General features: G+C 66.9%; 104 protein-coding genes and 1 tRNA gene (2 of these 105 only partly in view). 55 read left to right on the top strand and 50 right to left on the bottom strand.

Translation table 11 applies throughout. The features are described from left to right. The 15 genes from H556_RS0104060 to H556_RS0104130 form a co-directional block, all read left to right on the top strand. Positions 1–163, top strand: partial view of a hypothetical protein gene (locus tag H556_RS0104060; RefSeq protein ID WP_024353216.1) — the 3' portion only. It extends 50 nt beyond the left edge of the window; only the last 163 of its 213 coding nucleotides appear in the window; its start codon lies beyond the left edge, outside the window; it ends in the stop codon at positions 161–163. Positions 164–231: 68 nt separating this feature from the next. Next, a complete protein-coding gene (locus H556_RS0104065; RefSeq protein WP_024353217.1) occupies positions 232–450 on the top strand; it encodes a hypothetical protein in 219 nt (72 codons plus the stop codon). A 169-nt stretch (positions 451–619) separates the two neighbouring features. Next, complete coding sequence (locus H556_RS0104070; RefSeq protein WP_029673186.1) at positions 620–2,065, top strand: aldehyde dehydrogenase family protein; 1,446 nt, start codon at positions 620–622, stop codon at positions 2,063–2,065. A 17-nt stretch (positions 2,066–2,082) separates the two neighbouring features. Next, positions 2,083–2,847, top strand: coding sequence for a glucose 1-dehydrogenase (locus tag H556_RS0104075; protein ID WP_024353219.1), 765 nt, complete (start codon positions 2,083–2,085; stop codon positions 2,845–2,847). Positions 2,848–2,851: 4 nt separating this feature from the next. After that, positions 2,852–3,943, top strand: a complete 1,092-nt coding sequence (gene leuB, locus H556_RS0104080) for a 3-isopropylmalate dehydrogenase (protein ID WP_211216105.1) — start codon at positions 2,852–2,854, stop codon at positions 3,941–3,943. Between the two features lie 10 nt (positions 3,944–3,953). Then, complete coding sequence (locus tag H556_RS0104085; RefSeq protein ID WP_024353221.1) at positions 3,954–5,240, top strand: acetylornithine deacetylase/succinyl-diaminopimelate desuccinylase family protein; 1,287 nt, start codon at positions 3,954–3,956, stop codon at positions 5,238–5,240. A 4-nt stretch (positions 5,241–5,244) separates the two neighbouring features. Further along, positions 5,245–5,811 (top strand): cupin domain-containing protein, encoded by a 567-nt coding sequence (locus H556_RS0104090; protein ID WP_233551957.1) that lies wholly within the window; start codon positions 5,245–5,247, stop codon positions 5,809–5,811. Between the two features lie 184 nt (positions 5,812–5,995). Continuing rightward, positions 5,996–7,327, top strand: coding sequence for an omega-aminotransferase AptA (aptA, locus tag H556_RS0104095; RefSeq protein WP_024353223.1), 1,332 nt, complete (start codon positions 5,996–5,998; stop codon positions 7,325–7,327). A gap of 27 nt (positions 7,328–7,354) precedes the next feature. Then, complete coding sequence (locus H556_RS0104100) at positions 7,355–9,571, top strand: TonB-dependent receptor (protein ID WP_024353224.1); 2,217 nt, start codon at positions 7,355–7,357, stop codon at positions 9,569–9,571. Between the two features lie 62 nt (positions 9,572–9,633). Beyond that, positions 9,634–11,217 (top strand): alkaline phosphatase D family protein, encoded by a 1,584-nt coding sequence (locus H556_RS0104105; RefSeq protein ID WP_024353225.1) that lies wholly within the window; start codon positions 9,634–9,636, stop codon positions 11,215–11,217. A gap of 23 nt (positions 11,218–11,240) precedes the next feature. Beyond that, a complete protein-coding gene (locus H556_RS0104110) occupies positions 11,241–12,083 on the top strand; it encodes an acid phosphatase (protein ID WP_035302738.1) in 843 nt (280 codons plus the stop codon). Between the two features lie 165 nt (positions 12,084–12,248). Continuing rightward, positions 12,249–14,792, top strand: a complete 2,544-nt coding sequence (locus H556_RS0104115; protein WP_245559407.1) for an ABC transporter substrate-binding protein — start codon at positions 12,249–12,251, stop codon at positions 14,790–14,792. Further along, positions 14,789–15,646, top strand: coding sequence for an ABC transporter permease (locus H556_RS0104120; protein ID WP_024353228.1), 858 nt, complete (start codon positions 14,789–14,791; stop codon positions 15,644–15,646). Before H556_RS0104115 ends, H556_RS0104120 begins: the two co-directional genes overlap by 4 nt. 2 nt (positions 15,647–15,648) lie before the next feature. Then, on the top strand, positions 15,649–17,265 hold the full coding sequence (locus H556_RS0104125) for an ABC transporter ATP-binding protein (RefSeq protein WP_024353229.1): 1,617 nt from the start codon (positions 15,649–15,651) through the stop codon (positions 17,263–17,265). Further along, the gene (locus tag H556_RS0104130) at positions 17,262–18,386 is read left to right on the top strand and encodes a P1 family peptidase (protein ID WP_024353230.1); all 1,125 of its coding nucleotides are present in this window, start codon (positions 17,262–17,264) and stop codon (positions 18,384–18,386) included. Before H556_RS0104125 ends, H556_RS0104130 begins: the two co-directional genes overlap by 4 nt. Positions 18,387–18,428: 42 nt before the next feature. On the opposite strand, the gene ggt is transcribed toward H556_RS0104130, so the two are convergent. After that, entirely contained in the window at positions 18,429–20,177 is a 1,749-nt protein-coding gene (gene ggt, locus H556_RS0104135) for a gamma-glutamyltransferase (protein WP_081650872.1), read from the bottom strand. A 371-nt stretch (positions 20,178–20,548) separates the two neighbouring features. Between ggt and H556_RS0104140 the strand changes: the two genes are divergently transcribed. Both H556_RS0104140 and H556_RS0104145 read left to right on the top strand, forming a co-directional pair. Next, the gene (locus tag H556_RS0104140) at positions 20,549–23,605 is read left to right on the top strand and encodes a TonB-dependent receptor plug domain-containing protein (RefSeq protein WP_024353232.1); all 3,057 of its coding nucleotides are present in this window, start codon (positions 20,549–20,551) and stop codon (positions 23,603–23,605) included. Between the two features lie 76 nt (positions 23,606–23,681). Continuing rightward, positions 23,682–25,136 (top strand): amidohydrolase, encoded by a 1,455-nt coding sequence (locus tag H556_RS0104145; RefSeq protein WP_024353233.1) that lies wholly within the window; start codon positions 23,682–23,684, stop codon positions 25,134–25,136. On the opposite strand, the gene H556_RS0104150 is transcribed toward H556_RS0104145, so the two are convergent. Together H556_RS0104150 and H556_RS0104155 are read right to left on the bottom strand one after the other, a co-directional pair. Continuing rightward, positions 25,124–26,506: an amidase gene (locus H556_RS0104150; protein WP_051130205.1), complete on the bottom strand. Its 1,383-nt coding sequence runs from the start codon at positions 26,504–26,506 to the stop codon at positions 25,124–25,126. The genes H556_RS0104145 and H556_RS0104150 overlap by 13 nt on opposite strands. 221 nt (positions 26,507–26,727) lie before the next feature. Beyond that, entirely contained in the window at positions 26,728–28,977 is a 2,250-nt protein-coding gene (locus tag H556_RS0104155) for a S9 family peptidase (protein ID WP_245559409.1), read from the bottom strand. A gap of 482 nt (positions 28,978–29,459) precedes the next feature. Between H556_RS0104155 and H556_RS0104160 the strand changes: the two genes are divergently transcribed. Together H556_RS0104160 and H556_RS0104165 are read left to right on the top strand one after the other, a co-directional pair. Continuing rightward, complete coding sequence (locus tag H556_RS0104160) at positions 29,460–30,275, top strand: ferredoxin--NADP reductase (protein ID WP_024353236.1); 816 nt, start codon at positions 29,460–29,462, stop codon at positions 30,273–30,275. A 4-nt stretch (positions 30,276–30,279) separates the two neighbouring features. After that, entirely contained in the window at positions 30,280–30,612 is a 333-nt protein-coding gene (locus H556_RS0104165; RefSeq protein ID WP_024353237.1) for a chorismate mutase, read from the top strand. A gap of 7 nt (positions 30,613–30,619) precedes the next feature. Here the strand turns inward: H556_RS0104165 and H556_RS0104170 are convergent, their stop codons facing one another. After that, positions 30,620–30,973 (bottom strand): Hpt domain-containing protein, encoded by a 354-nt coding sequence (locus H556_RS0104170; RefSeq protein WP_024353238.1) that lies wholly within the window; start codon positions 30,971–30,973, stop codon positions 30,620–30,622. Continuing rightward, positions 30,973–32,388, bottom strand: coding sequence for an amino acid permease (locus tag H556_RS0104175; RefSeq protein ID WP_024353239.1), 1,416 nt, complete (start codon positions 32,386–32,388; stop codon positions 30,973–30,975). The genes H556_RS0104170 and H556_RS0104175 overlap by 1 nt, the downstream gene beginning before the upstream one ends. Positions 32,389–32,583: 195 nt before the next feature. Here H556_RS0104175 and H556_RS0104180 point away from each other — a divergent pair. Further along, positions 32,584–32,659 (top strand) — tRNA-Lys (locus tag H556_RS0104180). 85 nt (positions 32,660–32,744) lie between these two features. Beyond that, positions 32,745–33,959 (top strand): CaiB/BaiF CoA transferase family protein, encoded by a 1,215-nt coding sequence (locus H556_RS0104185; protein ID WP_024353240.1) that lies wholly within the window; start codon positions 32,745–32,747, stop codon positions 33,957–33,959. Between the two features lie 13 nt (positions 33,960–33,972). Here H556_RS0104185 and H556_RS0104190 read toward each other — a convergent pair whose 3' ends face one another. Genes H556_RS0104190 through cyoA form a run of 7 tightly spaced genes read right to left on the bottom strand, consistent with a single transcriptional unit; the run spans position 33,973 to position 40,960 of the window. Beyond that, a complete protein-coding gene (locus H556_RS0104190) occupies positions 33,973–34,509 on the bottom strand; it encodes a response regulator transcription factor (protein WP_024353241.1) in 537 nt (178 codons plus the stop codon). A 23-nt stretch (positions 34,510–34,532) separates the two neighbouring features. Next, on the bottom strand, positions 34,533–35,876 hold the full coding sequence (locus H556_RS0104195; RefSeq protein WP_024353242.1) for an ATP-binding protein: 1,344 nt from the start codon (positions 35,874–35,876) through the stop codon (positions 34,533–34,535). Further along, a complete protein-coding gene (locus H556_RS0104200; RefSeq protein ID WP_024353243.1) occupies positions 35,876–36,643 on the bottom strand; it encodes an SURF1 family protein in 768 nt (255 codons plus the stop codon). Before H556_RS0104200 ends, H556_RS0104195 begins: the two co-directional genes overlap by 1 nt. Positions 36,644–36,668: 25 nt before the next feature. Then, positions 36,669–37,052, bottom strand: a complete 384-nt coding sequence (gene cyoD / locus H556_RS0104205; RefSeq protein WP_024353244.1) for a cytochrome o ubiquinol oxidase subunit IV — start codon at positions 37,050–37,052, stop codon at positions 36,669–36,671. Further along, on the bottom strand, positions 37,049–37,693 hold the full coding sequence (gene cyoC / locus H556_RS0104210) for a cytochrome o ubiquinol oxidase subunit III (RefSeq protein ID WP_024353245.1): 645 nt from the start codon (positions 37,691–37,693) through the stop codon (positions 37,049–37,051). Before cyoC ends, cyoD begins: the two co-directional genes overlap by 4 nt. 4 nt (positions 37,694–37,697) lie before the next feature. Continuing rightward, positions 37,698–39,710 carry a cytochrome o ubiquinol oxidase subunit I gene (gene cyoB / locus H556_RS0104215; RefSeq protein WP_024353246.1) on the bottom strand — a complete coding sequence of 671 codons (2,013 nt, stop codon included), beginning with the start codon at positions 39,708–39,710 and terminating at the stop codon, positions 37,698–37,700. Positions 39,711–39,724: 14 nt separating this feature from the next. Then, the gene (gene cyoA / locus H556_RS0104220) at positions 39,725–40,960 is read right to left on the bottom strand and encodes a ubiquinol oxidase subunit II (RefSeq protein ID WP_233551966.1); all 1,236 of its coding nucleotides are present in this window, start codon (positions 40,958–40,960) and stop codon (positions 39,725–39,727) included. A gap of 147 nt (positions 40,961–41,107) precedes the next feature. Here cyoA and H556_RS0104225 point away from each other — a divergent pair, with 147 nt between their 5' ends. Next, positions 41,108–42,451 carry an MFS transporter gene (locus H556_RS0104225; protein WP_024353247.1) on the top strand — a complete coding sequence of 448 codons (1,344 nt, stop codon included), beginning with the start codon at positions 41,108–41,110 and terminating at the stop codon, positions 42,449–42,451. A 220-nt stretch (positions 42,452–42,671) separates the two neighbouring features. Continuing rightward, complete coding sequence (locus H556_RS15560) at positions 42,672–43,103, top strand: hypothetical protein (protein WP_024353248.1); 432 nt, start codon at positions 42,672–42,674, stop codon at positions 43,101–43,103. A 73-nt stretch (positions 43,104–43,176) separates the two neighbouring features. Here H556_RS15560 and H556_RS0104235 read toward each other — a convergent pair whose 3' ends face one another. From H556_RS0104235 to H556_RS0104260, 6 genes are all read right to left on the bottom strand, one after another. Then, a complete protein-coding gene (locus tag H556_RS0104235) occupies positions 43,177–44,091 on the bottom strand; it encodes a hypothetical protein (RefSeq protein WP_155802402.1) in 915 nt (304 codons plus the stop codon). Between the two features lie 16 nt (positions 44,092–44,107). Beyond that, positions 44,108–46,546, bottom strand: a complete 2,439-nt coding sequence (locus tag H556_RS0104240; protein WP_024353250.1) for a fimbria/pilus outer membrane usher protein — start codon at positions 46,544–46,546, stop codon at positions 44,108–44,110. Positions 46,547–46,617: 71 nt separating this feature from the next. Continuing rightward, on the bottom strand, positions 46,618–47,490 hold the full coding sequence (locus tag H556_RS0104245) for a fimbrial biogenesis chaperone (protein ID WP_024353251.1): 873 nt from the start codon (positions 47,488–47,490) through the stop codon (positions 46,618–46,620). A 157-nt stretch (positions 47,491–47,647) separates the two neighbouring features. After that, entirely contained in the window at positions 47,648–48,292 is a 645-nt protein-coding gene (locus H556_RS0104250) for a hypothetical protein (RefSeq protein ID WP_024353252.1), read from the bottom strand. Positions 48,293–48,514: 222 nt separating this feature from the next. Then, the gene (locus H556_RS0104255) at positions 48,515–49,054 is read right to left on the bottom strand and encodes a hypothetical protein (RefSeq protein WP_155802403.1); all 540 of its coding nucleotides are present in this window, start codon (positions 49,052–49,054) and stop codon (positions 48,515–48,517) included. A gap of 280 nt (positions 49,055–49,334) precedes the next feature. Beyond that, positions 49,335–51,509 carry a malate synthase G gene (locus tag H556_RS0104260; RefSeq protein WP_024353254.1) on the bottom strand — a complete coding sequence of 725 codons (2,175 nt, stop codon included), beginning with the start codon at positions 51,507–51,509 and terminating at the stop codon, positions 49,335–49,337. A gap of 102 nt (positions 51,510–51,611) precedes the next feature. Here H556_RS0104260 and H556_RS0104265 point away from each other — a divergent pair, with 102 nt between their 5' ends. Continuing rightward, positions 51,612–52,502: a LysR family transcriptional regulator gene (locus tag H556_RS0104265; protein WP_024353255.1), complete on the top strand. Its 891-nt coding sequence runs from the start codon at positions 51,612–51,614 to the stop codon at positions 52,500–52,502. Here H556_RS0104265 and H556_RS0104270 read toward each other — a convergent pair whose 3' ends face one another. Continuing rightward, complete coding sequence (locus H556_RS0104270) at positions 52,503–54,968, bottom strand: S9 family peptidase (protein WP_245559410.1); 2,466 nt, start codon at positions 54,966–54,968, stop codon at positions 52,503–52,505. It lies immediately after the preceding gene. Between the two features lie 167 nt (positions 54,969–55,135). Here H556_RS0104270 and H556_RS0104275 point away from each other — a divergent pair, with 167 nt between their 5' ends. After that, complete coding sequence (locus tag H556_RS0104275; protein WP_024353257.1) at positions 55,136–55,837, top strand: CoA transferase subunit A; 702 nt, start codon at positions 55,136–55,138, stop codon at positions 55,835–55,837. Positions 55,838–55,839: 2 nt separating this feature from the next. Beyond that, positions 55,840–56,490 carry a 3-oxoacid CoA-transferase subunit B gene (locus H556_RS0104280; protein WP_024353258.1) on the top strand — a complete coding sequence of 217 codons (651 nt, stop codon included), beginning with the start codon at positions 55,840–55,842 and terminating at the stop codon, positions 56,488–56,490. Between the two features lie 96 nt (positions 56,491–56,586). Here the strand turns inward: H556_RS0104280 and H556_RS0104290 are convergent, their stop codons facing one another. The 6 genes from H556_RS0104290 to flgK form a co-directional block, all read right to left on the bottom strand. Further along, complete coding sequence (locus tag H556_RS0104290; protein ID WP_024353259.1) at positions 56,587–57,219, bottom strand: ABC-type transport auxiliary lipoprotein family protein; 633 nt, start codon at positions 57,217–57,219, stop codon at positions 56,587–56,589. After that, a complete protein-coding gene (locus tag H556_RS0104295) occupies positions 57,216–58,154 on the bottom strand; it encodes an MlaD family protein (RefSeq protein ID WP_024353260.1) in 939 nt (312 codons plus the stop codon). The genes H556_RS0104290 and H556_RS0104295 overlap by 4 nt, the downstream gene beginning before the upstream one ends. Before the next feature lie 15 nt (positions 58,155–58,169). Continuing rightward, entirely contained in the window at positions 58,170–58,964 is a 795-nt protein-coding gene (locus H556_RS0104300) for an ABC transporter ATP-binding protein (RefSeq protein WP_024353261.1), read from the bottom strand. After that, positions 58,961–60,079, bottom strand: a complete 1,119-nt coding sequence (locus H556_RS0104305) for an ABC transporter permease (protein ID WP_024353262.1) — start codon at positions 60,077–60,079, stop codon at positions 58,961–58,963. The genes H556_RS0104300 and H556_RS0104305 overlap by 4 nt, the downstream gene beginning before the upstream one ends. 307 nt (positions 60,080–60,386) lie before the next feature. After that, a complete protein-coding gene (locus tag H556_RS0104310; protein WP_024353263.1) occupies positions 60,387–61,334 on the bottom strand; it encodes a flagellin in 948 nt (315 codons plus the stop codon). Next, entirely contained in the window at positions 61,331–63,421 is a 2,091-nt protein-coding gene (flgK, locus tag H556_RS0104315; protein WP_024353264.1) for a flagellar hook-associated protein FlgK, read from the bottom strand. The genes H556_RS0104310 and flgK overlap by 4 nt, the downstream gene beginning before the upstream one ends. 387 nt (positions 63,422–63,808) lie before the next feature. Here flgK and H556_RS16620 point away from each other — a divergent pair, with 387 nt between their 5' ends. The 4 genes from H556_RS16620 to sciP all read left to right on the top strand — a co-directional run bounded on the left by H556_RS16620 (position 63,809) and on the right by sciP (position 67,894). Beyond that, positions 63,809–65,197, top strand: a complete 1,389-nt coding sequence (locus H556_RS16620; RefSeq protein ID WP_245559411.1) for a flagellar hook-length control protein FliK — start codon at positions 63,809–63,811, stop codon at positions 65,195–65,197. Positions 65,198–65,199: 2 nt separating this feature from the next. Then, a complete protein-coding gene (locus H556_RS0104325) occupies positions 65,200–65,946 on the top strand; it encodes a flagellar hook assembly protein FlgD (protein ID WP_024353266.1) in 747 nt (248 codons plus the stop codon). A gap of 12 nt (positions 65,947–65,958) precedes the next feature. Then, the gene (flgE, locus tag H556_RS0104330) at positions 65,959–67,422 is read left to right on the top strand and encodes a flagellar hook protein FlgE (RefSeq protein ID WP_024353267.1); all 1,464 of its coding nucleotides are present in this window, start codon (positions 65,959–65,961) and stop codon (positions 67,420–67,422) included. A 187-nt stretch (positions 67,423–67,609) separates the two neighbouring features. After that, on the top strand, positions 67,610–67,894 hold the full coding sequence (gene sciP / locus H556_RS0104335; RefSeq protein ID WP_024353268.1) for a CtrA inhibitor SciP: 285 nt from the start codon (positions 67,610–67,612) through the stop codon (positions 67,892–67,894). An 85-nt stretch (positions 67,895–67,979) separates the two neighbouring features. Here the strand turns inward: sciP and H556_RS15565 are convergent, their stop codons facing one another. Further along, positions 67,980–68,198, bottom strand: coding sequence for a hypothetical protein (locus H556_RS15565; protein WP_035302740.1), 219 nt, complete (start codon positions 68,196–68,198; stop codon positions 67,980–67,982). 109 nt (positions 68,199–68,307) lie between these two features. Between H556_RS15565 and mnmA the strand changes: the two genes are divergently transcribed. After that, on the top strand, positions 68,308–69,576 hold the full coding sequence (gene mnmA, locus H556_RS0104340) for a tRNA 2-thiouridine(34) synthase MnmA (protein WP_024353269.1): 1,269 nt from the start codon (positions 68,308–68,310) through the stop codon (positions 69,574–69,576). Between the two features lie 39 nt (positions 69,577–69,615). Here mnmA and H556_RS0104345 read toward each other — a convergent pair whose 3' ends face one another. Continuing rightward, on the bottom strand, positions 69,616–69,996 hold the full coding sequence (locus tag H556_RS0104345; RefSeq protein WP_233551972.1) for a VOC family protein: 381 nt from the start codon (positions 69,994–69,996) through the stop codon (positions 69,616–69,618). Positions 69,997–70,066: 70 nt separating this feature from the next. Continuing rightward, the gene (locus tag H556_RS0104350; protein WP_024353271.1) at positions 70,067–70,762 is read right to left on the bottom strand and encodes a helix-turn-helix transcriptional regulator; all 696 of its coding nucleotides are present in this window, start codon (positions 70,760–70,762) and stop codon (positions 70,067–70,069) included. A gap of 113 nt (positions 70,763–70,875) precedes the next feature. On the opposite strand from H556_RS0104350, the gene H556_RS0104355 reads away from it, so the two are divergent. Next, on the top strand, positions 70,876–71,520 hold the full coding sequence (locus tag H556_RS0104355; RefSeq protein WP_024353272.1) for a hypothetical protein: 645 nt from the start codon (positions 70,876–70,878) through the stop codon (positions 71,518–71,520). Between the two features lie 35 nt (positions 71,521–71,555). Here the strand turns inward: H556_RS0104355 and H556_RS0104360 are convergent, their stop codons facing one another. Further along, positions 71,556–72,050 carry a winged helix-turn-helix transcriptional regulator gene (locus H556_RS0104360; protein ID WP_024353273.1) on the bottom strand — a complete coding sequence of 165 codons (495 nt, stop codon included), beginning with the start codon at positions 72,048–72,050 and terminating at the stop codon, positions 71,556–71,558. 164 nt (positions 72,051–72,214) lie between these two features. Between H556_RS0104360 and H556_RS0104365 the strand changes: the two genes are divergently transcribed. The 4 genes from H556_RS0104365 (at position 72,215) to H556_RS0104380 (ending at position 75,477) form a co-directional block, all read left to right on the top strand. Continuing rightward, the gene (locus tag H556_RS0104365; RefSeq protein WP_245559412.1) at positions 72,215–73,051 is read left to right on the top strand and encodes an acyl-CoA thioesterase; all 837 of its coding nucleotides are present in this window, start codon (positions 72,215–72,217) and stop codon (positions 73,049–73,051) included. Between the two features lie 93 nt (positions 73,052–73,144). Continuing rightward, positions 73,145–74,335: a thiolase family protein gene (locus H556_RS0104370; RefSeq protein ID WP_024353275.1), complete on the top strand. Its 1,191-nt coding sequence runs from the start codon at positions 73,145–73,147 to the stop codon at positions 74,333–74,335. A gap of 46 nt (positions 74,336–74,381) precedes the next feature. Then, positions 74,382–74,894 (top strand): serine protease inhibitor ecotin, encoded by a 513-nt coding sequence (eco, locus tag H556_RS0104375; protein WP_169469166.1) that lies wholly within the window; start codon positions 74,382–74,384, stop codon positions 74,892–74,894. 247 nt (positions 74,895–75,141) lie between these two features. Next, on the top strand, positions 75,142–75,477 hold the full coding sequence (locus H556_RS0104380) for a VOC family protein (protein ID WP_024353277.1): 336 nt from the start codon (positions 75,142–75,144) through the stop codon (positions 75,475–75,477). Position 75,478: 1 nt separating this feature from the next. On the opposite strand, the gene H556_RS0104385 is transcribed toward H556_RS0104380, so the two are convergent. The 3 genes from H556_RS0104385 to thiE all read right to left on the bottom strand — a co-directional run bounded on the left by H556_RS0104385 (position 75,479) and on the right by thiE (position 78,865). Beyond that, the gene (locus H556_RS0104385; RefSeq protein WP_024353278.1) at positions 75,479–76,384 is read right to left on the bottom strand and encodes a hypothetical protein; all 906 of its coding nucleotides are present in this window, start codon (positions 76,382–76,384) and stop codon (positions 75,479–75,481) included. A 59-nt stretch (positions 76,385–76,443) separates the two neighbouring features. After that, positions 76,444–78,120 carry a sensor histidine kinase gene (locus tag H556_RS0104390; protein ID WP_233551976.1) on the bottom strand — a complete coding sequence of 559 codons (1,677 nt, stop codon included), beginning with the start codon at positions 78,118–78,120 and terminating at the stop codon, positions 76,444–76,446. An 85-nt stretch (positions 78,121–78,205) separates the two neighbouring features. Beyond that, positions 78,206–78,865, bottom strand: coding sequence for a thiamine phosphate synthase (thiE, locus tag H556_RS0104395; protein ID WP_024353280.1), 660 nt, complete (start codon positions 78,863–78,865; stop codon positions 78,206–78,208). Between the two features lie 118 nt (positions 78,866–78,983). On the opposite strand from thiE, the gene H556_RS0104400 reads away from it, so the two are divergent. From H556_RS0104400 to H556_RS0104425, 6 genes are all read left to right on the top strand, one after another. After that, positions 78,984–79,169 (top strand): (2Fe-2S)-binding protein, encoded by a 186-nt coding sequence (locus H556_RS0104400; RefSeq protein ID WP_003168909.1) that lies wholly within the window; start codon positions 78,984–78,986, stop codon positions 79,167–79,169. 163 nt (positions 79,170–79,332) lie between these two features. Next, entirely contained in the window at positions 79,333–79,833 is a 501-nt protein-coding gene (bfr, locus tag H556_RS0104405) for a bacterioferritin (RefSeq protein WP_024353281.1), read from the top strand. 72 nt (positions 79,834–79,905) lie between these two features. Further along, positions 79,906–80,442: a TspO protein gene (locus H556_RS0104410; RefSeq protein WP_245559413.1), complete on the top strand. Its 537-nt coding sequence runs from the start codon at positions 79,906–79,908 to the stop codon at positions 80,440–80,442. 128 nt (positions 80,443–80,570) lie between these two features. Then, a complete protein-coding gene (efp, locus tag H556_RS0104415) occupies positions 80,571–81,137 on the top strand; it encodes an elongation factor P (protein ID WP_024353283.1) in 567 nt (188 codons plus the stop codon). 132 nt (positions 81,138–81,269) lie between these two features. Next, a complete protein-coding gene (locus H556_RS0104420; protein ID WP_024353284.1) occupies positions 81,270–82,076 on the top strand; it encodes an inositol monophosphatase family protein in 807 nt (268 codons plus the stop codon). A 126-nt stretch (positions 82,077–82,202) separates the two neighbouring features. Beyond that, positions 82,203–83,243, top strand: a complete 1,041-nt coding sequence (locus H556_RS0104425) for a glycerophosphodiester phosphodiesterase (protein WP_024353285.1) — start codon at positions 82,203–82,205, stop codon at positions 83,241–83,243. Between the two features lie 212 nt (positions 83,244–83,455). On the opposite strand, the gene H556_RS0104430 is transcribed toward H556_RS0104425, so the two are convergent. After that, positions 83,456–85,312, bottom strand: coding sequence for an ABC transporter transmembrane domain-containing protein (locus H556_RS0104430; protein WP_024353286.1), 1,857 nt, complete (start codon positions 85,310–85,312; stop codon positions 83,456–83,458). Positions 85,313–85,444: 132 nt separating this feature from the next. On the opposite strand from H556_RS0104430, the gene rpmE reads away from it, so the two are divergent. Then, positions 85,445–85,669, top strand: a complete 225-nt coding sequence (gene rpmE, locus H556_RS0104435) for a 50S ribosomal protein L31 (protein WP_003168899.1) — start codon at positions 85,445–85,447, stop codon at positions 85,667–85,669. 153 nt (positions 85,670–85,822) lie between these two features. Beyond that, positions 85,823–87,382, top strand: coding sequence for a L,D-transpeptidase family protein (locus tag H556_RS0104440; protein WP_024353287.1), 1,560 nt, complete (start codon positions 85,823–85,825; stop codon positions 87,380–87,382). A gap of 12 nt (positions 87,383–87,394) precedes the next feature. Here H556_RS0104440 and rcdA read toward each other — a convergent pair whose 3' ends face one another. Continuing rightward, a complete protein-coding gene (gene rcdA, locus H556_RS0104445) occupies positions 87,395–87,901 on the bottom strand; it encodes a protease adaptor protein RcdA (RefSeq protein ID WP_169469169.1) in 507 nt (168 codons plus the stop codon). Between the two features lie 105 nt (positions 87,902–88,006). After that, positions 88,007–88,210, bottom strand: a complete 204-nt coding sequence (locus H556_RS0104450) for a DUF1192 domain-containing protein (protein WP_024353289.1) — start codon at positions 88,208–88,210, stop codon at positions 88,007–88,009. 82 nt (positions 88,211–88,292) lie between these two features. Between H556_RS0104450 and H556_RS0104455 the strand changes: the two genes are divergently transcribed. Further along, positions 88,293–89,264 carry an NAD(P)H-quinone oxidoreductase gene (locus H556_RS0104455; RefSeq protein WP_024353290.1) on the top strand — a complete coding sequence of 324 codons (972 nt, stop codon included), beginning with the start codon at positions 88,293–88,295 and terminating at the stop codon, positions 89,262–89,264. A gap of 60 nt (positions 89,265–89,324) precedes the next feature. On the opposite strand, the gene H556_RS0104460 is transcribed toward H556_RS0104455, so the two are convergent. Next, positions 89,325–89,969: a beta/gamma crystallin-related protein gene (locus tag H556_RS0104460; protein WP_024353291.1), complete on the bottom strand. Its 645-nt coding sequence runs from the start codon at positions 89,967–89,969 to the stop codon at positions 89,325–89,327. Positions 89,970–90,185: 216 nt separating this feature from the next. Between H556_RS0104460 and H556_RS0104465 the strand changes: the two genes are divergently transcribed. Then, positions 90,186–90,851, top strand: a complete 666-nt coding sequence (locus H556_RS0104465; protein ID WP_024353292.1) for a DUF1013 domain-containing protein — start codon at positions 90,186–90,188, stop codon at positions 90,849–90,851. Positions 90,852–90,935: 84 nt separating this feature from the next. Here the strand turns inward: H556_RS0104465 and H556_RS15570 are convergent, their stop codons facing one another. Next, on the bottom strand, positions 90,936–91,109 hold the full coding sequence (locus H556_RS15570) for a YdcH family protein (protein WP_035302741.1): 174 nt from the start codon (positions 91,107–91,109) through the stop codon (positions 90,936–90,938). Between the two features lie 126 nt (positions 91,110–91,235). Here H556_RS15570 and H556_RS0104475 point away from each other — a divergent pair, with 126 nt between their 5' ends. Genes H556_RS0104475 through H556_RS0104485 form a run of 3 tightly spaced genes read left to right on the top strand, consistent with a single transcriptional unit; the run spans position 91,236 to position 92,572 of the window. Continuing rightward, positions 91,236–91,841 carry a UbiX family flavin prenyltransferase gene (locus H556_RS0104475; RefSeq protein ID WP_024353293.1) on the top strand — a complete coding sequence of 202 codons (606 nt, stop codon included), beginning with the start codon at positions 91,236–91,238 and terminating at the stop codon, positions 91,839–91,841. Next, positions 91,838–92,308, top strand: coding sequence for a TIGR02444 family protein (locus tag H556_RS0104480; RefSeq protein ID WP_024353294.1), 471 nt, complete (start codon positions 91,838–91,840; stop codon positions 92,306–92,308). The genes H556_RS0104475 and H556_RS0104480 overlap by 4 nt, the downstream gene beginning before the upstream one ends. 39 nt (positions 92,309–92,347) lie before the next feature. Continuing rightward, positions 92,348–92,572: a YdcH family protein gene (locus H556_RS0104485; RefSeq protein ID WP_024353295.1), complete on the top strand. Its 225-nt coding sequence runs from the start codon at positions 92,348–92,350 to the stop codon at positions 92,570–92,572. Between the two features lie 64 nt (positions 92,573–92,636). On the opposite strand, the gene H556_RS0104490 is transcribed toward H556_RS0104485, so the two are convergent. The 4 genes from H556_RS0104490 to H556_RS0104505 all read right to left on the bottom strand — a co-directional run bounded on the left by H556_RS0104490 (position 92,637) and on the right by H556_RS0104505 (position 99,803). After that, the gene (locus tag H556_RS0104490; protein WP_024353296.1) at positions 92,637–93,110 is read right to left on the bottom strand and encodes an Lrp/AsnC ligand binding domain-containing protein; all 474 of its coding nucleotides are present in this window, start codon (positions 93,108–93,110) and stop codon (positions 92,637–92,639) included. A 142-nt stretch (positions 93,111–93,252) separates the two neighbouring features. Further along, the gene (locus H556_RS0104495) at positions 93,253–95,043 is read right to left on the bottom strand and encodes a DUF885 domain-containing protein (protein ID WP_035302742.1); all 1,791 of its coding nucleotides are present in this window, start codon (positions 95,041–95,043) and stop codon (positions 93,253–93,255) included. A gap of 90 nt (positions 95,044–95,133) precedes the next feature. Beyond that, a complete protein-coding gene (locus tag H556_RS0104500; RefSeq protein WP_024353298.1) occupies positions 95,134–98,079 on the bottom strand; it encodes a TonB-dependent receptor domain-containing protein in 2,946 nt (981 codons plus the stop codon). An 80-nt stretch (positions 98,080–98,159) separates the two neighbouring features. Next, positions 98,160–99,803: an amidohydrolase family protein gene (locus H556_RS0104505; protein WP_024353299.1), complete on the bottom strand. Its 1,644-nt coding sequence runs from the start codon at positions 99,801–99,803 to the stop codon at positions 98,160–98,162. Between the two features lie 422 nt (positions 99,804–100,225). Here H556_RS0104505 and H556_RS0104510 point away from each other — a divergent pair, with 422 nt between their 5' ends. Continuing rightward, positions 100,226–101,629: an amino acid permease gene (locus H556_RS0104510; RefSeq protein ID WP_024353300.1), complete on the top strand. Its 1,404-nt coding sequence runs from the start codon at positions 100,226–100,228 to the stop codon at positions 101,627–101,629. 45 nt (positions 101,630–101,674) lie between these two features. On the opposite strand, the gene H556_RS0104515 is transcribed toward H556_RS0104510, so the two are convergent. Continuing rightward, entirely contained in the window at positions 101,675–102,277 is a 603-nt protein-coding gene (locus H556_RS0104515) for a GGDEF domain-containing protein (protein ID WP_024353301.1), read from the bottom strand. Between the two features lie 127 nt (positions 102,278–102,404). Here H556_RS0104515 and purE point away from each other — a divergent pair, with 127 nt between their 5' ends. Further along, entirely contained in the window at positions 102,405–102,902 is a 498-nt protein-coding gene (gene purE / locus H556_RS0104520) for a 5-(carboxyamino)imidazole ribonucleotide mutase (RefSeq protein ID WP_024353302.1), read from the top strand. Continuing rightward, positions 102,902–103,987 (top strand): 5-(carboxyamino)imidazole ribonucleotide synthase, encoded by a 1,086-nt coding sequence (locus H556_RS0104525; RefSeq protein WP_029673203.1) that lies wholly within the window; start codon positions 102,902–102,904, stop codon positions 103,985–103,987. The genes purE and H556_RS0104525 overlap by 1 nt, the downstream gene beginning before the upstream one ends. Here the strand turns inward: H556_RS0104525 and H556_RS0104530 are convergent. Then, a complete protein-coding gene (locus H556_RS0104530) occupies positions 103,984–104,676 on the bottom strand; it encodes a COQ9 family protein (protein ID WP_024353304.1) in 693 nt (230 codons plus the stop codon). The two genes, H556_RS0104525 and H556_RS0104530, sit on opposite strands and share 4 nt — an antisense overlap. A gap of 190 nt (positions 104,677–104,866) precedes the next feature. Between H556_RS0104530 and rpsU the strand changes: the two genes are divergently transcribed. Beyond that, on the top strand, positions 104,867–105,100 hold the full coding sequence (rpsU, locus tag H556_RS0104535; protein WP_087139870.1) for a 30S ribosomal protein S21: 234 nt from the start codon (positions 104,867–104,869) through the stop codon (positions 105,098–105,100). Between the two features lie 112 nt (positions 105,101–105,212). Beyond that, positions 105,213–105,542 (top strand): hypothetical protein, encoded by a 330-nt coding sequence (locus tag H556_RS0104540; protein ID WP_024353305.1) that lies wholly within the window; start codon positions 105,213–105,215, stop codon positions 105,540–105,542. Positions 105,543–105,561: 19 nt separating this feature from the next. On the opposite strand, the gene H556_RS0104545 is transcribed toward H556_RS0104540, so the two are convergent. The 6 genes from H556_RS0104545 to H556_RS0104570 all read right to left on the bottom strand — a co-directional run bounded on the left by H556_RS0104545 (position 105,562) and on the right by H556_RS0104570 (position 113,316). Then, the gene (locus H556_RS0104545) at positions 105,562–107,004 is read right to left on the bottom strand and encodes an ABC transporter permease (RefSeq protein WP_024353306.1); all 1,443 of its coding nucleotides are present in this window, start codon (positions 107,002–107,004) and stop codon (positions 105,562–105,564) included. Next, positions 107,001–107,966, bottom strand: a complete 966-nt coding sequence (locus H556_RS0104550; RefSeq protein ID WP_024353307.1) for an ABC transporter ATP-binding protein — start codon at positions 107,964–107,966, stop codon at positions 107,001–107,003. Before H556_RS0104550 ends, H556_RS0104545 begins: the two co-directional genes overlap by 4 nt. A gap of 108 nt (positions 107,967–108,074) precedes the next feature. Then, the gene (locus H556_RS0104555) at positions 108,075–108,701 is read right to left on the bottom strand and encodes a M23 family metallopeptidase (protein WP_024353308.1); all 627 of its coding nucleotides are present in this window, start codon (positions 108,699–108,701) and stop codon (positions 108,075–108,077) included. A 195-nt stretch (positions 108,702–108,896) separates the two neighbouring features. Further along, positions 108,897–110,699 (bottom strand): autotransporter domain-containing esterase, encoded by a 1,803-nt coding sequence (locus H556_RS0104560; RefSeq protein ID WP_024353309.1) that lies wholly within the window; start codon positions 110,697–110,699, stop codon positions 108,897–108,899. A 99-nt stretch (positions 110,700–110,798) separates the two neighbouring features. Continuing rightward, positions 110,799–112,688, bottom strand: coding sequence for a phosphoglycerate dehydrogenase (gene serA, locus H556_RS0104565; RefSeq protein ID WP_024353310.1), 1,890 nt, complete (start codon positions 112,686–112,688; stop codon positions 110,799–110,801). A 112-nt stretch (positions 112,689–112,800) separates the two neighbouring features. Next, positions 112,801–113,316 carry a hypothetical protein gene (locus H556_RS0104570; protein ID WP_024353311.1) on the bottom strand — a complete coding sequence of 172 codons (516 nt, stop codon included), beginning with the start codon at positions 113,314–113,316 and terminating at the stop codon, positions 112,801–112,803. 190 nt (positions 113,317–113,506) lie between these two features. On the opposite strand from H556_RS0104570, the gene H556_RS0104575 reads away from it, so the two are divergent. Further along, positions 113,507–114,439 carry an Hsp33 family molecular chaperone gene (locus H556_RS0104575; RefSeq protein WP_024353312.1) on the top strand — a complete coding sequence of 311 codons (933 nt, stop codon included), beginning with the start codon at positions 113,507–113,509 and terminating at the stop codon, positions 114,437–114,439. 4 nt (positions 114,440–114,443) lie between these two features. Here H556_RS0104575 and H556_RS0104580 read toward each other — a convergent pair whose 3' ends face one another. Beyond that, positions 114,444–114,706, bottom strand: partial view of a CPBP family intramembrane glutamic endopeptidase, BDIM_20840 family gene (locus H556_RS0104580; RefSeq protein WP_024353313.1) — the end only. Its footprint extends 457 nt past the window's final position; only the last 263 of its 720 coding nucleotides appear in the window; the start codon falls outside the window, past its right edge — the gene reads right to left on this strand; the stop codon is at positions 114,444–114,446.

The raw sequence follows: 114,706 nt of genomic DNA on the forward strand, positions 1-114,706 counted from the left end.
TGATGGCGACGAGGTCGAGGCTGGCCGAGCCGCCCGGAAGGCGGCCGCCAACCAGGATCCAGAGCAGACCAGCAACCCCGCTGACCGAAGCGCGACGCCCTCAACCGGCGGCGCTGGCGCTGCTGGCGCCGGTGGTCCCAAGGGCTTTGGCACAGGAACCTGAACAGTGTGGAGAGGAGAGAGAGGTACGAGCAACGACCTCGCTCTCTCCTCCTTCACAGGGAGAAGACGATGACGGCAAATGATCAAGACCCTCGCAGCCCCGCTGACAAAGACAGCCTCCAGGAGCAGGCCCGCCGCGAGACCGGCGACGCAGAACGCCGCGACCGACACCCCGATCCCAGCGTCACCACCCCTCAGCCGGACGAAGACCCTGACCAACGCCGAAGGCTGGAAGAAGAAGCCGCCAAGGCTCCTGCGCCGACGGCGCCGATCGCCAACCCGGATTGAGCTTTTCGTTGAGATTGGCCAATATCGCTCAATATTTTGAGCATCATAGACGCTAAATCAACAACTTAGCCCCCGCGCAAAAAGGGCTTGTTGCATAATCCGTAATGCGGCCCACTCTCAGGCTAGCGATCCCTCAGAGAAGATCGCAGGCAGGATGGGCGGGAAACAAATGGCGGCGCCATTTTCCACGGACAGGATTTTCATAGGCGGTGTATGGCGATCCGCCGCCGACGGCGCCACCCTGCCGATTGAGAACCCGTCGACGGGCGAGGTCATGGGCGCTCTGGCCGCCGGGACCGCCGCCGACGTGGACGCCGCCGTCCAGGCCGCCCGCGCCGCCTTCGACGGAGACTGGGGCCGCATGACGGCCGTCGAGCGCGGCCGCATCCTGGCCCGCATGGGACGCGAGGTCGAAGCCCGCATCGACATGCTGGCCGAGCTTGAGGCGCTGGACGTCGGCAAGCCGCTGAAACAGGCCCGCAACGATGTCGTCGCCCTGGCCCGCTATCTCGAATTCTATGCAGGCGCAGCCGACAAGCTGCACGGCGAAACCATCCCCTTCCAGGACGGCTACACCGTCTACACCCTGCGCGAGCCGCACGGGGTGACGGGGCATATCATCCCCTGGAACTATCCGATGCAGATCATCGGCCGCTCGGTCGTGGCCGCCCTGTGCGTCGGCAACGCCGTGGTGCTGAAGCCCGCCGAGCAGGCCTCTCTGACAGCGCTAGCCTTCGCCCACATCGCCGCCGACTGCGGCCTGCCTGCGGGCACGCTGAACGTCGTGACCGGCACGGGCGCCGAGGCGGGCGCGGCGCTGGCCGCCCATCCGGTGATCAACCACCTGTCCTTCACCGGCTCGACCGGCGTGGGCGTCGCCATCCAGCAGGCCGCAGCGATCAACGCCGTGCCGGTGACGCTGGAGCTGGGCGGCAAGTCGCCCCAGTTGGTGTTCGACGACGCCGATCTGGACAAGGCCCTGCCCTTCCTCGTCAACGCGGGCGTCCAGAACGCAGGCCAGACCTGCTCGGCCGGATCGCGCGTGCTGGTTCAGCGCGGCGTCTATGACGAGGTCGTACGCCGCATGGCCGAGCGCTTCGCGGCCCTGACCGTCGGCCCCGCGATGGACGACCGCGATGTCGGTCCGCTGGTGTCGAAGAAGCAGCAGGCCATGGTCGAGAGCTTCATCGACAAGGGCCGCGCCGACGGCCTGATCGTGGCGCAGGCGAGGCTGTCCGACCTGCCGTCAGGCGGCGCCTATGTCGCCCCGACCCTGTTCGCCAATGTCGCGCCCGACCATCCGCTGGCGCAGCAGGAGATCTTCGGCCCCGCCGTCGTCGTCATCCCCTTCGACACGGAAGACGACGCCGTCGCCATCGCCAACGGCACAGACTACGGCCTCGTCGCAGGCGTCTGGACCGCTGACGGCGGGCGACAGATGCGGCTGGCGAAGCGGCTGCGGGCCGGACAGGTCTTCATCAACAACTACGGCGCGGCGGGCGGGGTCGAACTGCCCTTCGGCGGCGTCGGAAAATCGGGGCACGGTCGCGAGAAGGGGTTCGAGGCGCTCTACGCCTTCACCACCCTGAAGACCGTCGCGGCCCATCACGGATAGCGCAAGGGAGTAGCGTCTTGGGGGAGAACAGATCGAAGCGGCTGGAGGGCAAGCGAGCGATCGTCACAGGCGGAGCCTCCGGCTTCGGCGCCGGTATCGCGCGCCGCTTCGCCGAGGAAGGCGCCCGCGTCATCGTCGCGGACCTGAACCTTGAAGCCGCCCGCACGCTGGCCGCTGAACTGGGCGACGCCGATCTGGGCGTGAAGGTCGATGTGTCCAGCGCCGCCGACGTGGCCGCACTCGGCGAGACAGCTGAGCGCCTGCTGGGCGGCGTCGACATCGTGGTCAACAACGCGGGCGTCGGCCACACGCCCCAGCCGCTGGACGAGCTGTCGGACGAAGCCTTCGACCGCATCGCCAACGTCAACATGCGCTCCATCTATCTGATGTCCAAGGCCTTCGTCCCGGCGATGAAGGCGCAAGGATCGGGCGCCATCCTGAACATCGCCTCGACCGGCGGCGTCAGCCCCCGCCCGAACCTGGCCTGGTATAACGCCTCCAAGGGCTGGGTCATCACGGCGACGCGGGCGATGGCGGTCGAACTGGCGCCCTTCCAGGTGCGGGTGAACGCCCTGAACCCGGTGGCGGGCGACACCCCCCTGCTGAAGACCTTCATGGGCGCCGACACCCCCGAGGTGCGAGCCAAATTCCTGGCCTCCATTCCCATCGGCCGCTTCTCGACGCCCGAGGACATGGGCGCCGCCGCCGCCTTCCTGTGTTCGGACGACGCCTCAATGATCACGGGCGTGGCGCTGGAGGTCGACGGTGGCCGCTGCATCTGACCGCGTGTTCAAGCTGCTGGTCCTGCCGGGCGACGGCATCGGGCCTGAGATCGTCCGTGAGACCCTGCGCGTCATCGACTGGGCCCGGAACGCCGGGCTGCGGATTGAACTGAGCGAGGCCCTTGCGGGCGGCGCCAGCATCGACGCCGTGGGCGCGCCCATCGCCGAGGATGTGGTCGAGCAGGCGCTGGCGTCGGACGCCGTCCTGTTCGGCGCCGTCGGCGGGCCGAAGTGGGACCACCTGCCCCGCGCCCAACGGCCCGAGATGGGCATCCTGCGCCTGCGTCAGGCGCTGGATCTCTACGCCAACCTGCGCCCCGCCGTCTGTTTCGACGAACTGCTGGACGCCTCGGCGCTGAAGCCCGACCTGATCCGGGGCCTCGACATCCTGATCGTGCGCGAGGCGACGGCGGGCGTCTATTTCAGCCTGCCCCGCGCCAACGAGGTCGCCCCCGACGGCCAACGCCGCGCCTACGACACTCAAGCCTACACAGAAGCCGAGATCGCCCGCGTCTGTCGCACGGCGTTCGAACTGGCCCGCACCCGCCAGCGCCGCGTCTGCTCGGTGGACAAGGCCAATGTCATGGAGACGGGCGCCCTGTGGCGCGCCGTCGCGATCGAGGTCGCCGCCGACTATCCCGATGTGGAGCTGTCGCACATGTACGCCGACAACTGCGCCATGCAGTTGGTTCGTCGCCCGGACCAGTTCGACGTCATCGTCACCGACAACTTGTTCGGCGACATCCTGTCGGACGCGGCGGCGGCGCTGACCGGATCGCTGGGCCTGCTGCCTTCCGCTTCCCTGTCCGGCTTAGGAAAAGGCGGCAACAGCCGGGGCCTGTATGAGCCGATCCACGGCTCGGCGCCCGACATCGCGGGGCAAGGCATCGCCAACCCCATCGCCACCATCCTGTCCTTCGCCCTGTGCCTGCGCTGGTCCTTCGACCGAGCGGACCTGGCCGACCGGCTGGAACACGCCGTTCGGCGCGTCGTGTCCAGCGGCGTCCGCACCCCCGATATCGCCCACCCCGGCGTCGCCGCCGTTTCCACCATTGAGATGACCGACGCGGTGCTGGCCGCCTTGGCCGCCGAGTGAGGTTCCACCGATGAGCGCCCCGACCCTGCAAACCGTCATGGACCTGATCGACGGCCGCACCGACGAACTGGTCGCCCTGACCCAGGACCTGATCCGCTTTCCCACCATTAATCCGCCGGGCGAGGCCTATCGCCCCTGCGCCGAATACATCGGCGAGCGACTGAAAAAGCGCGGCTTCACCGTCGAATACGTACGCGGCGAGGGCTCGCCAGGCGACAGCGACCAGTACCCGCGCACCAACGTCATCGCCCGCTGGACCGGCTCTGAACCGGGCCCTTGCGTCCACTTCAACAGCCACATCGACGTGGTCGAGGTCGGCGCCGGCTGGACCGTCGATCCCTTCGGCGGCGAGGTGAAGGACGGCAAAGTCTACGGCCGGGGCGCCTGCGACATGAAGGGCGGGCTGGCCGCCTCCATCATCGCGGTCGAGGCCCTGATCGATTCCGGCCTGCCCCTGCCCGGCGCGCTCGAAATCTCCGGCACGGTGGACGAGGAATCGGGCGGCTACGGCGGCGTCGCCTATCTGGCCGAGCGCGGCTGGTTCTCGGAGCCAAAAGTCAACCATGTCATCATCCCCGAGCCGCTGAACGTGGACCGGGTCTGCATCGGCCATCGCGGCGTCTGGTGGGCCGAGATCGAGACCAAGGGCCGCATCGCCCACGGCTCCATGCCCTTCCTGGGCGACTCCGCCATCCGCCACATGGGGGCGGTGATGGAGGAGTTCGAGAGCAAGCTCTATCCCGCCATGGCCGCCCGCCATTCCGACATGCCGGTCGTGCCCGAGGGCGCCCGCCAGTCGACAATGAACATCAACTCCATCCACGGCGGCCAGGCCGAGGGCTTCGACGGACTGCCCGCGCCCTGCGTCGCTGATTCCAGCCGCATGGTCATCGACCGCCGCTTCCTGATCGAGGAGTCTCTGGAGGACGTGAAGGGCGAGGTGCAGGCCATCCTCGACGGGCTGGCGGCCCAGCGTCACGGCTTCCGCTATGAGATGCGCGACCTGTTCGAAGTCGCCCCCAGCATGGCCGACCGCGACGGTCCCGTCGCCAGCACGACCGCCGCCGCCATCGAGACGGTGCTCGGTAAAAAAGCCCAGTTCGTCTGCTCGCCTGGCACCTATGACCAGAAGCACATCGACCGCATCGGCCGGCTGAAAGACTGCATCGCCTATGGCCCCGGCGTGCTCGACCTGGCGCACCAGCCCGACGAATGGGTCGGCATCGACGACATGACCAACTCGGCCAAGGTCATGGCGCGGGCGGCCTATGATCTGCTGACCCGCAAACGGAGCTGACAGGGTGGCGCGTGGCGATATGGAAGAAGAAAACATCATCGGCCCGCGCCTGCGCGCCCTTCGGGACCGCCTCGGCCTGTCGCAACGCGCGCTCGCCCGCAAGGCTGGGGTGCCGTCCAGCACCGTCAGCCTGGTCGAGAGCGGCCGTACCAGCCCATCCGTCGGTTCGCTGAAACGGCTGCTGGACGCGGCGGGCATCTCGCTGGGCGACTTCTTCAGCTCGGAGTTCGAGACCCCGACCAAATACTTCTATCGCCACGACGAACTGACTGACATCTCGCGCGGCGAGGTCTCCTATCGCCAGTTGGGCTCCAGCCAGGATTCCAGCCTTCAGATCCTCTACGAGACCTATCAGCCCGGCTCGGACAGCGGCCGGGTCATGCTGTCTCACGAAGGCGAAGAAGGCGGCATGATCATCTCGGGCCGTCTGGAAGTCACCGTCGACGGCCAGTCGCGCGTGCTGAAGGCGGGCGAAGGCTATCTGTTCCCCAGCGTCCTGCCGCACCGTTTCCGCAACATCGGCGACTGCCCCTGCGTGGTCATCAGCGCATGCACGCCGCCAACCTTCTGACGCCCCCGATATAGGCGATCATTATATCGATCATTGGAATATTTTTGCTATCAATCTCAGCATCATAGGCTGAGAAAGAAACAGGCTTGCTGCAAACAACGATCCATCGGCTACTCATTCCCGAAAGGGTGAAGATCGGCCATGACCGCTCCAGACTGCGCGAGCCGTGACGAAGGATGACCGCATGATCGCTGCAAACGTCGGCAAAGCCGCCAACGACCTTGATCCTTTCTGGATGCCGTTCACGGCGAACCGCGCCTTCAAGGCACAGCCGCGCCTGTTCGCCTCGGCCAAGGACATGCATTACTTCACGCCGGACGGTCGTGCGGTGATGGATGGCGCCGCCGGCCTGTGGTGCGTCAACGCCGGCCACGCCCGCCGGCCGATCGTGGAGGCCATCCAGCGTCAGGCCGAGGTTCTCGACTACGCCCCGACCTTCCAGCTGGGCCATCCGCTGGCGTTCGAGCTGGCGTCGCGTCTGGGCATGCTGCTGCCGGGCGACCTGAACCACGTCTTCTTCGCCGGTTCGGGGTCCGAGGCGGTGGACAGCGCCCTGAAGATCGCCCTCGCCTATCAGAGCGCCAGAGGTTTTGAGAACCGCACCCGCCTGATCGGCCGCCAGAAGGGCTACCACGGCGTCGGCTTCGGCGGCATTTCCGTGGGTGGACTGGAGAACAACAGGCGCGGCTTCCTCACCCTGCCCGGCGTCGACCATCTGCCGCACACGCTGAACCTGGACGAGGCCGCCTTCACGCGCGGCCAGCCGAGCTGGGGCCTGCACCTGGCCGATGAGCTGGAGGTTCTGATCGAGGGCCACGGCGCCGAGACCATCGCCGCCGTCATCGTCGAGCCCATGTCCGGCTCGGCCGGGGTCATCGTGCCGCCGCTTGGCTATCTGGAGCGTCTGCGCGAGATCACGGCGCAGCACGGCATCCTGCTGATCTTTGACGAGGTCATCACCGGCTTCGGCCGTCTGGGCGCCCTGACGGCGGCCGAGGCTCTGGGCGTCACGCCCGACCTGATGACCTGCGCCAAGGGGCTGACCAACGGCGCCGTGCCGATGGGCGCTGTCGGCGTCAGCGCCGCCGTCTATCAGGCCGTGGTCGAGGGCGCGGCCGGGCCGGGCATCGAGTTCTTCCACGGCTACACCTATTCCGGCCACCCGCTGGCGGCGGCGGCCGGGCTGGCGACGCTGGACGTCTATGAGAACGAAGGCCTGTTCCAGCGCGCGGCCGAACTGACGCCCTACTGGCAGGACGCCGTGCACAGTCTGAAAGGGCTGCCGCATGTCATCGACATCCGCGACATGGGTCTGGTCGCGGGAATTGAGCTTGAACCCCGTCCCGGCGCGCCCGGCGCCCGCGCCACGGAAGCCTTCCACCGCGCCTTCGATGACGGAATTCTAGTAAGGGTTACAGCAGATGTCATCGCGCTGTCGCCTCCTTTGATTATCAGCCGCGACCAGATCGACGAGTTGATCGATCGCCTTTCCAGCATCATCAAAACCATAAGTTAGAATAACAATGGTATTGAGGGGGACGATATGAACAAATATATCTTGGCATCTTCTGTCAGTTTACTGACAATAGCTGCTTTCTCCAACGCCAATGCTCAGAGCAACGCTCGCTCGGGAGAGCAGGCGACGCGCGTCGATGAGATCATCGTCACTGCCCAGCGCCGCGAACAGGCCAGCCAGGACGTCGGCGTGTCGCTCAGCGTCATCGGCGGCGAACAGCTCGATGAGAAGGGCATCTCGGTCGTCAACGATCTTGAGAACGCCGTCCCCAACATGGAGGTCGACAGCCAGTTCGGCGGCGGTCAGCCCCAGTTCCGCATCCGCGGCATCGGCGCGCGCGAATACTCGTCGAACAACGCTTCGACCGTCGGCATCTATGTCGATGAAGTGGCCCACCCCTACACCGTGACCACGCAGGGCGCGATGTTCGACATCGCCCGTCTGGAAGTCCTGCGCGGACCGCAGGGCACCCTGTACGGCCGCAACACCACCGGCGGCGCCGTCAATATCATCACCAACGCCCCGACCGCCGATTTCCAGGCCGGTTTCAACGCCGAATACGGCACGTTCGACCGCTATAAGGTCGAGGGCTATGTCTCGGGCCAGATCGCCCCGACCCTGCTGGGCCGTCTGGCCGCCGTCACCGAGCAGGGCGGCGCCTGGCAATACCACCGCGACACCGGCGAGAAGCTGGGCGACCTGAACAAGACCGCCATTCGCGGCCGCCTGACCTGGGACGTCAGCGAGACCGTGACCGCCGACCTCAGCGCCACCTATTCGATCGACAAGTCCGACGGGCGCGGCTTCCGCCTGCTCGGCCCCTACACCGTCGCCGACGGCAGCGTGACCTATCCCAAGGACACGGCGTGGCGCATCACGGGCTGGGGGATTTCACCGCAACTGGCCGCCAAGGCCGGCGTCTCGACCAACGCCAAACCTTTCCGCGACAATGACGGGTTCGACATCAACGCCCGCATCCGCGCGGATCTCGGCTGGGCCGACCTGACATCGATCACCGCCTACCAGACCTTCTCGCGCAGCGAATTCAACGACTGGGACAGCACGCCCTTCCACGAATCGAACGTCCTCTTTTACAATGACATCGACGTCTTTGCTCAGGAACTGCGCCTGAGTTCGAACGGCGATGGCCCGTTCAACTGGATGGTCGGCGCCCACTATGCCGACGAGAGCATCGACGGCGGCTTCTACACCGAATTCCGGGGCAACCCGAACCTGATCGACACAGCCTATGATCAAAGCGTGTCGGCCTTCGGCATCTTCACCCACAACTCCTATCAGGTGAACGAACGGCTGAACCTGATCGCCGGCCTGCGCTGGGAAACGGAAGAGCGGACGCTCAAGAGCGGCGGCACCTATGTCGCGCCCAACCCGCCGCCGCCGCCCGTCACCTACGACACCGACCTCAATGAAGTCTCGGGCCGACTGGGGCTGGAGTATAAGGTCACGGACGACGCCCTGTTCTACGCCAGCGTGGCGCGCGGCGTGAAATCCGGCGGCTTCACCACCTACAACGCCACTTCGGCGACCCCGTTCAAGCCGGAAATCGTCATCGCCTATGAGGCGGGCCTGAAGTCCGACCTGTTCGATCGCCGCCTGCGGTTGAACGGCGCCCTGTTCTACTATGACTACAAGGACCAGCAGGTTCAGGGTCTGGAATACGATCGCGACACCGGTCGACTGGGCAAGATCACCAACGTGCCCAAGTCGCACATCATGGGCGGCGAGATCGAACTGACCTGGGTGCCGATGGACGGCCTGACCATCAGCCAGAACATCGGCTACAAGACCGGCGAGTATGATGAATACAACGCCATCGACGGGCCTGCGACCGACGCCGCCAACCCGGTCGACGGCCCCTGGGACAACATCATCACCAACGACCGCTCGGGCGAACGCCTAGCCTTCCCCAAGATGAACTACGGCGGCGCCATTTCCTATGACTGGGAAATGTCGGGCTGGGAGCTTCGCGCTGAAACCAACTACAACTACCGCGACGAACTCTACTCACTGAGCTCCTCGTCGATCATCGAGCCCTTCTGGCTGTGGAACTCCAACTTCAGCGTTTCGCCAGCCGGGGCCAACTGGCGGGCGGGCCTGTGGGTGCGCAACATGTTCAACACCTACTACGAAGAGACCCGCAACGGCTTCAACAGCTCGTCGCGGCCGACCACCTCGCCCAGCCAGGGCCGCACCTATGGCGTGCGGCTGTCGATGGACTTCTAAGGCTCCCTCCCAAGCAAGACGGGCCGGTTCCGCCGGCCCGCCTTGCGCCTTTTGCTGATGGTATGATGGCTTATTCCGCCCCCCGCCTTGATCGTCGCGCCCTGCTCACGGGTTTGGTCGTCGCGCCCGCCGTGCTGAGTTTCGGCCGGGCGCAGGCGGGCGGCGCCTATCTGTTTCCGCTGGGCGTCGCCAGCGGCGATCCAGCTCCGGACGGCTTCGTCATCTGGACCCGGCTTGCCGCCGATCCCCTCGCCGCCGATGGGCTGGGCGGCCTGTCCGCAAACATTCCGGTGCGCTGGGAAGTCGCTGCCGACGACCAGTTCCGCCGCATCGCCGCCGCCGGGGATGTGACCGCCTCAAGCGACGCCGCCCACAGCGTCCATGTCGAGGTCGCCGGCCTCGCCCCCGGCCGCCCCTACTGGTATCGCTTCACCGCCGAGGGCCAGCAGAGTCCGACCGGCCGCGCCCTGACCACGCCCGCTCCGAACGCCGCCGCCGACCGCCTGCGTCTGGCCGTCGCCTCCTGCTCGCACTGGGAGCGCGGCTATTTCAGCGCCTATGGCCATATGGCCGACGAACAGCCTGACCTGACCCTGTTCCTGGGCGACTACATCTATGAATACAGCCTGGGGCCGGATCGCGCCGATCAGGTGGTGCGTCCCTACAACCTCGAAGAAGCGACGACGCTGGCCGGCTATCGCAACCGCTACGCCCTGCATCGCACCGACGCGAACCTTCAGCGTCTGCACGCCGTCGCCCCGTGTGTCGCCATCTGGGACGACCATGAGGTTCAGGACGACTATTCCGGCGTCTGGTCCAAGGTTTCCGGCGTCGCGCCCAGCGATTTCCTGCAACGCCGCGCCGCCGCCTACCAGGCCTTCTACGAGGCCATGCCGATCCGTCGCACGCGCCTGAGCGCCGCCTTGCAGATGCCGATCTATCGTCGCGTCCGCTATGGCAGGCTGGCCGAGTTCTTCATGCTGGACGGGCGCCAATACCGCTCTAAACAACCGTGCAGCGACGGCGAGAACGGCGGCAAGGGCCAGATCGTCACCGACGCGACCTGCACCGACCGGCTGGATCCCTCGCGCACCTTCCTCGGCTTCGAGCAGGAGCGCTGGCTGTACGACGGCCTGGCCCGCGCAGACGCGCGCTGGAACATCCTCGGCCAGAATCTGGTGATGGCGGGCCTGCGTCTGGCCCGCAGCCCGGCCGAGGAAAACCGCTACTGGACCGACACCTGGGATGGTTTCCCCGCCGCACGCGACCGCCTGACCTCCGCCCTGTCCGAACTGAAGCCGTCCAATCCTGTGGTGCTCAGCGGCGACTACCACTCCTTCTGGACCAATGACGTCAAGCTGGACAGCCGCGACCCGTCCTCGGCCACCGTGGCGACCGAGTTCGTCGGCACCTCCATCACCTCGACCGGCCCCAGCTACGACGGGCTGATGGCCGTCATGCCCAATAATCCGCAGGTGAAGTTCTTCGACAGCCGCCCGCGCGGCTATATGTCGATCGACGTGCGCCCCGACCGCATGGATACGCGCTATCAGGTCATCAGCGACGTCCGCGATCCCAAGGCCAGCCTGTCGACCCTGAAATCCTGGACCGTTGAATCGGGCCGCCCCGGCGCCGTCGCCGCATGATCCTTTCCGACCGGAGTTCCCCCATGACCCAGCCGCGCCTCGCTTCTTCACTCATCGCCATCGGGTTCGCCCTGGCCCTGGGCGGTTGCGCCGGCGCGGTTTCGACGCAGACGGCGGCGGTCGACGCGCCTGCGCCCGTGAGCTTCTGGGAAGGCTTTCGCGACCACCCGCACGGCTATCTGACAGCTGAGAACACGCCCAACGCCGCCAACTTCCTGCCGCCGCCGCCCGAGGAAGGCTCCCTGCGCGAACAGGCCGACATCGCCGCCTATCGCGCCATGCGGTCGCTGGAAGGCTCCGAGCGCTGGGCCATCGCCCGCGCCGACAATGAGATCGAGACGCCCGGCGCCCCGCGCGCCTTCGACTGCGCCCTTGGCTTCAAGTTCGAGCCTGAACAGATGCCGACCCTGACCCTGCTGATGGGCAAGATGCTGGGCGATCTGGAGATGATCCAGACCCCGGCCAAGAAGGGCTATTTCCGCAAACGCCCCTTCGTGGTCGAGCCTTTGCCGACCTGTATCGCGCCCGAGACATGGCTGGCGGCCAGCGGCTCCTATCCGTCGGGCCACTCGGCGCTGGGCTGGGCCTGGTCGCTGGTGCTGGCCGAACTGGCGCCCGACCGCGCCGACGCCATCCTGCGACGTGGACTGGCCTATGGCGAAAGCCGCGCGGTGTGCGGCGTCCACTATGTCAGCGACGTCGAGGCGGGCCGCATCGTCGGCGCGACCATCGTCACGCGCCTGAAGGCCGATCCGGCGTTCCAGGCCGACTTCGCCCGCGCCAGGCAAGAGTTCGAGGCCGCCCGCGCCGCCGCGACCGAAAGCACCGCTGCCTGCCCCGCCTCGCTGTCTCGCCAGCCCTGGTGAGGCGCGCTTAATCCATGGCGTGAGTGCAAATCCATGACGTAGGCTGACGCAGATCGGCCGCGTCGCAAGGGGGGAGATCGAGGGAAGGTGACGAAGACAGGGGCGACACGCGTCGCGACAGCATCCCGACGGCGCAGCCGGAACGGCGGGCTTCGGTCCGGCCTGATGACGCTTATGTTGTCGCTGGCCCTGTGCCTCGTCTGGGGCCTGACGGCGCAACAGGTTCAGGCGCAAGCGCCGCGTGACCGTCTGGTGCTGGGCCTGCCGCTGGAGCCGCCGAACCTCGATCCGACCTCGGGCGCAGCGGCGGCGGTGGATGAAGTCGTCTACGCCAACCTCTTCGAAGGCCTGACCAAGCTGACCCAGAACGGCGCCGTCGCCCCGTCGTTGGCCGAGTCGTGGGAAGCCGCCCCCGACGGCCTCACCTGGACCTTCCACCTGCGGCGCGGCGTGATCTTCTCCGACGGCTCGCCGTTCGACGCCGCCGTCGCCAAATTCTCTCTCGACCGCATCACCGCCGAGGGCTCGACCAACGCCCAGAAGGCCCTGTTCGAGCCGATCCGCAATGTCGAGGTCGTCGACCCGACGACCCTGCGCATCCACCTGTCGCGGCCGATGGCGACCCTGCCCTACGTCCTGGCCTGGGGCGACGCCGTCATGGTCTCGCCCAGCAGCGTCGCGACCAACGCCGTCACCCCCGTCGGCACCGGCCCATTCAAGCTGCAGAGCTGGCAGCGCGGCAGTCAGCTGACCCTGATCCGCCGCGACGGCTACTGGGGGCCTGCGCCCCGCCTGAACACTGTCGTCTTCCGCTTCATCAGCGACCCGACCGCCGCCTTCGCCGCCGTAAGCGCCGGCGACGTGGACGCCTTCCCCAACTATCCCGCGCCCGAGAACGTGGCCCAGTTCCAGCGCGACCCGCGCTTCCGCGTCGTCGTCGGCGCCTCCGAAGGCAAGGTCATTCTGGGGATCAACAACACCAAGGCGCCGTTCAATGACGTGCGGGTGCGCCGCGCCCTGTCCTACGCCATCGACCGGGACGCCCTGATACAGGGCGCCATGTTCGGCTTCGGCCAGCCCATCGGCAGCCATTATTCGCGTCAGGCGCCGGGCTACGTCGACCTGACCGGCATCTATCCGCACGATCCCGCCAAGGCGCGCGCCCTGCTGGCCGAGGCGGGCTATCCCGACGGCATCGACGTGACCCTGCGTCTGCCGCCGCGCCCCTACGCCCGGCGCAGCGGCGAGGTGCTGATCTCGCAACTGGCGCAGGCGGGCATCCGCGCCAGGATCGAAAACCTGGAGTGGGCCCAGTGGCTGGATCAGGTGTTCAAGCGCCGCCAGTTCGACCTGACCATCGTCGAGCACGTCGAGCCGATGGATTACGACATCTATGGCCGCAAGGACTACTATTTCGGCTACGACAGCCCCGCCTTCGACGCCCTGCTGGCTCAGGTCAACGCCGCCCCCGACGAGCCGACGCGCAACCGCCTGCTGGGCGATCTGCAACGCCGCATCGCCGATGACGCGGTGAACGGCTTCCTGTTCCAGTCCTCGCGCATCGGCGTGTGGAAAGCGGACGTGAACGGCCTGTGGATCAACGGCCCCATCGCCGCCAACGACGTCACCGGCGCCTACTGGACCGGCGCGGGCGCAGCGGGCGCATCGACTGCCGAGCGCACGGGCGGCGCCCTGCCCTGGGGCTGGATCAGCCTGATCGCAGGCGCGGCGCTCCTCGCCTTCGTCGCCTGGCGCTTCGGCGCGGTCTGGCTGCTGAAGAAGCTGGGCGGTCACGCGCTGACTCTGCTGGCGGCGACCGTGGTCATCTTCCTGCTGCTGCAGGTCGTGCCCGGCGACCCGGCCAGCTATATGATGGGGCTAAACGCCAGCCCGGAATCCATCGCCGCCCTGCGCCAGCAGATGGGCCTCGAAGGCTCAGGCCTTGAGCGCTATTTCGCCTGGCTCGGCGACCTGCTGACCGGAAAGTTCGGGACCAGCTACACCTATCAGGTGCCGGTCGGCGGCCTGATCGCGGAACGTCTGGCCGTGTCCGCGCCGCTGGCCCTGATGGCCACCGTCCTGTCGCTGCTGGTCGCCCTGCCCATCGGCGTCACCGCCGCCAGCCGCAGGGGAACCGCCGTCGACACCGGCCTGATCGGCGTCACCCAGGTCGGCGTCGCCCTGCCCAACTTCTGGATCGCCATGCTGCTGATCCTGCTGTTCTCGGTGAACCTGGGCTGGTTCTCGGCGGGCGGTTTCCCCGGTTGGAACAGCGGCTTCTGGCCCGCCTTCAAGGCCCTGATCCTGCCCGCCGTAGCGCTGGCCGCGCCGCAGGCCGCCATTCTGGCGCGCGTGCTGAGAACCGCCCTGCTCGACACCATGAACGAGGACTATGTCCGCACCGCCCGCGCCAAGGGGCTGTCGGTCAATCAGGCCCTGTGGCGACACGCGCTGCGCAACGCCTGGATCCCGGTCCTGACCATCCTTGGCCTGCAATTCCCCTTCCTGCTGGCGGGCGGCATCATCATCGAGAACGTCTTCTCCCTGCCCGGCTTGGGCCGACTGGTCTTCCAGGCCATCACCCAGCGCGACCTGATCGTGGTGCAGAGCGTGGTGGTGGTTCTGGTCTTCGCCGTGGTTCTGGTCAGCTTCCTGATCGACCTCGCCTATCTGTTCGCTGATCCGCGCCTGAGGGGACGCCGCGCATGACCGACGCCCCCGCCATCGCCGCCCCCGCCAAACCCCGCGTGCGCTGGCCTCTGTCGTTGATCGTCGGCGCAGGCCTGACCACCGTCGTGCTGGCGACCGCCCTGCTGGCGTTGGCCTGGACGCCCTATGACGTGGAGGCGGTGGACATCGCCGCCAAGCTGACCGCCCCCTCCGCCGCCCACTGGATGGGCACGGACCACTTCGGCCGCGATGTGCTGTCGATGATCATGGCGGGGGCGCAGAACTCCCTCGTCGTGGCCTTCATCGCCGTCGGCATCGGCGTCGGCATCGGCACGCCTCTGGGCCTGACCGCGGCGGCGCGCGGCGGCTGGATCGACGAACTGGTCATGCGCGGCAACGACCTGATCTTCGCCTTCCCCGCCCTGCTGCTGGCCGTGATGATCACCGCCGTCATGGGGCCGGGCGCGATCAACGCCGTCATCGCCATCGGCGTCTTCAACATCCCCGTCTTCACCCGCGTCGCGCGTGGCGCGGCGCAGGGCCTGTGGACCCGCGAATACGTCCTGGCCGCCCGCACGGCGGGCAAGTCCAAGGCCCTGATCTCGCTCCAGCACATCCTGCCCAATCTGATGAGCCTGCTGGTCGTTCAGGCGGCGATCCAGTTCGCCGTCGGCATCGTGGCCGAGGCCGGCCTGTCCTACGTCGGTCTCGGCGCCCAGCCTCCCGCGCCCAGCTGGGGCCGGATGCTGGCCGAGGCCCAGACCATGATCGGCTTCGCGCCCTGGCTGGCCGTCATGCCGGGCCTGGCCATCTTCGTGACCGTGCTGGGCCTCAGCCTGACCGGCGACGGCCTGCGCGACCTGTTCGACCCGCGCGTGCGGCGGGAGCGTTGACCATGACCGTCCTCGACATCCGCGACCTCAGCCTGTCGATCGGTCAGACCCCGATCCTGAAGAACGTGTCGCTGTCCGTCAGCCCCGGCGAAATCCTCGGCCTCGTCGGCGAGAGCGGCTCGGGCAAGTCCATGACCTCGTTGGCCGTGCTGGGCCTGACGCCCCCGCGCGCGACCCTGACCGGCGAGATCCGCCTGAACGGTCAGGTCGTCTCGAACGCCCCCGACGCCGTGATGCAGCAGGTGCGCGGCCGCGACGTGGGCATCATCTTTCAGGAGCCGATGACGGCCCTGAACCCCGTCATGACCATCGGCGATCAGGTCGCCGAGACGGTGCGCCTGCACAAGAAGACCTCGCGCAAGGAGGCCCTCGCCGTCGCCCGCGCCGTGCTGGACCGCGTCGGCCTGCCCGCCGAACGCTTCCCTCTGACCCGTTATCCGCACGAGCTGTCGGGCGGCCAGAGACAGCGCGTCGCCATCGCCATCGCCATCGCCCTGACGCCCAAACTGCTGATCGCGGACGAGGCGACGACGGCGCTGGACGTGACGACACAGGCTCAGGTGCTGGACCTGCTGAGCCGGCTGGTGCGCGAGGACGGCATGGGCCTGATCCTCATCACCCACGATCTCGCCGTCGTGTCCGAAACCGCCGACCGGCTGGCGGTCATGAAGGACGGCGAACTGGTCGAAGAAGCGCCCGTCGACCGCATCCGCACCGGCATGACCCACCCCTATTCCCAGCGCCTGCTGGCCAACGCCACCCACGCCCCGACACGTCGCAGCCGCCCCCAGGCCGACGCCGCCCCCATGCTTCAGGTCGAGGGACTGGTGCGCGAATACGGCGGCGCGCCCGCCCTGTTCGGCAAGTCCAAAGCCTTCCGCGCCGTCGATCAGGTCAGCCTGTCGATCCAGCCCGGCGAGAGCGTCGGCCTCGTCGGCGAAAGCGGCTGCGGCAAGTCCACCCTGCTGCGCGCCATCCTCGCGCTGGAGACGCCGCAGGCGGGCCGCGTGCGGGTCAAGGGCCGCGACATCACCGCCGCGCGCGGCGCCGCACTGAAGGCCATCCGCCGCGACATCCAGGTGGTGTTTCAGGACCCCTACGGCAGCTTCGATCCGCGCTGGAAGGTCAGTGATCTGGTGGCCGAAAACTTCCACCTGCTGGACGCCCGCCCCTCCCCCGTCGAGGCCCGCCGCCGCGTCGATGAAATGCTGGAGCGCGTGGGCCTGAACAGCGCCGCCGCCGACCGTTATCCGCACGAGTTCTCGGGCGGCCAGCGCCAGCGCATCGCCATCGCCCGCGCCCTGATCACCGAGCCCTCGGTCATCTGTCTGGACGAGGCGGTCTCGGCGCTAGACGTCTCGGTGCGGGCGCAGGTGCTGGACCTGCTGGCCGACCTGTCGGACCGGCTGGGCCTGTCCTACCTCTTCGTCACCCACGACCTCAGCGTCGTGCGCACGGTGACGGATCGCCTGCTGGTCATGCAGGCCGGAAAGATCGTCGAACAGGGCGAGACGGCCGCCGTCTTCGCCGCGCCATCGCATCCCTATACGCAGAAACTTCTGGCGGCGACGCCGGATCTGGTCCGCAATCACGCTCTGGAAAAGGAAACCGTCGGATGAACCGCAGAACCGTCCTCGGCTCGGCCCTGATCGGCGCCGCAGCCTCCGCCGCCGGCGCCGCCGGCGCCAAACCGGCGGCCCAGTCCGCCGCCCGCGCGTCCGGCCGCACCGGCCCGCTGAACCTGATCACCGACGTCGAGGGCCTCAAGGTCGGTCAGGCCCATGACGCGGGCGTCCGCACCGGCGTCACCGTCATCCTGGCCGAAAAGCCCGCCACGGCCGCCGTCGACGTGCGCGGCGGCGGCCCCGCCGGGCGCGAGACCGACGTGCTGCGTCCCGAAAATCTGGTGCAGGAGGTGGACGCCATCATCCTGTCGGGCGGCTCGGTCTATGGCCTCGGCTCGGCCGACAGCGTGGCGGCCTGGATGGGGATGCGCGGGCGCGGCTATGGCATGGGCGGGGCGCCGGGCGTGCCGCCCTCGCCCATCATTCCGACTGCCTGCCTTTATGATCTGGCCAATGGCGGGAACAAGCAGTGGGAAATGGAGCCGCCCTATCGCCGCCTGTCGGTTCAGGCGCTGGAGGCCGCGGGCGACCGCTTCGACCTCGGCACGGCGGGGGCGGGCTATGGCGCCGAAGCCGGCGCGCTGAAGGGGGGCATCGGCTCGGCCTCGGCCGTCATGGCCTCGGGCTGGACGGTCGGCGCCATCGTGGCGGTCAACAGCGTCGGATCGGTCGTCGCGCCGGGCGGCAAGAGCTTCTGGGCCGCCCCCTATGAAATCGGCGACGAATTCGGCGGCCTCGGCTCGTCCGGCCTGCACGCCTCGGCCGAGGACTGGGGCCTGTCCAAGTTCCGCCCTCAACCGCGCGAGAACACCACCATCGCCTGCATCGCCACCGACGTGGCCCTGACCCGCGTTGAGCTTCAGCGCGTGGCCATCATGGCGCAGGACGGCATGGCTCGCGCCATCCGCCCGGCCCATGCGCCCTTCGACGGCGACACCCTGTTCAGCCTGTCGACCGGCAAGAAGATCATCGAGGACCCCGCCGCCCGCCAGGTCGCGGTGGCGCAACTGGGCAACGTCGCCGCCGATGTGCTGGCCCGCGCCGTGGCGCGCGGCGTCTATCACGCCACCAACTATGACGGCGTCACCGGCAGGACCTGGCGCGAGATGGCCTGACCCCCTCCCGCCGGGAGAGGGTCTCGATCAGCCGTCGCCGATTTAGCGGACGCCCAGCGCCAGGGCGTCCGGACGGCGGGTGTCGGCGGCGCCCAGGAAGCGGTCGCCGTCGACCAGAATCGACTGGGTGCTGCCCATCGTCATCGACGGACGCACCGTGTGGCCGCGCTCGCGCAACAGCCGCTCCACGTCGGGCGAGAAGCCGCCTTCCAGCTCCAGCGGGCTGTCGCCGCCGCCCTGATTCAGGCGCGGCCGCATGGCGGCCTCGGCCACGTTCAACTGGTGGTCGATGACGTTGGAGACCAGTTGCACCATCGTAGCGATGATATAGCCGCCGCCCGGCGTGCCGGTGACCAGCCACGGCTTGTCGTCCTTGAACACGATCATCGGCGTGATGGTCGAGCCCAGACGCTTGCCCGGCGCGGGCGAGTTCGGCTGCCCCTGCGTGCCCCAGTAGAAGTTGTCCAGGTGGTTGTTCAGCAGGATGCCCGTGCCGACCGGCGCGACGTGGGCGCCGTAGGAATTCGACAACGTATAGGTGTTCGACACCGCATTGCCGTAGGCGTCGGCCACCGAATAGTGCGTCGTGTCCTTGCTCTCGAACGGATAGGGATTGCCTTCCGGCACGTCCTCGGCCTTCAGCGTCTTGTCCAGCGAGATCAGTTTGACGCGCTCGGCGGCGAATTCCTTGCTCGCCAGGCCCTTGGCCGGGGTCGTCCACTGCGGCGCCCCGCCGATCAGGTTGCGGTCGGACGAGGTGATCTTCATCGCCTCGGAGATCAGGTGCAGGCTGTCGACGCTGCCCCATCCCATCGCGCGCAGGTCGAAATGCTCCAGCAGGTTCAGCGCCTCGGCGACGCTGACGCCCGAGGCCGTCGGCGGCATGAAGGAGATGCGGTGGCCGCGATAGCTGCCCCAGATCGGCTCTGACACGTCGGCGCGATAGGCCGCCATGTCTTCCATCGTGATGACGCCGCCATGCGCCTGAATCCCGGCCACGATCTGACGCGCCAGTTCGCCCTTGTAGAACTCGTCCGCGCCGCCGCGCGCCAGTTTGCGCAGGCTCTCGGCCAGCAGGGGCTGACGGAAGACCTCCCCCGCCCGATAGACTGAACCGTCGGCCTTCAGATAGGCCTCGCGCGCGCCCGGATCGGTCACCAGAACGCGAGCGCGGCCGCCCGTGGCGTCGGCCTCGCCGTCGGACAGGACATAGCCTTCCTCCGCCAGGGCTATGGCCGGAGCCACCAGATCCGCCCACGGCATGGAGCCGAAACGCTGGTGCGCTTCCCACAGTCCCATGACGGTGCCCGGCACCGCCACATTGCGGAAGCCCGACGGCTTGGAGCGGTCGAACCGGCCGTCCGGTCCCAGCAGCAGGTCAGGCGTCGTCGCCGCCGGGGCCGTGCCGTAATAGTTGATGGCGATGTCCTGGGCCGGACGATCCTTCGTGGCCGCCATATGCACGACCATATAGCCTGAGCCACCGATGTTGCCTGCGCGCGGCAGGGTCACCGCCTCGGCGAAAGCCACGGCGATGGCCGAGTCCACGGCGTTGCCGCCCTGGCGCAGGATGTCGACGCCGACGCGGGTCGCCGGGTCGCTCTGGCTGACCACCATGCCGCCGCGTCCCACGACAGGGCTGTGAATCTGGCCGTAGTTGACGATGTCGCCGCCGCTGCCGGTGGTCGGCCGAACCTGGACCGCCGCCTCCTGGGCCATCCCCGGCGCAGCCAGCAACATCAGGGCCGCCGCCGAAACAGCCGTCGCCGACTTCATCAAACCCAAACGCATACAGAAATCCCCGCCGCAAGCCCGTGCGTCGCGAAAGGCTGAAGCGCCCGCCACGCTTTCCCGCAGGACAATATTATCAAGAACCATAGCGATAGCATTGCTCAAAACAGTAGTTCAAGGACGAGCTTGAGTGATTATCGCGCTCATTATTTGGGATATCAGCAATATTTTTTCAGCTAAGGTTGACGCGCCGCAGTGTGGCCGCTTCAAGTCCGGACTGAGGCGAACTCTCCGCGCCGCGCCAGGTTTTTCGATTCGTCGGGGCGGCGCGCGCGGGAGTCGGCCTCATTCGACAAACAGATCAGTCAGCGATGCGACGCCTGCTTCAGACAGGAGCGCAGAACGATGACCACAACGGGGATGACTATTTCATGAGCACTGTCTTGGCGCGCCGCACCATGCGAACGGCCCTGCTGGCCACCACGGCCTTGTTCGGCGCAACCGCCGCCTTCGCCCAGGAGGCGCAGGACGAGGTCACTCAGGTCGACGAGATCGTCGTCGTCGGCTCGCAGATCCGCGGCTCCAAAGTGACGGCCGCCCTGCCGGTGACCGTCGTCAGCGAAGACGACATCGTCGCCGCCGCTCCGGCATCGGGCGACGACCTGTTCCGCTCCATCCCGCAAATGGGCGATGTGACCTTCAACTCGTCCTACCTGCCCTACACCTCGAACGCGGCGCGCGGCGACACCGGCTCGGTGAACCTGCGCAGCCTGGGCATCGGCAACACCCTGGTGCTGCTGAACGGCCGTCGCGTCGTCGGCCACCCGACGTCACAGGCCAATGAGCATCTGGTGCCGGTCCTGACCTACAACACCAACGCCATTCCGGTGTCGGGCCTGAAGCGCATGGAAGTCCTGCGCGACGGCGCCGCCGCCATCTACGGCGCCGACGCCGTGGCGGGCGTGGTCAACACTGTCCTGCGCGACGACATGGACGGCCTGACCATCTCGACCCAGTACGGCGGCGCCGAAGGCACCGGCATGCGCGAGCTGAACCTGTCGATCTATGGCGGCAAGGACATTCAGGACGGTCGCGGCAACATCTCGGCCTTCTTCAACTACGACCACCGCGACGAGCTGAACACGCTCGATCAGGACTACACCGCCTCCAACGACCTGACGTCGCTGTTCGCCGGCACGGGTTTTGAGAACAACAGCAGCCTGATCGGCACCTCGCCGCTGACGCCCTGGGGCCGCTTCACCGTCAACGGCTCCGGCGCGACGATCAACGGCAGGGCCTACAGCGCCTTCACCGTCCTGCCCGGAACGCACAACGACTGCGTCACCGCCATCGGCGACGGCCTGTGCGTCATGAGCGGCGCCAACCTGCCGTCGGACCTTAACGCCGACATGGCCAAGCTGGGCCTGACGGTCATGCCCGAGGTTGACCGTTTCAACCTCTTCGTCACCGGCAAATACCAGATCAACGACGCCGTCGAGGCCTTCGGCGAGCTGGGCGGCTACTATGCCGAATCCCAAGCCTGGCAGGAGCCGATCGCAACGGCCTCGGCTGTGCCCTTCATCATCCCCGGCACGAACTACTACAACCCGCTGGACGGCAATCAGAACCTGACCCTGACCGGCTATCGGTTCATGGACATGGGCCCGATCAGCGTCAATGTGGTCAACAAGCAGTACCGCATCCTGGGCGGCCTGCGCGGCGACTGGAACGGCTGGAACTGGGAAACCGCCCTGACCTGGTCGGAAGCTTCGGCCAAGGACGTGTCGGACAACATTTCCGCCACCAAGCTGCAGGAGTGGGCCGCCAAGTCGACCCCGGACGCCTACAACTTCTTCAACGGCGGCTCGCTGACCAACCCCACGGTCGGTGACGACACCCTGTCGAACCAGGCGGCCCTGGACGGCATCCGCGTGGACATGGTCCGCAAGACCAAGACCGAACTGGGCATGTGGGACTTCCGCATCTCGCGTCCGGACGTCTATCAGCTGCCCGCCGGTCCCGTCGGCGTCGCCGCCGGCATCGAGCTGCGCACCGAGACCCAGCTGGACGACCGCGACAGCCGCGTCGACGGCACGATCCGCTTCACCAACCTGCTGGGCGTCCAGTCTTCGGACCTGATCAACCAGTCGGAGAACCCGGACACCTACGGCGAACGCGACGTCTTCTCGGCCTATGTCGAGCTCGCCGCCCCGCTGATCTCGCCGGAAATGGGCGTGCCGCTGGTCCACAACCTGGAAGTCCAGCTCGCCGGTCGCTTCGAGGAGTATTCGGACTTCGGTTCGGTCGCCAAGCCCAAGTTCGCTGCGGCCTGGGACATCGTCGACGGCTTCCGTATCCGCGGCTCGTGGGCGCAAGGCTTCCGCGCTCCGAACCTGGAGCAGATGAACGCCACCGTCATCACCCGCTCGAACAACAGCAACGACTGGATTTATTGCGAGGCCCTGCGCGTTCAGGGCGGCCTCAAGACCGCCACGGGCGCGATCGACAACACCCTGCGCGGCTGCGGCGCCTCGATGAGCTCCAGGGTCGCGGACGAGTTCAAGGCGAACTTCAGCCAGACCCACGCCCGCAAGTCGACGCAGGAGCGCCGCTCGGGCAACCCGGACTTGGCCCCGGAAGAGTCCGAAACCGTCTCGCTGGGCTTCGTCATCCAGCCGCGCTTCATCCCGGCTGAGTTCGGCGACTTCACCTTCACCGCTGACTGGTGGCAGGTGAAGCAGGAAGGCATGGTTGGCCTGTTCCGCGGTCAGAACGCTCTGACGCTGGACTACCTGCTGCGCAAGCAGGGCTCGTTCAACGAGAACGTCGTCCGCGCCGATCCGACCGCCGCCGACATCGCCCTCTTCGCAGGCTCGGGCCTCGAGGCGGCGGGCGAAGTTCTCTACATCAAGGACGCCTATACCAACCAGCAGCCCCAGACGGTCGAGGGCCTGGACCTGGGCGTGATGTGGCGTCTGCGCGGCACCCAGTACGGCGACTTCAACGTCAACCTGAACGTCTCGCACCTGATCAAATACTATCTGGACATGGCGCCGGACACCAAGATGCTGGCCGACGCCCAGGCTTCGGGTCAGCTGGACGAGGCTATCTTCCTGTCGGGTTCGTTCGGCGACATGATCGCCGACTTCGGTCGCCCGGAATGGAAGTGGTCGCTGTCGGCGACGTGGCGCAAAGACGACTGGACGGTCGGCGCCTTCACCCAGTACATCTCGTCGCTGTATGACGACGGCCTGACCAACTCGGCGGGCGATTACTGGACGGTGGACTCCACCATCACCGCTAACCTCTATGCGGAATACGCCTTCGACGGTTCGCGCTTCAGCGAGGCGCTGGCCGACTCGGCCGTTCGCGTCGGCGTGCGCAACATCACCGACGAACAGCCCCCGCTGGCCAGCGGCGGTTATGTCGGCACGGTGTACCAGCCCTACGGGCGCTACTGGTACGCCAGCTTCCGCAAGTCCTTCTGATCAGTCTCTGACTGATTTCGGGGCGGTTGGCGGCGACGCCTTCCGCCCCTTCTTCTTTCCTGTTCCCGGAGTTCCCATGAAGCCCGTTTCGATGCGCGTCCTCGCCCTAGCCGCCGCGATGACCAGCCTGCCTCTGGCCCCCGCCGTCGCCGCTGAACTGTCGCCGCAGGCCAGAGCCCAGATCACCTCCACCGTCGATCGCAACCAGGCCGCCCTGGACCACGCCGCGCTGGAGATCTGGAAGTTCGCCGAGCTGGGCTATCAGGAGACCCAGAGCACCGCCCTGCTGCAGGATCAGTTGCGCGACGCGGGCTTCGCCATCACCGCCGGCATCGCCAATGAGCCGACCGCCTTCCTGGCCAGCTTCAAGAACGGCGCAGGTCCGGTGATCGCCGTCCTGGCCGAATACGACGCCCTGCCCGGTCTGTCGCAGACCCTCAGCCCGATCCAGGAATCCGCAGGCGGCCATGCGGGCCACGGCTGCGGCCATAACCTGTTCGGCGCCGCCTCGATCCACGCCGCCATCGCGGTCAAGGACTGGATGGTCGCCAACAACATCAAGGGCGAACTGCGCGTCTACGGCACCCCGGCCGAAGAAGGCGGCTCTGGCAAGGTCTATATGGTCCGCGACGGCCTGTTCGACGACGTCGACGTGTCGCTGCACTGGCACCCCGGCAATGTGAACTCGGCCCGTCAGGGCGACACGATGGCCAACGTCTCGGGCAAGTTCCGCTTCTACGGCACGGCGTCCCACGCCGCCGCCGCGCCCGACAAGGGCCGCTCGGCGCTCGATGGGGTCGAGGCCCTGAACTACATGGTCAACATGATGCGCGAGCACGTGCCGGACCGCACCCGCATCCACTACGCCATCACCGACGGCGGCAAGGCGCCCAACGTCGTCCCGGCCTATGCCGAGGCCTATTACTACGTGCGCCACAACAACCCCGAGATCGTCCGCGACGTGCTGGAGCGGGTGAAGCTGGCGGCTGACGGCGCCGCCCTGGGCACCGGCACCCGCGTCGAGTTCGAGGCCATCGGCGGCGTCTATTCCATGCTGCCCAATCAGGCCCTGATGACGGTCATGGACCGCAACCTGCGCCATGTCGGCGGCATCACCTGGACGGCAGAGGAAACCGCCCTGGCGACCGAAATCCAGAAGACCCTGACCTCCAAGCCGGACCTGGCCAGCGTCGGTCAGATCGAGGACGCCGTGATCGGGGGCGACTTCGGCGGCTCCACCGACGTGTCGGACGTGTCGTGGGTCACGCCGACGGTCGGCCTGTCGACGGCGACCTTCGTGCCGGGTTCGGCCGGTCACTCCTGGCAGAACGTGGTGGCGGCGGGCACGACCATCGGCCTGAAGGGCGCCCATCTGGCCGCCAAGACCCTGGCCCTGACCACGGCCGAGCTGTTCCAGAGCCCGGACACCATCGCCGCCGCCAAGGCCGAGTTCGAACAGCGTCGCGGCCCGAACTTCGAATACCGCGCCCTGCTGGGCGACCGCGCCCCGGCGCTGAACTACCGCGACTGATCCGGCTCGGCCGCCGTCCCCGCGGGCGGCGGCCGACGCTCCCGCGTCGCCTGTTCATAGGCATGGCCCAGAGACAGGATGCGGGCGTCGTCCCACTTGCCGCCAATGAAGCTGAGGCCGATCGGCATCCCCCGATCAAACCCCATCGGCACCGTCAGGTGCGGATAGCCCGCCACGGCCGCCAGCCGGCTGGCGGAGCCCTGCGACCGATCATCGTCGTTGGGATCATTGGTCCAGGCCCGCGACGTGGTCGGGGCGATCAGAGCGACCACGCCGTGCTCGCGCATCATGCGGTCGATTCCATCCGGCCCCGCCGCCTGGAAGGCCTTGGCCCGCACCTCGAGATAGGTTGGGTCGTCCAGGCCCGCGGTCGCTTCGGCCATCTCGAAGAACTCCTGTCCGAACAGTTCCGTCTCGCGCGGTTCGGCGGCGTTGAAGGCGATCACCTCGGCCAGGGTGCGCGTCCTGACCTGGGCCGGGTCGGTCGAGGCCAGATAGGCGTTCAGGCCGTGCTTCAGCTCGGTCAGCATGCCGGTCAGTTCCCAGCCGCCGATGGCCTGCATATTAGGCCCCTCGCCGATCTCGACCACCTCGGCGCCTGCGGCCTGCAGAGCCTCCACGGCCCGGTCGAACTCCACGCGCGCCTCGGTCGAGTAGGCGGGCAAGAGGAAGCCCATGACCCCGAGCCGCGCGCCGCGCAGGCTGCCAGCGTCCAGGGCCGCGCGATAGTCGACCTTTCGCGCATCCGCCTCGGCCGTCGCCGGATCCTCGAGATCGGACCCGGCCATGACGGTCAGGACGATGGCCGCGTCCTCCACCGTCGTGGCGAAGGGGCCCGGCGTGTCCTGGGAATGGCTGATGGGGATGACGTGGGTGCGGCTGACCAGGCCCACCGTCGGCTTGAAGCCGACCACGCCGTTGACCGAGGCCGGGCAGACGATGGAGCCGTCTGTCTCGGTGCCGATGGCTACCGGCGCCAGGCCGATGGCGACCGCCACGGCGCTGCCTGAGGACGAGCCGCACGGCGTCCGCTCCGGATCATAGGGATTGCGCGTCTGGCCGCCGACGGCGCTCCAACCGCTGATGGACCGCGACGAACGGATGTTGGCCCATTCCGACAGATTGGCCTTGCCCAGGATGACGGCGCCGGCCTCCCGCAACCGCGCCACGATGGGAGCGTCGCGGCCGGGCGCATTATCGGCCAGGGCCAGCGAGCCGGCCGTGGTCGGCATGTCGCGCGTCTCGATGTTGTCCTTGAGCAGGACCAGCACGCCCTGCATTTGAGCGTCGTTTCCGTCTCGCATCCTCATGACTTCTGGCGATGACCATCGGAGCACGCTTCGATAGCGCTCATCCATTGTCTGCAGCATTCCGACGAACGACGCCGCAGAGGTCGCCCTCTCTCGGCAGACCTCGACGTCTGCTCCATCCGGAATGGGGCGTCCGCGCGCGGCGGCGGCGCGACGAATTTCAGCTTGCTCGGCAGGAGCCATCTGGCTGAGCAATCGGCAGCCCGAATGGGTTGACGTCGCCTGTGCGGCTGCCGGGGTTACAACCCCGCAATAGAGAGCTCCGGCAGCCGCCGCCGCGATCAATCGGCCTTTACGGGCGCCCGCGTGCCGATCGTGCGGTCCAGGAAGTCGAGGTAGGTGCGCCATAGGTGAAGCTGCCTGTCGTTGCCGCGCACGCCGTGGCGCTGGCCCGGATAGAGCATGGTCTCGAACGGAATGCTCTTTTCCTGCAGCGCGTTCAGCACCCGCGTGGTGTTCTCGAAGATGACGTTGTCGTCGGCCATGCCGTGCAGCAGCAGCAGACGCCCGGTCAGGTTGTCCAGACGGCCCAGCACGTCCGAAGCGGCGTAGCCCTCCACATTGCCCTGCGGCGTCGACATATAGCGCTCGGTATAGGCCGTGTCGTACAGGCTCCACTCCGTCGGCGGCGCCCCCGCCAGCGCCGCCGCCAGCCCCATCTTGGGCTCCGTCAGCGCCATCAGGCTCATGAACCCGCCGTAGGACCAGCCCATCATGGCGATGCGGCTATCGTCGACGTAGGGCAGCGAGCGCAGATAGTCGGCGCCGATGACCTGATCCTCAATCTCGGGCTGGCCCATCTTCAGATAGAGGGCCTGTTTGAAGGCGGCCGAACGGTCGCCTTCGCCCCGGTTGTCCAGACGGAAGACGATATAGCCTGCTTCAGTGAGCAACTGGTTCGTCGCCCCCTGCCAGGCGTTCTTCACCCCGCCCGCCGACGGGCCGCCATAGACCTGCATCACCACCGGATACTGCTTGGCCGGATCGAAGCCCGGCGGCGTGGTCATCTGCCAGACCAGCGTCTCGCCGTGGCTTTGCAGCGTGCCGAAGGTCGGCTTCTGCTGGCGCTCCGCATAGGGCCAGAAGGGGTGGCCCGGCTGGAGTTTGTTCTCTTCGATCCAGCGCACGCGCTGGCCGTTGATCGAATACAGGGCCGACTGCGCCGGGGTGTTCACGTCGCTGTAGTTGCCGACATAGCCCGTGCCCGTGCCGTTGACCGTGGCGCTCCACCAGCCGCCGCGCGGCGTGACCTCAGTGGGGTTCAGCGTCCGCTTGTAGCTGGCGCGGAACAGCTGCTGCTCGATCGGATATTCCCTGCCGTCGCGCATGGAGGCGGTGAAGAAGGCCTCGCCCGTCTCCTGATTGACGCCCGCCAGCGACTTGACCGGATAGTCGCCACGCGTGATCGCGCGCAGGCGGCGTCCGTCCTTGGCGTAGAGGTACAGGTGACGCCACCCGCTCTCCTCGCTGGACCAGATGAAGGTACCGTCCTTCAGCGCCTTGAAGTCATGGGTGACATTGACCCAGGCGTTCGAGGTCTGGCTGGCGATCACGCGGCTGGCGCCCGTGGCCGGATCGACGCTGAGCAGGTCCAGCCGCTTCTGGTCCCGCGACAGGCGCTGGACATAGGCGACCGAGCCGTCCGCCGCCCAGTTGACCCGGCCCAGGTAGATGTCGGTATCGGCGCCCAGATCGACCTTGACCCGCTGGCCGCTCTGCACGTCCTGCACATAGAGCTCGACCACGGCGTTGGGCCGCCCGGCGCGGGGGTAGCGTTGCTGAGCCACCGAGGCGCCGCCGCCGGTGATGTCCAGACGCGGAATGACGTCGACGGTGCTCTCGTCCGTGCGCTGCAGGGCGATGTAGCGCTCGTCCGGGCTCCACCAGTAACCGGTGTCGCGATCCAGTTCTTCCTGGGCGATGAACTCGGCCGTGGCCCAGGTGATCAGGTCCTTGCCGTCCGTAGTGATCGCCTGTTCGGCGCCCGTCTCAAGGTTGATCAGGAACAGGTTCTGATCGCGCACGAAGCTGACGAAGGCGCCCTTGGGCGAGACCTTGGCGTCGATCTCGTCGGCCGCCGTCTCCGTCAGACGCCGCACGGAGCCGTCGGCTCGGTTGGCCAGGAAGACGTCGCCTTCCAGCGGCGCCAGGATGTAGCGGCCCTGTTCGTCCCACGAGTATTCGACTACGCCGCGCTGGGAAATCCGCATCCGCTCGCGCCGCGCCTTCTCGGCCTCGGACAGTTCGCCCGCATCGGGGACCAGGGCGCGGGCGTCGATCAGCTTGAACGGCTCGCCGCCCTTCACCGGCGCGGCCCAGAGGTCCAGCACGTCCACATCATCCTCGCGCGAGCGCAGGAAGGCGACCAGTTCGCCGTCAGGCGACAGGCTGACGCCCCGCGCCACCGGCCCGGCCAGCGACGGATTGGCGAACACCCGCTCGACCGTCAGGATCGAGGACGCCGGCGCCGTGGCGGCGGGCGGCGTCGTGGGCTGCGGCGTGGATTGGGCGAAGGCCGAGCTCGCAGCCATCAGGATCGTCGAAGCAAGGAGAAAAGTGCGCATGGCGGCGAAGCTAGAGCCGGAATCCTCCGTCGTCATCCCTTCTTTCGCCCGCCCCCTGTTCATGGCGGAAGGAGGCTCGCCCCGATCAGCCAGCCTGCCCTGCCGCCCATGCTAGACTGCGCTCCGACACGAGAGACACAACCGCCCGTTGCTGGGGATTTCAGACGATTCAGACGAATTGGACTCTCTTTTTCTTCCTTCTCCCCTTGAGGGAGAAGGTGGCCCGTCAGGGTCGGATGAGGGGTGTCGGCGCGAGGCCTGCCTCGAAGTCGCCCGCCTGCTTCCTCGCACCTCTCATCCGTCAGGCTCCGCCTGCCACCTTCTCCCACAAGGGGAGAAGGGTCTTTATGCCTCCCGTTACCCGCTGCTTGAGCGCCTTCTCCTTTAAGAGGCGGAAGGATCGCCGCAGCACTCTTTCGCAATCGCGCGCGACCGCCTAGGTAGTCGCCATGTCTGACGCCTCCCTCGCCGCGCCGCCCGTCAAGGCCAGTCCGTTCCATGAGTTGGAAGTCCTTTGGGTCCGCCACTGGAACGACCAGCTGTTCAGCTTCGGCGTGAAACGGCCCGAGGATTTCCGCTTCCGCTCGGGCGAGTTCGTGATGATCGGCCTGCCCGGCGAGGACGGCGGCAAGCCCATCCTGCGCGCCTATTCGATAGCGTCGCCCTTCTGGGCCGAGGAGCTGGAGTTCTTCTCCATCAAGGTCCAAGACGGCGCCCTGACCTCGCGCCTGCAGAAGATCGTCGCGGGCGACAGCGTCCTGATGGGCAAGAAGCCGACCGGCACCCTGGTGCTGGACGCCCTGACCGGCGGCGAGCGTCTGTGGCTGATCGGCACCGGCACGGGCCTGGCGCCCTGGCTGTCGGTGGCGCGCGATCCGGAAACCTATTCGCGCTTCAAGCAGGTCATCGTCTGCCACACGGTGCGCAACGTCGCCGACCTGGCCTATCGCGACTTCTTCAGCCACGAGATCCACGACGACCCGCTGATCGGCGATGAGGCCAAGGCCCAGCTGACCTATTATCCGACGGTGACGCGCGAACGGTTCGAGACGCCGGGCCGCATCACCGACCGCATCAAGTCGGGCGATCTGTTCGCCGACCTGCAACTGCCCATCGGCTTTTCGCCCAACAGCGACCGCGTCATGCTGTGCGGCTCGATGGCCATGATCAAGGAGACCGGCGAACTGCTGGAATCCTACGGCCTGAAAGAAGGCTCGAACGCCGAACCCGGCGACTATGTTCTGGAGCGCGCCTTTGTCGGCTGACCTGATGACCTCTCCCCGCACCGTCGCCATTGACGAGCGCAAGGCCCCTGAAGATTGCGTCACCATGGTCGATGTGCGTCAGGGGGTGGATGCGCTGGACCGCGCTCTGGTGACCCTGCTGGCCGAGCGTCAGCGCTATATGGACGCCGCCGCCCGCATCAAGCCGAACCGCGACGCCGTCTTCGATCAGGCCCGCATCGACGACGTGGTGGCCAAGGTGCTGAAGGCGGCCGAACCCGCCGGCCTGTCGCCCGACATCGCCGAGCCGGTCTGGCGCCTGCTCATCGACCGCTGCATCGCCCACGAGTTCGGAACCTGGGACCAGACGCGGGCCTAGCCTCGCTTCAGCCCTTCAGGCTCCTGAGCGCCAGTTCATGGCGATAGGCCGCGACGTCGGCCAGGGCCGCGTCCAGCGCCGTCTTCACGCGCTCCAAACCGGCAGGCGCGGCGGATTGCTCGCCGAACTCCACCTCTTCACAGACCTGGGCCAGGGCCTTGGCCCCGATGCCCGCCCCGGCGCCGCGGATGGTGTGAACGGCGTCGCGCCAGCCTTCGCTGGACGCATCCAGAAGGGCCGACCACATGCGGGCCTGTTCGGCGAACAGGCCCAGCACTTCTTCCGTCACCTCATCCATGCCGCCAGTCATGGCTTCGAGGACGGTGAAATCCACCGCCCCCGACAGGTCGCGCCTGGCCATTAACCCTCGGCCTCTTCGCCTTTAGCCAGGCGCGAGTTACGCGACGACCAGAGCAGATAGACGGCCAGACCGAACAGGTTCCACAGCAGGAAATACAGCTGCGTCGAACTCTTCAGGCTGAAGAAGAAGACGATGCAGCCGACGATAGCCACCCCGCCGACCAGCTGCCACAGCGGCGCCTTGAACTTGCGCTCGCGGTTCGGCTCACGCACGCGCAGCACGATCAGGCTGATCCCCACGGCCATGAAGGCCATCAGGGTGCCGGCGTTGGCCAGCGACGCCAGTTCGTCCAGACGCATGATGCCCGCCAGGAAGGCGACGACGATAGCGGTGAAGATCGTCACCACGGTCGGCACGCCGCGATTGGAGATCTTGGCCAGGCGATTGGGCAGCAGGCCGTCGCGGGCCATGCCCAGGAAGATGCGGCTCTGGCCGAACAGGAAGGCCAGCAGGACGGTCGGCAAGGCGACGACGGCAGCGGCGGCGATCCATTGTGCAGCGACGCCCTGACCCAGACCGCGCATGATATGGGCCAGCGGTTCGGGGCTGTCGGCGAAGCTGGACACCGGCGCGGCGCCGATCGCAGCCGCGGCGACGGCGATGTACAGGATGGTGCAGACCACCATCGAACCGACGATGCCGATGGCCAGATCGCGCTCGGGCTTCTTGGTCTCTTCGGCCGCCGTAGCGATGGCGTCGAAGCCGTAGAAGGCGAAGAAGATGATGGCGGCCGCCGCCATGACACCCGTCTGAACGAAGGGCGCCCCGAAGCCGTGCGGCATGAAGGGGGTGAAGTTCGCCGCATCGAACTTCGGCAGGGCGATCGCCACGAAAGCCACCAGGGCGGCGATCTTGATGACCACCAGCACCGCGTTCAGCGTCGCGCTCTCGCGCGTGCCCATCAACAGCAGGCCGGTGACGATGCCGATGATGAACACCGCCGGCAGGTTGATCAGCCCGCCTTCGACGTGCGGCCCGACGGTCAGGGCGAACGGAAGGTCGATTCCCAGCCCGGCCAGGAAGGGCGCCGCATAGCCCGACCAGCCGACAGCCACGGCCGACACCACGAGGGAGTATTCAAGGATCAGGCTCCAGCCCACGACCCAGGCGAAGATCTCGCCCAGGGCGGCGTAGGAGTAGGTATAGGCGCTGCCCGAGGCGGGCATGATCGTCGACAGCTCGGCATAGGCCAGGGCGGCGCAGGCGCACACCAGACCGGCCAGGGCGAAGCTGATCAACACGGCCGGACCCGCCAGCCCCGCTCCGACCCCGATCAGGGTCAGGATGCCGGTGCCGACGATGGCGCCGACGCCCAGCGCCATAAGGTGCGGCCAACTCAGGGTCTTTTTGAGCCCCGGCCCCGAGCTCGGAGCCAACATCGCGTCGATCGAGCGCCGACGGTTCCAGAACGCCATAATCTTTACTCCCCCTCGCCGCGTCTTTCGGCGGCTGATTCAAGGCGCGACCTTAGCGCGCGTTGCAATCATGATAAAAGACGCATTTGGCGCTTGCACCGCATGATCGCTGCGAGTAATAGGAGCGCCCTTCGCCGAGGTTGTTCACACCACAGCGAAGGACCGGCGCCACACCAAGGGCGCAGACGACGGTACGGGTGATTAGCTCAGTTGGTAGAGCAGCTGACTCTTAATCAGCGGGTCCACAGTTCGAACCTGTGATCACCCACCATCGTCTCTTTATTCCTTCATCACAGAAGACAGCCGCCGAGGCGGCAGGCCATTCGACCGCCGCCGGTTTCTGTTAGAAGTCGCGCATGTCCGACGCCGTCTCGATTCCCGCCCCCGCCCCTTCTGCCTGCGGCCCGCTTCACGGCGTGCGGGTTCTGGACCTGTCGCGGGTGCTGGCGGGGCCTTGGGCGACGCAGACCCTGGCCGATCTTGGGGCCGAGGTCATCAAGATCGAACGGCCGGGCGCCGGCGACGACACCCGCCATTGGGGCCCGCCCTTCACCACCACGGCCGACGGCGCGCCCGGCGACGCCGCCTATTTCCTGTGCGCCAACCGGGGCAAGAAGTCGGTCGAACTGGACATCGCCAGCCCGGAAGGCGCCGAGGCCGTGCGCCGTCTGGCCGCGACCTGCGACGTGGTGGTCGAGAACTTCAAGACCGGCGGGCTGAAGAAGTACGGCCTCGACTACGCCGCGCTGGCGGCGGTCAATCCGAGGCTGGTCTACTGCTCGATCACCGGCTTCGGCCAGGACGGGCCGGACGCGCACCGGGCGGGCTATGACTACATGATCCAGGCCATGGGCGGGCTGATGTCGATCACCGGCCAGCCCGACGGCGCGCCGGGCGCCGAGCCGATGAAGGTCGGGGTGGCGGTCGTTGACCTGTTCACCGGCCTGTACGCCTCCAACGCCATCCTTGCGGCCCTGTGGCACGCCCGCGCGACCGGCGAGGGCCAGCACGTCGACATCGCCCTGTTCGACGTTCAGGCCGCCATGCTGGCCAATCAGGCGACCAACTGGTTCGTGTCCGGCAAGGCGCCGACGCGGATGGGCAACGCCCACCCCAATCTGGCCCCCTATCAGCCCTTCGCCTGTTCCGACGGGATGGTGATCATCGCCGTGGGCAACGACGGCCAGTTCCGCGCCCTATGCGGCGCCCTGGGGCTGGAGGTCGAGGACCGCTTCGCCACCAACGCCCTGCGGGTCGCTGAGCGCGAGGCGCTGGGTCCGCTGATCGCGACGAAGACGGCCGGCTTCACCATGCAGGGGCTGATGCAGGCGCTGGAGGCGGCGGGCGTGCCTTGCGGCCCCGTCAACACCATCGATCAGGTGTTCGCCGAGCCTCAGGCCATCCATCGCGGCCTGACGGTCGAACAGACCCGGCCCGATCTGGCCGATCCGATCCGCACGGTCGCCTCGCCCATCCGCCTGTCGAAGACGCCGGTGCGATACGACGCCCCGCCGCCGAAGCTGGGGCAGGATACGCAAGATGTGCTGGGGGCGTTGAAGACGGAGGGATGAGCGGAGCCGCTGATTAGCTGACCTGACGCTTCTCCAGCTTCCGCGCCAGGGTGCGGCGGTGCATTCCAAGACGCCGGGCGGCCTCGGAGATGTTGAAGTCGGTCTCGGCCAGAACCTCGTGAATACGCTCCCACTCCAGCGTCTTGATCGAGGTCGGGCGTGCGGTCAGAGGGGCGTCAGGGTCGCCCGCTGCGCGACCGAAGGCGGCCTCGATGTCATCCGTGCCGGCAGGCTTGGCGAGGTAGTGACGGGCACCCAGTTTGATGGCCTCGACCGCCGTGGCGATGCTGGCGAAGCCGGTCAGGACGACGATCACCAGATCGGGGTCGAAGGCGTGCAGCGTCTGTACGCAGGTCAGACCCGAGGCCGTCCCCAGCTTCAGGTCCACCACCGCATAGTCGGGATGGTGCGTCTTCAACAGCTCGACCATCTGGTCATGACTGTGGGCGGCCACCACCTGATAGCCGCGCCGCTCGAACGAGCGCCGCAGGGTGCGGGAGAAGGACTCGTCGTCCTCGACGATCAGAAGCCGGCGGGTTTCGTCCGTCATCTCATGCTCTCTTTCCAGACTGCTTACTTCGGCGCCAGGGCGTCGATGGGCAAGGCCAGTCGCACCACGGCCCCGCCGCCTGTCGCGCCCGGACGGTTGGCGGCGACGACCGTGCCGCCCAGTTTTCGCACCACATTGACCAGCAGGAACAGGCCCAGACCCGCCCCTGCCCGCGCCTTGGTAGACTGATAGGGCTGGCCCAGCTTTTCCAGAATGACGGGCGCGAAACCAGGGCCGTCGTCCTCGAAGGCGATGAACAGGCCGTCGGCGTCGGCCACCGCCCGCATCTCCAGGTTTCGCGCGCCCGCCTCCTGCGCATTGTCCAGCAGGGCGCTGAATACCTGTTTCAGAGCCGGGTCGGCGATGATGGACGGATCGCGCGGCGTCGGGCCGCTGAGGGCGACCTGCATAGCGTCGCCGGGTCGGCTGGCGGACCAGTCATCGATGATCTCGCCGAGGAAGCCGCTGAGGGTGGTGACGGTCGGCGCCTCGCCGCGCGCCTCGCCCGCCGACATCAGGATGTTGGTGACGATGGATTTGCAGCGATCCACCTCGGCCTGCATCTGTTCGATGTCGTGGCGCAGATCCTCGTCGCCGGTCAGGGCGGGCATGCGCCGCCAGTCGCTGAGGATCACGGACAGGGAGGCCAGCGGCGTGCCGAGTTCATGCGCTGCGCCCGAGGCCAGCAGCCCCATGCGCACGATGTGATCCTGTTCCGCCGCCTGCTGCCGGGCCTCGGCCAGATAGGCGTCGCGGGCGCGCACGTTCTGGCTGGTGCGGGTGACGAAGGCCACCAGCAACACGGCGATCAGGATGAAGTTGATCAGGGCGCCCTGCTGGATCAGGCCCAGCCGCGCATCGGCGCCATCCGGCAGATCCAGCGGCTGACGCCACACCGCCAGGAAGGCCAGGCAGGCGCCCGTCGCCAGTACGAAGCCCCAGGCGTAAACCGGCCGCAGCAGCACCGCCGCCAGCACCACCTGCATCAGGTAAAGGGCCGCGAACGGATTGGTCGCCCCGCCGCTGAAGTAGAGCAGCCAGCTCAGCGCCGCCACGTCGACGCACAGGGCCAGCAGGATCTCTGGGTCGGTGACGACCTTGCGCCGCAGGGTGACGGGCGCGCTGACCAGATTCATCACCGCCAGCGCCGTCGGCGCCACCAGCAGAGGCCCCAGCGGGACGCTGATCTTCAGACCCCAGTGGACGATGACGATGGTCGCCACCTGACCGATAACCGCCAGCCACCTCAACTGGATCAGCAACAGCATGTTGCGCCGCCCGGCCGCGCCCGGCGACACCGGGGTCTCGGCGTTGGCGTCCATGCCTAGAACGGTTCGAGCGAAGCGGCCCAGAGTCTGCGTCTGCACTATCGCCCCCCTGCCCTGCGGCGCCGCTCGTCGCGCAGCCACAGAACAGCGCCGCCCGCCGACATCAGCGCCAGACCGAACCAGGTCAGAGCATAGACCAGATGACTGTTGGCGAAGCGCACCACCGTCAGACCGCCGCGCGGCCAACCGCCGGGATTGGGCGTCGAGTCAGCATCTATGAAATAGGGCGCAACCGGGCCGTCCAGCCGCTTGGCCTGCGCGATCGCCGCCACATCGCGCGAGAACCAGCGGTCGCCGACTGGATCATTGTCGCGCAGGAAGCCGCCTTTCGGCTCACTGATCCGCAACAGGCCGGTGACGGAGACCGGGCCGTCGATCTGGCCTGCGGTGCGGGTCTCGGGCGAGGCGCGCTCGGCCGGAACGAAGCCCCGGTTGATCAGGACGGTGAAGCCCCGCGCATCCGCCAGCGGCGTGACGACCCAGAAGCCCGGCCCCAGGTCCGTCACCGCCTTCACCCGCGCCTCGCGGTCATGCAGGAACCGGCCGCTGGCCGTGACGCGGCGATACTGGTCCGCCTCGCGCGTCACGGCGTCGAAGCTTGCAGGCCCCGGCGCCGGGACAGGGTGGGCGTGGATGCGGCTGTCGACCTGGCGGATCAGCTCCTGCTTCCACGCCAGGCGCTGGACCTGCCAGACCCCCAGCGCGGAAAAGCCTGCGAACAGTACGGCGAAGACCGCCAGTCCCGCGACCCATCGACGGCGTGACGCCGGACGAGCGGCGGGTTCAGGGGCCGACGATGACGTCAAGCGGCGTCTCCGCGTGCAAAAGGGCTCAGCCCATCACCTGCATGTCGTGGACGGGCATCATATTGGTGTTCAGGTGATACATGACCCAGACCGAACCGGCGACGGCGATGACCACGATCACCAGGGTGAAGATCAGCGCCAGCATGTTCCACCCGCCCTCGGACCGGTGGTTCATGTGCAGGAAGAAGATCATGTGCACCACGATCTGCACCACGGCGAAGCCGGTGATGATCAACCCTGTCAGCTGCGGCGCCAACACCCCGGCCATGACCAGCCAGAAGGGAATGGCCGTCAGGACGACCGACAGGCCGAAGCCGATCAGATAGCTCCTGTAGGTGCCGTGATCATGATCGTCGCCGTGGTGATCTTCGTGAGTCACGGCGTGCTCGTTGTGGGCTTCGGCGCTCATCGCAGCATCCCGAACAGATAGACGAAGGTGAAGACGCCGATCCAGATGACGTCCAGGAAGTGCCAGAACAGGCTCAGGCACATGAGGCGGCGCTTGTTGGCCTGGATCAGGCCCTTCTGCCCCACCTGGATCATCAGGGTGACCAGCCAGATGCAGCCGAAGGTGACGTGCAGGCCGTGCGTGCCCACCAGGATGAAGAAGGCCGACAGGAAGCCGCTGCGCTGGGGCGTGGCGCCCAGGTGGATCATGTGGGCGAACTCATAGAGCTCGATGCCCAGGAAGCAGAGGCCGAACAGGCCGGTGATCGCCAGCCACGCCTGCGTCTGCGCCACCTTGTTGCGGTACATCGCCAGCATGGCGAAGCCGTAGGTGATCGACGAGAACAGCAGCATGGAGGTGTTCACCGCCACCAGCGGCAGGTCGAACAGGTCCTTGGGCGCCGGGCCCGCCGCATAGTTGCCGCCCAGCACGGCGTAGACGGCGAACAGGATCGCGAAGATGAGGCAGTCGCTCATCAGATACATCCAGAAGCCCAGCATGGTGCTGTGGCCTTCCGAGTGGTGCGGCTCCTCGACCGGGTGGAAGATCGGCCGCCCGGTCTCGTCGACGTAGTCGGGGTTGAGGGTTGATGCGTGGCTCATCGGATCACCCCTGCGTCGCTGCTGCGGCCGCCAGGGCCTGGGTGCGCGCGTCCTCGGTCGCCTGAACCGTCTCGGCCGGAATGTAGTAGTCGCGCCTGTAGTTGAAGGTGTGGAAGATGGCGTAGGCGATCAGGGCGGCGAAGCCCGCCGCCGCCAGCCACCAGATATACCAGATCAGGGCGAAGCCGACGATCAGCGACAGGGCCGACAGGATGAAGCCGGCCCCGGTATTGGCGGGCATGTGGATCGGCTTGAAACCCTCGCTCGGCCGCTGATAGCCGCGCGTCTTCATGTCCCACCAGGCGTCGCTGTCGTGGATGATCGGCGTCTTGGCGAAGTTGTAGTCCGGCGGCGGAGACGAGGTGGCCCACTCCAGCGTGCGGCCCAGCCAGGGGTCGCCGGTCTCGTCGCGCAGCTTGTCGCGATGGATGATGCTGACGGCGAACTGGATCAGCATGGCCAGGATGCCGACGGCGATGACGGCCACGCCCACGCCCGCGATGACGAACCATATCTGATAGGCCGGGTCGTCGAAGACCCGCATCCGCCGCGTCACGCCCATGAAGCCCAGGACGTACAGCGGCATGAAGGCCATCCAGAAGCCGACCACCCAGCACCAGAAGCTGACCAGGCCCCACTTCTTCTCCAGCCGGAAGCCGAAGGCCTTGGGCCACCAGAAGTTGATGGCGGCGAACAGGCCGAACAGCACCCCGCCGATGATGACGTTGTGGAAGTGGGCGATCAGGAACAGGGAGTTGTGCAGCACGAAGTCCGCCGGCGGCACCGCCAGCATGACGCCCGTCATCCCGCCGATCACGAAGGTCAGCATGAAGGCGACCGTCCACATCATCGGCAGTTCGAACCGGATGCGGCCGCGATACATGGTGAACAGCCAGTTGAACAGCTTGGCCCCTGTCGGGATCGAGATGATCATCGTCGTGATCCCGAAGAAGGAGTTCACGGACGCGCCGGAGCCCATGGTGAAGAAGTGGTGCAGCCACACCAGGTAGGACAGGATGGTGATCACCACCGTCGCATAGACCATGGAGGTGTAGCCGAAGAGCTTCTTGCCCGAGAAGGTCGAGGTGACTTCGGAAAACACGCCGAAGAGCGGCAGGATCAGGATGTAGACCTCGGGGTGGCCCCAGATCCAGATCAGGTTCACGTACATCATCGGGTTGCCGCCGAAGTCGTTCGTGAAGAAGTTGGTGCCGATGTAGCGATCCGCCGACAGCAGGACCAGGGTGGCTGTCAGGATCGGGAAGGACGCCACGATCAGGATGTTGGCGCACAGCGAGGTCCAGGTGAAGACCGGCATCTTCATCAGGCCCATGCCCGGCGCGCGCATCTTCACGATGGTCGCGATCAGGTTGATGCCGGACAGGGTGGTCCCTACCCCCGCGATCTGCAGCGCCCAGATGTAGTAGTCGACCCCGACGCCCGGACTGTAGCCGATGCCCGACAGCGGCGGATAGGCCAGCCAGCCCGTGCGCGCGAACTCGCCGATGAACAGCGAGGCCATCACCAGAACGGCCCCCATCGTCGTCATCCAGAAGCTGAAGTTGTTCAGGAAGGGGAAGGAGACGTCCCGCGCCCCGATCTGCAACGGCACCAGATAGTTCATCAGGCCGGTGATCAGGGGCATGGCCACGAAGAAGATCATGATCACGCCGTGGGCGGTGAATATCTGATCATAGTGGTGGGCGTTCAGGTAGCCCTCGGACCCGCCGAAAGCCATGGCCTGCTGCAGACGCATCATGACCGCATCGGCGAAGCCCCGCAGGAACATGATCAGGCCCAGGATCATGTACATGATCCCGATCTTCTTGTGGTCCACCGTCGTGAACCACTCCTTCCAGAGATAACCCCACAGTTTGTAGCGGGTGATCAGGGCCAGCACCCCCAGGCCGCCGATGACGACGACGGCGAAGGTGGCGACCAGGATGGGCTCGTGGAACGGAAGCGACTCCCAGTTCAACCGGCCCAGAAGCGGCGATGTGGAATGTTCAAAGGTCATGATCGTTCAGGCGCTCAGGATTGCGACGCAGCAGGCGCGGAGAAGAGGGAGGCGAAACGCTGGCCCGGTTCGGATCGGCCGGGGCGCTCCAGCCCCTGCCCCATGACGCGGTTCAGCGGCGTGTCGCGAGCCACGTCCTCGCCGAAGGCCTGACGGCGACGGGCCGCCTCTACGGCGGCGGCCTCGGCCTCCAGCGGAGTGCAGATCGTCAGCACATAGGACTCGCCGGCGCCGAAGACGGCGTCGCCGCGACGGGCGTATTTGTCATAGACCAGCGGCAGGGTGTTCTTGACCGCCGTCAGGCCCAGACCGCCCTTGCGGTCGATGTCCATCATCTCGCCCATGCACATCTTGCCCGGCTCGACGCACATGTTGACCACGGCGTCGAACAGGCGGTCGTCGACCGAGGCGTAGTGGATGACGGGGACCTTCTCGCTGGGTTTCTCCAGCTCCAGATAGGTGTCGCGGTCCAGACCCTGACCGGCGGCGCGAACGCCTGCGACCCACTGATCAAAACCCGCTTCATCCAGCCCGTGGAAGGCGAAACGCATGTTGGAGAAGCCGTCGCCGGAATAGTTGGCCGAGAAGCCGACGTATTCGCCCGGACGGTTGATGACGGCGTGCAGCTTCGTCTCCATGCCCGGCATGGCGTAGATCTGACCGGCCAGCGCCGGGATGTAGAAGGAGTTCATCACCCCGGTCGAGGTGATGTGGAAACGGATCGGCCGATCAACCGGGGCGGCCAGCTCGTTCACCGTGGCGATGCCGTATTCGGGGTAGATGAACAGCCACTTCCAGTCCATCGCCACCACTTCGACCTGAAGCGGGCGATGATCCTCGGCGACGGCCTGCCCGGCCGCGACACGGTCCAGCGGCCGATAGGGGTCCAGCAGGTGCGTCCCGGCCCAGGTTATGGCGCCCAGGCAGATGATGATCAGCAGCGGCGCCGCCCAGATCACCAGCTCCAGATGAGTCGAGTGGTCCCAGTCCGGCTCGTAACGGGCTTCCTTGTTCGACTCCCGATATTTCCAGGCGAAGAAGACGGTCAGAATCATGACCGGGATGATGACGATCAGCATCAGCAGCACGGACATGACCAGCAGATCGCGCTGCTGGGCGGCGATGTCGCCGGCGGGCGCCAGCACCACGGCCTGACAGGCGGGCAGCAAGGCCAGAAGGGGCAACAGCAACAGGGGGCGCAGTCGGCGCACGGCGGCTCCAGTCGAGGTTTGAGACAAGGGCTCGGTCATCGTCCAGCCCCCGTAAACCCCACCCCCAGCGTGCGACATTGGACAATCTGCCCTATCCCCTCTGCGATCCGAGGGGAGCAAAGGGACGCTTTAGCCATTCTATGATCGCGGGCGTGTATGCGCCCCGGTGCAGGGAGCCTCATGGTCATGAACGCAGCCAGCGGCGCGCCTTCTTCAGAGCCCCTTGAACGGGACGCCAGCCGGATCAACGCACGAGACGGCAAAATCGACGCGGGCGAAATCGCCATCGGCGTCATCATCGGCCGGACGTCGGAGTTTTTCGACTTCTTCGTCTACGCCATCGCCTCGGTCGTGGTGTTTCCGCAGCTGGTGTTTCCCTATGCGGGCCCACTGGGCGGAACGCTGCTGTCCTTCGCCGTCTTCGCCGTGGCCTTCATCGCCCGGCCGTTCGGCACGGCCCTGTTCATCGCCATCGACCGACGCTTCGGGCGCGGGACCAAGCTGACCATCGCCCTGTTCCTGCTGGGCCTGTCGACCGTCTGCCTGGGCTTCCTGCCGAGCCATGCGCAGGTCGGTCACTGGTCGGCCGCCATGCTGATCGCCCTGCGGATCGGTCAGGGCGTGGCACTGGGCGGCGCCTGGGACGGCATGGCCTCCCTGCTGTCCGTCAGCGCGCCTGAAAAGCGCCGAGGCTGGTATGCGATGGTCCCGCAGTTGGGGGCGCCGATCGGCCTGATCGTGGCCAGCGCCCTGTTCGCCTATTTCCTGAGCAAGCTGTCGGCGGCCGACTTCATGGACTGGGGCTGGCGCTACCCCTTCTTCGTGGCCTTCGCCATCAACGTCGTGGCCCTGTTCGCCCGGTTGCGCATCGTGGTGACGCCGACTTTCCAGGCCGCCTTCGAGACGCTGGAGTTGCACCCCGCGCCTGTGACCAAGGCCGTGCGCGAAGAAGGCGGCGACATCATCATCGGCGCCTTCGCTCCTCTGGCCAGCTTCGCCATGTTCCACATGGTGACGGTGTTCCCGCTATCGTGGGTCTTCCTCTACACCGACGAGGCGCCCAGCCGCTTCCTGATGATCGAGTTGATCGGCGCCGTCTTCGGCCTGTTCGCCATCCTGGCCTCGGGCTGGCTGGCCGATCGCTATGGCCGCCGCGCCCTGCTGGCCGTCACGGCGGCGGGCATCGCCGCCTTCTCGGGCTTCGCGCCCCAGCTTCTGGACGGCGGCCCGGCGGGCGAACTGACCTATATGATCCTGGGCTTCATCCTGCTGGGCCTGTCGTTCGGCCAGGCCTCGGGCGCCATCGCCTCCAGCTTCAGCCTGAAGAACCGCTACACCGCCTCGGCCCTGACCTCGGACCTGGCGTGGCTGTTCGGGGCAGGCTTCGCCCCGCTGGCGGCCCTGGCGCTGTCAGGCAGGTTCGGCCTGGTGGCGGGCGGCGCCTATCTGCTGTCGGGCGCCATCTGCACCCTGCTGGCCCTGTGGCTGAACCGCGAACTGGCCAAAGGCCGCGCGGGCGGCAAGACCTGACAGGTCCTGCCCATGGCGGTCCGCGACGTGGGTCATGGAGCGCCCAGGGTCCTCATGCGTTCCGCTCGGCGTCCCGCCACCTCTCCAACTCCTCCAGGCGGGCCGACAGGGTTAGCGCCGATTCACGATAGGGCTTAAGCTGCCGCTAAGCCTGTCTGATCGCTTGACGTTAAGGACGGTCCCGTATCGTCGCCTTGAAATCAAGGGTGATGAGGACGTCATGACCAAGCTGTTGTCGGCAAAACGCCGTGCGCTTCTGGGGATCGCCGCCGGCCTGGCCGCCGTGAGCGCGCCCCAGGTCGCGGCGGCGGGTCCGACCGCCGGAGGATCGTATCAACTGCGCGCCACCGTGCCGGTCGCCTGTTGGGTGCGCCCTGACACCACTGTCATGGCCGAAGCCGGCCGGGCGGGCTCGGTGATCGAGGCCTGCAACAGCCCCGGCGGCTTCACCGTCTCGGCCCAGTATCGCCCGCTGTCGGACACCGAGACGGTCCGCATCGTCTATGGCGAGCGCACGCTGAACCTGGCCAGGGCCGGCTCGCTGGAGTTGCGCCGCTCAACCATGGCGACGATCCGCACCGTCGCCTATCGCTTCGATGACGTCCAACTGGACGAGCCGCTGATCCTGTCGCTAACGATCCAGCCTATCTGACGCCGCGGACGCCGACCTGAATCAAAAGACCCCGCCGATCGCTCGGCGGGGTCTTTGTCTTGATGTCGTCGCTTCAGATCGCGGCAACGGTGAAAGTCAGGATGTCGCGATATTCCCCCGCGCGCTTGCCCGCCGTCTCGCCGATGGTCAGGGCCAGCGGATAGTCGTCGAACCGCGGCCCGCGCGACGCCACCTCCAGACGACCGCCGCCGCCGAGATCCACAGCCTGCCCCCCCAGGCTGAGGGCGTAGGTGACATACCAGCCACTCGTCCCTTGCCGCAGCTGGCCGCTATTCTGGGAGGTCACGGACACGGCGTAGCCACTGGTGCTCAGCACATAAAGGGTCGTGCGCAGCGAACGGGCGCCCTCCTTCAGTTCGCCCAGATCGATGGTGGCCATGCCGCCGCTGCGGCGGAACTCGCCCTTCAATCCCATGACAGCGACACGCGGAATCTCGACCGTCAGGGCGATAGGCCTTTCAGCCAGCGGCTGGCCGTCCTCGGTCTCCAGATTGACGAAGGCGTGTTGCGTATAGCGGCCGGCGGCGACGATTTCGTGAGCGCCTGTCGCGAGCGAGAAGCGCAGCAGACCACGCTCGCCCGGCGCCAGATCCAGCATCCGTCCGCCCAGGCGGCGCGTGCTCACACCCGCGCGGGGGGTGACGTCCGCCCCCGCCCGTTCCTCGACCAGGACGTAGTCCAGACGTCTCCCGCCATCCACGCGCGCCAGACCGAAGGCTTCGCCGCGCAGATCGACCCGCGTGCGCGCGGCGCACGGCGCATCGCCCTGGTTCACCACCGCCAGATCAAAGGTCTGCTGGGCCGCATCCTGATCGAAAGGATCGTAACGAAGCAGCCATTCGTCCGCCGCCGTCTCGATCGCCAGGCGGCACCCTCCGCCTTGCGAAACCTGGGCGTCGGCCGCGCCCGCGCTCAAGACAAGGGCGGCGGCGGCCGTCATGGCGGACAGGATACCAACACGGGACATTACAGCCTCCTTGGCTTCAGTCTTCAGGCACATCGAGGGGAACGCTGACGACGCGCAGATCAAGCAGGCCTTCATTGTCCGCCGGGACCGTGAATTCAAACTCAGCGGCCGGTTCGGAGAACAGTTCCACCCGATACCTCTTGCCCGGCTCCAGGTTCTGAACGGCGAAGCGCCCCACCGAATTGGTGAAGAAGAGTTCCGGCGCGATGCCCGCATCGTCCAAAGCGCGAATTCGACCCGACAGAAGGGCGGCCGGCTTGTCGTCCCGTCCCGTCAGGCGGCCGACCGCGCTCACGAATTTGGCGCCGCCGACCTCGATCGCATAGCCGCTGCGATAGGCCGGATGCACCCGGCGCACCCCCTCGCCGATGTTGTAGCCGATCGGCGGATCGATCACGTCATAACGGACCGATTGGTTGGCGTAGGAGGTCAACCGATTGAACACGGCGGCGCCCAGGGGGCCGCTGATCGCGGTGCGACGCCCGTCCTGCAGACTGTCTCCGGCGATCACATCGCGATCGCCCAGCGAGGCGTGCGGATAGACAAGGGCGAAGCTGTCGCCGATGTTGCGCCCGACGCCGCCCCTGCCGCCAGCCGTGGCGATCGACGAGCCGATCCGCAGGGTCGAGACCTGGTCGTCCGTGATATTCGAGAAGCTTCGGCCATAGGCCGCGTGCGACAGGCTGGCGTCGAAGCGGTTGCCCACATAGTCGACCTGGCCGGAGAGCGAGCCTGGCCCGTCGTTGTAGGTCGAGGCCAGGGAATAGCCGACCGACCCGGCTTGACCCGACGACATCTGCTGATACCGCACCGATCCGATGTTGCTGGCGGAACTGTATTGCGCCTCCGCCCGACGATCATAGCGGGGCTGCCAGATCAGGGCGAAGGTGACGCCCACGCCCCGGCTGTTCCGCTCGCCCAGCAGATTGCCGTAATCCGCCGCCTCGGCGCCCAGGCGCACCGACCACTGCGGGTTCACTCGATAGGTCGATGACAGGCCGATGCTGTAGGCGTCGTCCACGATGTCGCTGCGCGACACCCGATAGGAGGCGTTGAGGTTGCCGTACCAGTTTTCCGTCAACCGCCGCGAATAACTGCCGCTGAAGGTCCAGGAGGTGGGATTGGCGAACATTCCGCCGATCGTCGCATAGTCTTCGGACACATAGTCGGCGACGAAGTTCCAGCTACTGTAGGATTCGCCTTCGTCGGCGGCGTAATCATAACTCAGCGCATAGGCGTAACCACCGCCCTCCGGGCCGTTGCTGAGCGAGCCATCAACGCCCAGGCGCGCGCCGTTGCGCAGGATGAGCTGGCTCTGGCCGCTCAGCGTCTGGATGTCTTCGGAAAGCTGCATCCCCAAGCCCACAGCCGGCCGGTTGATGAAGGCCTTTCGCCAGAAGCCCGAGAAGGCCAGATGGCCATCCTCATAATCCCGCCCGCCGAAGGCGGTCGCGCTCGTCACCCCCAGATAGGCGCCGTATTCATAATCGCCTGGTTCCAGGTCGATGGCGTCAACATAGGCCCGGTAGGCCAGGCTCTCGACCCGTCCAGACTCGCTCTGGATCTCCAGGCGCACGTCGTTGCTGCCCGTGTCCAGCGGCAGGCCGGAAATGTCGTACTGTCCGGGGTCGAGTCGGAATTCGCGCTGGAAAACGCCGTTGCGCAGCACGCGAATGGTCGCCGCCTCCTGCAACAAGAGCTGGCGCCCGCCGGTCAGGACGTTATTGCGGAAGGTGTCGAAGCGAAGGCGCTGGCGCGACACGCCCACGCCGCCCATTTCCACAAAGCCCTGACGCCCGCGCGTCTCAGGCGTCAGATCGCCCAGATACCATCGCCGGAAAGCTTCCGGCTGGTCATAGACCATGCGGGCGTAACGCCGCGAAACCCGATACTGGCCGTCGAACAGATCCTCGCTGCCCTGAACATCGGCTTCGAAGACCACATTGCCGAAACGCGCCGCCCCATCCAGAAACAGACTCGGAAGCGGCGTCTCGCTCTCGGCATGGCGATAACTCATCACCATGTTGGAGTTGAGATAGGCGCTGAAGCTTTCCGGCGCCTCGGCCGGCGCTTCGGCGCGGCCGGTCTCATAGAGGCTCTCGACCACGCGATTGGCCGGATCGATCCGAACGACCAGCAGAGCCAGTTGGTTTGGATCATATTCCAGCCAGATGCCGGCCTCGGTCAGCCCGCCCGCCTCGAATGTCGGCTTGCCTTCCAGCGTCCGCGCCAGCGCCGCCTCCGCCTCGGGCGTCAGCAGGGGTTTGACGAAGCGAAGAAAGTCGCCGCTGTCGACCAGGAAACGATCGTCCCGCGTCAGCAGAACGGCCACCTCGCCCAGGATGCGGTTGTTGAACTGCAGCGGCGCAGTGATGTTGATGTCCCGACCGTAGGGATTGAGCCGCGGCCGATCCTTCGTCGCGACAGCCGGCTGCTCTATATCGCCGACGGGCAATACCTGAGCGACGCTGTTTCCCCCTGGACTGGCGACGAAAAGGAACGTCGCCAGTCCGACCCCCCCTTTCTTCATCGCGCGAACCTGATGGTGACGGGTTTGGCGGGGTCCAGTGGCACGGAGGTCGGGACCATGAAGGTGCGCTGGCCGCCGGCGGCCGCGACATAGCCGACGCCGATCAGGCGTGAAATCTCGCCGCCGTCATAGCGATGGCTGAAGGGCTGACCGTCCAGGCCCGTGCCTTCCATGATCCAGGTCGCGCCGCTCATCAGAGCGTAGCGTTTGCCGCGATTGTTCACCACGACCCGCACGCCCGGCTGCTCCGCCGGGGTTGCGCTTTCCGTCGGAGCGGTCGCCGGTTCCGCGCCCTCAGGCGCCTGCGGGACATCCAGATCGGGCTCCGGCGCGGGAATGACGATCGGCTCGGCCGAGACGACATGGACATCGGGTTCAGCGCCGGGAGGCGCCACCACCAGCAACGCCTTCATGGTGTAGAGTACCGTGACGGCCAGGCTGGGCGTGTCCGCCTCGCCTGCCTCGACGTCCGTGGACACGGGGAGTTGGCGCACTGTCAGATAATAGGCGCGCGAGGTGTCGATGTTCGGCTCGCCCACCCATTGGACCCGCACCACCTGGCGGCCGCCCACCGGGACCAGTCCCTGCGGCGGAAACACCAGGAAATCCTCGTCAGCGGGGGTCTCCACCAGGGAGCCGTCGTCCATGAAGTCGATACGGGTGATCGTCGCCTCGAACGGCATGGCAGCCGATCCAGCGTTGCCCACCTCGATACGGGCGACCGAGCCGGCGCCCGAAGTCGTCAGTTCCGCCACCATGGGCGATACGCGCATCGCCCAGGCGACGGGCGTCAGAACGAGAGCCGCCACAAAAACAAGGGCCGCAGCCTTCCAGCGCGCGCCAAAACGTAACGCCTTCATTATGGACATGCCCCTTCCGCTTCCCACACCAAGATACTCGAAACATTTTAACGAAAGCCTTGGCGGCGGCGTCCAAGGCCCGCGCCCGCTCCGAGGCTGAATTCGAAGCTGAAACCAGAACGGGGGGAGTTCGCACTCCCCCCGCGCCGATCTACTCAGAGACGGCTTAGATGACGGCGAGCGTCAGCGTCAGCGTGTCCTGATAGGCGCCGGCGACCACGGCCTTAGCCGGGGCCGGGATGTTGACCGTCACGGTCAGGTTCGAGCGCCAGGCGCCGTGCGTCGCAACGCCCGCAACGCCGGTGTTGGAGTTCGAGGCCACGTGATAGCCGGTCGTACCCGGACCGACGTCCGTCTGGCCGCCGGCCGTGTAGTAGGCGTGGGCGCTGTACGGCAGGTTGGCTTGGAAGACGTTGTCGTCGTAGCCGCCCGCAGCGTTGTTCTTCAGACCATCGACGCCGCCCGTCTTGGTCAGGGTGACCGTGTTGGCGGTGTTGCAGCCAGCCAGGTTGGTGCGGACTTCGCCCCAGGTGTGGCCGGCGATGCGGAAGGCGTTCTCAACGCCGGCGCTGCCGTCGGCGTAGATGCCGATTTCACCGAAATCCAGGCTGTTGGTGTCAGCGATGCCCAGGACGCAATCCTTGGCCACCGAAGCCGTGACCGAGAAGGAGGCGCCGGCGTTGCCGACATCGCCGACGTTGGTCGGCTTGCCTGCGATCAGCGACTGGGTCGAGACGGCGGTTTGAGCCGAGGCGGTGCCGGCGGTCAGAGCGACGGCGGCGACGCCCGCGATAAGGGAAGCGATCTTCATTGGAAGTCTCCAAACGGTTTCAAGAGTGATTACTCAAAGAACAGAGCAATACCTCTGCTCTAGAACGTCGTTATGACATGAAGAAGTCAATAGTCAATAAGTTTTTTACAATAAATTTACGATCAATACTAAAATTTGCGAAGGAATTGCAATATTAGGACTAAATATTAGCCGTATAGAAAAGATATATTGTTTCTATATAGAAGTAATATGAGTTAATTGCTAAACTCTCGGACTTATCGTCATGGTCAGGGTTTCTCTATACCGGCCAGCCAGCAGGCCAGCGCCCGAAGGCGCTCGAGTTCGAAGCTCCAACCACCCCCGCCCGGAAGCGATGCCGTCGCCGCTGCTCAGCACAGCGTGCGCCATCATGTCCGGCGAAAAAAACCGTCCTTCGACAACGACCTCGCGTTCGGGATGGCGGGTCGGCACCGTCACCTTGAGGTCATAGGGAAGCATGCCCGCGAACGGCCCCTCTCCTTGGGGCTGGCTGGCGTGAGCCAGACCGCCTCGCGCCGAAGAGACATTGATGTCGAACGGCACGTTGCAATCCAGACCGAACCCTGCAGCCGCCACCAGACCGCCCCTCAGTTCGCCCAGGTCGATGCTCTCGCCGCCCTGAATCTCGCACCGCTGGACGATGCGGCCCTTGAGGGCGACCTCCAGTTGCGCGCCGATGTCTACAATGTTGCCCGCGCTCATCGGTTCGGCTTCGGCCGAGGACGCAACCGCCACGACCATAGCGCCGGCCGCCGCAAGCACCGTGGCCCGCCGTGGCGCGCGCGCACGCCCTGATGTCGTCAAGAACCCGCCCACCTGATCGCTCCCCAGCCGCATTGAGCGGCGCCCTCTCCCACCGAAAGAGCTTCTGCGGTCAACGTTCCAAGAGCCATGCCATCCCATTTTGGGACATCTTGCGCGCAGGAGGCGAAAAACACCCCTCGGCAAAAGGTTAAAGAAACGTAAACACCAACAGCGTCTTTAAGGCGGCGCTTGCGATCAGGCAAGAAATTGTTTCATTTTGGGATTGCGGCGATCCCTTTCAGCCCGCCTTAGCCTTCCGGCGCCAGTGAGTCAGCAGGTGCTCGGTATAGCCATTCGGCTGTTCCCTGCCCTTGAACACCAGATCACACGCCGCCTGCCACGCCGGGCCGTCATAGGCAGGAGCGAGCGGGCGATAGGCTGGGTCGCCCGCATTCTGGCGATCCACCACCACGGCCATGCGCTTCAGCGCCTCTAAGACCTCGTCCTCGGTCGTGACGCCATGGCGCAGCCAGTTGGCCAGATGCTGGCTGGAGATGCGCAGAGTCGCCCGGTCCTCCATCAGGCCCACGTCGTGGATGTCCGGCACCTTGGAGCAGCCGACGCCCTGATCCACCCAACGCACGACGTAGCCGAGGATGCCCTGGGCGTTGTTGTCCAGCTCCTGCCGGATTTCATCACCGCCCGGCGTTCCGGTCGCGAACGGTGGCGTCAGCAGCGGCGTCAGTCCGGTCGGTGCGCGCGTCGCGATCTCGGCCTGACGCGACCAGACGTCGACCTCGTGATAGTGCAGGGCGTGAAGGGTCGCCGCCGTCGGCGAGGGAACCCACGCCGTCGAGGCGCCTGCGCGCGGATGGCCCGCCTTGGCCGCCAGCATGTCGCCCATGCGGTCCGGCGCGGCCCACATCCCCTTGCCGATCTGCGCCCGCCCCGACAGACCCGCCTTCAGGCCGATGTCGACGTTGCGGTCCTCATAGGCCTTGATCCAGCCGGTCTCGCGCACCGCCTCCTTGCGGACGACGGGGCCGCCTTCCATCACCGTGTGGATCTCGTCGCCCGTGCGATCCAGGAAGCCGGTGTTGATGAAGACCACCCTGCCCTTCGCCGCCGCGATGCAGTTCATCAGGTTGACGCTGGTGCGACGCTCCTCGTCCATGATGCCCATCTTCAGCGTCAGGGCGGGCAGGCCCAGCATGGTCTCGACCGCGCCGAACAGGTCGTCGGTGAAGGCTACCTCGTCCGAACCGTGCATCTTGGGCCGCACCACATAGACCGATCCCGCTGGGCTGTTACGCGCCTCGGCCGGGCGGCGCAGGTCGTGCAGGCCGATCAGGCCGGTCATGGCGATATCCAGCAGATGCTCGGGCGTCTCGCGCCCGTGGGCGTCCAGCACGGCGTCGGTCGTCAGGTGCAGACCGACATTGCGCACCAGCATCAGGCTGCGCCCCTTCAGCGCCAGCTTCGATCCGTCCGGCGCCGTATAGAGGCGGTCCGGGTTCAGGCGCCGCTCGACCGTGCGGCCGTCTTTCTGGAAATCGGCCTGAAGATCGCCGCGCATCAGGCCCAGCCAGTTGGCGTAGACAAGCCGCTTGTCCGCCGCATCGACGGCGGCGACGCTGTCCTCGGCGTCTGCGATGGCCGACAGGGCCGCCTCGACCACAACATCGGCGACGCCCGCCGGGTCGTCACGGCCGATGGGGTGCGCGCGGTCGATGACGATCTCCAGATGCAAGCCGTTGTGGCGCAGCAGGACGCCCGACGGCGCATCGGCCTTGCCGGAATGGCCCGCGAACACATCCGCGCCCGCCAACCCCGTCTCCAACCCGCCGTCCAGCGTCACGATCAACCGGCCGTGCTCGACCCGATAGGCCGTCGCCTGAGCGTGCGATCCGGTCGCCAGCGGCGCCGCCTGATCCAGAAAGGCGCGGGCGCGGGCGATGACGCGCGCGCCGCGCTCGACGTCATAGCCGCCCGCCTTCGGCGCCTCGCCCAGCGCATCGGTGCCGTAAAGCGCGTCGTACAGGCTGCCCCAGCGCGCATTGGCCGCGTTCAGCAGATAGCGGGCGTTGGTCAGCGGCACGACCAACTGCGGCCCGGCCATGGAGGCGATCTCGGGATCGACGTTCGCCGTCTCGGCCTGCACGCCGTCGCGCTCTGGCTCGATATATCCGATCTCGCGCAAGTAAGCCTGATAGGCCGCCTGATCCGGCTGGCCCGGATAGGCGCGGTGCCAGTCGTCCAGCCTGTGCTGAAGCTGGTCGCGGCGCTCCAGCAGGTCGCGGTTGCGGCGGCCGAAGCGGGCCAGCAGCCCCTCGACCCCGGCCCAGAAGGCGGCGGCGCTCACACCCGTATCCGGCGACGCCTGATCGCGCACGAAGGCGTCCAGTTCGGCGGCGACCTTCAGGCTGCCGTGGCGGGCATAGGCGTCGGCGGGGGTCTTGGGGGCGTCGAACATGGCAGTCTCCTTCAGCCTGAAGACTACGCCCTAATGGCCGCCGCTATCCACGGCGAAGAAAGCTGCTTATCTTTGCAAAATCTGCAATGATGAGAGCCCGCCATGCTGGCCGAGTATGAAATCTTCGTCCGGGCGCTGGAGGAAGGCAGCCTGTCCGCCGCTGCGCGGCGGCTGGACCTTTCGCCCGCCGTGGCCTCGCGAAGGCTGGCGCGGCTGGAGGACCGGCTGGGCGTGCGGCTGATCGAGCGCACCTCGCGCCGTCTGGCCCCGACGGAGGCCGGGCGGCTGGTCTATGACCGCGCGGCGCAGCTGCTGGAAGGGGTCGAGGATCTGGAGGCCGTGGTGTCGCGCCGCACGACGCAGGCGCGCGGCCTGCTACGCGTCTCGGCGCCGACCTCGTTCGGGCGGCGACGGCTGGCGCCGCTGCTGCAGCCGTTTCTGGAGGCGCAGCCGCGCCTGACGCTGGAACTGAGTCTGACCGACGCCTTCGTCGACCTGATGGCCGAGGACGTGGACGTGGCGGTGCGGATCGGCGGCTATGAGGCGGACAACCCGCTGATGCACCGACTGGCGCCGAACCGGCGCGTGCTGTGCGCCTCGCCCGCCTATCTGGCCGAGCACGGCGCGCCCGAGAGCCTGGAAGACCTGCGCCGTCACGCCCAACTGGCCGCCGAAAATCAATCGACCTGGCGGCTGGAGGGTCCGGAAGGCCCCGTCGTCTTCCGCGCCCGCAGCCGGGTGCGGACCAACTCAAGCGAAGTGGCGCGCGAACTGGCTCTGGCGGGCGTCGGCGTCGCCCTGCGCTCGACGTGGGACATCGGCGACGAACTGCGCGACGGGCGACTGAAGGTGGTGCTGCCGCAGTATGCGGGATCGTCGGACGTAGCCATCTTCGCCCTGACGGCCGGGCGGGCGCGGGCTGAAACCCGCGTCCGCGCCTTCATCGACTTCCTGTCCGGTCTCTATGGCGAGACGCCGGAGTGGGATCGCTGATCACTCCTGTCCGGTCGTCGCCGCCGGCTTCATCCAGCGATCCAGCCAGGCGCCCATCTCATACAGGGTATGACCGACGGACTCCCGCGCGCGGTAGCCATGCGCCTCCAGCGGCAGAACGACGTAGCGCGCCGTGGCGCCATTGCCTTTCAGCGCCGCATAGAAGCGTTCGGTCTGCACCGGGAAGGTGCCCGAATTGTCATCCTCTTCGCCGTGGATCAGCAGGATCGGCTCGTTGATCTTGTTGGCGTAGGTGAAGGGCGACATGGCGTTGTAGGTGTCGGTCGCCTCCCAATAGGACCGCTGTTCCGCCTGGAAGCCGAACGGCGTCAGCGTTCGGTTATAGGCGCCCGAGCGGGCGATGCCGGTCTTGAACAGGTCGGTGTGCGCCAGCAGGTTGGCCGTCATGAACGCGCCGTAGGAGTGGCCGCCGACGGCGATACGGTCGCGATCCGCCACGCCCAGAGCCACCACGGCGTCGACCGCCGCCTTGGCGCTGGCGGACAGTTGCTCGATGTAGGTGTCGTTCGGCTCGGCCCCGTCGCGGCCGATGATCGGCATCGTCGGGTTGTCCAGGATGGCGTAGCCTTGCGTCAGCAGGAACAGGTGGCTGGAGCCGCCCGGCCGCACGAAGCGGTTGTCGGTGTCGACGACCTGACCGGCAACGGCGGCGTCGGTGAACTCGGCCGGATAGGCCCACATCAACAGCGGCAGCGGGCCGTCGCGGTCCTTGTCGTAACCGGCGGGCAGATACAGCGTCCCCGACAGTTCGACCCCGTCGTCGCGGGTGTAGGTGATCAGCTCGCGGCTGACCCCGGCCAGTTGCGGCGCCGGGTCCGGGAAGTGCGTCAGTTGGGTGACGCCCCCGTCCAGATCGCGCACGCGCAGGTTGGCCGGGTCGGTGCGGCTTTCGCGATAGGTGACCAGCTTGCGGCCGTTCTCGTCCAGCACGCCGACGACGGTTTCGTATTCGCCCTGGGACGAGCGCCACAGACGTTCGGACGCGCCGGTCTTGAGATCCATCAGGTCGAGGAAGGGATATTGCCCCTCGCGCGTCGCCCCGCCGCCCTCCACGAAGACCTTGGAGCCGTCGGCGTTGAAGCGCATGACCGAGCGGCCGCGCGCGTTCGGCTCGGTCATCACCGAGCCCGGATCATTGTAGCGGTCCTGATAGTTGCGATCGACCAGGACGCGGCCCGCGCCGGGATTGGATGGATCGACCAGGGTGCGGGTCTCATGCCGAGTGTTGAACCAGCGGCTGTTGACGATGGCCACGTCGTCGCGGCCCCAGATGGTCCCGGCGTAGCGTTCCTTGAGGTCAAGCAGCACCTGCGGCCGGTCGTTGAACGGCGCGCGCAGCATGAAGACGCGGTCACGCACCTCGGCGGCGTTGCGCGGATCGCCGCCGTCCTGAGCCTCGGTCCAGACCAGGGTGGCGTCGGCGTCCGCGCGCCACTGCACCGAGCGCGGCCCCGGCGCCACGGCGTCGAACGGCGTCGGCACATTATCCCGCAGCGGCAGGTCGGCGACGCGGTGCGCCTCGCGGCCGTTCAGGTCGGTGACGATGACGTCGGACGGAAACAGGCTGGCCGGCACGACATAGGAATAAGGCTTCTTCACCCGCGTCTGCAGGATGTAGCGGCCGTCCGGCGAGGTCGACAGACCCAGGATGACGCCCGGCTGCCCCACAGTGCGAGCGCGGCCGTTCAGCGACACCGCCGTCGGCTGGCTGGTGAAGTAATAGTCGAACAGGGCCTCGTCGCCCGCATTGGACAACAGGTCCTGATAGGTGCGCACGGGAGCGGCGCGGCCGCCCGTCTCGGTGATGATCGGACCCTCGGGCGGATGATCCACGTTCGGGGCTACGCCCCGCCCGGCCGGAACCGCCAGAACCAGCAGGCCAGAGGAATCCGGCAGCCAGGAGAAGCCCGAACCCGAGGCAGCGTTGACCATCGGCCCGTTCAGCTTGCGCGCCTTGGCCTGAGCGACATCGGCGACCCACAGCTCCAGCCCGTTCGGGACATTGACCAGGAAGGCGACCGTCCTGCCGTCCGGCGCCCAGCTGGTGTTCGTCAGGCGCGCATTGACGGGCAGGCCCGTGACCGGCCGCGCGGCGCCGCCGTCGATCGACTGGAAGCTGAGCCCGGTCAGCCAGGAGACGCGGCTGTTGGCCGGGCCGTTGTTGCGCGGGTTGATGCGGTATCCGGCCAAGCGAAGCATCGGCTCGGACAATTCGGCGATGCTGGGCAGGTTGGAGCGGTCGGTCAGCAGCAGGGTCTTGCGATCCGGGCTGACACTGACGCCGGGGTTAGGCTTGGCGTCGAGGATTTGTGCGATCGGCGCGGGCGGCTGCTGATAGGTCGCCGCCGCCTCCTGGGCGACCGCTGCGACCGGCAGCGTCAGGGCCGGAACGGCCGCAGCCAGAACCAGAGCGGGCAATGCGGCCCGCATCAGTCGATTGCGCATGGAGTTTCCCCACTGAGATTAAGTCTTCTGTGAGCCTAGGTGTGTCGCCCCCGGGCCGCGCGGTCAACCGCCGAGCCTTTCGACGCATGGCGCTTGCCCCCTTCTCTCGCCCGCTTTAAGGACGGAGAAGACCGCGATATTCATCAGACGGTGAAAAAGGGAGTCCGATGGGCAAGATTTACGCTGACGTGAAGTCCGCGCTGGAGGGGCTGACATTCGACGGCATGACCGTCATGTCCGGCGGCTTCGGCCTGTGCGGCATTCCCGAGAACCTGATCGCGGGTCTACGCGACACGGGGGTCAAGGGCCTGACCGTCATCTCCAACAATGCGGGCGTGGACGGCTTCGGTCTGGGCCAGTTGCTGGAGACGCGCCAGATCGCGAAGATGATCTCGTCCTACGTCGGCGAGAACAAGGAGTTCGAGCGCCAGTATCTGGCCGGCGAGCTGCAACTGGAGTTCAACCCGCAGGGTACCCTGGCCGAGCGCATCCGCGCGGGCGGCGCAGGCATCCCCGCCTTCTTCACCGCCACCGGCGTCGGCACCCTGGTCGCCGAAGGCAAGGAAGTGCGCGAGTTCGACGGCCGCAAATACGTCATGGAGACGGGGCTGGTCGCCGACCTGTCCATCATCAAGGCGTGGAAGGCCGATGAGCGCGGCAACCTCGTCTTCCGCAAGACGGCCCGCAACTTCAATCCGATGATGGCGACAGCGGGCAAGGTGACGCTGGTCGAGGTGGAAGAGATCGTCCCCGTCGGCTCGCTGGACCCCGACCACATCCATACGCCGGGCGTCTATGTCGACCGCCTGATCCAGACCGTTTCCGAAAAGCGCATCGAACAGCGCACCGTCCGTCAGAAGGGAGCGTAATCATGGCCCGTACTCGCGAACAACTGGCTGAACGCGCCGCGAAAGAGCTTCAGGACGGCTTCTATGTGAACCTGGGCATCGGCATCCCGACGCTGGTCGCCAACTATATCCCGCAGGGCATGACCGTCACGCTGCAGAGCGAGAACGGCATGCTGGGCATGGGCCCCTTCCCCTATGAGGGCGAGGAAGACCCCGACCTGATCAACGCCGGCAAGCAGACGATCACTGAAATCCCCGAGAGCAGCTATTTCAGCTCCTCGGACAGCTTCGCCATGATCCGCGGCGGCCACATCAACCTGTCGATCCTGGGCGCTATGGAAGTGGCCCAGAACGGCGACATCGCCAACTGGATGATCCCCGGCAAGCTGGTGAAGGGCATGGGCGGCGCCATGGACCTGGTCGCGGGCGTCAAGCGCGTGGTCGTGGTCATGGATCACGCCAACAAGCACGGTCAGTCCAAGGTGCTGAAGGAATGCACCCTGCCCCTGACCGGCGCGGGCGTAGTCAGCCGCATCATCACCGATCTGGCGGTGTTCGACGTCAAGCCGGACGGTTCGGGTCTGGAACTGATCGAACTGGCCGACGGCGTCACGCTGGACGAGGTCGCGGCCAAGACCGAGGCCGACTACACGGTGGCGCCGGGCGTGGGCTGAACCGCCCTCTTCCGCTTCTGAAAACAGAAAACCCCGGCGACCTCGCGGTCGCCGGGGTTTTCCATGTCTTCCTTCTCCCTGAAGGGGAGAAGAGATTTAATCCCGCGTCGCCTGGAAGCCCTGCTGGTCGGTCCACAGGACGATCTGGCGGCTGGCCTCGGCCGTGGCGCGGTCGAAGGCGGCGACGATGGCCGACTGGCGGTTGGCGCCCGCGCTCTCGCTGACCGAGAGGCGATCCTCGGCCAAGATGGAGCGGTCCCCCGGCCGAACCAGACGCAGCAGCACGACGATGTTCGCATCCGGCACGGCGCCCGGCGCGGCGTAGGCCGCCTCGAAGCGGCGCACGTCGACGCTGAGCAACAGGCCGTTGCGGGCCATTGGACCGCTGCTCAGGACCGTGCAGGCGCCGCCGTCGGCAAAGGCGTTGCGCAGAGCTTCTTCGAACAGGGTCTCGGCCGGAGACACCCAGCGCGCGCCCTTGATGTAGGCGGCTTCGGTTCCGGTTACGGCCAACATACGGTCACCGCGCGCGGCCTCAGGAAACTCGACCCGACGCATGGCGACATGAACGTCAGGGCAGGCCGAGGTCGCTCCGGTCCCGGCGTAGGCGGATGCGCCGCCAAAGCGATACAACTGAACAGGATCCGGCGTGGCCAGCACAGCACAGCCGGACAAGGCCGCTGCAAACCCAGCGCAGGCGGCGACGGTCATCCATCGGTTGCGGATCATGGCTGCACCTCGATTTCCTTGGACGGCGCCTTGGCGAAGAAGTCGCGCGGACTGTCGCGCACATTGTCGATCAGCGACTGCAGCGAGCGCGTCGCCTGATCCAGCTGGCGGATGGTGTCGTTCAACTGCGGCACTGTCTGTGTACCGAAATCGCCCAGAGGCCCTTCGAGACCGGACGCCGAACGATTGATCGAGGCGATGGCGGCCTGAGCTTCCTGCGTCGCCTTGTTGATATTGGCGATAGCCTGCCTGCCGTCGGTATCGACCATCTGGCGCGCACTGACGCCCAGGGCCTGGTATTCGCCGACTGCGGCGTTGGCCTTGGCGATCGTCTCTTCCAGCTGCTGGAACATGCCCTTGCGGGCTTCCAGCTCGGCGGTCAGGGCCTCGACGTTTTTCACACTGGACGAGAAGCTGCGGATATTGTCGTCCGACATGACCCGATTGATGCGGTTCAGGGCGTCGACCGTCTGCGCCAGCACCGTTCCCGAGCCGCTGAGCAATTCAGCCAGTGGACTGGGCTGGCTCTGGATCACCGGGACGACATTGTCGGGATACTGGTCCTTCAGAAGCGGGCTGGACGCCTCGCCCGCCGTGATCTGGATGTAGTTCAGGCCCGTGATGCCCTGCGGCTCCAACTGGGCGCGCGAGGTGACGCGCACCGGGGTCGTCCCGTTCAGACGCACCCGGGCGATGACCTGATCGCCCTTTTTGGGGTCCAGGTTCAGGTTCGTCACTTCACCGACGCGGATGCCGTTGAAGTGGACCTCGCCGCCTTCCGACAGGCCGCGCACGGGACCGTAGAAGATGATGTCATAGACATCGTAGTCCTTGTTGAACTGCAACCGCGCCAGCCAGATCGTGAACACGGCCAGCGCCACCAGAAGGGCGACGGTGGCGATGCCGACGGCGGCGTAATGAGCGTCTCTTTCCATCGTTTCGCGCCCTCCTCAGGCCGCGGTCTTGTGGGCGGCGCGTCCGCGCGGCCCCAGGAAGTATTCCTTGATCCAAGGGTGGTCAGAGCGTTCCAGCTCAGCGACCGGCGCCTTGGCCACAACATGTTTATCCGCCAGCACCGCCACCTGGTCGCAGATGGCGTACAGGCTATCGAGATCGTGGGTGATCATGAAGACGGTCAGCCCCAGATCATCCGACAGCTGACGGATCAGGTCGTCGAACGCCGCCGCCCCGATGGGATCCAGCCCCGCTGTCGGCTCGTCCAGAAAGACCAGCTCGGGGTCCAGCGCCAGCGCCCGCGCCAGGCCGACGCGCTTGCGCATCCCGCCCGACAGTTCCGCCGGTTTCAGGTAGAGCGCCTCGGGCTTGAGCCCCACCATGGCGACCTTCATCTCGGCCAGTTCACGGATCGTGTTCTTCGGCAGATGGGTATGTTCGACCAGCGGCGATGCCACATTGTCGAGCACCGACAGGGAGGAGAACAGCGCCCCCTGCTGGAACAGCACGCCGGTGCGGCGCTCGACGGCGGCGGCCTCTTCCTTGGTCATGGCGCTGCGGTCCTCGCCGAACAGACGCACTTCCCCGCCCTCAGGCTCTTTCAGGCCGATGATGGAGTTCAACAGCACCGTCTTGCCCGTGCCGGACCCGCCGACGACGCCCAGCACTTCGCCGCGCATCACGTCCAGATCCAGGTCCTGGTGGATAACCCGCTCGCCGAACTGGCTGAGCAGGCCCCGCACCTGAATGACGGCCTCGCGGTCGTCCGGTTTGCGCGTCTCGCCCGTCATATTTTCAGCTCGATGAAGATCAGGGCGAAGACGGCGTCCAGCAGGATGATGGCGAAGATGGCCTGCACCACGGCCGCCGTGACCCGGCGCCCCAGGCTTTCGACATCGCCCGCCACCGACATGCCCTGTCGGCAACCGATGGCCGCGACGACGAGGGCGAAGACCGGCGCCTTGATCAGACCCACCATCATGTGGGTCGGCATATAGCCGTCCTCGACCAACCGCTGGAAAAAGAAGGCCGGGCCGAGGTTCAGCTGGCTCCAGGACACCAGCACCCCGCCCAGGAGCCCGCCCACCATCGCCAGGAAGGTGAGCAGGGGCAGCATCACCAGCAGGGCCGCCAGACGCGGAATGACCAGGGCCTGAAAGGGATCGACCCCCATGACCCGCATGGCGTCCACCTCCTGCGTCATGCGCATGGAGCCGATTTCGGCGGCGAAGGACGAGGCCGAGCGGCCCGCCAGCAGCACCGCCGTGATCACCACAGCGAACTCGCGGAAGACGGCGACGCCGATCAACTGCACCGAGAAGACCCCGGCGCCGAACTGGGTCAGCAGGTCCACGCCGATGAAGGCCACCACAGCGCCGATGAAGAAGTTGGTCACCACCACGATGGGAATGGCGTCCAGGCCCGTGCGCTCCGCCTGACTGAACCAGGCGGCCCAGCGGATGCTGCCGGGGTGCTTCAGCGTCGTGATGACGGCGGCCATCAAGCGGCCCAGAAAGGCCAGCGACAGCATGGCTTCAGCGCCGAAATCATAGACCCCGCGACCGACCTTGGCGAAGCCGCGCGTCATCGGCGCGGATCGGCGCGGCGGCTCCGTCGTCATACAGTCCAGCTTGGCCACCATACGGTACAGCCGCCCCGCCTCGGGCCGGGCAGACCAGGCGGATTCGGGAATGGGGCTGCTCATCGCCTGGGCCACCGCCAAAGCGCCCGCCGTATCGAAACGGCCCAGATCGTCCAGATCCAGCGCCGTAACCGATCGCCCGTCCAGTTCGGACTTCAGCCGGTCGCCCAGACGCCCGACAGACACCGTCGACCAGTCGCCGGCCAACCGCAGGCGCGCCTGTCCGTCCTGATGATCGTCAATCTGGAAATCCGCCCGATTCATGAGCTCGACACTGACACAGGCCCGTCCGCGCGCCTACGCGGCTTAAAGCTATGCTTTTCACCGGACGTCAACGACTGATGACAACTCTTGATCTCTTCCGGCCTTGCTGAGCGCAAGCCAAGCCCTCCCGTCACGGCGCAGCTTTGTGAACGTCGTGGGAGGATTTTTGTTCAGAGGCGTCGAAAAGCAAAGGCCTAGACCATTATCGGTTCGGATTGAATCAATCCGAACTCAGATCAATGGTCCAGATCAATCACTCGAGCGAATATCTGGGTTCACATGCGATCGCATGTGAACCGATTTCGCTCTAGCGCAGATAGTCCAGCAGCGAGACCTGCCGCAGTTGGCTGATCACCTGGGCCGAAGCCTGCAGGGCGATCTGGGCCATCTCCAGCTCCACAACCGCCTCAGCCATGTTGGCGTCGGTCTTGCCGGCCAGGATGGTGTCGACCGAGATCTTGCGCGCCTCCTGCGACTCCAGCAGGCGATCCACCCGGTTCTGCATTCCGCCGTTGGCGGCCTGAAGTTCAACGACGCCTTTGGCCGCCGCCTCGAAGCGCCCCATCTGAGTGGTCAGGAAAGCCTTCTGCGCGTCGGTCATCTGCCCTTCCAGCGGCGTCGCCTCATGGGCCAGTTGAATGTCGCGGAAGATGGCGAACAACTCCGCCCCCATAGCGTCGGCCAGGAAGCCGGTGTCCATCGACACGTTCTCGTCCAGCCAGGACGATTGCTTCAGTTGATCGTTGCGGAAGGCCGCATTCTCATCAGGCAAGGCGGCCAGCTTGGCCATCATGGTCGCGCCAGGCTGGCCGGGGATGTCAGGCAGGTCCACGGGCGCGCGGTCAACAGCCCCGCCGCTGAACAGATACTTGCCCTGATGCTTCATGTTCAGCCCGTCCTGAGCCTCCATGAACAGGCTTTCCAGCGAGCCCATCAGCGCGTCCATACGTCCGGCGGCGATGGCGTCGGCGAGGGCCTGGCGCGCGGCGGTCGCAGCGTCGGCGACGCGGTCCATCGCCAGGTCCTGCGTCTCCAGCCGGGCGGCGACGGCCTTATTGGTGTCGATGAAGGTCTGGATGCGGGTCTGGCTGGACTTCAGCGCGCTGACCGTTTCCGATCCCCGCCCGAAGCCCACCAGATCGGTGGCGTTCTTCTGAGTGTTGACCTTCTTCTGGGCCGTCTCGGCGCGCGACTGGGCCGACATCAGGTCCAGCAGGGCCGATTGGTAGTTTCCATAGGTCGAGACGCGGGTCATCGCACCATCCCCAGCAGGATATCGTACATGTCCTTGGCGGCCTGAACCATGCGCGCCGAAGCGTTAAAGGCTTGCTGATAGGTGGTCATCAGCACCAGCTCCTCGTCCAGATTAACGCCTTCGACCGAGGTCCGCCGCGCCGTCGCCTCCTTGGCCAGGGCCGTGGCGCTGACAGCGTTGTTCTTGGCCATTGCGGCGCGGCTGCCGATTTCGCCCGACAGTTCGGACGCATAGCGCGACAGAGACATGGAGCCGCCCGCCGATCCGCCCGCCGCAGAGAAGGTCGTCGCATTCTCGCTCGCAGCGGCCAGAAGCCGGGCGCCGCGCGCGTCATTCCGCCCTACGACGGCCGTGCCCAGACCGCCCGTCGCGTCCGCTTGAGCGAAGGCCATCAGCGCCGGGTCGCGCACAATGTCCGCCCGGACAGAAAAGGCGTCCGCACGCGAGGCGCGCGCCCCGCCCAGGCCGAACAGGGCGCTCATCGACACGCCTGACGGAACCTGTGTCGTGCGGTCCTGAAGCACCGAAAGCTGGGCGCCGGAGCCGGGGCGCGGGGTGAACGCCATCTCGCCCGCCGCATTGAGGCTGAAGGTCCCCATCCGCCCGGCGCCCGTCATCGGATCGTTCAGCGCGGCCAGCAGGCTGGTCATGTCGCCGCCCGCGGGGACCGCCACCTGGACATCACGCAGCTTGGCGCCCGCCGCATCGCTGAAGCGGAAGGTGATGGTCTCGCCCGCCGGGAAGCCATGCTGCGACGCGCCCGTCATGCCGGTTTCGTACATCGCCGGCTGGTCGCTGGAGATCAGGTCGTTCAGGCCGAAGAAGTGCGAAAAGCCCCGCCCGCCCTTGTTCGTCGGCGCGGCGGGATCGTCGACCACCACGACCCCCGTTCCCGGCGCGCCCTCAATCTTCAGCCGCCCGTCGACGAAGCTGGCGCTGCCGTTGGTTCCCAGCTGGGCGTTCAGATCGGCCAGGAAGGTCGCCGGGTTCATCGTCGCCAGATCCAGGTCCACCTTGTGCAGGGCGACGCCCTGATCATTGGTGATGACGATGGAGGTTCGGCCGGTAAAGCCCGCCAGCGCGGTCTCCAGCGACTGGCCCACATTGCGCCCGGTCAGGCTGTTCGGCGGCGGCGCGGCCGAGGAGGCGTTGTGCGCCCGGTTCAGTTCATCCGCTAGCCGCGACATCAGTTCAGCCAGACGCTCGGCGGTGGCCGGGGCCTCGCCGTCGCGCAGTTCCAGCAGGCCCTTGATCTCGCCCGAACTCAGTCCTTCGGCCAGGGAGCGAGCCTTTCCGGCAGGCGGCTCTATGACCGTGATCTCGTTGAACACCGTCTCGGCCGCGACAGCGCCCGCGCGCACATAGTCCAGCTTGGCCGCGCCCTGCCCCGCCAGCAGGATGCCGGCGCCGGTGCGGATTTCGACCCCGCCGACCGCACGCCCGGTGATGCGAACGTCCATGAGGCCGGACAACTGGTCGATCAGGGCGGCCTGCGCCGTCTGGGCGCCGGATGAGTCCGCATTGACCACCGTAGCCTTGGCGATCTCGACGTTCAGTTTTTCGATCTGCTCCAGCAGGCTGTTGGCCGTCTCGACCGCGCTCTTGATGCGGGCGTCGGCGTCTTCGCGCACCGACTGGATCTGACTGTTGATGCGGGCCGCTTCGTCGAACAGCCCTTGGGTCTTCCAGATGGCGTCCTGACGCGCGGGACCGGAGGTCGAATTCTCGGCCGAGGCGGCGAAGGCGGCGAAGACGCTGTCGATCTGCGAGAAGAAACCGCTGTTGGCGCCGGGGTCGCCGAACATCGACTGGATGCGGTCATACAGTTCATAGCGCACCGTCTGGCGCCCGGCGTCGGCGCTGGCGTTCAGGCTGGCCGCCTGCAGAAAACGGTCGGTCGCCAGGCGGATGCGGGCGATCTCGACGCCTGCGCCCACGCCCTGACTGGCCCAGGACTGCTGGTCGGCGATCTTGCGGACATAACCGGGCGTGTTGACGTTGGAGACGTTGTCCGAAACCACCCGCAGCTGCGTCTGGGCCGCATTCATGCCCGAGGTGGCGATGTTCATGATCGAGTTAAGGGACATCAGACGCCTCCTGACGCCGGCGACCGCCCGCCCGGCAAGCCTTGCAGGCGAGCGTGCAGATCTTGCCCGGCGAAACGAGCAGGTCTTCTGACCATCTCTTTGATTTTCCTCGACATCGGCATTCGGCCCCTGTGCGTTCCCAGGTGAGGGAGGCAAGGCGCGGGCCAAGTCGTGCGGCGGCCTCTTCGCCCGGCAAAAAGCGACAGGCGCGGCAAGAAGCGCCCGGCGCGGGAAAACGAAAACGGCGCGCCGCGCGTTCTGAATATGGCGTTAATTCAATAGGTTAACTAGACAACCTGCACTTGGCCCAAGGCTTGCGGGGCCTCTGCCGAATGACCCAGGCGCAGCAGGCGCCGCCTTACACGACCGAAAGCGCCTGCCCGCCGCATGTCCGCCATCAACATCCTGTCTGTCCTGACGCCCGCCGCCCCCGACGGCGCGGGCCCGGACGCCTCGATCGAGGCGGCGACGGACAGCGCCATGTTCGCGGACCTGATGCTCAAGGAAGAGACGCCCGAAGCCCCAGCCCCCGCTCCGCCGTCCGTCCGGACTCCCGCCGCGCAGACTGAGCCCGACGACATGGGCGCGGCCGTCGCCATGATTCCGGTCTGGTTCGCCCCGACGCCTGAGCCTCAACAGCTTGCGGCCGGCGCACCGGCGTTGACGATTGAAGGCGACGACGCCCCGCTGAACACGGACGCCGCGGCCGAAGAACCCGCTTCTGAGAAGACGGCGGACACCGAGGCCGAGACGCAGGACGCAGAACCCATCGCGGCCGCCGCAACTGCCGTTTCGTCCGCATTCGCCGCGCCCGCTAACCCGGCAGCGCCCGCTGCGAACGGGCTCGCGCTCAGCCCCGCCGCGCCGCTCGCCGCCCTCAAGGCGACCGCCCCCGCCCCCGTAGGATCTGACGCCCCGATCGAAGCCGCGCCCGCCGAGGGCGAGACGCAGGCTGAAGGTTCGACGCCCGACCGCTCCGCCCTCCCTTCGCCGCCCGGCCAGCCCCCCGCCATGCCGGGCGTGACCGGCTTCCGCTCCGGCGCGGGCGAGCGCCTGGCGTCTGCGCGCGAAGTCGTTCAGGCGGCAGCGCAGACGGAAGGCGGCTCCGATCTGTCGGCGGCCGACCGTCTCAAGACAAGCGATACTCCGGCGACCGTCGCAGCTGGAGCCGTCGCTCGCCCGACTACAGCCGCAACGCTCCCCACGCCGCCGACGCCCGCCCCCGCCCCGCCCGCCGCCGACGCGGACGCGCCGGTCCAGCCGCCCGCCGCCGCCCAAACGGCCGCGCCGCAGGAGTCTGGCGCGCCACGCGATCTGGGCCTGTCCCATCTGTCGCGCGCCACGGTCGAGACCACCGCCCAGATCGCCGCCCAGATCATCAAGAAGCTGGACGGCCGCTCGACCCGCTTCGACATGGCGCTGACGCCCGAGGGTCTGGGCCGGGTCGATGTCAGCCTTGAGATCGAGTCCGACGGTCAGGTCACGGCCCGTCTGGCCTTCGACACCCCGGCCGCCGCCGCCGACCTGCGCGCCCGCGCCGATGAACTGCGTCGCCAGCTGATGGAGGCGGGGCTGCACCTGTCGAGCGACGACCTGGAGTTCGCCGAGCGCGACCCCTCGTCCGGCTTCGGCGGCGGCGCGTTTGAGCGCCAGCCCGACCGCCGCGCCTTCACCGGCGCCGCCCGCCTGGCCGCAGAGGCCGATTCCCTCGTTCCGCCGCCCAGCGCCTGGACGTCCCTTTCCCTGACGCCTGACCGCGTCGATCTGAAGGTCTGACGATGGTTGACGCCGTCTCCACCAACAACGCCGCAGGCCGGGTGAACGCCGGAGGCCAGATGCTGGCCTCCAACTTCCAGACCTTCCTGTCGCTGCTGACCACCCAGCTAAGGAACCAGGACCCGCTGTCGCCGGTCGATTCCAACGAATTCACCGCCCAGCTGACCCAGATGGCGGGCGTCGAGCAGCAACTGCTGACCAACGACCTGCTGACCGGTCTGCTGAAGGCCCAGCAGGGCGACGGCCTGACCGGAGCCGCGCCCTATATTGGCAAGGACGCCACCGCCGTCTGGTCCGCCACCCGCTTCGAAGATGGCGAGGCTAGCTGGAGCTACGAACTGGCGGCCGATGCGACCGACGCCACGCTTCAGGTGCTGGACGCCTCGGGCAAGGTGGTCTGGAGCGGCCCGGCGCCTGACAAGACCAATGGCCTGCACGACTTCAAGTGGGACGGAAAGACCACCGGCGGCGGTCAGGTGGACGACGGCGGCGTCTATACGCTGAAGGTCGTCGCCAAGGACGGCGCCGGCAAGGATGTCGACAGCCAGGTGCTGATCCGCGGCCGCGTCACCGGGGTCGAGATGTACGACAACACCCCCTTCGTCGTCATCGGCAAGTCGATCATGCCGGTGTCCAGCCTGATCGCGCTGGAAGAACAAAAGGCCGCCGCCAAACCCGATCCGGACGAGGACGCAGGCGCGCTCAGCGCCCTGGCCTCGAAACTCAACCCCTTCAATCTTCTCTCGTAAGGAACCCCAGCCATGAGCATCAACGGCGCCATGCTGGCCGGCGTGTCCGGCCTGACCGCGAACGCCGCGGCCCTTTCGACGATCTCGCAGAACATCGCGAATGTGAACACGGTCGGCTACAAGCGTGCGGCGACGGAGTTCTCCACCGTCGTCAACGCCCAGACACAGGGCGTCGGCTATTCGGCCGGAGGGGTGCAGGCGACCGCCCGTCACTTCATCAGCCAGGCGGGACAACTTCAGCGCACCACCTCGGGCACCGACCTTGCCATCGCCGGCCAGGGCTTCTTCGTCGTGACTGAAAAGTCCGAAAACCTGACCCTGTCGGACGCGCGCCTGTTCACCCGCGCGGGGGCGTTCAAGATCGACGACCTGGGCTATCTGCAGAACACCTCGGGCCTCTATCTTCAGGGCTGGCCGGTCGCCAGCGACGGCACGGTCAACGCCGACCCGTCTGACATGAGCCGCCTGCGCACCATCAACGTCGGCTCGGTCGGCGGCGCCGCCGAACCCACGACCCGCGTCAGCCTGAACGCCAACCTGAAGTCCAGCCAAGCGGTTAATGAAGCGGCCCAGAATCCGCTGCCTGCCGGCGTCACAGCCTATGATCCGACGACCAACTCCATGTCCATGTACGCCAATGATCCGGCGACAGGCGTGAAGCCGGACTTCGAGATCACCATCCCGGTGTCCGACTCCAAGGGCGGTCAGCGCAACATCACCGTTTCCCTGTTGAAAAGCTCGACCGCCAACGAGTGGTACGCCGAGATCCGCGCTCCCGTTGATCCCATAACGGGCGCACCTGCGGTAACGAACGCCGATGGCCTGCTGAAGTCGGGCCGCATCGCCTTCACCCAAGACGGCCGCCTGGACGTGGCCACGATGCAGACGTGGAGCGCGCCGGGCGGCATCGGCGGCGGACTCTTCGACGACCCGACTAAAGCCACCTTGTCTCTGGGCTCGTCTGACGGGGTGACACCGGGCGCCGACGGCGCTTGGGATCCCGCTCTGGGCATCGAAGCCCAGACCATCGCCTTCGACCTGGCCGCCTCGACGGGCGGGCTGACGCAGTACGACAGCACCTCCATCGTCCAGGCCACCTATACGAACGGCACCGCCTTCGGGAATCTGACCGAGGTGAAGATCGACGACAACGGCTTCGTAACCGCCATCTTCGACAATGGCGTCATGCGCAAGATCGCCCAGGTCGCCCTGGCCACCTTCCCCAGCGCCGACAGCCTGACCGAGGTTGCGGGCAACGCCTTCAGGGTCAGCCAGAACTCCGGCACCTTCAACCTGAAGGCGCCCGGCACGGGCGGCGCGGGCCTGCTGGGCGCCCAGCAGCTGGAGGCCTCGACCGTCGACCTGTCGACCGAGTTCACCGGCCTGATCACCACCCAGCGCGCCTATTCGGCCTCGTCCAAGATCATCACCACCGCCGACGAAATGCTGGCGGAGCTGATCAACATCAAGCGCTGATCGGCCAACAGGAATCCATGAGCAAGGTCTCGTTAGACTCGATGAATCCTTCCTTTAGCCGGCGCAGAACGCGTCGGATCGGCCGGATGCGTCTTAGCCATTCCTTCACCACGACGCTTAAACGCCCCTTAGCGGGCGGGGGCCTAGCCTGCGCGTCTATGGTGGTGGTGAGAGAGGCTTAAAGCCCATGCTGCAAGAGCGACGCCTTAACAGTAACGGCGAACAGTACGTGGTCGGGCCGACGGGCACGCCCCTGACCCTGCGCGACCTTCCGCCGTCGGATACGAACCGCTGGGTCATCCGGCGCAAGGCCGAGGTCGTGGCCGCCGTGCGCGGTGGGCTGATCAGCCTTGAGGACGCCCTCGAAAAGTACCGTCTGACGGCCGAGGAATTCATGGCCTGGCAGAAGGCCATCGACAAATGGGGCATGCAGGGCCTGCGCACCACGCGCATCCAGAGCTATCGCGACTAGGCCTGCCCGGCTTGACGCACGATCATGGGCCGCTCCTGAATGGGGGCGGTCTTTTTCATGTCTGGAGTTCAGCGCGGTGAAGGTCTCAGGTCCAATCCTCGCGAGCGCGCTGCTTCTCGGCGGATGCGCAGCCGCTCGTCCGGCCGCCCAATGTATCCCGCAGGAAGCCGTTGTCTGGCTGGAATGCCTCGGAGAGACGGACGCTTTCGCCACGCAGTGCGAGATCGTGAACGGGCCGCCATCCCCATGCGGCCAGGCGGAAAAAGCCATCGCCTTCGGCCACGCCCAGATGTTCCAGTCGCAAGATTCAACCCCGCGCTGGTTCCGTTTTCTGGTGAAGGTCGAGGCGGATGGAACGACAAGTCGCCATCTCTCTGAAGCTAGGCCTCGAAATCGCGCGCCTTAAGGCCTAAATGGCGGCGATGACCATGGACGCCCTGACCGACGACATCCTCTGCCCCGTTCCCGACATCGCCCCCATGTCGCAAGCCGACATGGACGCCGCGATCGAGAGCGTGCGACAGGCCGTCGGCCTGCCGCAGGGCGCGCGCGTGGTCGCCGCCATGTCCGGCGGGGTGGATTCCACCGTCGTCGCGGCCCTGCTGCACAAGGCGGGCTATAACGTGGTGGGCGTGACCCTTCAGCTTTACGACCACGGCGAGGCGCTGAAGAAGAAGGGCGCCTGCTGCGCCGGTCAGGATATTCACGACGCGCGTCTGGCCGCCGATCTGATCGGCATTCCACACTATGTCCTCGACTACGAAAACCGCTTCAAGGACGCGGTGATCGACCAGTTCGCGGACTCCTATCTGAAGGGCCAGACGCCGGTCCCCTGCATCCGCTGCAATCAGACGGTGAAGTTCCGCGACCTGCTGGACGTCGCCCGCGATCTGGGCGCTGAGGCGATGGCCACCGGCCACTACGTCCGCCGCGCCACGCACGGAAACCGCTCGCAGATGAGGAAGGCGGTCGATCACTCGCGCGACCAATCCTACTTCCTGTTCGCCACGACGCAGGATCAGTTGGACTATCTGCGCTTTCCTCTAGCCGATCTGGAAAAGCCCCAGGTGCGAGGCGTCGCCGCGTCGCTGGGCCTGCGCATCGCGTCCAAGCCGGACAGCCAGGATATCTGCTTCGTGCCTACCGGCGACTATCGCACCCTGATCGACCGGCTGCGGCCACAGGGACGTGAGGCCGGCGACATCGTCCACATGGACGGCCGGGTGCTGGGCCGCCATTCGGGCATCACCGACTACACCATCGGCCAGCGCCGGGGGCTGAACGTCGCCGTGGGCGAGCCTCTGTTCGTGACCAAGCTGGACCCCGACACCCGCCGCGTCATCGTCGGCCCGCGCGAAGCCCTGCTGACCGCGCGCCTGACGCTGGAGGAAACCAACTGGCTGGGCGATCAGGCCACGATCGAGGAAGCCGCCCGCGACGGCGCCTCGGTGCTGGCCCGCGTCCGCTCGACGCGCCAGCCCTCCCCGGCCCGCCTCGCCTTTATTCCTTCCCCTAACGCTTCGCTGCTTGAGGGGAGCATGGACGGCGCCGTTCAGGTAGTGTTCGATCAAGGCGAGGAGGGCGTCGCGCCGGGTCAGGCCTGCGTCCTCTATGATCCGGTCGACGACGAACGGGTCCTGGGCGGCGGTTTCATCCAGTCGACCGAGGCCGTGGCGGTCTAACCTCCTTAAATTTGCAAGCCGCACGGACAGCCGCTCAGGTCACGCACACGTCCGCCATGGGCCCTCGGAACAAGCCCGAGGGTGACGGTTCTGGCGGGCCGCATAGACCCGCAGGCAGTTGCCGTCCGGATCGCGCGCCACGAAGCCGTGGCCGCCGTCCATGTCCGTCGGCGGCAGGACGATGCGCGCGCCCCGGTCCCACCAGTCGATGTGCAGTTCATCCACCACGCCGGGAGCCTCCATGCGCAGGTCCGCCTGGGTTCCGCCTCGACCGCGCCACAGGCTGAGTCTCCGCCCCGGCGCCAGCAGGAAAACGGCATGGTCCGGCCCCGCCTCGACCGGTCGTCGACCCAGCAGCCCGGCGTAGAAACGCGCGCTGGCGTCCGGATCGGCCACGTTCAGCACAATGTCGTCGCTCATGGTCATGGTCCCTCCACCTGTCTGAACAGAAGGAGAACCTAGTCGGGCCTGCCGCCAGTTTCTGTCAGCATCATCGCGGCGGCCCCTGCCGCTCGCACGCCTCATGCCAGCGTTTCAGCAGCACGGCCTTTCGCGTGGGATAGCGGGCCTCCAGCACCTCGGCCTCGACGATGCGGTCGGTGCGGAAGCTGCGGAAGTCGCCGCGCAGCTCGCACCAGCCGATCAGCAGCCGCACCCGGTCGAAGAAGGCCAGGGCGAAGGGCCAGACGACCCGTTCCGACGCCGCGCCCGCCTCGTCGCGATAGTTCAGCCTCAGCTTTCGCTCGATGCGGATCGCCTTGCGCAAATGGGCCGGATCGACCGCATCGGCGGGGATCGCCGCGCCCGGTCCAATGAACAGGGCCGAGGCCTCCATCTCGTCGCGCAGATCCGGCGGCAGCACCGCCGCGATCCGCGCCTGGGCGCTCAACGCCGCATCCCGCAATCGCGCATCCGCCCGCTCGGCCACCCAGCGCGAGCCCAGGGCCAGGGCCTCGATCTCTTCCGGTGTGAACATCAGCGGCGGCAGCAGATAGCCGGGCTTCAGCACATAGCCCACGCCCGGCTCGCCCTCGATCGTCGCGCCCTGCGCCTGCAGGCTGGCGATATCGCGATAGAGGGTGCGCAGGGAAACGCCCGTCTCCTCCGCCAGCGCGCGGCCGCTGACCGGCCGACGATGGCGCCGCAGGGTGTTGAGAAGATCAAGAAGACGTTCGGAGCGCGACACCCCGCAAGCTTAACAGACTTGCTGTCAGAAAGCGGCAGCATGGGTCGGACAGAGACGCTCTTGCTCCCGCCCCGCCTGAGCGGACATGATGGATTTCCAACGGGAGAACGCCCTTGCGCGGCATCGACTTCAGCTCATGGCAGAGCCTGTTCGCCACCTTGCTGGGCCTGGCCCTGGTCACGCTGATCGGGATGGGCATACGGCTGATGATGATGTTCGCCATCCAGCAGCGGCGCGAACGGATGAATCGCCAGATCAACGAGCGCCTGCGCACCCTGATCGCCGCCTATAAAGTGCTGGGCGGATCCTTCACCGGCGATCTGAGCGTCGATCCTCGCCACATGCGCGACATCCGGCGCGGCGGCGCTGGCGACGACGACGCCGCCGCTCACGAACGCTCGGACCGCGCCCGCCGCATCCGCGATGCGGTTGAATCGGCCCTGTCCGACATCATCCTTCTAGGGACGGAAGACCAGGTGCGCCTGGCCGAACAGGCCGCGCGCGACCTCGTCGCCGGGCGACCGGTGCGCACCCACGCCCTGGTCGTCTCCCTGCGAGACTTCATCCCCAAGGCTCTGGACCTCACCCCCGTCCCGCGCGGCCTCGACATTCCGCCGCAAGGTCCGGCCCGCCCGTCAGGAAGCAAGAGCGGCCGCGACGACGCCAAGGGCGGCGGCTCCGGCGGCGGAGGGGGCGGCATGGGCATGGGGATGGGGATGGGCGGCTCGGACGACGTCTCGCAGCACAAGACAGGCTGATCGGCCATTCCGCCAGCCTCCGCCAGCGTGGCCTCTCAGGCCGCTTCGTCCTTGGTCGGCATGACCTCGCCGACGGTCGGGCGGTTCTCGGTGAAGACCACCTCCACCTCGCGCGGGCGAACCATCTCATTGCAGCAGCCGCAGGCGATACGCGGCTTCAGGTCATGGCCGCAGGTCTTGTGGCGCAGGACGATGCCCGACGCCTCGTCGCCATAGACGTGCTTCTCGCCCCAGGCGTGCAGGGTGACGAGGACGCCGTACAGGTCCTTGCCCTTGGCCGTCAGCACATATTCGTTGCGCGGCGGGCGTTCGGAATAGGGGCGTGGCTCCAGAACCCCATGATGCACCAGCGACTTCAGCCGCGCGGCCAGCACATTGCGCGCCACGCCCAGCCGCTCCTGCCACTGCTCGAAGCGGCGGACGCCGTTGAAGGCGTCGCGGATGACCAGCATGGTCCACGGGTCGCCGATCACCTCGAGGGTGGCGGCGACCGAGCAGCTCTGGCGCGAATAGTCGGCGGTGCGTCCCATACAACTGAAAGTGACGCTCCGTCAGGCTTTTGACAAGGGTTGCCAATCGCGACGCAGTCAGTCAGTTTCTATTGGCAACGGACATGGCCGCCCCCGGCCATATCCTTCCCTCGACTCGGAGGCGGCGCCGTCGCAGGTTCCGCCTCCGCTTTTCGATGAGAGCCATGACCGATCCCGACCTGATCCGCGCCGCCTTCCGCCTGACGCCCGAAGATGACGGCGTTCTGGCGGCCCATCTTTCCGGCGAATTCTCCAACGGCCCGATCAGCGCCCCGCCCGAAGCGGGCTTCCCCTTCGGCGGCCTGCTGGCGGCCCTGTGCGCCGGGGCCATGCGTCAGAGCCTGGGGATCGAGGCGCCGCTGCGCAGCCTGACGGTCCAGTATCTGGCGGCTGCCCGCTACGGCCAGTCGTTGCAGTTTCGGCCCCGGATGCTGAGGGGCGGCCGCAACGTCGCCTATGCCGTGGTCGAGGGCGGCCAAGGTTCGAAGCTGACCCACCACGCCAGCGCCACCTACGGCGCGGACGGCGCGACGCCCACGCCGCTGACGCCGCTGCTGGCGTCGCCGCCCTCGCTGGACAGCCTGAAGGACGCGCCGGGCATCAGCGGCCCGATGGCGCCGCGCTTCTCTCAGCACGTCGACTATCGCTTCGACGGCGGCCCCAACATCCTGGGCGGTAATGAGGGCAGGCCTGTCGTCGAACGGGTCTGGATGCGGGTGAAGGACGGCGCGCCGCTGGACGAACTGCGGATGTGCTACCTGTTGGACGCCCTGTACCCGCCCGCCTGGACGGCCTTCAAGGCGCCGCCGATGATGACGACGGTGGACCTGCGCTGCGACTTCCTGGCCGATCCGACGCCCGAAACCGCGCCCGACGGCTGGGCCTTCTTCGAGTATCGCCTGCTGGACCACGGCCTGGGCTGGTCGGTAGATGAAGCGATCGCCTGGGGCGCCGACGGCCGCCCGCTGGCCCTGGCCCGCCAGCGCCGCAAGCTATTGTGAAGCGCCACAAGCTGCGGTGAGGCGCCGCTTGCCAGCGGGCCTTCGCCTCCCCTAATCCCCCTCGAAACGATTCAACTTACGGAAACGTCCGCCATGACCGCCGCTTCTGACCCCGTCGTCATCTGCTCCTTCGCCCGCACGCCGATGGGCGGCTTCCAGGGCGCGCTGTCGCCGGTGAAGGCCACTGATCTGGGCGCCGTCGCGGTCAAGGCCGCTGTCGAGCGTGCAGGCGTCGCGCCTGAGAAGGTCGAGCAGATCTTCATGGGCTGCGTCCTGCCCGCCGGTCTGGGCCAGGCCCCTGCGCGTCAGGCCGCCATCGGCGCCGGGCTCGGCAAACACGTCGAGGCGACGACGGTGAACAAGATGTGCGGCTCGGGCCTGCAATCGGCCATGATGGCGCACGACGCCCTGCTCGCGGGGACGGCCGATGTCATCGTCGCCGGCGGCATGGAGTCGATGACGGGCGCCCCCTACCTGATGAACAAGCACCGCGGCGGCGCCCGCATCGGCCACGACGTCATCGTCGACAGCATGATGATGGACGGGCTGGAGGACGCCTATTCCCCCGGCAAGGCCATGGGCGTCTTCGCCGAGGATGCGGCGGCCCAGTATCAGTTCACCCGCGAGGCGATGGACGAATACGCCATCGAGAGCCTGACCCGCGCCAAGAACGCCATCGCCTCCGGCGCCTTCAAGGCCGAGATCGTCCCGGTCGAGGTCGCAACCCGCAAGGGCCCGGTGACGGTCAGCGAGGACGAGCAGCCGGGCAAAGCCGATCCGGCCAAGATCCCGACGCTGAAGCCCGCCTTCGTCAAGGACGGCGCGATCACCGCCGCCAACTCCAGCTCCATCTCCGACGGCGCGGCCGCCATGGTCATGACGCGCGAAAGCACGGCCAAGGCTCTGGGCTTGCCCATCGTCGCCCGCGTGGTCAGCCACGCCGCCCACGCGCATGAGCCGGGCCTGTTCACCACTGCGCCCGTCCCGGCCATGCAGAAGGCCCTGAAGAAGGCGGGCTGGTCGGTCGAGGACGTGGACCTGTGGGAGATCAACGAGGCCTTCGCCGTCGTCGCCATGATCGCCCAACAGGAGTTGGGCATCGACCGCGCCAAGCTGAACGTCAACGGCGGCGCCACGGCTCTGGGCCACCCCATCGGCGCGTCGGGCGCGCGCATCCTGTCCACCCTGCTGGCGGCGCTTCAGGCGCGCGGCGGCAAGAAGGGGGTGGCCTCCCTGTGCATCGGCGGCGGCGAGGCCGTGGCCATGGCGGTGGAACTCGCCTGATCCTGCGACGTTGTCGGCGGTCAAGCTAACTGTGGAGACCTCCCCCTTGAAACTCCCTGCCCTGCTCGCCGCCGGCGTAGCCGCCCTCAGCCTCTCCGCCTGCGCCACCGCACAGGCTGAAGGCATGATGCCCCAGGACAACACGGTCGCCGGTCAGGCCGGTTCGGCTGACCTCAAGGCCTTCCCGGCCGCGACGCCGGGCCAGACGCGCCACGTCATCAACCTGCCGGCCCAGTCGGACGAGGACGTGTTGAAGGTCGAACTGATCCTGGGCAAGACCCAGACGGTCGACTGCAACCGCCAGTTCTTCGGCGGACAGTTGGAAACCCGCACGGCCGAGGGCTGGGGCTATGACTACTATGTCCTGCCCGCCCTGGGGAACGCGGCCAGCACCCTGATGGGGTGCCCTCCCGGCTCGGAACGTCAGGCTTTCGTGACGACGCAGGAACAGCCGCTGATCCGCTATAACTCGCGTCTGCCGGTCGTGGTCTACACGCCGTCGGATGTCGAGCTGCGCTATCGCGTGTGGCGTGCGGGCGAGACCCAGACGGCGCGCTGATCCGGGCCGTTCATTGAGATCAGACGCGGGCGTCGGTCGGATTCGATCGGCGCCCGTTTCGATTCCGGGCCGCGCCTTCCATCCCCGCGCCTTCCATCAGCGTCCCGCTGCATCAGCGAAGCCAGAGAAGCGCATCCGGCGCTCAGGACAATCATGGGCCGACTCCTGCATTTGCGAACCATTTGCAGGTTTGCGCAGAGTCGGCCGTCGTGCAAGCGTCCTTCTCTACTTCTCTCGGAGACTCGCCATGCGCGAAGACGGCAAGCTGGATTATCTCGAACTGCCCGCCACGGACCTGGCGGCGCACAAGGCCTTCTACGCCCAGGCGTTCGGGTGGAGCTTCCAAGACTACGGCCCCGCCTATGCGGCGTTCAGCGAAGGGTTGGACGGCGGCTTCACGCCCGACGCCATGACGCCCAAGCCGCTGCCCATCCTGTACGCCCATGATCTGGAAGCCATGCAGGCCAGGGTCGAGGCGGCGGGCGGCGCCGTCACCCACGCCATCTTCGCCTTCCCCGGCGGACGTCGTTTCCACTTCCGCGACCCGTCCGGCAACGAACTGGCCGTCTGGTCCGAGAACTAGCCTACCTCGGGTCCACGGTCTGGGCGATGCGCTCGGCCTCGTCTCGGTCGGCGCCGTCCTGGGCCATCAACCAGACGTGGATTTCGGCGGGTTCGCCCGAGCGCTGGAACAGGTGCTCCATGGCGATGCGCCGCGGCCCCTCGGTCGTCACCACCGAGATGCGACCGCCGACCGTCACCTGCTCCCCGTCATAGATCGGAAACTGGGACGAAGGCCCAGCGTAGATCATCAGATAGGTCTTGCCCGCCTTGCGCGCCGAATAGACGTGAGCGCCGGGGCCCGAGCGGCCTTCGACCAGTTCGAAGCCTGGCGGCAGGTCGATGCGGAACGAAAGAGACGCCCGCTCTGCGGCGCTCAGACCTTGCGGCGCGGGCGCAGACGGTGCGGGTCTCGGCGTCGCCGGAGCGGCTGTCGCCGCAGGCGCCTGAGTCGTCGTTGACCGTCGGACCGGCGCCTCCTGGGCGGGTTGCGCCGGGCGAGGTTGAGACTGGCGCTGAGATTGGGGCTGGACTGCGACCGGGGCAGGCGCAGACGTGGACGGACGCGGGCTTGGCTCTACGGGCCGGGGCGCGGGCGTCGGGGTCGGGCGCGGCGGCGCGACAGGGCCCGGCTCAGCCCTCGGCGGAGCGCCGTTCAGACGACGGGTCAGTTCTTCGATCCGGGCGCGTTCCTCCGGGTCCTGGCGTGCGACGGGCCCAGCCAGAGGCTGGGATGCAGCGGCCTGGGGCGCAGGCGCCGGGGCGGGGCGTGACGGCGCCGTCGATTGCGGGGCGGGCGGGGCGCCGTTCAGGCGGCGGGTCAGTTCTTCGATGCGAGCACGCTCGTCCGGGTCCTGCTGGGCGGCGGCGGGGGTCGCAACGACCGCCAGCGGGGCGAGAAGCGACAGGGCGACGATAGCAGCTTTCATGACCCGACATTGGCGGCGCGGGCCGCGCCGGGTCAAGCGGCCATATCAGCGGACCTGTCTCAGACGCCGGGCATCTCCACCCAGAAGGTGGCGCCTTCCCCAACCACGGAATGCACGCCGATATCACCGCCCTGCAGTTCGACCAGCCGCTTGGCCAGCGTCAGGCCGACGCCGTGCCCCTCGATGCTGGAACGGTCCAGGCCCAGGCGGTTGAAAGGTTCGAAAAGCTGAGCCTGTTTGTCTTCCGACAGCCCCGGCCCCCGGTCGATCACCTCGATGCGGATGCGGTCGCCGCTCCATGCCGCGCGCAGGATGACCACTCCCCCCGACGCGCCGTATTTCATAGCGTTACTGGCCAGGTTGCCGACCACCTGCGTCAGTCGCTGAGAATCAGCCATCGCCACCAGGGCGTCGCCGTCCGCCGCCACCTCGATCCGCAGACCTTCCGCTTCGGGCAGCAGCGCCATGGACCGGCGCACATCCTCCAGCACGCCGCTGACCTCCGTCGGACGCAGGTCGACCTTGACCGCCCCGGCTTCGGCGCGCGCCACGTCCAGCAGATCATGCGTCAGCGCCTCGATCTGACGCGCCGTCTTGACCAGCATCTGCGCCATCTCAACTTGGCTGTCCGTCACCTGGCCCACATGGCCGCCCGCCCACAGTTCGCCGATGCCGATGACGCCGCCAATGGGGCTCTTGATCTCATGAGCCACATTGGCCAGCAGCCGAGACTTGGCGGCCGAGGCCCGTTCGGCGCGCAACCGGCCTTCCTTGGCGCGCTGCATCAGTTGATCGCGCTCTTCCAGCAAGGCCGCGACGACGAGGATCGGCATATAGCCCAGCAGCACCAGAAGTTGCGCCAGCAAGGCGCGATCCTCGGCTCCGAACTGGTGATAGGGACCGTGCCCGGCCATCGTGCCGCCGATCGCGACCACCGACACCACCAATAGAGCCCAGGCGGCCCCGATCACGCGGAACCGCACCGCCGCAATCAGGATCAAGGGCAAAAGCAGGAAGCCGAACGGCAAGCTGAGATGGGAAAAAATCGCATAACATGCGCTGCCGAGCAGAAGGCCCAGGCCGAGACCTTCGGCCAGCCGCGCCGGTTGTTTCAACAGTTGCAGGTGCGCCTTGCGCAGGCTCAGCCCGACAACGCCGATCACGGCGAAGCCCAGTGCGTGGCCGCTCCACCAAATGCGGAAGGCGTCGAGGAAGTCCTGTTCGGCCAGGTTCGCCACCGCCGCACAAGCAAGCAGCGCAGACGGCAAGGGAGCGATGGCGCAGATGGTCAGAAACCGCGTCAATCCCTGAACGCTGTCGACATGCAGGCCCGTCACCAGCCGACGCGTCAGCACGACGGCCAACACGATCTCCAGCACATTGCTCAGCGTGAACAGAGTGGACAGCCAGAGTTTGTTTCCGGCCAGGATTTCGCCGGCGAAAACCCCCGCAGCGACCAGGACGCCGAAGCCCAGATCATACTGCAGGCCGCGACCGCTGCGCAGCCAGGCGGCCATCGCCAGCCCGCCTGCGCCCCACAAGGCGGCGATCAGTCCGTTGGCGCGGGCGAAGCTGATCGCCAGCACCACCAGGATCGCGACGCCCAGAGCCGTCAGTATCGGCGCCAGCGGCTGACGGAAGAAATCGGCGTTGGGCGGGACCTGGGTTTCAACCCCGATCGCTCCCTTCGCTGTCGCTTCCAGTGCGACCTCACCCCTGTGGAGCGCGCGGCTCATGCTCATCAATCCGGCCCAGAACTAGAGTCTCAGGGCCTGATCTTGATCCATGTTCCTAAACATCCTCTGAAATCGATGCTGGACTTCAGGATGCGGCGCCCAGCACCTCATTGAAGGCGCGCACGGCCGCTGCAGGACCCTCCGGATAGAGCCAGACCCCTGCGCTGACCGCGACGAAGTCGGCGCCCGCCGCCGCCAGGCCGCCTGCGTTCTCGACCGTCACTCCGCCGATGGCGACACAGGGCGTCTCCATCGTTTCCTGCCAGATCGTCAGAATGTCCGGTTCTGCGTGATGGACCACCTCCTTGGTCGACGTCGGGAAGAAGGCGCCGAAGGCCACATAATCGGCGCCGCCCTCAGCCGCCTCCATCGCCAGGTGGCGGCTGTCGTGGCAGGTGACGCCGATCATGGCGTCCCCTCCCATGATGCGACGCGCATCGGCCAGGGAGGCGTCCTCCTGGCCCACATGCACGCCGTCGCAGCCGGTGGCGTGAGCCAGATCGGGCCGGTCATTCATGATCAGGGCGACGCCGTGCGCCTGACAGACGGGCTTCAGCCGCGCGACCGCCGCGCGAATGGCGTCATCCGAGGCCTCCTTCAGCCGGATCTGCAAGGCGGCGCAGTCGCCGGCGGCCAGCGCGGCCTCCAACTGGACGGCGAAGGCCTCGAGATCCGGCAGGACCGACGGCGTGATCAGATACAGACGGCAGGGCGGACGGGCGGGAATTTGCGGTTGACGAGCCATGACACCGCCCTGCCCTTCGGCGCCCACCCCGTCAATGTTGCAGAGCGCATGAGAATGATTTGCACCCGCCTTAATAGATGCTATAGCGAGCCATTCTCAGTGTTCCGGGTGCCTCGCCTTGTACGTCTGCAACTGTAACGGCCTTCGCCAGCGTGACGTCGCCCTAGCCATCGAGGCGGGCGCGAACCGTCCCAAGGACATCTTCGCCAGCCATCAGTGCGCGCCCCAATGCGCCAAATGCGTGTGCGAGATGCGCCAGATGATCCAGGAACAGCAGACCGCCTTCGCCATCGCAGCGGAATAGGCCCGTTTTGAAAGCGGATTTCACTCGCATTATCAATGCAGTGATAAAAACTCGCAAATAAACTGCGACGGCAAAGCCGTGGTATGAAGGTCGTCACGGGCGGTTCCGAGGCTCGGTCTTGCGTCAAGGCCGACTCCGCCGCTGCTTTTAAAGGACGACGACCATGAAGGGCGATCCCGCGATCATCCGCACCCTCAATGCGGTGCTGACCAACGAACTGACGGCGGTGAACCAGTACTTCCTGCACGCCCGCATGTTCGAAAGCTGGGGCCTGGCTCACCTGGGTCACGTCATCTACGAAGAATCGATCGGCGAAATGAAGCACGCCGACATGCTGATCAAACGCATCCTCTTCCTGGACGGCCTGCCCAACCTGCAGGACCTGCACAAGCTGAAGGTCGGCGAAGACCCGATCGAGTGCCTGGGCGCTGACCTGCAGCTCGAGATCGACAGCCGCGCCACGACGCGCGACGCCGTCACCCAGTGCGAGCAAGCCCGCGACTATGTCAGCCGCGACCTGCTGATGAAGATCCTGGCCGACACCGAGGAGCATGTGGACTTCCTCGAGAACCAGCACAGCCTGATCCAACTGATGGGCGCACAGAATTATCTGCAGTCGGCCATGAAGGAAATCGTCACCGACGGCGCCGCCACGGGCAACTGATCCAAAGGCCGGGCGCGGCCCCAGAGGGCGGGAACGTCCGCCGCGCCCGGTTGTTCTGGCTGCATGAGCAGCATGGACGACGCCCTAGACGCCGCCCGCGACCACGCGGCGGACTTCCTCAACGCCGAAGGCCGCGACTGGCGCCACGTCGCCCTGGGCGCCGCGCTGACCGTCGGCTTCGCCCTGGCGGCCACCGTAGTGGCCACGCGCGCCGTTCCCCCCCAGACCCGCAGCCTGACAGGGGCCCGCAAGCGCGAAGGCCCGATCACAGAGCGCCCGCGCGGACCGTTCAGCCTGATCCTGCCCGCAGTCTTTTCGGCCACCACCCTGTCGGCTCTGCGCGTATGGAATGCTCCGGCCCGGCCCGGCCGCAACGCCGCCATGGGCCTTTGGGCCGTCGCCCAGACAGTCAACGCGGTCTGGCTGGCCGCCCGCCCGACTGGGCGCTGGACCCAGATTCTGGCCGCCATGTCCTCCGCCGGGCTGGCGGCCGCCTTCGCCCATGAAGCGCGCAAGCTCGACCCCGGCGCAGCCAAGCTGGCGGCTCCGACCGGCATCGGCGTGCGCCTGGCCAATCAGGCTGAACGCGGTCTGGACAGCCCAGCCTGAAACAACACGCAGCGACGCCGTCGCCATTGCCCTTTTTCGCCTTATCCTCTAGGGCTCGCGGCGATTTGGCGCGCCACGCTCTGGCGGTCGGCGCCTGCCGCCCCCCAGCAACGAGCCCTACGGTTCTCATGAAAATCAACGCCAACACCATCAAGCCCGGCATGGTCCTGCAACACAACGGCGGCCTGTGGGTCGTCACCAAGGCCAGCCACGTCAAGCCCGGCAAGGGCGGCGCCTTCGCCAACGTCGAGGCCAAGAACCTCGAGACCGGCAACAAGCTGAACGAACGCTTCCGCTCGGAAGACAAGGTCGAGCGCGTCACGCTGGAACAGCGCGACTACTCCTATCTGTTCGACAACGGCGAAACCCTCGTCTTCATGGACGACGAGTCCTATGAGCAGATCGAACTGCAAAAGGGCTGGGTCGGCGAAGACCGCATTCCCTACCTTCAGGAAGGCATGAAGGTCATCATCGAGTCGCACGAGGAGCGCCCGATCGGCCTGGAACTGCCGGAACAGGTCGTTCTGGAAGTCGTCGAGACCGAGCCGACCGTGAAGGGCCAGACCGCCTCGTCGTCCTACAAGCCCGCCAAGGCCTCGAACGGCATCCGCGTCATGATCCCGCCCTTCATGTCGACGGGTGAGAAGATCGTCGTCGACACCTCGACCGGCGAATACGTCCGCCGCGCGGACTAATAAAAGTCTCGTTTCCCGGCCAAGGCCGGGCAAGTTATGACTACAGGGGCGCGGATGGTCCGCGCCCCTTTTGCTTCTCCGTCCATCCGGGCCGCAGGCCTTTCAAGGATCGACGGATCAGGAGAACCGCCTATGGCCCTCGCTTCCGCCCTGCTCCAGGTCATGATGGACGCCGTCCGCAAGACCGCCCGCCCGATGCTCCGGGATTTCGGCGAGGTGTCCCAGCTCCAGGTGTCCCGCAAGGGCCCCGGCGACTTCGTCACCGCAGCCGACGTCAAGGCTGAACAGACCCTGTTCGAACTGCTGCTGAAGGCCCGCCCCGGCTACGGCTTCCTGGGCGAAGAGCGCGGCATGGTCGAGGGCACCGACAAGACCCACACCTGGATCGTCGATCCGATCGACGGCACCACCAACTTCATGCACGCCATGCCCCACTTCGCCATCACGGTGGGCCTGGAGCGCAAGCATCCTGACGGCACGGCCGAGATCGTGGCCTGCGTCACCTACAACCCCGTGCTGAACGAGATGTTCTGGGCCGAAAAGGGCAAGGGCTGCTACCTGAACGACACGCGCATCCGCATCGCCGGACGCGCCGACATGGCCGAGTGCCTGATCGCCACGGGCCTGCCCTTCATCGGCAAGACGGGCCACGGCCAGGCCATCAAGGACATCCACGCCGTGGGCCAGCGCGTGGCGGGCATCCGTCGCCTGGGCGCCGCCTCGCTGGACTTCGCCTGGGTCGCCGCGGGCCGCTACGACGCCTATTTCGAGCGCAACCTGCAACCGTGGGACGTGGCGGCGGGCATACTGCTGGTCACAGAAGCCGGCGGCGTCGTCACCACCATCGACCAGGACGGCGATCCCATGAGCGGCAAGCAGATCGTGGCGGGCAATCCCGAAATCCAGGCCAAGCTGCGCAAGATCCTGCGCGAGGCGTAAGACAGCATTCTGCCTCCCCTTCCATGGGGAGGTCGGCTGAACCAGCCGGATGGGGCGGCGCTTCGCAAGAGGCGCCGCCTCTGTCGTAATCACGCGCCTGTCACGTCCGGTCCCTACCCTTCGTGCATGATCGCCGCCATCCTGACCGTCGCCCTTCTGTCGTCGAGCCAACCGGCCATGTCCACTCCGTCTCCCAGCCCCGTCGTCATCGCCCACCGGGGCGCCTCAGGCGAGCGGCCCGAGCACACCCGCGCTGCCTATGAGCTGGCGATCGACCAAGGCGCGGACTTCATCGAGCCGGACCTGGTCATGACGCGCGACGGCCATCTAGTCGTCCGCCACGAGAACGAAATCGGCGAGACCACCGATGTCGCCGACCATCCCGATTTCGCTGCGCGCCGCACCACCCGCGACGTGGACGGCGTCCTCGTCACCGGCTGGTTCACCGAAGACTTCACCCTGGCGGAACTGAAGACCCTGCGCGCCCGCGAGCGCCTGCCCGCCCTGCGCCCCGCCTCGGCCGCCTTCGACGGGCAGGAGCCGATCCTGACCTTCGACGAGGCCCTCGCCATCGCCCGCGACGCCAGCGCCCGCACCGGCCGCGTCATCGGCGTCGCGCCCGAACTGAAGCACCCGTCCCACTTCGCCGCCCTCGGCCTGCCGATGGAGGACGGCTTCATCGCGGCGCTGGAGCGCCACGGTCTGACGAGCGCCGAGACTCCCATCCTGATCCAGTGCTTCGAGGTCGGGACTCTGGAGCGACTGAAGGCGCGCATCGACGCGCCGCTGCTGCAACTGATGCAAGCGGACGGCGGCCCTGCCGACCGGCCCGACGTGACCTATGCCGAAATGGAGACGCCGCAGGGGCTGGCCGAGGTCGCCCGCTATGCTGACGCGGTTGGAGTACAGGATCTGATGATGGTGCCGCGCGATGACGCGGGTCGCGCGCTGGAGGCGTCGCCGCTGACGGATAACGCCCATGCGGCGGGTCTGAAGGTCGCAGTCTGGACCTTGAGAGCGGAGAACGTGTTCCTGCCTGCGCAGTATCGCATCGGCGACGCGCCTGCTGACCACGGCGACCTGACGGGCTGGCTGAAAGCGATCTACGCGCTAGGTGTCGATGCCGTGTTCAGCGACTTTCCCGCGGCCGCTGTCGAGGCTCGTTAGTTTCCCTCTCCCGATGGGAGAGGGCTTGAGCCTCCAAGAGCCGGAGGCGATTGGCTAAGGCAAAAGGGTGAGGGTTCGCGATCAAAGTCGGCCGAAGGCCGTTGTGCGGCGGCTTACGCCGACTGATAGGACAAGCCCCTCACCCTTTCGCGCCAGAACGATCGCTGCGCTCTCGTGCGCTCAAGCCCTCTCCCGCCGGGAGAGGGTAGCTTTTACGTCCCCTGAAACTGCAGCTTGGCCAGGCGCGCATACAGCCCGCCCCTGGCTGACAGCTCGGCGTGCGTGCCTTCTTCGACCACCTGGCCGCCGTCCATCACCACGATGCGGTCAGCCCGCAGCACCGTCGCCAGACGGTGGGCGATGACCAGGGTGGTGCGTTCGGACATGGCCTGATCCAGCGCCGCCTGGACCAGACGTTCGTTCTCGGCGTCGAGGGCGCTGGTCGCCTCGTCCAGCAGCAGGATCGGCGCCTCGCGCACCAGGGCCCGCGCGATGGCCAGGCGCTGGCGCTGGCCGCCCGACAAGCTCTTGCCGCGCTCGCCCAGCGGCGTGTCGAAGCCCTCCGGCAAGGCGTCGATGAAGCCCAGGGCCTGCGCCTCGGCGGCGACGGCGCGGGCCTCTTCCAGCGTGGCGGCCTCGCGGCCGAAGCGGATGTTCTCCAGCGCCGAGCCCGAGAACAGCGGCGCCTCCTGCGACACCCAGGCGAAGCGATTGCGCACCGCGACCGGATCGGCCGCGCGCACGTCCACGCCGTCCACCGACACCAGGCCCGACTGCGGGTCATAGAAACGCAGCAGCAGGCGGAAGACCGTCGACTTGCCCGCCCCCGACGGCCCGACCAGAGCCACCGTCTCGCCCGGCCGCACGGTCAGGCTGAAGCCCTTCAGCGCGGGCAGGTCGGGGCGGCCCGGATAGGCGAAGTCCACCGCCGACATCGACACTTCGCCGCGCGGCGGCTGAGGCAGGGCGACCGGACTGGCGGGCGGCGCGATGGCAGGCGTCGCCCGCATCAGCTCGTCGATCCGCTCCATGGCGCCCGCCGCCTTCTGCACGTCGCCCCAGCTTTCGCCCAGCGCGCCCACGGCCCCCGCCGCGAACACCGACAGCAGCACGAACTGCAGCAGAGCGCCCGGCGTCATGGTCCCGGCGATCACGTCCTGCGCGCCCAGCCACAGCACCAGGGTCACGCCGCCGAACATGACGACGATGATCATGGCCGTCATCACCGCCCGCGCCCGCATCCGCTTCAGGGAGACGCCGAACGCCTCCTCCACCGCCGCGCCGAAGCGGCCGATGGCGCTCTTTTCGCGGCCGAAGGCCTGAACCGTCTCGATGGCGTCGACGCTTTCCCCGGCGAAGCCCACGGCCCCGGCAAAGGTGTCCTGCGACTTCACCGTCAGCTTGCGCACGATCCGACCGAAGATGAACAGCGGCGCGATCAGCACCGGCACGATCAACAGGACGAAGCCCGTCAGCTTCGGGCTGACGAAGAACAGCAGGATCACCCCGCCGATCAGGGTCAGGAAGTTGCGCAGCGCATAGCTGATCGAGGTGGTCAGCAGGGTGTCGACCAGCTGGATATCCGTCGTCAGACGCGACAGCACCTCGCCCGTACGCATATGGGCGAAGAAGACGGGGTCCAGCGTCAGGATGCGCTGGAACAGCGCTGTGCGCAGGTCGGCGATGATCCGCTCGCCGGTCTTGGTCACGTAGAAATAGCGCAACGCCGTCGCCAGCCCCAGGATCACGGCGTTGAGGCCCAGGATCAGGAACCACTTATCGATGTCGGCGCCGCCGTTCTCGAATCCCTGGTCGATGGCGCCGCGCGCCGTCGCCGTCAGGGCCAGCGACGCGACAGTCGAACCGATCAGCCAGATCGCCGAAATTCCCGCGTCCAGCCTGTGCCGGGCCAGGAACGGCAGCAACCGGCCCAGCGGACGGATGTTGCGGCTCTTGGCGCGCTTGCCGCCCGCCTCATCCATCTGTTCGGCCAGGACGGCCCCGGCGCCGGGGCGGCCCTCGGGCTGTCCTGTCGGTTGGGCGTGACGTTGCGGTTCGGCGTGGGTCATGGCAGCGCTCTTGCCCCGGATCGCCCCCCGGTGTAAACGCCGCCCCTCGCTCCCGTCGCGCTCCGTGGCGGGATTCTCTAATTACGCGCAGTGACGGTCGGCATCGTCGTCGCGCAGAGACGGACAAGATCGATGAAAGCGGACACGCACCCCGACTACCACTTCATCACTGTTGTGATGACCGACGGCACCACCTACCAGACCCGTTCGACCTACGGGAAGGAAGGCGCCACGCTGAACCTGGACATCGACCCGACGTCTCACCCGGCCTGGACCGGCGGCAACCAGCACCTGATGGACCGCGGCGGCCGCGTGTCGCGCTTCAACAACAAGTTCGGCGGCTTCATCAAGAAGTAAGCCACGCTTGCTGCGACATGTTCGCCACAAAAGCGTCGGTCCCCGGGCCGGCGCTTTTTTGTTGCCTGGAACGCCGTTAACATGGGTGCGTTCGATCCTTCGGGGCGTGGACGTTGGGTCCGGGCCGATATCGGACCACAAGAGTTGCAGACGATGAATCGACGGGAACTGGGCCTTGGCGTCGCCACGACGAGCCTGACGCTGGCGGCCGCAAGCGGAGCGCTTGCGCAGACCCGCACGACCGACCCGCAGATTTTCATCGCCGGCTTTGACGCTCAGGCCGGGCGCCTGCCCGCCGCCCAGCAGGCCGACGTCCGCGCCGTCTATCAACTGACCCAGGGCAAGCCCATCTGGACCGCCGACCGCCTGCGCGTGCTTCAGGAAGTCGCCGCCGGGGCCGAGCGTCACGGCCTGCCCGCCGGAGACTTCTTCGACTTCGTCGGCCTGGCCGCCGACCGCGAAACGGCCGAAATCCGCACCACCGCCGCCGCCCTGGCCTATGCGAAGGTTCTGGCCGAGGGCCGCGTCCGGCCCGAGACGGTCGAAGAGCTGTGGGAGATGCAGAAGAACAGCGTCGACCTGCCGCGCGGCCTCGTCGACGCCGTCGCCGCCAACAAACTGAGCCAGTGGTTCGACGCCCTGCCCCCGACGGATCTGGGCTACACCAATCTGTCGGCCGGTTACGCCCGCTATCGCCGGATCGCCCGTCAGGGCGGCTGGCCTGCTTTTCGCCTGAACAGCGGCACGATCGAGCCGGGAACCAGCGACCCGCGCATCCCCGCCCTGATCGCCCGCCTGGCGGCTGAGGGCGACCTGAGCGCCGCCAACGCCGAGCGCCTGAAGGGCAATCTGGCTTACGGCCCTGAGTTGCAGCAGGCGGTGCGCAGTTTCCAGACCCGCCACGGTCTGGGCGCCGACGGCCGCATCGGCGGCGCCACCCAACGCTCGCTGACCGCGACGGCCGAGGATCGCGCCCGCCAGATCGCCCTGAACCTGGAGCGCCGCCGCTGGCTGAAGCGCGACCTGAATCCCGAGCGGATCGAGGTCAACACCGCCGCCGCCATCATGGTCTACTGGAAGGACGGCAAGCCGGTTCACTCCAACCGCGTCGTCGTCGGCACCGTCGCCAACCAGACCCCCAGCCTTGAAAAGCCGTTCGCCTCGGTCGTGGCCAATCCGCCGTGGACGGTGCCGATGGGCATCGCGCGTCGCGAAATCCTGCCGAAGGGCCCCGCCTACCTCGCCGCCAACGACATGTACGTCAACGCCGACGGCTGGGTGGTGCAGCGCGCCGGGCCGAAGTCGTCGCTGGGCAATGTGAAGTTCGAGTTGCAGGACAGCTACGCCATCTTCCTACACGACACGCCCGCGCGGGGGGCCTTCAACCTGTCGGTGCGCCAGCGCAGTCACGGCTGCGTGCGGGTGCAGGACGCCATCGGCTTCGCCCGCCTGCTGCTGTCGCCCGACCCGGCGCGTCTGGCCACCTTCGACGAGGCGCAGGCCAGCGGCGAAACCAAGCGGGTGACCACCGGCCGCAACATCGGCGTGCGCCTGCTGTACTGGACCGCCTTCGTCGATGGCCAGGGCCGCGTCGCCTTCCGCGAGGACGTCTATAAGCGGGACGCCAAGCTGGCTGATGCGCTCGGCATCGCCGTCAACCTGCCGCAGGTGGTGGCCGACGCCCCGATCGACCCGGACGAAGTGACGCCTTAAGGCGCCGCTACCTTATCCGAAGGCGGCGCGCAGCATGTCCATCTGGTTCTGCACCGGATTGGCGGGCGCCGTCGCGGGCTCGACATACATCTGACGATCCAGATGCAGTACGCGGTCGTACAGCTTTTCGGCCCGCACGGCGTATTCGATCAGGGCGATGGGTAGGTCGCCGCGACGCGGTTCCGTCTCCATGCGGCGATCGGCCAGGCGATAGCGGGGATCGCCCGCCGCCTCGGCGCTCATGTCCTGTTCACGCACGGCGCGCTGGACCAAAAGCCACGAGGCGATCTGCATCAGCCGCGTGGTCAGCTTCATGCTCTCCCCCGCATAGGACAGGGCTGCCGCCCGCGACAGCAGGCGTGAATCCTGGCGCCCGTCCCCGTCCAGATAGGCGGCGGTCTCCTCGACCAGTTCCATGCCTTCGCGGAAGGTGCGCTCAAACAACTCAGAGCGCGCGAAATCCAGCACCTCGGCGCCCGACAGGCCTGCCCGGCTCAGATTAGCTTCAATGGCGGTCACAGGCGTCCATCCAAGAATTTCATGTATCCGCTGGCTGCAATCGTCATGCCACGGAAGTCGCCTCTGTGGCAGAGCGCCGTCGAAACCATCCCCAGTCGCCGTCGCTCAGCGGAAGTTGAACAGCGCATCGGCGGCGCTGCGCTGCGACGACTTGCCGTCGATGGCGGCCCTGGAGCGCGCGATCTCGGCCTCAAGGGCGGCGATCCGCTCCTGAAGCTCGTCCACCGCATAGAGGTCGAGGTCTTCGCGGCCGAGGGCGCTGAGGGCCTCGCCTCGCTGCGGCCGGGGCTCCAGATCTTCAAAACTCATCCTCGCCTCCTTGGCCATCGCAGACACGAACCCCTATGTGAACGCCGCATTGAACAGGAATGCAAGCAAGGGAGGCTTCACCATGCAGGCCATTGAGATCGAAAACGGACGCGGCCCCGCCGACGCCCTGCGCCTGACCACCCGCCCCCTGCCCGACCCGGCGCCCGGCGAGATCCGCATCCGTGTGCGTGCGGCCGGGGTCAACCGCCCGGACATCGTCCAGCGCGAGGGCCGCTATCCGCCTCCGCCGGGCGCTTCGGACATTCTGGGGCTGGAGGTTGCAGGAGAGGTCGAGGCCGTCGGCGAAGGCGTGACGCGTTGGGCGATCGGCGACCGGGTCTGCGCCCTGCTGGGCGGCGGCGGATATGCCGAATACGCCGTGGTCGACGCCCGCCACGCCCTGCCGATCCCCGACAGCCTCGACTTCGTGCAGGCCGCCGCCCTGCCTGAAACCGCCTTCACCGTCTTCGCCAACGTGTTCGAAGGCGGCGGGCTGAAGGCAGGCAAGACCCTGCTGCTCCACGGCGCGACCAGCGGTATCGGCGTCATGGCCATTCAAATGGCCAAGGCGGCGGGCGCCCGCATCATCGCCACCTCGCGCGGGGCCGCCAAGGCCGAGGCCGCCCGCGCCTTGGGCGCCGACGTCAGTCTCGATGCGACGGCGCAGGACCTGGCGGTCGCCATTCAGGAAGAGGGCGGCGCTGACGTGGTCCTGGACATGGTCGGGGCCGCCTATGCCGAACTGAACCTCAACGCCCTGAAGCCCGGCGGACGCTGGGTGGTGATCGCCACCCTCACCGGCGCCAAGGCCGAGGTCGATCTGATGCGGATCATGCTGAAGCGGATCGTGCTGACCGGCTCGACCCTGCGCAGCCGCCCCGCCGATGAAAAGGCCCGGCTGGCCGCCGTCGTCGAGGCGACCGTCTGGCCGTGGGTCGCATCCGGCGCCGTCAAGGCGCAGGTCGAGGCGACATTCCCCCTGGCCGAGGCCGCCGCCGCCCACGCCCGCCTGGAAGCGGGCGCCCACGTCGGCAAAGTCGTGCTGCTGCCCTGATCAAGGAAAAGGGCGGGAAGCCGAAGCTTCCCGCCCTATCCGTCAAGCCGTCGCTACAGCTTACCAGCGACCGCCGCTGCGGGCCGGACGCAGGGACGAGATCTTGTCGTTCAGGCCCGTATTGCGCAGGTCGCGGATATCGCCGCGCACGACCTCGCAGCGCCCGCGATAGTTGGCGTCTTCGCAGACTTCCCAGCTTCCACGCGACAGGCGGATCGAGCTGATCGCGTCGTTCATGCCCAGGTTGCGCAGGTTCGGAACCTCGTCACGGAAGCTCATCGACTGGCCGCGATAATTGGCGTCGCGATAGACAGTGATCGAGGACTGGTTCCAGCCGCCGCCCTGACCGGGCCGATTGTTGTCCCAGCCGACGCCGGGACGGTTCGGCCGATTGGGACGGCCGGGGCGGTTGTCTTCATAGTCGCCGCGATGGTTGTAGCAGACCAGCAAGCCGTTATCGTTGCCGATGTCGCTGCTGGAGCACCGCGCCAACTCGATCGAGGTCTCGCGCACATTGCCGTTGCGGTCGCGACAATCCGCGTACAGCCGGCCCTGATTCACATAGGAGCCGGTGCAGCTCTGCGCATAGGAGCCGCGCGGCGCGCCACGGGCCTGAACCTGCGCTTCAGCCGTCCCGACGTTGACGACGGAGAAGCCGCCCGCCGCCATGACCAAACCTGCCGCTGCAACCACGAACTTCTTCATGACACGGTCTCCTTAGAGGTCTCTTCCGGCGCACAACGCGCCCTGGCCCTGAATGTTCATCATCACAGATGAACCTTTGCTGTATGGCGACGACAGACGACGTTTTCATTTCGGCCGAAATCACCTATAAAGGGTCTCTCGCGCCCGGCCGAAAAGGTCGGGCGCCGTTGATTCAAACGCCCGTTTTTCGGGCCGCAACCGCCGGGATCCATGCCCATGACCGACATCCTGATGCCCAAGGCCACCGCGGTCTGGCTAGTGGACAACACCTCGCTCTCGTTCGAGCAGATCGCCGACTTCTGCGGCCTGCACCCGCTGGAGGTGCGCGGCATCGCCGATGGCGACGTGGCGCGCGACATTCGCGGCGCCGACCCCATCGTCAACGGCCAACTGACCCGCGAAGAGCTGGACAAGGCCCAGAACGATGAAAACTACCGCATGAAGGCCGTGGTCAGCCGCCACGCCGAACTGCTGAAGCCCGCCAAGTCAGGTCCGAAGTACACGCCTGTGTCGCGCCGTCAGGACCGTCCGGACGCCATCATGTGGTTCGTCCGCAACCACCCCGAAGTGACCGACGCCCAGATCGCCAAGCTGCTTGGGACGACCAAGGCCACGATCGAGAGCGTGCGCAACCGCACCCACTGGAACTCGGCCAATATCAAGCCGGTCGACCCTGTGACGCTGGGCCTGACCGGTCAGCTGCAACTGGACGAAGTGGTCCGCAAGGCTGCTGACAAGAAGGCCAAGGACGACGCCAAGAACGGCGTCCTGCAACCCATCGAGGCCGAACCCGAACCGGAAGCCGCCGTCGAAGACGCCGAAGAAGAATATGGCATGGGCGCCGAGCCCACTGCCGAATCGGTGTTCGGCCCGCGCGACTGATCCCTTCGATCCGCCGAACGATACAAAACGGCCCCGGAAGAGCGATCTTCCGGGGCCGTCGTCATTTTCAGATGGGAAGCGGCGTCAGTGGGCGCGGGCTTCCAGACTGTTGATCTCTTCCTTAAGTCGCAGCTTTCGCTGCTTCATCTCCCTGAGGTGTATCGGGTCCGCGGAGGGGCGGCGCATCTCCTGCTGGATGGTGTCATCCAGCGACCGATGCCGATTACCCAGTTCGCGAATACGAGCCTCGATGGTCATGGCTTGCGCCTCCATGTGTAAGGGACCACTACACTGAACGCCCGGTTCGGCGGGGTGTGGAATCACATTGCAGTGACCCTCGCCGCTCCGGACACGGACAGGTTGGAGGCGAATTTGGCCGATGTTGTGAACTCGACCGTTCGGGCGCCGACGCCCTCTCGGCTAGTCGTTGGAATCTCTGGCGCTTCCGGCGTCATCTATGGCGCGCGCGTGCTGGACGCCCTTCGCGAACTGGGCGTCGAGAGCCATCTGGTCGTCACCCGCGCCGCCCTGCTCACATTGTCGCAGGAGACGGATCTCACCCCCGACGAACTGACGGCCAAGGCCGATGTGGTTCATCGGCTGAACGACGTGGGAGCGACCATCTCATCCGGTTCCTTCCGCACCCTGGGCATGATCGTCGCGCCCTGTTCTGTGCGGACGATGAGCGAGATCGCCACTGGCGTCACCTCGACACTGCTGACCCGCGCCGCCGATGTGACATTGAAGGAGCGCCGTCCGCTGGTGCTGATGGTGCGCGAGACGCCGCTGCATCTGGGTCACCTGCGCACCATGACGGCCCTTGCCGAGATGGGCGCCGTCATCGCCCCGCCCCTGCCCGCCTTCTACGCCCGGCCGGAAAGTCTGGAGCAGATGATCGATCAGTCGGTCGGCCGGGCGCTGGACGTCTTTGGTCTGGACTGGGCGCCGGTGCGCCGCTGGGAAGGGCTGAAGGGCGGGGTCGAGGCATGAGCGACGACCTGTGGACCTGGGCCTGCGCCGCCTATGCCGCGCCGGGCGTGAGCGAGGCCTGCCTGTCGCTGCAGGACTATCACGAACAGAACGTGCCCCTGCTGCTGTGGGCGGCCTGGACCGCAGCCACCGGCCGTCTTCCGGACGAAGAGACGATCGAGGCGGCCTGCGACACGGCGCGCGCCTGGCAGACGACGACCATCGCGCCGCTGCGCGCGGTGCGGCGCACGCTCAAGACGCCTGTTCCGGACCTCGAAACCGAAGCCCGTCTGGCGGTGCGCGAGCAGGTGAAGGCCGCCGAACTGGCCGCCGAGCGGCATCTGCTGGAAGGGCTTCAGGCGCTATCTCCCGCCGCCCCAGGCGCCCCGCGCCCGGCCGTCGACGCGATGGCCGAGGCCGCGCGGCTATGGGACAGGGTCGTGCCACGGCCGGGGCTTAGAACCCTAGCCGACCTGTTTCCGACCTGACCCTGGCTCAGCTATAATCGCCCGGTCCGGGGCCTGATGATGAACGACGACGAACCTTACCTGTCCGAAGAAGACGAGGCGCTGCGCGCCGAGCTGACCTGCCTGCTGCAGGAGCACGCCGACCTGGACGCCTCGATCGTGGCGTTGGGCCATATGCCTGCGCCCGATCAGCTGATGATCGCCCGACTCAAGCGCAAGAAGCTGGCTCTGCGCGATGACATCGTGAAGCTGCAAGACCGCATCCTGCCTGACATCATCGCCTGATAATTTCCGGGCCTGGCAGCTTCCCTCTCCCGGCGAGAGAGGGAAGCTGCCAGGCCCGCACGCGCTACAGCGGCAGGACCGAGGTGTCCTTGACTTCTTCCATCACCGCATAGGTGCGTGTTTCGCGCACGCCCGGCATGGTGATCAGGGTGTCGGCCAGGAAGACGCGATAGGCGGCCATGTCTTTCATCCGCACCTTGACCAGATAGTCAAAGCCGCCGGCGACCATGTGGCACTCCAGCACCTCCGGCGAGCGCCGGATGCGGTCTGCAAACTGGTCGAAAATGTCCGAGGTCGTGCGATCCAGCAGCACCTCGATGAAGATCAGCAGTTCCCGCTCGGCGAACTTCGGATCAATCAGCGCCGTATAGCCGACGATCACGCCCCGCTCCCGCAGGCGGCGCACCCGTTCAAAGCACGATGACGCCGACATGTTGCAGGCGGACGCCAAGTCCTGATTGGTGATGCGCCCATCCTGCTGCAACACCCTCAGGATTCGGCGATCCGCGTCATCCAACTTGTAATCCGCTGTGTTCATGCGCGGCTCCCCCTTACGCATCTACCCTACTCCAACTTTGTCAAACCGCCTGCTGATCCGCAATGGATCAGCAGGCGGTGGAGACCAACGACCTGGGAGAAAATCGTCGGCCAGAAAGATCGCCTGTCAGAAAAACGGCCGCCTATTCGGCGCGGCGCGTCCCCGCTGCCTGTTTGCTCTGCGCGATAAAGGCCTCCATTTCGGCGGTCATGGCCGGAATGGTGGCGACGCCCAGAGCCAGCAGATGGTCGTGGAAGGCCCTGATATCGAAGTCGGCGCCCAGCTCGGCCTCAGCCTTGCGACGCAGGCGGACGATTTCAATCTCGCCCAGCTTGTAGGCCAGGGCCTGCCCGGGCCAGGTGATGTAGCGGTCGATCTCGGTGCCGACCTCATGATCCGACAGGGCCGTATTTTCGCTCAGGAAGGCGACGGCCTGATCGCGGGTCCAGCCCTTGGAGTGGACGCCAGTGTCGATCACCAGACGGGCCGCGCGCCACATCTCATAGTTCAGACGCCCGAAATCCTCATAGGCGTCTTCATAAATGCCCATCTCGACGGCCAGTTTTTCCGTGTAGAGCGCCCAGCCCTCCCCGAAGGCGGAGATCCCCGCCTGCGCGCGCCATTCCGGCAGGGCGGCGTGCTCGCGACGCAGCACGCCGTGCCAAGCGTGACCGGGGTTGCACTCATGCACCGTCAGCGCAGGGATGTTGTATCGCGGACGCGACGGCAGGTCATAGGTGTTCAACAAGCACGCCCCGTTGCCGCCGCGTCCCGCCGTATAGAAGGGCGCGATGGCCGGCGGCACCGGAACCAGGCTGAAGGTGTCGCGCGGCTTCAGGTTGAAATACTGCCCCATCTTACCGTCGACCTTCTTGATCACCCAGGCGCCGTGCCAGAGCAGATGCTCGGGCTTGTCGTACTGGAACTGGCGATCGGTCTTCAGGAAGGTGAGGAAGTCGGCGAAGCTGCCCGTCCATCCAGTGCTGCGCATGACCGCTTCCATTTCGGCGCGGACGCGGGCCACCTCGGCGCGGCCGATCTGGTGAATCTGATCCGGCGTCAGGTTGACGCTCGTGTATTGACGGATCTGCGTCTGATAGAAGTCGTCGCCGTCCGGCAGGCGGTTGGCGCCCAGGGTGTCGCGCGCGCCTGGCACATACTCATCGCGGATGAAGCTGAGCAGGGTGCGATGCGCAGGCACGACCTGCTGTTGGATCACCTGAACAGCCTCGGCGCGCAGGCGCTGTTTGTCTGCCTCCGGAATCGTCGACGGCATGTCGATGAAGGGCTTGTAGATCGGGTTGGCCTGCGGATCCGTCGGCTCGGTCACCGCCAGGATGGAGACGTCTCGTCCGACCAGAGAAGCCTTGGGCTGGGTGAAGCCGCGCGCCAGTCCGGCGCGCATATTGGCGATCTGCTGGTCGAAATAGCGCGGCGTATCGCGCAGTTGGGACAGGTAGCGGTCATAGTCCTCCACCGAGGTGAAGGTCTGGTTCGCCATGCCCGAAATCGACGACCAGAACGAGCTGTCCGAGTTGAAGGGCATTTCATACAGGCGATGACGGCCGTCATCGACGAAGTTGTCGATCTGGTGCTTGTAGACGGCGTAGTTGGTGCGCTCGGACGGCGACAGCTGGTCCGGCGAAATGGCGTTCAGGCGGCGCTGGATCTCGGTCCAATAGGCCAGGCGGCGCTGCTGGGTGGCGACGCTGACGTCCGGCAGATGGGTCGGCTTGGACGCTCGCGAAGGAATCTCGTTCCGGCGCCAGGCGTATTCTTCGTCGGCGATAGCGCGGAACTGGGCGTCAACGGCGCTGGCCGTCGTCGCCATGGCCGTGGCAGGCGCCGAGGCCGACGCAGCCGGCGGCAGGGCGGCGAAAGCCAGCACGCCGGCGGCGACGGCGATGGCGCTGTATGCGGTCAGGGTCTTCATCAGTTTCTCCCCCATAGTCATGCGGACGCCCGCTTAGGCCGCCCCGTGTGAAAAGCCGCCCGTCGCCGGGCGGCTTTCCCTGTTTGCGGATCAGAAGCGCGCGTTCACGCCGATGTAGGCGTAGCGGCCCAGGTTGTTGTAGATGCTGGCGTTGAACCCGGTGTTCAGCGACGTGCCGGTCCAGGTGAACGGCGTCTGCGGCGGCTCCTCATTGGTGAAGTTGTTCACCCCGGCGAAGACCGAGAACTTGTCGAACCGATACTCCGCCCGGATGTCGTGGGTCAGCCAGGACGGCGCCTTGTAAGGCTCATAGGCCCCTGCCGGATCCTGATTGCTGCGCACCATGCTGCTCAGATACTGGTTGGCGTAGGACAGCGAGACGCGGTCATAATCCCAGGTGACGCGGAAGTTCATCCGGCGCTTGGGATTGGGCAGTTCGCCCGCCTGTTCATCCCGCACGCTGGGGTCGCCCGGCACCGGATCATAGGTCAGGTCTTCCAGGAAACCCGCCGCCGCATTGAACGACAGCGAGCCGTAGTCCGGCAGCCCCAGCTTGGCCAGATCGGTGCGATACGACGCGGTGACGTCCCAGCCCGAGTTGGTGTACTCGGCCACGTTCAGAACCTGGTTCAGCACGCGGCCGACGTTGCCGTCCGAGGTGCGGGTCATGCTACCGCAGAACGGGTTGTCCAGCGTCGGGCTGTCGACGCAGTTATTGATCACATTGCGCCAGCCCAGCGATGCGATGACATCGCTGATCTTGATGTCGTAGTGATCGACCGTGATCGCCAGACCCGGCAGGAAGGATGGGGTCAGAACCACGCCCAGCGTCAGGGTCTCGCCCTCTTCCGGCTTCAGATCAGGATTACCTCTGCTGACAACCGCCTTCGTCCCCGAGGATTGCACGAAATCCGGCGACAGTCCCAGCGCCGCGCAGTTCGCCTTGCGGTTGGCCGGGAAATTGCCGAGGTTGACCCGCGTGGCGTCACAGGGATCTTCAACCTGGCTGAAGCCTTCACTCTCGCCGCCAAACAGTTCGTTGATATTGGGCGAGCGAACGGCCTTCGCATAGTTGCCACGGAAGCGGATGTCGCGGTTGATCGTCCATTCCAGACCCACGCCATAGCTGCTGTCGCCGCCCGTGGTGGTGTAGTCCTGGTAACGATAGGCCGCCGTCAGATCCAGGTATTGCACGAACGGGACATCGGCCATCAGCGGCAGGTTCAGTTCGCCGAAGACCTCCTTGGATTCATAGTTGCCCTCGGTGATCTGCTGCGAGTTCTGGAAGATCCGCGCATCCTGGGACAGCTTGTCCGGCACGGAACGAGCGTACTCTTTACGCCACTCCACGCCCGCCGCGAAGGCGACCGGCAGACTCGTCCCGCTGAACAGCGAAGGATAGGAGAACAGTTCGCCATTGACAGTTGCGACCGCATTCCACTGGCGGGTAACGTCATTGCGCACCGTGTGCAGGTAGGAATAGTCGATGGCCTCCTGCGAAGCCACGCCGGCGCCGAACAGGTTCAGCGGCTTACAGCCATTGGCCTGGGCCTCTTTGCTGCGGCATACGATCTGGCCGTTCTGATAGACGGCGTCGATCGAGTCGTAGAACTCCTGCTGCAGGCGGTCGAAGTTGGTGAACTGCGACTTGGTCTGCCCGTAGTTGAAATAGGTCTCGAAGCGCCAGCCGTTGCTGAAGGCGCCGTCGAAGCCCGTTACGAAACGGATGGTGTCGTAGGCGCTCTCATAGGTGCGGATGCCGAAATCACGATCATTCCGCGTGATGTCGAACTCCTTCACCCCCGCAGCGGTCAGCATGGCGCGCAGGTCGGACGGCAGGAAGGCGTTGTCGGCGTGGATGTGATAGGCGCTCCCCACGGCCATACCCGGCACATCGTGGGCGAAGGTCCCGTTGGTGTTCTGGCTGGACGCTTCAGTGTGGAAATACTTGCCCTCGGCGAACAGGTTCAGCTCGGTGATGTAATCGTTCATCGGCTGGAACTGGTGACGCAATTGCAGTTCGCCGCCGTAACGCTCCACCGGCGTGCGCAGGGAGTCTTCGCTAGGCTTGAAGCCGGCGCCGCCGATCGACAGCTTCTGCTCACGGCCTGCGCCATCCACCACGATCTGACCGCGATCGAACGGGATCAGCTTGCCATCCGGCGAGAAGGTCAAGCTGTAGCCCGCCGCGCCGCCGATCGGCGTGACGATCACCGGCGTGTAGGTGTTGTTGGTGATGTTGGTATAGACGTCCCGCGCCATGATGAAGGATGGCAGGCCGTCGTCCGGGCTCTTCTTGTTCGGGTTCGGGATGTAGTTGATGGCGTCCATCGCATAGTCGCGCTGATGCCGGTACAGACCCTCGCTCTTGTCGTAGGTAGCGGCCCCCATGATGTTGGTGCGGCCGTCGTTGAAGTTCCGGCCCACGGCCACCGAGCCGTAGTAGGTGCTCGGGCCATCGGCCGAGCCATACTGGGCCTGGGCGGCGATGCCGTCGAAATCCTGCTTGGTGATGAAGTTGACCACCCCGGCGACGGCGTCGGCGCCATAGACCGCCGAAGAGCCGCCCGTCACCGTATCGACGCGGGCGATCGTGGTCTTGGAGATGGTGTTGACGTCCACGGCGCTGGTGCCGCTGGACCCGGCCACATGGCGGCGGCCATTGACCAGAACCAGGGTGCGGCTGGCGCCCAGATTGCGCAGGTTCAGCGTGGCCAGACCCTGACCGGCGATCGTATTGGTGGTGCTGGCGGCCGAACTGCCCAGGCCGACCTGCGGCTGGCGGGCCATGGCGTCGATCAGGTTGGTGACGCCGATGTTCTCGATTTCCTGAGCGTCGACGACGTTGACCGGGGTCGAGGCTTCGACGTTCGGGCGGCGGATACGCGAGCCGGTCACTACGATGTCGGCGACGGCGCTGGCCTCCGGGTCGGTCCCCGAGCTTTCGGATTGCGCCCAGGCGGGCTGGGCGGCGGCGGCCGTGACGGCCAGACCGGCGATCATGGTGCCGGTCTTCAGATACGCAGACAGTCTCATTGAATCACCCCTCGTTTTTTTGATGTTAAGCACGGGCGCGCCCTCCCCATTAGGCGGCGCCCGGCTCGTCCGTTGTTGGATCAGCGCCCTCCTTGCGCCTCTCCTCGTTCGGCTTTTTGCCGATCGACCATGGCCCGCACGTCGGCCAGCAGGGCCGGCGCGTCGTAGGCGACGCCGCGCGCCACCGTCCAACGCACCCCGCCCACCGTCTCGATGCGGTTTTCAGGGCTCAAGCGTTCATGCCCTGTGCCGTAAAGCGTCTTGAAGTTGGCCAGAGGGTTCTCGGTCGTGATGACCAGATCCGCACTCATGCCCGGCCGCACGATGCCGAAGGTCGGCGCCTTGCCGGTCGGCTCGGCCAGGGTCATGGCCCCGTCCATCGTGGCGGCGCGAACGATCTCCAACGGATGGAAACCGGCTTCCTGCAGCAGTTCCAGCTCTTCGACGTAGCCGAAGCCGTACAGCTTCCAGATGAAGCCCGAGTCCGACCCGACCGTGACCCGGCCGCCGACCTTCTTGTAGTCGTTCAGCAACAGCATGAACCGCTCATAGAAGCGGCGCCACGCCACCTCGTTCGACGTCGTCCAGTCGAAGAAGTAGCTGCCGTGATTGTCGCGCGTGGACTGGAAATAGTCCGCCAGCGTCGGGAGGGTATAGATCTGGTGCCAGGGTGCATTACGCGCCCGCATCAGGTCGCGCGAGGCGGCATAGATGGTCATCGTCGGGTCAAAGACGACGCCCGTCTCCTTTTGAGCCTCAAGATAGGCGTACCATTGCGGCGAGCCAGGCTCGACTTCGTCCCAGATCTCCGCCGCTTCGCCGAACCGCTTCTGCTCATCATAGAAGTTGTAGTCGGTCGGATAGTTCTGGATCGTCCGCCCGCCCAGCAGAGATTCGAAATGGCCGTAGAAATGGGTGATGGTGCCCAGGCCCGCCGCCGCCAGTTGTTCGGCGTTCAACTGGGCCACGCCCGGCTGGGCGATATGGGCGACCGTTCCCATATGGTTTTTCTTGGCTTCGTCGATGGCGGCAAGGACCACCTCGGGCGTCTCGTCGCCGCGCAGGAAGAACTTGATGCCGTCCACGCCGTTGGCCGCGCCCCAGCGCACCCATTCGCGCGCCATCTCAGGGCTGCGGATGCGGCCCCGCGACCAGCCGGAACCGATGGTCTGATAGTTGTAGATGCGCGGGGCGACGATCTCGCCCCGGGCCGAGCGGGCCTTTTCCGACACGGCGATGTCGTGCGGCGCCAGGCTGACGCCGCGCACCGTCGTCACCCCGTGGGCGAGCCACAGCTTGTAGACATACTCAAGGTCCGGCGCCTTCTGCGGGCTGCCGCCGTGGGCGTGGGCGTCGACGAAGCCCGGCATGACGTACATCCCGCGCGCGTCGATCTCGTGCGCTGCATTCAGCGGCGGGCGGCCTTCGCGCTCCGGCAGGCCCGGCCAGCCGGCCTGAATGATGTCCGTGATCTTGTCATTCTCGATGACGATGTCGACCGGCCCCATCGGCGGCGCGCCCGTGCCGTCGATCAGCATGGCGCCGCGCACCACCATCAGGGGATAAGGCCCGTATCCCTCGCCCGCCCGACGCGCCGGCGCCGGATTCAGGCTCGCACGCGTCGGCGCCGCCTGAGCCTGAGCCTGAGTTTGAGCTGAAACTGCGCTCGGCGCCGTGGTCAGCATAAGCGCGGCCGCACACGCCGCGCCGGCGCCCCTGAACATGGACTTTTTCTCTAAACGAGTCCGCAAGCTGCAATCCCTCCCAAGATCGAGGGTCTTTCAGACCCCTGCCAGCGCATGCCGGGCCCCTCAGCCAGACCTCCAATTCGCTAGCACCCCGCGACGGGCAAGAGTTTCGGATATTTTCCGCCTTTCGAAATAAAATTCCCGAAAAACCCCATAACCGTACGCGTTCTTCGAAATATGAGTTTTTGTGCCAGGTGAGCGAAAGAAGCGTTGTTTATGCGGCAATTCTGATTTTATGATCTAAGGATAGCGATTAAAAACGGTGTCTTGGGGTCGTTTTTTTTCGGCAATGCCCTGGACGCACCTCAAGGGCGATCTAAGAATGCTGCGCCATATCGCCGCTAATCCGAATATTCTCATTTCATAAATTGGCATTATCCAATGTCTGGGGGAGACGCATGAGTTTCTTGACACGCCGCAAGGCCTTGCCTGCGCTGGGAGGCGCAGCGCCCAGGGCTCATGGACTGAAGCCCACCCTGTCGTGGCCTCACCTCGTGGCGTTGGGCGTCGGCGCCATCGTGGGAACCGGCATCTACACCCTGATCGGCGTGGGCGCCGAGCGGGCGGGCCCGGCGGTCATGCTGGCCTTCGTCATCGCAGGCATCGTCTGCGTATGCGCCGCCCTGGCCTATGCCGAACTGGCGACCATGATCCCAGAGTCGGGGTCCGCCTACACCTACTCCTACACCACGCTGGGCGAAGGCGCGGCCTGGATGGTCGGTTGGAGCCTGATCCTGGAATACACCGTCGTCTGCTCTGCCGTGGCCGTCGGCTGGGCAGGATATTTTTCGGGCATGATGGAAGGCATCGGCATGGGCCTGCCCGCCGTACTGACCTCGGCGCCGTCCCAGGGCGGCATCGTCAACCTGCCCGCCGTCGTCATCGTCGCCGCCGTGGCGGGACTGCTGGTCGCCGGTACCAAGGAAAGCGCCTCGATCAACGCGGCCCTGGTGGTGGTCAAGATCGTCGCCCTGATCGCCTTCGTGGCCATCGCCCTACCCCACTTCAATCCGGAGAACCTCAAGCCCTTCATGCCCTACGGCTTCTCGCACGGGGTCGGGGCTCAGACCGGCGTGATGGCGGCGGCGGCCATCATCTTCTTCGCCTTTTACGGCTTCGACGCGGTGGCGACGGCGGCGGAAGAGACCCGCAACCCCGCCCGCGACCTGACCATCGGCATTATCGGCTCGATGGTGGCCTGCGTCGCCATCTATATGGCCGTCGCCATCGCCGCCCTGGGCGCCATGCCCTTCACCGAATTCATGAAGTCGCCCGAGCCGCTGTCGCACATCATCCGCACCGTCGGTTCGGACCTGTGGGCCACCCTGATCGCGGGCGCGGCGGTCGTCGCCCTGCCTACCGTCATCCTGGCCTTCATGTTCGGCCAGAGCCGCATCTTCTTCGTCATGGCGCGCGACGGCCTGCTGCCGCGCAGCCTGGCCCACGTGTCGAAGCGGTCGGGCGGCCCGGTCCGTGTCACGGCGGGAACGGCCGTCCTGATGGCGATCATCGCGGGCTTCATCCCGCTGGGCGATCTGGCGGCCCTGGCCAACGCCGGGACGCTAGCGGCCTTCGCCTCGGTCGGCCTGTGCCTGATCGTACTGCGACGCCGCGAGCCGAGCCGCCCGCGCGTGTTCCGCGCCCCGGTCTGGTGGCTGGTGGGACCGATCGCCATCGCGGGCTGCGTCTATCTGTTCTTCAGCCTGCCCGCCTCGACCCAGATCAACTTCGTCATCTGGAACGTGATCGGGGTGGCCGTCTATTTGCTGTACAGCCGCCGCAACAGCCTGCTGAACGGCTAAGAAAAGCAGGGTGCCGAGGCTGACCTCGGCGTCCTTTTCAATTCGTCAGCGCGTCGCTTCCGGACGCGCCTTCTTCCGCAGCCACATGGCCGCGTCCGCCTCGGCCAGCCAGACCTCGGCATCCGCCTGTCCGGCGAAGGCGCGCACGCCGAACGAGCCGCCCAGAGGCAGGCGCTGGCCCTCCCAGACAAAACCGTCGCGGTTCAGCGCCTCGCTCAGCCGCCGCGCTTTCTCGCGGCCTTCCTCAGCGCCTGCGTTCATCAGCACCACGGTGAACTCATCCCCGCCCATCCGGCCGACAGCGTCAGATTCGCGCACATTGGCGAGCAACAACTCCGCCACGGCGATCAGGGCCGCATCGCCCGCCGCATGGCCCAGACCGTCGTTGACGCCCTTGAACCCGTCCAGATCAAGATACAGCAGCGCCGCCTCGACCCCGTGACGACGGCAATAGGCCAGATTGCGCGCCAGCACCGTCATGAAGCCGCGCCTGTTCAGCGCAGGCGTCAGCACGTCATGATCAGCCAGAGCCTCGGCCCGCTCGGCCCGCTCGGTCAGCGCCGCCACCTCGGCGCGCAGGCGGGCGATCTCGGCCTGCAAATCGGCATCGGCGCCCGCAGCGGTCGTCTGTTCGGCCAGGTGGTTCAAAGCGGGCTCCGGCGTCGCATTTCCGGCCGACTCAGGGCCCAGCGACGGTGATGAGTCTAGCGTCCTCGGTTGCGGGCGCAACGCGGGTGCTGTAACGGGCCGCTTTCCGCATGGGGAGCCTTTGCGCATGACCGCCTCCACGCCGCCCGTTTCCGTCGCCATCATCATGGGCAGCCGCTCGGACTGGCCCACGATGAAGCTGGCCGCCGACCGCCTGGACCAACTGGGCGTCGCCTGGGAGGCCAAGGTCGTCAGCGCCCACCGTACGCCCCAGCGCCTGTATGACTTCGCCACCACGGCCAAGGACAAGGGCTTCAAGGTCATCATCGCCGGCGCCGGCGGGGCGGCTCACCTGCCCGGCATGGCCGCCTCCATGACCGACCTGCCTGTGCTGGGGGTGCCGGTCCAGTCCAAGGCGCTGAAGGGCCTCGATAGCCTGCTGTCGATCGTCCAGATGCCCGGTGGCGTGCCGGTCGCCACCCTGGCCATCGGCGAAGCGGGCGCCGCCAACGCCGGGATTCTGGCGGCGCAGATTCTGGCCCTGTCCGATCCCGCGATCGCCGAGCGCCTGTCCGCCTTCCGCGCCGCCCAGACCGAATCCGTCGCCGAAAGCGTCGAGGACTGATGCGCCCGTTGCCCGAGAAACTGCCTTTGGCCCCCGGTTCGACCCTCGGCATTCTCGGCGGGGGCCAGTTGGGCCGGATGCTGAGCCAGGCCGCCTCGCGCCTTGGCTTCGACGTGGTGATCCTCGATCCCCAGCCGGATTGCCCGGCCGCCCGCGTCTCGCGCGCCCAGATCACCGCCCCTTATGACGATCCTGACGCGCTTCAGGCGCTGGGCCGCCTGTGCGACGTCGTCACCTTTGAGTTCGAAAACGTCCCCGCCGCCTCGGTCGAGACCCTGGCCGAAGCGGGCGCCCTTGTCGCACCGGGGCCGACGGCGCTGGCCGTGGCTCAGGACCGGGTGGACGAGAAGACCTATCTGAACGCCGTGGGCGCCCCGACCGTGGCCTTCGCCGCCGTGACCACGCTGGACGACCTGACCGCCGCCATCGACGCACTGGGCCTGCCCGCCCTGCTGAAGACCCGGCGCGAGGGCTATGACGGCAAGGGCCAAGCCTGGATCCGCGACGCCGCCGACGCCGAAGCCGCCTTCGACGCCATCGGCCGCCGCCCCGCCGTGCTGGAGGCCGCCGCCGTCTTCCAGCGCGAACTGTCGGTCATCGCCGCGCGCGGCCGCGACGGCGCCGTCGCCGTCTACCCTCTGGGCGAAAACGTCCACCAGAACGGGGTGCTGAAGACCACCACCGCCCCCGCCGCCGTCGATCCGGCCACACAAGGACGCGCCGAACAGATCGCCGCCGCCGTTCTGGACGGCCTCGACTACATCGGCGTCATGGGCATCGAACTGTTCGACATGGGCAGCGGAGAGCTGCTGGTGAACGAGGTCGCCCCGCGCGTCCACAACACCGGCCACTGGACCCAGGACGGCTGTATCTGCGACCAGTTCGAACAGCACGTCCGCGCCGTCGTCGGCTGGCCGCTGGGCCCGACGCAGGCCCACGCCCGCGTCGAGATGACCAACCTGCTGGGCGACGAAGTCGAGCAGTGGCGCACCCTGGCCGCCGAGCCGAACGCGCGCCCGCACCTCTACGGCAAGCACGACGCCCGGCCGGGGCGGAAGATGGCGCACGTAAACCGCATCCTCTAACCCTCTCCCGATGGGAGAGGGCGTTGCGCCTTGGCGCCGTATCTCAACCGCCCTAGCGCCTCGGTGATCGTGCGGACTGGCGCGTCGAAATCCTTGCCCGCCTTCCACTTCTCGAAGGCCATGACGTTTTCGATGCGGCGAGCGACAAAAGCTTCCGCCGCCTCGCGCCCATCGAACCAGCGCATGGTCAGGGCGGGAATCAGGATACCGCCCAGAATCGCCCGCTTGGAGTAGTGATTCTGGTCCGTCGCCGTATCCCCGGCCCAGCGCCAGAGATGATCCGCCGTCTCCCACGCCAGCTTGAAGCCCAGGTCGACATTGGTCGGCAGGCTGAGGAAACCCGCGCAGCGTTTGGCCGCCTCGAGGTCCTGCGCTCCCGCCTCCATCCGCGCCGAGACGGCGGCGGCGATTCGTTCGCGAATCTTCATCGTGGCCGCAGGCGTGGCCTCCAAAGCTTTCAGAGCCCGCGCGTCATGGCGGCGCGACAGCAGGACCGCCAGGTCGCGCGGACCGTTCGGCAGCAGCAACTCCTGATCGCCCAGTGACAGGCCGCACGCCTCGCACGCGGCGCGCGTCATGCGCGTGTTCCAGCCCAGCGCGGGCGCGCGTTCTATGGCCGCGTCCAGAACGGCCTGTTCTGTGCGGTCGGCCCAATCGCCTTTCGAAGCGGTCTCGGCTGTCTCGGTCATGGACGGCACGATACGCCCATACGGCGGGCGTTTCGACCCATCACGATTAGGCGCGACGATCTGGACACGCCCCCCCCGATCATGTATCAGCGCGCCTTCACTTGAGAGGCCTTCCTCTCGAGCGTGGTTTTGTTTTGTCTGCCCGTCTCCCTTGGAAAGGACGCGGCGGGCGGCCAAAGGAGAGAGACCCCTGGTTCAGATTTTTGTCCGCGACAACAATGTCGATCAGGCGCTGAAAGCCCTGAAGAAAAAGATGCAGCGCGAAGGCAGCTTCCGCGAAATGAAGCGTCACGTTCACTTTGAAAAGCCGTCGGAAAAGCGCGCTCGCCAAAAGGCTGAAGCCGTCCGTCGCGCCCGCAAGCTGGCCCGCAAGCGCGCTCAGCGCGAAGGCCTGCTGCCGGCCCCGAAGGGTCGCGGTCGCTAAGACCTGCTGACGCCTGAAAGATCAAAGGCCGCCCCGGATCGCCGGGGCGGCCTTTTTCTTTGCCTTTCGACAGGCACGTTGCGTAGCCTGCCTCAGAGAGGAGTGAACGGCTATGACCGATCAGCGCACCCGGGGCCTGCCGCAACGCCTCATGTATGTGGAGAATCGCAACGGCGGCCTGATCGACGGCTCCCCGGCCCGCATCGGCTGGGTGTCGTTCTCCAAGACCGGCAAGACCGTCTATTATCGCGGCCGTGAACTCGCCAGCATTGGCGGCTCCGGCATAAGCGGTAACTTCATGGATGCAGAGACCCGCGAGGAATACTGGGTCTCAGGCGTCAAGAAACGCGGCTCGAACAACCACCCCAAAGAAAGAAGCGTCCGCACCGAAATCGATACGGACGCTCTGGACGCCTATCAGTCCTTGCGAGCGGACAGTTAGGGCGCGCTGTTAAAGAAGATCACCGCCCCGTCACGGCGCCCATAAAGCTCTTCCAACTCAGCTTCACATCCGACAGGGCGCCGGCGCGGAAGGCGCGGCCCGCCGCCCAGACCATCAGGGCGGCGAACAGGAACATGCCGAGCAGGCCGCCGATCAGTTCGATCAACGGCGGTCCGCTGGGCGCGCGGGCGGCCATGACGAAGGGGGTGAAGGGCGGGATCAGGCTGATCACCTTCACCACCATCGCGTCCGGGGTGCGGATGGCCATCTGCATGACCAGGATCGGCACGACCAGCACCATCATGATCGGCCCCATCAGGGTCTGGGCGTCGCGCGGCGTGTCGCAGAAGGCGCCGATGGCGGCGAACAGCACCGCATACATCAGATAGCCGCCGACCAGGAACAGCAGGAACCAGACGAACAGGCCGTCGGTCAGCAACACCGAACCGATGTCGCGCGCCACGTCCGGCACGCTCGCCATCAGGCCGATGGCGCCGATCCCGCCCCATGCGCCCAGCACGGCCAGGGTCAGCAGGGCCACCCCCAGCACCTTGCCGGTCAGGATCTCAGTCGCCGAGGCCGAGGACAGCAGCACCTCGAGGATCTTGTTCGACTTCTCCTCCATCACGCTGTTCAGCAGGATGGAGGCGCCGGTGATGATCAACGACCACAGGATAAAGCCCACCGCCATGCCGACGATGACCGGCAGCTTGTCGCGGAACGACACCTCGCCCCCCGACGCGGCGCGCGGCGAGAAGACCGAGACCTCGGGCCGGAAGCGCTCGGTCTGCGCCACCACCGAAGGGTCGATGCCGCTGGACACGAAGACGCGGCTGCGGTTGGCGGACTTCAGGGCGTCGCGCACGGCGTCTTCCACGACATCGTCGGTGGCGCGGCCGGTCCAGACGCGTGCGCCGGGCTGGCCGTCCTTTTCGGTCAGGAAGACCACGGCGTTCAGACGCTCGCCCTCAGGCGCATCCTTGTCGACATAGCGACGGGCCAGGGCGTCGCGCGCCTCGCCCGGCGCGGCGGCCATCAGTTCAGCAGGCGCCTCGACCAGCTCAAAGGAGCGCTTGGGCGTCTTGAAGCCCGCGGCGGCGCGCGGCGCCTCCTTCTTCAGCGCCTCAAGCCCGGCGTCGAAACCGCCCTTCTCGGCGGCCTCGCGCACCCGGTCGCCCCCAGCCGTCCCCGACTCGGGCACGGCGGCCATACGCAGGGCGGCGATATCGGCGCGTCCGCGCTCTGTCTCCAGCGCCTGACGCACCGCGGCGGCCAGGCCGGACCCGGCCGGGGTCTCGTCGACGATGACGGCTTCGCGCACCGGTTCGGCGTGCTTCATCAGCATCGGAACGGCGCCGCCCAGAACGGCGAACAGCGGAAAGGCCAGCAGGGACAACCAGAAGCCGACCGTCTTGGCGTAAGCCAGGAACTCGCGGCGCGCGATCAGAAGAATGCGGCTCATCGCGCGGCCTCCATCTTGTCAGTCTTGGCGACGGACTGATCTTCGTCCGGGTGGTCGCCGGTCAGGGCGATGAAGGCGTCGTGCAGGGTCGGCTCCTTCATCTGGAAGCGCCGCACGTCCAGTCCGCCCAGGAAGGCGGCGCGTAGGGCGGATTGCGCCTCGGCGCCCGGCGTCAGGCCGACACGCAGGGTGCTGACGGCGCCGTCTTCCGCCAGGGTCTCGATGCCGCTGACGCCCGGCAGGGCGGCGACCGCGTTGCGGTCCAGCGCCCCTTCCAGCTCCAGAAAGCGCGGCGAGGTGGCGCGCGCCTCGTCCACCGTGCCTTCGAACGCCTTGCGCCCTCGGGCCAGCAGCACGACCTTGTCGCACAGGCGCTCTGCGTGCTGCATGACGTGGGTCGAGAACAGCACCGTCGCCCCATCGGCGGCCAGGGCGCGGATCATGGCTTCCAGCCCCTGCTGGTTCATCGGATCCAGCCCCGAGAACGGCTCGTCCAGGATCACGAACTCCGGCTGATGCACCACCGAGGCGATCAACTGGACCTTCTGGGCCATCCCCTTGGACAGCTCCTTCATCTTCTTCTTGCTGGCCTCGCCCAGGCCCATCTGCTCCAGCATCTCGCGGCCGCGACGACGCCCCTCGGGCAGGGGCAGCCCCTTCAGGCCGCCGAAGAAGGCGATAGCGTCCACCGGCGTCATCTTCTTGTAGAGGCCACGCTCCTCGGGGAGGAAGCCGATCCGGTCGCGCACCTTGCGGCCGTCGTCGGCGCCTAGGATGTCGATGCGCCCGCTGGTCGCCGGTTGCAGGCCCAGGATCATCCGCAGGGTCGAGGTCTTGCCCGCCCCGTTCGGCCCCAAAAAGCCGCAGATCGAGCCTTTCTCGACCTGGAAGCTCAGGTCGGAAACCGCCTGGAAGCCTCCGTACCTCTTGCTGATTCCGTCCAGCGTCAGCGCCGCGACCATTCGGTTCCCCTGCGATAATTCGAGGATCGAAGGTAAGGGCGCGAGCCGCCCCGAGTAAAGCAACTTTTACATTACGGTTTGGTCATGATGCCGCGCCGCCTGATGCGGTCAGACCGGCGCCTTCACCCGGATGTCGAAGCTCTGGCCGACGATCTTGGCGGGGTCGACCTGGCCGCCGTTGCGCCGCACCTCGAAATGCAGGTGCGGGCCGGTCGAATAGCCGGTCGAGCCGACCAGGCCGATGCGCTCGCCCGCCGTCACCGGCTTGCCCGAGTGGACGTCGATGCGGCTGAGGTGTCCGTACAGGCTGGTCATGCCGTTGGGATGCTGAACCTCGATGAAGTTGCCGTAGCCCCCCGCATCATAGCCCGCGCGCAGAACCTTGCCCTCGGTGGTGGCGAAGACGCTGGTGCCGGTCGGCGCGGCGATGTCCACGCCCTTGTGCGCCCGCGCCTTGGCCTCGATCGCCAGCTTGCGCAGGCCGAAGGGCGAGTTGATGCGATAGCCTTTCAGCGGCGCCTCGAAAACGATCTTGCGGGTGACAGGACCGGCGGGTTCGGCCACGGCCTTGACCGGCGGCGCAGTGGGGACGGACACTTCAATGACCTTTTCCGGCGCGCCGGAGATCATGCCGACGGGCGCCGCCGCCATAGCCAGAACAGCCAGGCCGACCATGGCCCCGGTCTGGCCGAAACGGATCACATGCGGCCGCACGGCCGTGGGAACTAAACGCATACTCTAACGACTCATTCTGAGCGCTTCGTCAGCGCGGGGAGCCGTCAGAAGGGCGCGCGAAACACGCACGCAGACAGCGAGATGGACACTCGCCGACGGCTGGACTTGACTGTCTTTTGCAATTTCACCGGGACATGAATGGGGCGCCCCGAGGGCGACACGGCGTCGCACCTCGGGAACCTGCGTTTTCCAGCTCTACAGCGGCAGACTGAGCTTCACCGCCGCCATATGGCTGTCGGCATGGTCGCCGAAGCGACCCTTGTAGCCGATCGACACCTTCAGCCGCTCCATGATGGTGCCTTCGATCCCGGCGGCGGCCAGCACCTGCCCGCCGAACGGCAGATCCACGTCGCGGGCCAGAATCTTGGCCGGATTGCCGAGGATGCCGGTGCGCACCGCGTCGCTGTCGTCGCTCAGGCTGTCGCGATAACCGCCTTCGGCATAGAAGCGCACCCGCTCGGTCCCGCCCTCGGCGCGCAGAGCGATCTCGGCCGTCGTCGCCTGCACCGAACGGTCGGCATAGGCGTATTGCGCCGCCGGACCCTGCTCGCTGAAGCCGTCCACGTCGGCCTTGATCCAGGCCACAGCCGCACGCGGCGACAGGGCGAAGCCGCCCATGTCGAACCACATCCCGCCCTGCAGCCGCGCCCCGGTTGAGACGCCCCGCGTCGAGCCGCTGTGAACGATCGGCGCCAGGCTGGTCAGGCGGTTGATGTCGTTGAAGTCGTCCTGAGCCACGCCCGCCGCCGCATTGACGAAGACGTCGCCCGAGCGCCAGCCGCCGTAGAGGTCCAGCCCGAAGCTGTCGATGTCGGCGCGCAGGGCGCCCGCATCCACATCGGCGTTGCGATAGGATCCGGCCACGCCAAAACGCAGGGTCTCGGTACCGGACTCCAGGGCGATGCGCACGCCATAACCGTCGGAGGTCGCCTTGCCGATGGCGCCGCGGGCGTCCGTCTCAGTCTTGTCAGCCAGCGCGCCGACCGAGATGGAGGTCCCGCTCTCCCACGCCTCACGCCCCGACAGGGCCGCGGTCGATCCGTCCAGCGCGTCCTCGCGATGCCGCCACGCCGTCTCGCCCAGCACGGCCGTCTGGCTGCCCAGGTCGCCGTAGTAGAGGTAGTCGTTGCTCAGACGTGCGATCACCTCATGCCCCTTGGCCGTCGGGTGCACCCCGTCGAAATAGAAGTAGTCGTCCGGGTTGGAGCACAGGGTCACGCCGTTGAAGCAGGCCTGCGTCACGTTCGACACGCCGAAGGCGCTGGGGTTGGCGGCCACCACGTCGCCGACCTTGAACAGATCCATCAGGATAATGTTGGTCCCCGGCCGCGCCGCCGCCGTCGCGTTCAACCCGGTCAGCAGGGCGCCGTTGAAGGTGGTGACGGCGAAGTCGGCCAGCGGCGCGGCGGGCGTACCGCGAAACTGCGGCGTGATGCTCAGTTTGGGCAGGTTTGTGACCAATACGGTCCCCGCTCCGGCCTGGGCTATCCCGTTGACGATGAAGTTGATGTCCGCCGCCGCGCTGAGGGCTACGGGCGTGATGGCGCCGGTCGGATTGGTCGAGGCCCCGGCTGTGGGCAGACCCTGGAAAATGTTGTTCGCCCCGCCCAGGACGCTGACCAGATCGTTCGCGCCGAAGGTTCCGCCGCGCTGCTGATACTGGGCCAGTTGCACACGCATCCCCAGCGGCATGGCCTCGGCGTCGGTGCGCGCCCCGCCGAAGGCATAGTTGATGCTGCCCGTCACCGGCCCCATGAAGTTGGCGGCGTCAAAGCCCAGCCGCTCGGTAAACACCGGCCCGTTGGAGAATCGCCCGGCGCCATAGGGAGGCGAGGCCGGGGTCGATCCGCCCGTCGCCAGATACAGGTTGCCGTTGTCCGACAGGCTGTCGCCGAACACCACCAGACGGTTGTAGCTCTGGGCCGAGGCGGCCCCGGCGACAGACACGGCGGCCAGGCTCAGGGCGGCCAGCGCCGCTCCGCGAAGAAGACGAGACATCCTATTCCCTCCGATCGACCGTCAGTATGCGGTCGTTAAACGGCACTCTGCGCCGCTTTTCACAGGACGCAAGATGCCCCTGGGGAAGGTAATCGGCGATCAGTGCAGGCGCCGGAAGCGGATCGTGCCCGGAAGCTGCTTCAGCGCCGTCAGCGCTTCGCGGTCATAGTCGCGGTCCACGTCGGTGATGACATAGCCGGTGCGCTCGTCCGTCTTCAGGTGCTGGCCCAGAATGTTGAGCCCCGCATCGGACAGGGCGCGGTTCAGTTCGGCGAGCACGCCCGGCTGGTTGCGGTGGATGTGCAGCAGACGGTGCGCGCGCGTCACCTCAGCCAGCTGCACGTTCGGCAGGTTGACGCAGAAGGTGGTGTCGCCCCGGTTCAGATAGCCCAGCAGACGCTCGGCCGCGAACTCGGCGATGGCTTCCTGCGCCTCCTCGGTCGAGCCGCCGATGTGCGGGGTCAGGATGGTCTTGTCCAGACCGACCAGCGGGCTGTCGAACGGGTCGGCGTTGGTGCGCGGCTCTTCTGGGAAGACGTCGACCGCCGCTCCGCCCAGACGGCCGGACTTCAGCGCCGCCGCCATCGCGTCCACATCGACCACATGGCCGCGCGACAGGTTCAGGAACAGGGCGCCCGGCTTCATCTTGGCGAATTGGTCGGCGCCGATGATGGCGGTGTTGTCCTTGCGGCCGTCGACGTGCATCGTCACCACATCCGCCTCGGCCAGCAGGGCGTCCAGCGAGCGCATCCGCCGGGCGTTGCCCAGCGCCAGCCGCTCGGACAGGTCGTAAAACAGCACTCTCATGCCCAGGTTCTCGGCCAGCACCGAAAGCTGGCTGCCGATGGCGCCGTAGCCGACGATGCCCAGCGTCTTGCCGCGCACTTCGCGCGACCCGGTCGCCGACTTGTTCCACCTGCCCTTGTGCATCTCGCGCGACTTGTCCGCCACGTCGCGCATCAGGACGATCATCATGCCGATGGCCAGTTCGACCACCGAGCGGGTGTTGGAATAGGGAGCATTGAAGACCGCCACGCCCTTGTCCGCCGCCGCATCCAGATCGACCTGATTGGTGCCGATGCAGAAGGCCGCCACGGCCATCAGCCGGTCCGCCGCGTCCAGCACCCTGCGGCTGACGTTGGTCTTGGAGCGGATGCCCAGAACGTGCACGCCCTTGATCGCCTCGATCAGGTCGTCCTCGTCCAGCGCGCCCTTCATCGTCTCGACAGTATAGCCCGCCTCCTCCAGCCGCTCGACGGCGGCGGGGTGGACGTTCTCCAGCAGCAGCATACGGATGCGGTTGCGCGGATAGGACCAGCGCCCGGCCACGCCCTCGGCGTAGAGCACCTCGTCCAGCGAGGCGGCGACGGCGTCGGCGGCCTCGACCACCTTGGGACGGCTGACGATCTCGGTGAAGGCGTAGAAGCGGTCGGCCGCGCCGTTAAGCTTGACCTCGGCGTCGGTCCAGCCGTCGCCGACCATGACCACGGGGCCTTCAAGGTTCAGAGCGCGGATGACCTCGGGCTTGCCGTTCTCGCGCGACAGGGGGTTGGCCGTGTCCACGCCCGTGACGCGGCCTTCGTCATCATAGATCAGGTCGTTGGCCAGGACATGGTCGGCCGCCAGACCCAGCCGCTCGGCCAGGGGCGCGATCACCTCGCGAAAACCGCCGGACAGGATGTAGATGCGCTCGGCGTTGCGCTGGAAGAAGTCGACGTTGCGGCGGATGGAGACGGTCGCCTCGTCCAGAATCCGGTCGGTCAGGGCCTCGACATGTTCACGGCGCAGCGCCAACAGATCCAGTCGCTGCTTCAACGCCTCGCCGAAACCGATGCGGCCGTTCATGGCGTCGTCGGTCAGGGCGGCGATCCGGGCCTTGCGCTCGGCGGCGTCCGGGGCGTCCTTGAGCGCGAGGTCGGCCAGAGCCTCCAGCGTCTCGATGCGAACCAGGGTGGAATCGAAGTCGAAGATGAAGACAGGCGAGATCATGCGCGGGCTCTAGCCCCTCTTCGCACACGCAGCAATAAAAAGGGGCGTCGAAACGCCCCTTTCCGCATGATTTTTCCATCCGAGGATGAAAACCCGCTCGGCGACCGCCGTTTTAACCCCGTCGACGGCTTTCCAGCGCCGCCGCGCCGATCAGAGCGGCGATGGTCGCCACGGCCAGAAGGGCGCCGCCCTCCTTGGCGTGATCGCGGGCGAAGTCGCCGGCGTCCTCGGCGTAGCGACGCGCCTGCTTGGTGTAGCGGCGCATCGGGCGACGAGATTTCTTCTTGGCGCGGCGATACCAGGCGTCGGCGCGATCACGAGCGTCCTCGCTGAAGCGGCCGACGCGTTCGCCCGCATGGTCGCCGAAATCGGCGGCGCGCTGGCCCAGGTCATCAGCGCTGTCACGGACGCCGCGCGCGATGTCGTCGAAGCGGTGGCGCAGGGCCTCGGCGTCGAACCAGCCGCGCGGATCCATGCGCGTCTTGATCCGCTCATAGCGGGTCGGGCCCGTCCGCTGGTTCAGCAGAATGGTCGCCAGCCCCACGCCCGCCAGCACGGCGACGACGCCCGCCACGATACCGGGATGTTTGCGGACCTCGTCCACGACGTTGAACTCAGGATCCATCATGTCTGACCTCTTGCATTAGAAAACGGGTTTTCAGCTAAGGGAGCGAGCTTCAGCACAAAGAGTTCCCCGGTTGCGGTCAAGCTTGTCGAACAGAGCGCGGTCGTGGCGCAGGCGACACGCCCTGCCCTTACCAAGCGGCCGTCGGCTCCCTATGTTGCGCCGCTTCCGACAGTTTTCAGGATTTCACGCCGTGACCGATCACGCGCCCGCCGCTCCCATCGCCGCCCCGACGGACGACTTCGCCGCCGCCTTCCAGATCGAAGGCTGGCCGGTGCGCGGCCGCCTGGTCCGTCTCGGCGAGGCGATCGACAAGGTGCTGTCAGCCCACGCCTATCCCGAGCCGGTCGCCGCCCTGCTGGGCGAAGCCTGTGTGCTGGCCGCCATCGTCGGCTCGGCGCTGAAGTTCGACGGCCGCCTGATCGTTCAGGCCCAGGGCGACGGCCCGGTGCGCTATGTCGTCGCCGATTACGGCACCGACGGGCATCTGCGCGGCTTTTGCCGCTTCGATCCTGAAGAAGTGGCCAAGGCGTCGGAAGGCTTCGCCCGTCCGGGCGCCAAGACCTTGTTGGGCGGCGGCGTCTTCATCATGACGGTGGATCGCGGCGCCGACTTCGAACGCACCCAGGGCGTGACGCCGATCGAAGGCGAAAGCCTGTCGCTGTGCGCCGAACACTATTTCACCCAGTCCGAACAGGTGCCGACCAAGGTGCGCCTGGCCGTCGGCGAGGTCGAAACCGAAACCGGCCGTACCTGGCGCGCAGGCGGGGCGATGATCCAGGTCATCGCCGGCGACGAATCGCGCGGCTCGACCGAGGAAGTGTGGGAGCGCACCCGCGCCCTGTTCAACACTCTGGGCGACGACGAACTGATCGACCCGACCATCAGCGCCGAGACCCTGCTGTATCGCCTGTTCCACGAGGACGGCGTGCGGCTGGAAGGCGCGAAGTCGCTGGCCGCCGTCTGCCGCTGCTCGAAGGAGCGCATCGCCACCGTGCTGCAATCCTTCCCGACGGAAGAACGCGCCGAGATGGTCGAAGTCGACGGCAAGATCCGCGTGACATGCGAATACTGCTCGACCGCCTATGAGATCGACCCGGCCGAGTTGGAGACGGCTGAGGCCTGATCCTTCAGACCAGCATGAAGACGGCGTTGCCGTAGTTATGCAGCAGGACCGGCAGCAGCACGCTGCCGGTCTTTTCACGCAGCCAGACCAGCAGCAGGCCCGCCAGTCCCGTCGTCGCCATCGGCGCCCAGTCGAAGGTGAAGGCGCCGTCCCGATAGCCCAGGGCGTGAGTCAGGCCGAACGCCAGCGCGGTCAGCATCGCGCCCCAGCCCATCTGCGCGCCCAGCACGCGGACCGGCCGCCCGAACGCCTCGTTCAACATCAGCA

It is taken from the genome of Brevundimonas naejangsanensis DSM 23858, from assembly GCF_000421705.1.
Lineage (GTDB): Bacteria > Pseudomonadota > Alphaproteobacteria > Caulobacterales > Caulobacteraceae > Brevundimonas > Brevundimonas naejangsanensis.

Bases quoted from the DNA above. Each gene is read 5' to 3' on its own strand.
- H556_RS0104455 (WP_024353290.1), top strand. From the start codon at position 88,293: ATGCAGGCCATTGAGATCGAAAACGGACGCGGCCCCGCCGACGCCCTG.
- H556_RS0104450 (WP_024353289.1), bottom strand. From the start codon at position 88,210: ATGAGTTTTGAAGATCTGGAGCCCCGGCCGCAGCGAGGCGAGGCCCTC.
- aptA (WP_024353223.1), top strand. From the start codon at position 5,996: ATGATCGCTGCAAACGTCGGCAAAGCCGCCAACGACCTTGATCCTTTC.
- purE (WP_024353302.1), top strand. From the start codon at position 102,405: ATGACCGCCTCCACGCCGCCCGTTTCCGTCGCCATCATCATGGGCAGC.
- H556_RS0104115 (WP_245559407.1), top strand. From the start codon at position 12,249: ATGACGCTTATGTTGTCGCTGGCCCTGTGCCTCGTCTGGGGCCTGACG.
- H556_RS0104480 (WP_024353294.1), top strand. From the start codon at position 91,838: ATGAGCGACGACCTGTGGACCTGGGCCTGCGCCGCCTATGCCGCGCCG.
- bfr (WP_024353281.1), top strand. From the start codon at position 79,333: ATGAAGGGCGATCCCGCGATCATCCGCACCCTCAATGCGGTGCTGACC.
- H556_RS0104380 (WP_024353277.1), top strand. From the start codon at position 75,142: ATGCGCGAAGACGGCAAGCTGGATTATCTCGAACTGCCCGCCACGGAC.
- H556_RS0104310 (WP_024353263.1), bottom strand. From the start codon at position 61,334: ATGACCCGCGTCTCGACCTATGGAAACTACCAATCGGCCCTGCTGGAC.
- H556_RS0104465 (WP_024353292.1), top strand. From the start codon at position 90,186: ATGACCGACATCCTGATGCCCAAGGCCACCGCGGTCTGGCTAGTGGAC.
- H556_RS0104555 (WP_024353308.1), bottom strand. From the start codon at position 108,701: ATGCGTTTAGTTCCCACGGCCGTGCGGCCGCATGTGATCCGTTTCGGC.
- H556_RS0104270 (WP_245559410.1), bottom strand. From the start codon at position 54,968: ATGCGCAATCGACTGATGCGGGCCGCATTGCCCGCTCTGGTTCTGGCT.
- ggt (WP_081650872.1), bottom strand. From the start codon at position 20,177: ATGCGTTTGGGTTTGATGAAGTCGGCGACGGCTGTTTCGGCGGCGGCC.
- H556_RS0104085 (WP_024353221.1), top strand. From the start codon at position 3,954: ATGAGCGCCCCGACCCTGCAAACCGTCATGGACCTGATCGACGGCCGC.
- H556_RS0104430 (WP_024353286.1), bottom strand. From the start codon at position 85,312: ATGACCCACGCCGAACCGCAACGTCACGCCCAACCGACAGGACAGCCC.
- H556_RS0104100 (WP_024353224.1), top strand. From the start codon at position 7,355: ATGAACAAATATATCTTGGCATCTTCTGTCAGTTTACTGACAATAGCT.
- H556_RS0104560 (WP_024353309.1), bottom strand. From the start codon at position 110,699: ATGTCTCGTCTTCTTCGCGGAGCGGCGCTGGCCGCCCTGAGCCTGGCC.
- H556_RS0104140 (WP_024353232.1), top strand. From the start codon at position 20,549: ATGAGCACTGTCTTGGCGCGCCGCACCATGCGAACGGCCCTGCTGGCC.
- H556_RS0104385 (WP_024353278.1), bottom strand. From the start codon at position 76,384: ATGAAAGCTGCTATCGTCGCCCTGTCGCTTCTCGCCCCGCTGGCGGTC.
- H556_RS0104550 (WP_024353307.1), bottom strand. From the start codon at position 107,966: ATGGTCGCGGCGCTGACGCTGGACGGAATCAGCAAGAGGTACGGAGGC.
- H556_RS0104490 (WP_024353296.1), bottom strand. From the start codon at position 93,110: ATGAACACAGCGGATTACAAGTTGGATGACGCGGATCGCCGAATCCTG.
- H556_RS0104260 (WP_024353254.1), bottom strand. From the start codon at position 51,509: ATGTTCGACGCCCCCAAGACCCCCGCCGACGCCTATGCCCGCCACGGC.
- H556_RS15560 (WP_024353248.1), top strand. From the start codon at position 42,672: ATGACCAAGCTGTTGTCGGCAAAACGCCGTGCGCTTCTGGGGATCGCC.
- H556_RS0104360 (WP_024353273.1), bottom strand. From the start codon at position 72,050: ATGGGACGCACCGCCGACTATTCGCGCCAGAGCTGCTCGGTCGCCGCC.
- H556_RS0104070 (WP_029673186.1), top strand. From the start codon at position 620: ATGGCGGCGCCATTTTCCACGGACAGGATTTTCATAGGCGGTGTATGG.
- H556_RS0104530 (WP_024353304.1), bottom strand. From the start codon at position 104,676: ATGACCGAGACAGCCGAGACCGCTTCGAAAGGCGATTGGGCCGACCGC.
- cyoC (WP_024353245.1), bottom strand. From the start codon at position 37,693: ATGAGCCACGCATCAACCCTCAACCCCGACTACGTCGACGAGACCGGG.
- H556_RS0104325 (WP_024353266.1), top strand. From the start codon at position 65,200: ATGGTTGACGCCGTCTCCACCAACAACGCCGCAGGCCGGGTGAACGCC.
- H556_RS0104410 (WP_245559413.1), top strand. From the start codon at position 79,906: ATGGACGACGCCCTAGACGCCGCCCGCGACCACGCGGCGGACTTCCTC.
- H556_RS0104160 (WP_024353236.1), top strand. From the start codon at position 29,460: ATGTCTGACGCCTCCCTCGCCGCGCCGCCCGTCAAGGCCAGTCCGTTC.
- serA (WP_024353310.1), bottom strand. From the start codon at position 112,688: ATGATCTCGCCTGTCTTCATCTTCGACTTCGATTCCACCCTGGTTCGC.
- H556_RS0104155 (WP_245559409.1), bottom strand. From the start codon at position 28,977: ATGGCTGCGAGCTCGGCCTTCGCCCAATCCACGCCGCAGCCCACGACG.
- H556_RS0104235 (WP_155802402.1), bottom strand. From the start codon at position 44,091: ATGTCCCGTGTTGGTATCCTGTCCGCCATGACGGCCGCCGCCGCCCTT.
- H556_RS0104150 (WP_051130205.1), bottom strand. From the start codon at position 26,506: ATGCTGCAGACAATGGATGAGCGCTATCGAAGCGTGCTCCGATGGTCA.
- H556_RS0104425 (WP_024353285.1), top strand. From the start codon at position 82,203: ATGATCGCCGCCATCCTGACCGTCGCCCTTCTGTCGTCGAGCCAACCG.
- H556_RS0104300 (WP_024353261.1), bottom strand. From the start codon at position 58,964: ATGACGGGCGAGACGCGCAAACCGGACGACCGCGAGGCCGTCATTCAG.
- rpmE (WP_003168899.1), top strand. From the start codon at position 85,445: ATGAAAGCGGACACGCACCCCGACTACCACTTCATCACTGTTGTGATG.
- H556_RS0104295 (WP_024353260.1), bottom strand. From the start codon at position 58,154: ATGGAAAGAGACGCTCATTACGCCGCCGTCGGCATCGCCACCGTCGCC.
- H556_RS0104280 (WP_024353258.1), top strand. From the start codon at position 55,840: ATGGCCCGTACTCGCGAACAACTGGCTGAACGCGCCGCGAAAGAGCTT.
- mnmA (WP_024353269.1), top strand. From the start codon at position 68,308: ATGGCGGCGATGACCATGGACGCCCTGACCGACGACATCCTCTGCCCC.
- H556_RS0104165 (WP_024353237.1), top strand. From the start codon at position 30,280: ATGACCTCTCCCCGCACCGTCGCCATTGACGAGCGCAAGGCCCCTGAA.
- H556_RS0104225 (WP_024353247.1), top strand. From the start codon at position 41,108: ATGAACGCAGCCAGCGGCGCGCCTTCTTCAGAGCCCCTTGAACGGGAC.
- H556_RS0104170 (WP_024353238.1), bottom strand. From the start codon at position 30,973: ATGGCCAGGCGCGACCTGTCGGGGGCGGTGGATTTCACCGTCCTCGAA.
- H556_RS0104290 (WP_024353259.1), bottom strand. From the start codon at position 57,219: ATGATCCGCAACCGATGGATGACCGTCGCCGCCTGCGCTGGGTTTGCA.
- cyoB (WP_024353246.1), bottom strand. From the start codon at position 39,710: ATGACCTTTGAACATTCCACATCGCCGCTTCTGGGCCGGTTGAACTGG.
- H556_RS0104545 (WP_024353306.1), bottom strand. From the start codon at position 107,004: ATGAGCCGCATTCTTCTGATCGCGCGCCGCGAGTTCCTGGCTTACGCC.
- H556_RS0104570 (WP_024353311.1), bottom strand. From the start codon at position 113,316: ATGATGGATCCTGAGTTCAACGTCGTGGACGAGGTCCGCAAACATCCC.
- H556_RS0104175 (WP_024353239.1), bottom strand. From the start codon at position 32,388: ATGGCGTTCTGGAACCGTCGGCGCTCGATCGACGCGATGTTGGCTCCG.
- thiE (WP_024353280.1), bottom strand. From the start codon at position 78,865: ATGGCTCGTCAACCGCAAATTCCCGCCCGTCCGCCCTGCCGTCTGTAT.
- cyoA (WP_233551966.1), bottom strand. From the start codon at position 40,960: ATGACCGAGCCCTTGTCTCAAACCTCGACTGGAGCCGCCGTGCGCCGA.
- H556_RS0104440 (WP_024353287.1), top strand. From the start codon at position 85,823: ATGAATCGACGGGAACTGGGCCTTGGCGTCGCCACGACGAGCCTGACG.
- H556_RS0104265 (WP_024353255.1), top strand. From the start codon at position 51,612: ATGCTGGCCGAGTATGAAATCTTCGTCCGGGCGCTGGAGGAAGGCAGC.
- H556_RS0104130 (WP_024353230.1), top strand. From the start codon at position 17,262: ATGAACCGCAGAACCGTCCTCGGCTCGGCCCTGATCGGCGCCGCAGCC.
- H556_RS0104185 (WP_024353240.1), top strand. From the start codon at position 32,745: ATGTCCGACGCCGTCTCGATTCCCGCCCCCGCCCCTTCTGCCTGCGGC.
- sciP (WP_024353268.1), top strand. From the start codon at position 67,610: ATGCTGCAAGAGCGACGCCTTAACAGTAACGGCGAACAGTACGTGGTC.
- H556_RS0104065 (WP_024353217.1), top strand. From the start codon at position 232: ATGACGGCAAATGATCAAGACCCTCGCAGCCCCGCTGACAAAGACAGC.
- H556_RS0104110 (WP_035302738.1), top strand. From the start codon at position 11,241: ATGACCCAGCCGCGCCTCGCTTCTTCACTCATCGCCATCGGGTTCGCC.
- H556_RS0104500 (WP_024353298.1), bottom strand. From the start codon at position 98,079: ATGAGACTGTCTGCGTATCTGAAGACCGGCACCATGATCGCCGGTCTG.
- H556_RS0104460 (WP_024353291.1), bottom strand. From the start codon at position 89,969: ATGAAGAAGTTCGTGGTTGCAGCGGCAGGTTTGGTCATGGCGGCGGGC.
- H556_RS0104190 (WP_024353241.1), bottom strand. From the start codon at position 34,509: ATGACGGACGAAACCCGCCGGCTTCTGATCGTCGAGGACGACGAGTCC.
- cyoD (WP_024353244.1), bottom strand. From the start codon at position 37,052: ATGAGCGCCGAAGCCCACAACGAGCACGCCGTGACTCACGAAGATCAC.
- H556_RS15570 (WP_035302741.1), bottom strand. From the start codon at position 91,109: ATGACCATCGAGGCTCGTATTCGCGAACTGGGTAATCGGCATCGGTCG.
- H556_RS0104525 (WP_029673203.1), top strand. From the start codon at position 102,902: ATGCGCCCGTTGCCCGAGAAACTGCCTTTGGCCCCCGGTTCGACCCTC.
- H556_RS0104275 (WP_024353257.1), top strand. From the start codon at position 55,136: ATGGGCAAGATTTACGCTGACGTGAAGTCCGCGCTGGAGGGGCTGACA.
- H556_RS0104510 (WP_024353300.1), top strand. From the start codon at position 100,226: ATGAGTTTCTTGACACGCCGCAAGGCCTTGCCTGCGCTGGGAGGCGCA.
- H556_RS16620 (WP_245559411.1), top strand. From the start codon at position 63,809: ATGTCCGCCATCAACATCCTGTCTGTCCTGACGCCCGCCGCCCCCGAC.
- flgK (WP_024353264.1), bottom strand. From the start codon at position 63,421: ATGTCCCTTAACTCGATCATGAACATCGCCACCTCGGGCATGAATGCG.
- H556_RS0104250 (WP_024353252.1), bottom strand. From the start codon at position 48,292: ATGAAGATCGCTTCCCTTATCGCGGGCGTCGCCGCCGTCGCTCTGACC.
- H556_RS0104305 (WP_024353262.1), bottom strand. From the start codon at position 60,079: ATGAATCGGGCGGATTTCCAGATTGACGATCATCAGGACGGACAGGCG.
- H556_RS0104390 (WP_233551976.1), bottom strand. From the start codon at position 78,120: ATGAGCCGCGCGCTCCACAGGGGTGAGGTCGCACTGGAAGCGACAGCG.
- efp (WP_024353283.1), top strand. From the start codon at position 80,571: ATGAAAATCAACGCCAACACCATCAAGCCCGGCATGGTCCTGCAACAC.
- H556_RS0104125 (WP_024353229.1), top strand. From the start codon at position 15,649: ATGACCGTCCTCGACATCCGCGACCTCAGCCTGTCGATCGGTCAGACC.
- H556_RS0104145 (WP_024353233.1), top strand. From the start codon at position 23,682: ATGAAGCCCGTTTCGATGCGCGTCCTCGCCCTAGCCGCCGCGATGACC.
- H556_RS0104540 (WP_024353305.1), top strand. From the start codon at position 105,213: ATGACCGATCAGCGCACCCGGGGCCTGCCGCAACGCCTCATGTATGTG.
- H556_RS0104420 (WP_024353284.1), top strand. From the start codon at position 81,270: ATGGCCCTCGCTTCCGCCCTGCTCCAGGTCATGATGGACGCCGTCCGC.
- H556_RS0104370 (WP_024353275.1), top strand. From the start codon at position 73,145: ATGACCGCCGCTTCTGACCCCGTCGTCATCTGCTCCTTCGCCCGCACG.
- H556_RS0104105 (WP_024353225.1), top strand. From the start codon at position 9,634: ATGATGGCTTATTCCGCCCCCCGCCTTGATCGTCGCGCCCTGCTCACG.
- H556_RS0104365 (WP_245559412.1), top strand. From the start codon at position 72,215: ATGACCGATCCCGACCTGATCCGCGCCGCCTTCCGCCTGACGCCCGAA.
- H556_RS0104485 (WP_024353295.1), top strand. From the start codon at position 92,348: ATGAACGACGACGAACCTTACCTGTCCGAAGAAGACGAGGCGCTGCGC.
- H556_RS0104245 (WP_024353251.1), bottom strand. From the start codon at position 47,490: ATGTCCATAATGAAGGCGTTACGTTTTGGCGCGCGCTGGAAGGCTGCG.
- flgE (WP_024353267.1), top strand. From the start codon at position 65,959: ATGAGCATCAACGGCGCCATGCTGGCCGGCGTGTCCGGCCTGACCGCG.
- H556_RS0104495 (WP_035302742.1), bottom strand. From the start codon at position 95,043: ATGAAGACCCTGACCGCATACAGCGCCATCGCCGTCGCCGCCGGCGTG.
- H556_RS0104345 (WP_233551972.1), bottom strand. From the start codon at position 69,996: ATGAGCGACGACATTGTGCTGAACGTGGCCGATCCGGACGCCAGCGCG.
- H556_RS0104120 (WP_024353228.1), top strand. From the start codon at position 14,789: ATGACCGACGCCCCCGCCATCGCCGCCCCCGCCAAACCCCGCGTGCGC.
- H556_RS0104505 (WP_024353299.1), bottom strand. From the start codon at position 99,803: ATGTTCAGGGGCGCCGGCGCGGCGTGTGCGGCCGCGCTTATGCTGACC.